Raw genomic sequence first — 87,681 nt, forward strand, 5'->3', positions numbered from 1 at the left:
CAGTGTCCTGCCCTAATACAGGCGACAGGTGTGGTTTGACATGAATAGGCGAACCTTCAACTCTATACACGTGCTCGAATAATTCCTTCGCATAAGCTTTGGACAGCAGCTTCTCCATCGGGATATCCGCTGTGAATCTCGGATCGGTTACATACCGATCTCTCTCCATGAAAGCAAGCTTGATCGATTCCACCGCCAAATGGTAGAAGTCCGCTGAATGTCGAGGGATCTGATTTAGATTCACATTTTCCAGCATGTTCAACATCATGAGCGTGGAAAAACCTTGCGAGTTAGGCGGCATCTCATAGATATCGTAGCCTCGATAATTAATCGACAAGGGTTTCACCCATTCCCCATGATGACTGCGAAAATCCGCTTCTCGAAGCAATCCGCCATCCCGCTCCATTGACTCGGTGATCGCCTTCATTATTGAACCTTCATAGAAGGCAGCTCTGCCTTCCAACTGAAGTACTTTTAAACTTACCGCTAATGCTGGCTGAACAAGACGATCTCCAAGTCCCAGCAGCTTCCCATCTTTCAGGAACACCGCTGACATAGGCTCACTTGCTCGAATGAGCTGCTCGTCTGTTACCATCCAGTGATGCAAATCTCTTGATATCGGGAAACCATCCTCCGCGTACTTAATCGCAGGCTCGAGTAATTCCGCCCATTGCAGCCGTCCATAACGCGACCATACTTCCCACCATGTATCGACCATACCCGGAACCGTAATTGCGCTCTCGACTCCCCGACTGGGAATCGAATTCAAGCCCTTATTCAAATAATAATCTCTGCTGGCCAGTCCACCTGATCTGCCGCTGCCGTTAAATCCCATAATAGTCTCATTATGATGAATCATGAAGAAGGCATCGCCGCCAATTCCGGTCATATGGGGATAAACAACGCCAAGAGCGGCGCTGACCGCAACCGATGCATCCATGGCATTGCCGCCGAGACATAAAATTTGATTTCCCACCTGTGAGGCCAAGTAATACGGTGCTGCAACCATATTCTTGTAGGACATCGGCATGATGTTTTTCACCGCGTTACCTCCTTTGTTTGGCATAAAGGGACCCCCATGGGGATCCCCGAACTACACCATCCTTCTATTTCTCCGGAAGAAAATCATTCGTATAAAGCTCGCTCGTTGAGATATCTTTCTTGATCATGCCGGCTTCCTTCATCTCGTCCACAAGCGTCTTCCAACGCTCCTCCGACATATAGCCTAATCCGTGCGAAGCCGCGTCTCCGCCGAATACAAAGTCTTTCGTAATTTCTTGTGAGCTCTTCAGATGATCGAGGGAATAGTCCTTGTTCGTTTCATTAATCAGTTTATTCACTTCATCGCCATGCGCGTAATAATAATCCCAACCTTCTATGGTTGCTTTTAAGTATTTTTTGACAGTATCGGGATGATTCTTAATCATGTCTTCCGTTGTGATGACGACATTTCCGTATGGGTTGTAGCCCAGATCCGCATTCAAGAACCAATCCACATCAATGCCTTCTCCTTTGAGCACGTAGGGTTCGTTGGTTGCAAAACCTTGCGTGACCGAATCCTTATCCGCGGAGAAGCCCGCCAGTGAACCCGTGTAATTCTGCACTTGCACGTTATCCAATTTATATTTGTAGCTAAGGTACTGCCAGAAAGGGAATCCGGTCGCCGTGTATACCTTACGTCCGTTCAAATCTTCAATCTTCGTAATGCCGGAGTCTTTGTGAAAAATGAGGTTTTGCGGATTGGTTTGGAGATTGGCAAAGATCGTCACGATCGGGATGCCTTCATTGCGGGCAAGCACGACCTCATCCGCATTAGCCATGGCGAATTGCACTTTGCCGGAAGCAAGCAGCTGCACGTTGGACACTTGAGGTCCGCCTTGTTGTAACGTAACGTCTAGTCCGGCATCCTCGTAAATCTTGCCGGCTACCGCGCCATAGTGTCCACCCATTTCGGGTTGAGCGAACCAGCTCATCGTTTGCGTAATTTTGACTGGCTCGTCAGAAGATCCCGAATTGGATCCGCAACCTGCCAATACCGCAGCCAGAATCGTTGTACATGCAGCCAATTTCGTTTTCTCCATCATCTTCATCCTCAATCTCCCCATCCATCATCTATAATTGGTGAAGCGTTGAAACCATCTGTATCGGTCAGTTCTCCGTTTGAGAAGCTGATTCATGCCAATGTCTGAGGACGTAGTGGGATAAAATGGAGATGCCAGCGAAGAAGATCATGCCAAGCAAGGAGGCGGTTATCGCGCAAGCAAACAAGTAAGGGGTCTGCATTTGCACCGCTGCCGAAGTAATGGCAATCCCAAGCCCTCCTTTTGCTCCACCAATACCGGCTACAAATTCACCAATAATGGCGCCGATGACGGCGAGACCGCATGAGATCTTCATCCCGCCTAATATGTAGGGCATCGCATAAGGAATACGCAGCTTCCACATCATTTTCCAGCCGGTTCCGTTATACATGCGCATGAGGTTCACTAGGTTGTGGTCCGTCGCATTTAAGCCCAGATTGCTGTTCGAGATAATCGGAAATACCGCTACGATAAAGGAAATGATGATAATCGAATTCATCCCGGTACCAAACCAGATGACGATTAGCGGCGCAACAGCTACAACGGGTATCGTCTGGAGGACGATGGCGTAGGGAGACAAGCTTCGCTGTACCCATTTGGATGCCGTCATTAGCAGCGCGGTTAGATTCCCGATCACGATGCTGAGCAGGAAACCGAAGAATGCCGATAATGAAGTATTGAAAGCGGAGCGAAGCAGGTCACCGCCCCTCTCCGATGCTGCTTTCGCAATTGCCGCCGGCGAAGGAAGAATGTATCTTGGAAGATCAAATATGACGGTAATGACCTGCCATATCACCAGAACGGCCAGCATGAGAATGATCGGCGGTGCAGCGATTGGAATGATACGCTTCGCATTACTTGGCTTGTGAGCGGCAGATTGATCCTTCACAGGTTTGGCCGGTGCTGCGCTTACTTCGATGTTCAAAATATCATTCATCTCTAGCCCCCCTTTAAAGCTTTCGATACTTGATCCACCAACTGTCCGAAGGTTGCAGAAGCTTGAAACTCGTCGTCCCTCGGGTAAGGAGCAGAGATATCAATCGTGCTGCTAATTTGACCCGGATAAGACTTCATAATGACGACCTTGCTGGAAAGGTAGACTGCCTCAAATACGTTATGGGTTACGAATACAACTGTAAGCTTCGATTGGCGCCAAATCTCAAGCAGTTCCTGGTGCAGATGATGCCGAGTCATCTCGTCCAGTGCGCCGAAGGGTTCATCCATGAATAGGATTTTGGGATTCGAGACGAGTGAGCGAGCAATGGACACTCGCATCTTCATGCCGCCTGACAGTGCTTTGGGATATGAATTTCGGAAGCTCTCTAATCTCACGAGTCGCAATACGCGGTCTACCTCTTCGCGCCGCTCCTTCTTCCCTACTCCACGAAGCTCTAACGGTAATTCAACATTTTCGACTACTGTGCGCCACGGCATTAGGTTAGCTTCTTGAAACACGAAGCCGAGTTGACCGCTCGTTTTCATCAATTGCTGTGAAGGCTGACCAAGGACGGACACATCGCCTTCGGTTGCTTCGCCCAGTCCGGCCATAATCCGCAGCAGTGTTGATTTGCCGCAACCCGACGGACCTACCAGAGAAACAAACTCACCTTCTCCGATATCCAAGTCGACTTCCCGCAGCGCCAGCGTACCTGTTCCATATCGCTTCGAGACATTGCTAATTTGTATAGCCTTCTCTGCAATCATCGCCATTCCCCTCTCGTTTCTCGTCATCTCAGCTTCTTATTGCCATGCTCGGTCGATTTGCTTACCGGCGACAGCCTTACCCTGGACAGCAACGATTTCCCTTTGAGGCGCTGCAGCGATCGCATGCTCCGCATTCAGCGCCTGAACTAACATGAAATTGGCTTGATCTCCGATATGAACTTTCAGCGGAACCGAAGTCAGATAAGGATATACAGCTCGAAGCCGTTCATCGTCATTCCACATGTATTTCTCAGCAAGCCTTCTGCCTCGTGCTAACAAATCCGGGCTTCCGAAAGGGGTCCATGCATCCAGTCCCGTATGGTCTGTGCCCAGCTTGACGTTAACGCCGAGCGCTGTAAGCTGATCCACTCTTGGCATCGTGGAATCGATAGGCACACTCGTGATGATCATGACATTCTGCTCCGCGAGGCGATACGCGATTTCTTCTGAAGCTCGCTCATCGATTTCTCCTAAGCAATAGGCGTGGCTGACGGCTACTTTTCCTTGCTTACTTGTTTGTTGTGTGTAGTCAATAATGCGTTCAATGGTATAAAGGCCGAGATGACCTGGATCATGCAAATGAATGTCAACACCTGCTCCATATTCCACACTCATCTCAAACACGGCATCCAAGCAAGCTTCAATCTGACGGTCAACGCCTGCTGGATCGACACAACCGACTATGGTCGCTCCTTCACGGAGGGCTTGCTTCAGAAGCGGAACTGACGAGGAGCGGAGCAGACCTTGCTGCGGGAAAGCAGCGATTTCAATATCTACCAAACCTCTGTACAGCTCTTGTACTTGAACAATCGTTTCCAACTGACGTAAACCGATTTCGGGATCGATATCGACATGAACTCTGGCGCGAGTCGTACCGCATGCCAGCATGTGATCCAGCGTTTGTTTAGCACGAACTAATAAGTCTGCTCTGTGAGGTGTTAGCAGCTCCTTCTCCAGTTGAAACTGATCGAGTATGGTGGCAGTTCTTCTTCGCGATAACCATCGGTCTACAGGAAACTGCTTATCCAAATGTACGTGATAATCCTCCAGCGTCGGAAGCAAGAGCAAGTTCTCGGCATTCCAACTCTTATCGAAATGTGGAATCAAGTCTTGCTTCGGTATGATGTCAGTTATTCTTCCTTGATCGATGTAAATGTGGTGTATCCCCTCATTCACCATTACATTACGCAGCCATTGCCCCACTGTTATCCCCTCCTGCCAGTATGGATCTCTTGGTATAAGACAACATAAAAAGCCCGAAAAATATCTGCTAAGATATCTCCCGGGCTTTTATCCCTCCGTGTGCACGGCAACTTTGCCATGTGACAACTCTCGGACCGAACCAATGAAGTAATTATCGACATTGTGGAACCCTAGATGTCATTCATATTCAATTGTTTGGAGGTGATTTCTCGTTTATGTTATGTTTATTAACATGCATATAACATATCAAACAAATTTCGCTTGTGCAACAACAATATTTTCATTACGACATGAAAATATCAATTGAAAATTCCATTGGTTAGTATATGATGAATTTATACTTACGTTTCGTTAAATAAATTGGGTTATTATCGCTATTTGTATATCGAATTCAGGAGGACGAGCATGGAAAATTACGAAAAGAATGAATGGGCAGAATACCCTTTAGATGAGATTGATCGCAAAATCATTCAGTTTCTTCATGACAATGCGAGGATATCTTACACCGATATCGGCAAGGAGATTGGTTTATCGCGGGTAGCCGTGCAATCGAGGATAAGTGCTTTGCTGGAGAACGGAGTCATCGAACGTTTCACTGCCGTTATCAATCCCGCTAAGATCGGTATTCACGTGTCTGCCTTCTTTAATGTGGATGTTGAACCTTCCCACCTGCAGGAGATATCAGAAAAGCTCGCAACCGTTGACGAGGTCACGAGCTTATATCACATGACAGGACCGAGCAAGCTGCATATGCATGCGATCTTCCCGAACATTCAATTCATGGAATCATTTCTGGTGGAGAAGCTGTACGCCATGAAAGGTGTCGTAAGCGTAGATTGTCAATTGCTCATGAAGCGCTATAAAAGCCGATTTGGGATGAAATTATAAAGAACCCTTCGGCCCATAGTTGGCGTCAAAATGGTTGATCCGTAGATCGGCCATTTTCGCTCAATTTGGGGCTGTTGGGTTCGTAAGACTTCATTTTATGCTTTTAAGAAATCGTCGCAAGATCAGCAGCGACCCATCCCTTGCTTTCCGCATCCGTAATCCGTTCCATATAATCAGCAGCCTTCGCCAACGCTTCATCCTTATCGGTCGCATTGCCGAGCACCGAGTAAGCCCGCGCAGCTGCTTCATAACCATAGGCCATATAGAAAGCGTCCAGCTCCGCATCAGCGCTGACTTTCAAGCATTTGTCAGCGTAATCCAGCGCCTGACTCCCCTGTCCGATAACCGCGTAAACGCGAGCCAACTGCCAGTAACCGACAGAGAGATTCGCTGGCGTATGCTCCTCAACCTGAGTCCAATGCCAGAACGAGCTATGGCACAGATGCACCATCTCTTCGTTCTCCCGCTCCGTTCGCTCTTCTTTACTAAGCAGATCCCAAACTTTGTTGAAGCATGATGATGCCAATTGTTTATGTGTAGTCAGAACGTCCCTCTCCCTGCAGATGTAAGATAATAGTAACAATTCCAATCATAAATAAAGCTGCAGGAAGGAGCAACCTTATCCTGCAGCCTATCGATGCTTGTAAGAGCAGCTTAGCGATATTCCGGCGGCGTCCGTCTTGCGACATTCGTCAGAATGGCCGCTTCGATGACCGCTTTGCGAACCTGGATCACGACCTGCTCGTTGAAAATACTCGGAATTATGTAGTGCTCATTGAGCTCGCTGCTTGAGACGACCGATGCGATCGCCCTTGCTGCCGCCAGCTTCATCGGTTCATTGATTCTTCTTGCCCGGCAATCGAGTGCTCCGCGGAACAAGCCCGGGAATACGAGTACATTATTGATTTGGTTCGGATAATCACTTCGTCCCGTTGCAAATACCGCCACATGCGGAAGCGCCTCTTCCGGCGTGATCTCCGGCTCCGGATTAGCCATCGCGAACACAATGCTTCCCGGAGCCATTCGTTTCACGTCTTCCTCACCAAGCACGCGCGCACGCGATACCCCGATGAATACATCGGCACCTGCGATGACTTCCTTTAACGTGCCGCTAGTGGTTTCAACCTGCGGCTGCTCCGAGAGCCATTGCCACATCGGGTGATGTTCATATGATCCGCCCCGAATAATGGCACCGTCACGGTCAACCGGGACGAGCCGCTTCACGCCGGCTTGCAGCAGCATTTTGCAGATCGAAACGCCTGCCGCGCCAATGCCGTTCACGACAACCCGAATATTCTCGATTCGTTTGCCTACGACCTTAAGCGCATTCAGCAATCCTGCAATGACGACAACGGCTGTACCGTGCTGATCATCGTGGAAGACCGGAATATCCAGCTCATCGGCTAGCCTGCTTTCGATTTCGAAGCAGCGCGGAGAACTGATGTCCTCTAGATTAATGCCCCCGAAGATGGGGCTCATCACTTTAATGGTCCGAATGAGCTCCTCCGTATCCTTCGTATCCAGACAGATCGGGAACGCATCCACGCCTGCGAGCTGCTTGAACAGCATCGCCTTCCCTTCCATTACCGGTGCCGCGGCATGTGGCCCGATATCTCCAAGACCTAGAACCGCAGTACCGTCCGTGACGACCGCAACCGTATTACGTTTGATTGTAAGCGAATAGGCTTTATGCGGATTCTCGGCGATTGCCGTACAGACGCGCGCCACTCCTGGTGTATATACCTTCGATAGATCATCGCGATTCTTGATGGGCAGCGTCGGTTGAATGGTGATTTTCCCGCCCAAGTGAACTAAGAACGTACGGTCCGACACGTTGATTACGGAGATGCCGTCCAGTCCGCGCAGCGCATCCACCATAACCGATTCATTCTTATCCGAGAGATCGACCGTTATATCGCGTGTTGACGTGTCATGACCGGGGCGGATAACGTCAATCGACGTAATATCTCCGCCCGCCTTGCTGATTGTTGCGGCTACATCGCCGAAGGTCACTTTCTTGTGATCCAGCTCCAACCTGAAAATAATGCTAGTTTGTGCCATCTTAGACCCAACCTCTCCATCTTACGGCTTCAGCTACTCGTTTCAATCCTACCATATAGGCGGACAGCCTCATATCTGTCTTCTTCTCTTGGGAAGTACGGTACACGTTGTTGAACGCATCCACAAGAATTTTCTTCAGACGATCATTAACTTCTTCCTCTGTCCAATAGTATCCCTGATTATTTTGTACCCATTCGAAATACGATACAACCACGCCGCCCGCGCTTGCCAACACGTCAGGAACAATCATAATGCCGCGTTCAGTCAAAATCTGTGTAGCCATATGTGTCGTTGGCCCGTTGGCCGCCTCTACAAGCAGTTTGGCTTTAATAAGATGCGCATTGTCCTCCGTAATTTGATTCTCGATTGCCGCCGGAATTAGGATATCGCAATCTTGAATCAATAATTCCTGATTCGTAATGCGATTCGGGAACAGATTGGTCACGCAGCCGAAGGAATCGCGGCGGTCCATCAGATGGTCGATATCAAGTCCCTCCGGATTGTAGAGAGCACCGGCCGCGTCGGAAATACCGACGATCGTTGCCCCGGCATCGTGAAGAAATTTCGCCAAATAGCTGCCGGCATTACCGAAACCTTGGATGATGACGCGGGCCTTCTTGATCTCGATTCCAAGCACTTTAGCTGCTTCATACATGACGATGCTCACGCCAAGCGCCGTCGAAGACTCGCGGCCGATCGAACCGCCAAGCACAAGCGGTTTCCCGGTAATAAATCCCGGAGAATCAAATTCACGGATGCGGCTGTACTCGTCCATCATCCATGCCATAATTTGCGAATTCGTAAATACATCCGGTGCCGGAATATCCTTCGTGGGCCCTACAATCTGACTGATTGCTCTTACATAACCCCGACTAAGCCGTTCCAACTCGCCAAAAGACATCGTACGCGGATCACACTGAATGCCGCCCTTGCCGCCGCCATACGGCAAATTCGTAATGCCGCACTTGATGCTCATCCACATCGACAGCGCTTTCACTTCCTCCTGCGTAACATCCGGGTGGAAACGAACACCGCCCTTAGTCGGACCAACCGCATCATTATGCTGCGCCCGGTAGCCCGTAAACACCTTCACCTTGCCATCATCCATCTTCACCGGGATACGAACGGTTAGCTGACGCAGCGGCTCCTTCAGCAGTTCGTAGAAAGCGCTCTCATATCCAAGCTTAGTTAAAGCCGTTTCAATGACTTGCTGCGTTCTTGCAAGTACGTCGACGTTTTCTTTTTCTTTGACCTCATTCATTTGTATAGGGCCCCCTCAGGTGGATGTGAAGATCGATGAAATGATGGCTTGGCTTTAGCGCGAAAAGAGAACGGCCCTCCAAGCCATTCGCATGCATAGAGGGCCGCAACATTCATTAGATTTTGCGGGAAGTCAGTTTAGCTTGTGTGAAGAGCAGCAGATAATCGTAGCCGCCTGCTTTGGAATCCGTACCGGACATATTGAAACCGCCGAATGGATGTACGCCTACAAGTGCGCCTGTGCACTTGCGGTTGATATAGAGGTTACCGGCGTGAACGGTTTCCAGCGCTTCTGCAATGCGATCTTCGTCCGTGGAGAAATACGAACCCGTCAAACCAAACTCGGTATCGTTGTACATCGCGATCGCTTCCTGCCAGTCTTTCGCTTTCGCAAGCGCAAGCACCGGTCCGAAGATCTCTTCTTGCATGATCCGCGCTTTGCCGCCTACATCGCCGAACACAGTCGGTTGGATGTAGTAGCCGTTGCCTTCAGCTTTAGCCCCGCCAACAAGCAGCGTGCCTTCTTGTTTACCCACTTCGATATAGTCAAGAATGCGGTCATAAGATGTTTGATCGATAACCGGACCTGCTGCAAAATCATGCTCCTGCAGACCCCACTTCAGCTTCTTCGTCAATTCAACAACTCGTTCAGCCACTTGATCATAAACCGATTCCACGATAACCGCACGCGAGCCGGCCGAGCATTTCTGTCCTTGGAAACCAAATGCAGACGCAACGATTGCTGCTGCCGCTGCTTCCAGATCTGCCGTTTCGTCGACGACGATACCGTCTTTTCCGCCCATTTCGGCAATGACGCGTTTGATCCAGATTTGACCCGGAACGGTATCAGCTGCCAGCTTGTTGATCCGAAGACCGACTTCTTTGGAACCTGTGAAGCTGATAAAACGAGTCTTCGGATGCGTCGTCAAGTAGTCGCCCACTTCAGCGCCGCTGCCCGGAATGAAGTTGATAACGCCCGCCGGCAATCCTACTTCTTCCATGAGAGCAAAGAATTTATGCGCGATAACCGGTGTTGTGGATGCCGGTTTCAACAGCACGGTGTTACCCGAAACAACAGCGGCTGTCGTCATCCCTACGCAGATCGCAAGAGGGAAGTTCCATGGGGGAATAACAACGCCAACGCCTAGCGGAATATACGTAATCTTGTTATCTTCACCCGGAATCTTCGTAAGCGGCTGTGTTTCGTTCGTGTTGCTCAAGCGAATCATTTCGCGACCGTAGAACTCCAGGAAATCAATGGCTTCCGCAGTATCCACGTCAGCTTCTACATAGTTTTTGCCGGACTCCAGAATCATCGTCGCGGAGAACTCATGTTTACGCTCACGCATCAGATGCGCTGCTTTGAATAAGTACTCGGCGCGTTCGCGGGCAGGTACTTTCTTCCATGTTTCGAATGTAGTCAATGCGGCTTGCATCGCTTGCTCAGCAAGCTTCTGATCCGCTTTGCTCACATAACCGATTACTTCGTCTATATTACCGGGGTTAATTGACGTGATTTTCGCTTCCGTCTCGATCTTCTCGCCGCCGATCGTAAGCGGATAATGACGACCTAATTCAGATTTCACCTTGGCAATTGCCGCTTGCATGGCTTGCTTATTCTCTTCAAGTGCAAAGTTCGTAAACGGCTCGTTCGCATATGGTTTCACTTCAGTAAATGTCTTCATCATGTCAGGCTCCTCTCCCGGTTACGGGTCTAATGTAGTCGTAAGGCTATTATTTACTTAAACATGTTCTTGAGCACGAACCAAACATTGGCCGGACGTTCAGCCAGGCGGCGCATGAAATAACCGAACCAATCGACGCCATAAGGCACATACACACGAACACGGTAGCCTTCTTGCACGAGCTGCTTCTGCAGATCCTCGCAGATCCCATACAGCATTTGGAACTCGAAGCGCTCCTTCGAGATGCCTTCCACTTGAACGAATGCTTTCGTAAAATCAATAATGGCCGGATCATGGCTGGCAACTGCGGTGTAGTTGCCGTTCTTCATATGCTGCTGGATAATCCGTTTCAGATTATCATCCACATCTTTCTTCTCCGGGAACGCCACATCCGGCGATTCCTTGTATGCACCCTTCACGAGACGCAAATTCGCGCTAAGCGCATTCAGGTTCTGAATATCTTGCTCCGTCCGGTACAAATACGCTTGAATGACAATGCCGACATTGTCGAATTCCTTGCGAAGCTCCTCATAAATATCGAGCGATACTTGGCAATGCGCGTAATCTTCCATGTCAATACGGACAAAATTATTATGCATCCGAGCACGAGTCAAAATCCGTCTCATGTTGCTCATGCAAAGCTCGCGGCTGATATCCAGACCTAGCGAGGTCATCTTCAGCGACAGATTGGAAGTAACGCCGGAGCTTGCTATCGCATCAAGTGTCTGAATACACATATCAGCGGACTCACGTGCCTCTTCTTCGCTAAACACAAATTCACCCAAATGATCCAGCGTCGCAATACGACCATCATCATTGAGTTTACGTACGGCATCGATCGACTGCTTAATCGTCTCACCTGCAACGAAACGGGCCGCGCCAAAGCGAAGACCATATTTCTTAGCTAAACGGTTGGCAGATCGGCTCTTGCCCAATGCTTGAAACATATTTCGAAGCATCATTTCCATGCGATCAAGTCCCCCCAGTCGAGTTGTACAAAGTTGTTCATTTCACTACAGAGAATTATACACTCGAATTGATGTTTTGAACAGTATTCGTTCAATAAAAGTGTTCATCCAATGTTTTGAACAATTGTACAACCTTCTCTACGGGCAATTCGGTTGAATATATTCGACAAAGTATGGTAAATTTGAGTCATCTTACGCCATAGCGAGGGCTGTTATGTTCAAAATTGAACAACTACCATTGAACAATCAAATGATGTTTCTGCCTGGCGCAGCGACAGTGGAACAACTGCTGCAACCTTTAAGAGAAAACAAAGCCGTCATCCTTGCTATTAAGGAAGACTTGAAACAAGCTGTCCTGGTCATTCCTGAAGACCTGGCTCTCTTGGAGAGCGGACTTCTGAGCCATCATGCTTCAGCACCGGAGCTGTTCGGCGAGAACCCGTGGTTCCGTTCTGCCCTCTGCGATGTAACGAATGACAACTTTAACTTATTCCCCTTAACGACGAATCGTCCGGTTCTTCTTCGCGAAACAAGCGGTACCATTCTGGGCTACATCCATCTGCCCGATCTAATCCGTCATCTCCACTCCGAGCAGCAGCGCTGGGAAGCTTATTTCACTACGCTCTCGGAGACGGTTACGGAAGCCGTTACGGTCGTCGATCGCAGCGGGGAGGTCATCTGCTGGAACCCGGTCGCCGAAGAAATCTATAACTTACCCAAAGCCGACATTCTCGGAAGGCGCATCGGCGAACATTTCGAAACCGAGACCCTGATGGTATTGAAAATACTCGACGAAGGCAGAATGATCCGCAACACCTATCATCGGCCGCGCGAAGATACGCATGTTCTCATTAATGCCGCACCTATTCGCGACTCTCAAGGCGTAATTATTGGCGGCATTGCAGCCGAGCAGGAAATTACGCAGCTCGTTAGACTTAATGAACAATTGAGCTCCGCGCATACCTTCTCGCATCTGCAGAAATCAGCGGATACGGAACTGTATTCCCTCATGAAAGGCAAAGGACCGGCCATCGGAAAAGTCATGCAGTGGGCGAATAAGGTCGCAGCTACTGACACCCCGGTCCTGCTGATCGGCGAAAGCGGCGTAGGCAAGGAACAGCTTGCTCAAATTATTCATAATTCCGGGCCGCGTGCCGATCACGCGTTTCTGTCTGTGAATTGCGGTATCGTCCCGATGGGCCTGCTCGAAACCGAGCTCTTCGGTTTCCAAGGCGGTGCTTTCAGCGGTGCGGAAGCCGGGGAAGCCGGCAAACTGGAGCAAGCTAAGGACGGAACCTTGTTCATTAATGAAATCGACCGTCTATCCCTGGAGCTGCAAGCAAAGCTGTACCATTACATTTCGCAGCAAACGATTACCCGCACCGGAGGCAGCAAACCGATTGCCCTGCGAACGCGAATTATTGCGGCAACGACGACTGACCTGGCGGCCAAAGTAGCGGAGCAGCTATTCCGGTCCGATTTGTATTATGCGCTGAATGTCGTCTCCCTCTCCATCCCGCCGCTGCGGGAGCGGCCGGAAGATATTCCGGCGATGCTGCAGATGTACCTGAAGCAGTTCTCGCTGCATTATCAGAAGCCGCTGCCTGTGCTGTCGCCGGAAGTAATGCTCGCATTTGCCAATTATGACTGGCCGGGCAACATCCTTGAGCTGCGCAATGTCATTGAACGCTGCATCATTCTAAGCGATGAAGACACCCTTACATTAGAGCATTTGCCACCAGCGCTTCAGGCAAGACAGCCAAGCTTGGCTCTTACCCGCAAGGAAGCCGACTCCGTTACTGCCGATGGCGAGAAACGATTAAAGGCAAGCAGCACCAACGAAGAGGAGCAGCTGCTCATTCACGATGCGCTGGCCAAGACCGCCGGCAATAAGAGCGCCGCGGCTAAGCTGCTCGGTGTATCCCGCGGGACGCTGTACAACAAGATGAAGGAATTCGGGCTGGAATAAGGAGAAAAGCCGTTGCGAGCGATCCCGGGGATCGTTGTCGTAACGGCTTTTCTTCGCTTAAATGATTCGTTTACCAAGTAAAGAAGCAATAAGTCCAATAGCAAGACGAGCTGTGCGGCGGCTTTCATCCATCATACCGTTTACTTCAACGACGTCAATGGAGATGATGCGATTCGATTCTGCAAGCAGCTCACAGGCAAAATGAGCTTCACGATACGTCAGTCCACCCGGAACTTGCATGCCGACTCCAGGTGCTTCCATCGGATCGAGGCAGTCTGCGGAGAAGCTTACATGGATGCCGTCTGTGCCTTGTCCCGCAATTTCTACTGCCTTGGCTATCACTTTCTCAATGCCCATCCGGTCAATCTCATGCATCGTGAACACTGTGATCCCTTCGGACAGAATGAGCGCTCGCTCTTCCGGTTCAACATCGCGCACTCCGATGAGGACTACATTTTGTTTCTTAATCGCATTCGCGGATACCCCGCTCGTAATGTCGGCAAGCGTAAGCTTGGCTTTGCCAAGCGCGACGGCAAGCGACATCCCGCCCATCTTGCCTGTCGGCGTGTTCTCTTCCGTGTTGAGTCCTGCATGCGCATCGAAGTAGATGACACCAACGCTAGCGATTTCCTTCGCAAGACCTGCCAATACGCCAATCGTTACGCTGTGATCTCCGCCAAGCACGAGTGGAATGCTGCCTTTGCTCACTTCCTGAGCGACGATGTCAGCCACTTGCCTGCTCATTTCCTTCACTTCAGGCAAATGCTTGAGGCTAGAGTCCTTGGCTGACGCCGCTGTCGGCTTCTGCGGACACTTCACTTTATGTTCGCCTGCGATCTCGTAGGCTGTCTTGCGGAGCTGACGCAATAATCCGACCTGCATCATGGTTTCCGGTCCTTCTTCTGTGCCCGGTCTTCCCGCTCCGAGTCCGAAAGGCACCGCGATCAGACTCAACTTCTTCTTGTTCTCTGCTTGGTTCCGTTCTGCCATCGTGGCCACCATCCTACTCGTCGTTTACGTGCTTATTGCCGGCTTCGGCCGGATTAGAAAAGCTGCTTGATGCGCGTGATCGCCCAATCCAGCTGATCTTTCGTAATCGTAAGCGGAGGCGCGAAGCGAATGGTCGTCTCATGCGTTTCTTTGCACAAGAGACCCAGCTCCTTCAGCTTCTCGCAATAAGGCCGAGCTTCGCCGTGCAGCTCCAGACCGATAAACAGACCGCGTCCGCGTACTTCTTTAATAACCGGATTTGCAATCTGACGAAGCTGCTCCAGGAAATAAGCACCAAGCTCATTCGAGCGTTTCACCAGTTCTTCATCCTGAAGCACGTCCAGCGCAGCAATTGCTACCGCGCAGCCTAGCGGGTTGCCTCCGAAGGTCGAGCCGTGAGAACCTGGGCTGAATACGCCGAGAATCTCTTCGTTTGCCGCAACCGCCGAGATAGGGAATACGCCGCCGCCAAGCGCTTTACCCATAATGTACATATCAGGGACCACCGATTCCCAGTCGCATGCGAACAACTCGCCGGTACGGCCGAATCCCGTCTGGATTTCGTCCGCCACGAAGAGCACGTTATTCTCCTTGCATAGCTCAGCAGCTGCCTTTAGGAAACCTTCTGAAGGGATGATGATACCGGCCTCACCTTGAATCGGCTCAACGAGAAACGCTGCCGTGTTCGGCGTAATGGCTGCTCGCAGCGCATCTAGATCGCCGTAAGGAATGATTTTGAAGCCCGGTGTAAACGGTCCGAACCCTTCCTTATACTCCTCCGAGGAAGAGAACGACGTGACCGTAATCGTCCGTCCGTGAAAATTGCCTTCGCACACGATAATTTCCGCTTGATCTGCCGGCACTTGTTTCACGCTGTATGCCCAGCGACGAACCGCTTTGAGCGCTGTCTCAACGGCTTCTGCGCCAGTGTTCATCGGCAGAATCATGCTTTTGCCGGTTAGCGCAGTCAGTTTCTCGTAGAACTCGCCAAGCTGGTCATTATGGAACGCGCGCGAAGTAAGCGTCACTTTGTCCGCTTGCTCCTTGAGTGCCGCAATGATGCGGGGATGGCGGTGTCCATGATTCAGTGCCGAATACGCGCTTAGCATATCCATAAACTTATTGCCTTCCGGATCTTCCACCCATACGCCCTCTGCCTTCGAAATGACGATCGGCAGCGGATGATAGTTCGGGGCGCCGAAGCGCTCCGTTTGTTCGATAATGCGTTTAGTCACGGTACCCATACTGGCACTCTCCCTTACGATGTCTCTTACAGCATATGCGGTTACAGGATACGTTCGCCAAACACCGATCCGATCAATTCCACTGCAGCCATTGCCGTCTTATTATGCTGATCCAGCATCGGATTCACTTCAACGAATTCCGCGGAAACCAGAATATTGCGTTCGAAGAGCAGCTCCATCGCAAAATGGCTCTCCCTATACGACATCCCGCCTGACACCGGCGTTCCTACGCCCGGCGCTTCGAACGGGTCCATGCCGTCAAGGTCCAAACTTAGGTGGACGCCGTCTGTGCCGTTCGTCACGATCTCCATGGCCTCTTCCATGACCTGCTTCATCCCATTGCGGTCAATGTCGTGCATCGTGAAGACGCGAATACCTTTCTCTTTCAGAAAAGCGCGCTCCCCCGGATCGATCGACCGAGCACCAATGATGACAACGTTCTCCGGACGAAGCTTAGTCTCGCTGCCGCCAATGCCTACAAGATCAGAATGCCCGTAACCGAGTACGGCTGCCAGCGACATGCCATGGATATTACCGGAATGCGTAGTCTCATGTGTATTGACGTCTGTATGTGCATCAAACCAGATCACGCCAAGCCGTTTCACATGCTGCAGAACACCTTTAATGGTTCCAATTGCAATGCTATGATCACCGCCAAGAACGAGCGGGAATTGGCCTTTACCCATTTCAGCGGAAACTTGCTCGCACAGCTCCGTGTTGACGCGTACGATTTCGCTTAAGTGCTTCAATTTCTCACCTTGTTTAGGTGCTTCAAGCTTACGTTGTACGCTAAGATCGCCGAGATCCTCTATGTTAAAACCGAGCGCTTTCAACCGTTCATGAAGATTCGCGCCTCGAATCGCATCCGGGCCCAAGTCAACGCCTTTGCGATCTGCACCATACTGCAGCGGCACACCGATTATGGAAATGTTGTTGTTTTTCACCGCGTTCATCTGCTGCACTCCTTCCATATCTTCAAGTATGTCCATTGTAGCATAGCGATTTTTATTGAAAAAATTGAAATCCTTAATGATTACAATTGAGAAAACCTATGTATTTTTATGCACGTCGCAGAGTGTGAGCGAAATGTGAGGAGTCGAGTGACGGGCGAAATGAGAGTGACAGGAGTGACGAGAGTGACGGGCGAAATGTGAGTGACAAGCGTGACGAGAGTGACGGGCGAGATACTGCGGCGCACCGGAGGGGATCGGGTGTGGGGGCTCCGACCGTTTCTTGTACTCGAATTAATTTGAACAATACCCTGCGGATATTATTCGAGTACAAATACGGACGCTGGCGCTTCTCCACTCCCCACACCCATCCCCTCCTGAAGTAACTTTAATGCTCCGTGCAACTTTAGAGCGAAAAACCTTCAATCCGTTATAACTTCGGATTGAAGGTTTTTGGGAATCAAAAAAAACAAGAGTGTCTCGTAAGGAAATTATTGGTTTTTTATTTGATTTATAAGAACAAATGTTCTATTATTGAAGTGATTGGGCAAATACTATAACACATAAGGAGATCTAATTATGGCAAATAGCAAATTACTTAGAATGGACAATGTCAGCATTGTCGTCGAATCCCTTGATAACGCCATCGCTTTCTTCGAGGAAATTGGCTTGAAGCTTGAAGGACGAGCTACTGTCGAAGGTGAATGGGCTGGTCGCGTAACCGGGCTAGGTTCACAGTGTGTAGAGATTGCTATGATGGTTACCCCTGATGGCCACAGCCGAATTGAACTTTCGCGATTTATCACGCCACCGACCATTTCGGATCACCGAACTGCTCCTGTAAATGCCCTCGGTTATCTGCGCGTCATGTTCACCGTTGAGAACATTGACGAATTGATATCCAGACTCATGAAGCATGGTGCTCAGCTCGTTGGCGAAGTGGTTCAGTACGAGAACTCGTATCGACTCTGCTACATTCGTGGAAATGAAGGACTTCTGATCGGGTTGGCGGAACAACTCGGTAATAAATAAGGGACGATCATTAAAAAAACCTTCAATCCTGTATGACTTCGGATTAAAGGTTTTGGCGACAAAGATTAGTCCCACTCTTTCCAGATTCGCTGGACGATTTCGGAGAAGGATTGGATATTTTGTTCGGTAATCCGTTTCTTGAGGATGACCATGGAGGTTTCGATTTTGCCGGGGAAGCGGTGGATTTCGGCTAACGTGCCTTTGCGCAGCTCGTCTTCGACTAGTGCAGAGCCGAGTAATGCGGTTCCTGTATGATAAAGCACGGTGCGTTTGATCGTTTCGTCGGTGACGCATTCGATATATTTGTCAGGGGTGAAGCCGTACTCTTGCAAGCATTCGTTCACGAGCCTCTGAATATTAGAACCGGATTTGTATGTAATAAAAGGATACGTTTCGAGCAATGTGCGCGTATCGTGTTTCTCGAACAACTCTTTGGTCGTGACGAGTACGAGATCTTCTTTGCCGAGCGGCATAAGTTCCATCTGCTGGGAATCACAAGGGCCGGCGATGATGGCAAGATCCGCTTCGTTCGTGGCAACCTTCTTCATGGCATCATTACTGTCGCACGAGAACAGCTGCAGCTTCACCTTCGGATTTTGAGAAATATAGGAATGGATGATCAGCGATAGATACTGCGTACAATAAAATTCAGGCGCCGCTACGGTTAGCAAGCCGTGCGGGTTATCCAATTTGCGGAGCTCCGCTTCCATCTCGTCCATCAGCGCGAACGTCTGATCGACGTAATGCTTTACAAGCTTACCTGAAGGGGTAAGATACGTCTTCTTCCCGACACGGTTCAGCAACGTTACGCCAAGCTCGCTCTCGAGCGATTGCAGCTGCAACGTAATGGTCGGCTGCGTGTAGCCGAGCAGCTGGGCTGCTTTTGTAAGATTAAGGGTATCGGCAACTACTTGGAAGGTCTTATATTTCTTAAAATCCATGCGATAATCCGCCTTTGTCAAGCCATAATGACTCATTATAGAGGGGAACGCAAAGAAGGGCAAGCACGGAGGCAAGCCCTTCTACTCTACGGTATTGTTCAACTGTTACACGAGGTCCATCCAGATGTCATCCTCTTGCTCGTTAAACCGAATCTGCAACTCACGATCCTCCAGATACCACAAATTATCCGATTCCATAAAGAACGTAATGCCTTCTACAACCTGATGAAGCCCCGGTTCTCTTGGTTCATCCTTCATAATGCCGAGTGAATAGCCTGGTTGAACACTGCCGCTGCCACCTAAACGAACGAAAATACGCAATTGATCGCCATCCGACAATTCCATTTCTCTGATATACCAGCGTGCGGCCGATTGTTCTACCATTATCCTCATCGCTTCCATCTCCTCATTTTGGATACGGTTACATGTTATATATACGCCGTCCAGCCCGCTTTTACCTCTTTGTTCAATAAGAATCAATTCATGCCTATTTCTACCTACAGCCCTCTCGATCGCTCCTGCTTCTGACGTTTAAGCCTCAGATACGCGAGCACTGCCAAGTATACAAGCAATGACAACCATATGACAAGAATCGTCAGCTTCGTGCTCCCCGAAGGTTCGTCGCTTTGTACGTCTGCCGCTATCTTCACATCTTCTTCCGGACTTGGCGTAACAGAAGCAACGGACACGGGAAGTTCCGGCTTGACTGGTTCCATTGTACCAGCATCCACCGTCCCAATCGAGCTTTGCACCCAAACTTTTCCTTGGGAGGTTACGGTAATAGCAGGTGTTTCTCCTTTGGGAAGTACTGCCCACAACGGTTCTTTAGCGACGAATTCCGCGGGTGAATGGCTTGTGAACGGATAGGATTCATTGGCCGTAATCAGCTGCCTCAGTTCAAAATGAGCAAAGCCATAATCGAGCAAATCGGTCATATCTTTATAAACGGCTGTTTTGGAAGGGGATTTCAGCAAAACGCCGATCAGCTCCATACCGTCACGTTTCGCCGAAGTGACAAGCGTGAAGCCGGATGCTTCGGTATACCCGTTCTTGATACCCGTGGTGCCTTCATAGTCTTTAAGCATTTGGTTGTGGTTAATGAGCGATGAGGTCCACTCTTTACCTACCCAAGGCATTCGTTTGGTCGCGACGATGGTGCGGAACATTTCGTTCTGCATCGCATATCTGCTGATTCGAGCCATATCAAGGGCTGTTGTAACCTGCGCTTCGTCCGGCAGACCGCTCGGATTGACGAAATTGGTCTGTTCCGCGCCGGCTTTTTCTTTCACAAATGCATTCATGCGTTCAGCGAATTTGGCCTTGGACCCATCTATATATTCTGCAATCGCCGTTGCCGCATCATTGCCGGAATTCATGAGCATGCCATAGAGCAGCCTCTCCAGCGATACCTGCTCGCCTTCAGCCAGATAAATGCGCGTTCCCTCTTCGCCCCGGGCTTCCTTCGACACGGTCACCAAGTTTGATAAAACGCTTTCATACTCTAAAGCGACAATGCCTGTAACGATCTTCGTAATACTTGCCGGAAACTGCTGTTTCTCGGCGTTCTTGCTAAACAACACGGTTCCGGTTTGAGCATCCATAAGAATAGCTGATTCCGAAGCTAAGTTGGGCTCAGCCTGTACAGCCTCTTCTGCATAGACTGGAACAGCAAAACAGAAAACTTGTATGAGAAGAAGCAATGCGCTAATGCGCTTAATGGTGTTGTGTGCCATGTCAGCAAATGACCTCCCGTTACGCTCGAAGCCTATATCTGCTACTAACGTACCATCTGGAAAGGCTCTACTTCAATTATTATTTTGTGGGATCTGACAAAAGCTATTGTAGTTCAGTTTGACAGCCCGTCAGGTTCAACCTATTCTAAAGGCAAGATCCCATAATCCGACGGTGCAGAGAGGGTTGACTCCATGAATGAATATCGTGTAAAAGGACTCTCGTGTGTAAGTTGTACATTAGAGCTCGAACGACAGATTCGTAAGCTCGACCATGGTCATGAAGCCTCTCTGAGCTATACATCCGGCAAACTCAAACTCCCTCCACTCGTTTCACTCCAAGCCGTGGAGAAGCTGCTTAAGGAAGAGCGTGCTTATATCGTACAAGAGGCTGGCGAGAAGCATGCGAAGCTTGAGCACAGACATGAGCATGATCATGAGCATTGTCACGGGCATGGTCACGAGCATGGGCATGGGCATGAGCATGAGCATTGTCACGAACACGAGCATGAGCATGATCACGAACATGGGCATGCCCATAATCATGAACATAGGCATGAAGCTGTAACTGGCCGCGAGCACCATCCTGATTATGATCGCGGCGAATCACATAAGCACCAAGGTCATCCTCACGGCCATAGTCACGGCAATGATAGTCATCACGACCACGACCACTCTCACGCTCATGGCGGCAGTTTACTTGCGAACAAAGGCCTGCTTGCAGCGGCTGTGCTGTATGGTGTTGCTTTTTTTGCACAGGAGTATTGGATATCCGGACTAATCGTTGCGATTTATCTCCTATCCATTTTTTTGAGCGGCTACACCACGTTCATGCGCGGTCTTCGAAACTTAATCAAACTAAGGTTCAATATCGATACATTAATGACCATAGCGCTGATTGGCGCGATTGGCATCCAAGAATGGAAAGAAGCTGCCTTCGTTTCGCTGCTTTTTGGGGTCAATGAATGGCTCGAAGGTATCGGCATGGAGAAGGCGCGCCGGTCGATGTCCGCCTTGCTTGATTCGGCTCCTAAGGAAGCTTGGATGCTGGTCAATGGCACCGAGAAACTTGTACCTATCGCTTCCCTTCGTCCGGGCGATCTCGTCATTGTGAAACCGGGTTCTCAAATCCCATCCGACGGTAACGTTGTCAGCGGTCGAAGCTCTGTTAGCGAGTCTGCCATTACCGGTGAATCCCTTCCGATAGACAAAACAATCGGGGATCACGTTTTCGGCGGCAGCCTAAATAACGAAGGTGTGCTTCATATCGAAATCGAGAAAGCGTACAATGACTCGTCGCTAGCGAAGATCCTGCATTTGGTCGCCGAAGCGCAAGAAACCAAGACACCGACCGAACTTTTCATCAACCGCTTCTCTCGCATCTACACACCGATCATTATGATCATCGCTGCTATTGTCATATTGCTGCCGCCTCTCTTCTTGGATGGCTCCTGGAGCAAATGGCTATATCAAGGCCTGGCCGTGCTAATCGTCGGTTGTCCGTGCGCGCTCATCCTCTCCTCGCCCATTGCGATCATCTCGGGTATAACCAGAAATGCTCGTAACGGGATACTCGTCAAAGGAGGCGTATACCTAGAGCAGCTGGGCAAAATCACCATCCTGGCGTTCGATAAAACCGGTACACTCACCAAAGGATTTCCTGTCGTTGAGGAAAAGATCGTCTATGACGAGGAACGTTTCTTAAGGATTGCCGGTACGATTGAACGCAGCTCCTCACATCCGTTAGCCAAAGCCATTATGAAAGCTGTCACCGATCGTGGAGCTGAGCTGTTAAGCGCTGAAGAGATCGAGACATTACCTGGTCGTGGGGTAAAGGCTGTTATCGCAGGCCAAACCTACTGGCTCGGCAATGAACATACGCTTGCACATCTGGTCATCCAACAGGAAGTACGAGAACAATTAACTGTGCTCAAAGATCGCGGACTGACAGTCGTGCTCGTTGCTGATGCTTCGAGCGTGCTCGGTATATTCGGGATTGCCGATGAGATTCGCGAAGAGAGCGCCTCCGTCATTAATGCCCTGCATCACCTTGGGATTAAGCGAACCGTGATGCTGACCGGCGATCACGCCATCTCCGCTAAGAAAGTCGCCCAGCACATTGGAGTAACGGAGTACCGAGCGGAAATGCTTCCAGAAGATAAAGTAACCCAAATCAAAGAGCTCGCTAGAGATGGCCGAGTCGCGATGATCGGAGATGGCATTAATGATGCGCCTGCACTAGCCTTCGCTAATCTAGGCATCGCGATGGGCAAAGGGACGGATAGCGCCATAGAGACCGCAGATATCGTACTGATGCAGGATCACCTTGGAAAACTGCCCGATGCGATCAGAGTTGCCAAACGAATGAACCGCGTCATTTACTTCAACATTTCATTCGCGCTTGGCCTGAAGCTAATCGCTTTGCTGTTAACCATTCCGGGCTGGCTGACATTATGGATCGCCATCTTATCCGACATGGGGGCTACAATTTTCGTTACGCTGGTCAGCTTAACGATCCTGATTGGCGCTGATCAGCCAATAGAACCATCAAAAAAGCTGAGACACGGTTAGCCGTTTCTCAGCTTTTCGTTGTGGGATTATGAACTTATAGCATAGCATGTTGCGGATCGTCGACTTCGGAAGATATCGGTACTGCTTCGTATGCGGTTAATTGATTATTGTCGATGACGCATCGATGCTCGTAGCAGGTTGCTTCAGACAAGACTGCCGGTAAGTATTTAGGTATGATGACGCCTACGCCGGGATTCCCTTTGCTCAGCACCCACGACTTTTCCTTCCACTCCAGCAAGCCCTCATCAACTCGAAGCGGCGTGCTAAGTTTGATATGCTCCGGTACCGATACACGGAAAACATACATGCCACCGATATCTACGTGATCCACTCGCCATGTCACGATTCCGCAATATCGGAAGTTCGTGAGATGCAATCCCGTCTCTTCAATAACTTCCCGTTCCACGCCTGCAAGCGGCGTCTCCCCCGCTTCAAGCTTCCCGCCTACACCGTTCCACAGCCCCATCGCCGGAGGTCGATCCCGATTCAACAGAAGCAGCTTGTCTCCTTGTTCGATAAAACAAATCGTATACTTGTACATTCCAAGCCTCCATATGATTGAGCTAATCGTTATGACTAGTTTAGCATGGGAAAGCAACACTGTGGCAAAGTTTTCAGCACTCTAACCATCCTGATTCCGCAGTAGCACCTTAACACCATCAGCTGGCTATACCGGCTATTCCGCTTATAGCTCCCAACAAGCCACTTCTTGACGCTACCCGCTTAAGCTGATATGCCGCTTAAATCACACCACATTCGCGCTTTCCGCTGACTTTAAGCGACTATACCGCTTAAAGTCCCTAAACCAACCACTTCCGGACGCTGTTAGCGGATATGCCGCTTACAGCACTCATATTCTTCCAATCCGCGCCACACTTGCGCTTTCCGCAGACTTTAATCGACTATGCCGCTTAAAGTCCTTAAACCAACCACTTTCGGACGGTGTTAGCGGATATGCCGCTTACAGCCCTCATATTCTTCCAATTCGCGCCAAATCAGTGCTTTCCGCTGACTTTAAGCGACTATACCGCTTAAAGTCCCTAAACCAACCACTTTCGGACGCTATTAGCGGATATGTCGCTTACAGCACTCATATTCCTCCAATTCGCGCCAAACCAGCACTTTCCGCTGACTTTAAGCGACTATACCGCTTAAAGTCCTTAAACCAACCACATTCGGACGCCGTTAGCGGATATGTCTCTTACAGCACTCATACTCCTCCAATTCGCGCCAAACCAGCACTTTCCGCCGACTTTAAGCGACTATTCCGCTTAAAGTCCCTAAACCAACCACTTTAGGACGCCTTTAGCGGATATGCCGCTTACAGCCCTCATATTCTTCCAATCCGCGCCAATCTGGCACTTTCCGCTGACTTTAAGCGACTATGCCGCTTATGACACTTAAGCGAACCATTTCATTCCGCCGACAGCGCAATTTAGGTGGTTGACTATGGTGGTGGTTGGTGAGTTTGGCCGCTGAGAGATGGATTATCCGACTCTCAGCAGCATTATTCAGTGATTTTACGTCCGAGAGTCGGGTTTTCCGACTCTCGGTGCTTCGAATTGGTGGTGGTTGGCTTCTTTGGTCGCTGAGAGGCGGATTTTCCGACTCTCAGCACCATTTTTCAGTGTTTTCACGACTGAGAGTCGGGTTTTCCGACTCTCGGTGCTTCGAATTGGTGGTGGTTGGCGTCTTTGGCCGCTGAGAAGCGGATTTTCCGACTCTCAGCAGCATTTTTCAGTGATTTTACGTCCGAGAGTCGGGTTTTCCGACTCTCGACACTTGGCAATAGTGGTGGTTGGCGTCTTTGGCCGCTGAGGCGGATTTTCTGACTCTCAGCATCATTTTTCAGTGTTTTCACGACTGAGAGTCGGGTCTTCCGACTCTCAGTGCTTCGAATTGGTGGTGGTTGGTGACTTTGGTCGCTGAGAGGCGGATTTTCCGACTCTCAGCATCATTTTTCAGTGTTTTCACGACTGAGAGTCGGGTTTTCCGACTCTCGGTGCTTCGAATTGGTTGTGGTTGGCGTCTTTGGCCGCTGAGAGGCGGATTTTCCGACTCTCAGCAGCATTTTTCAGTGATTTTACGTCCGAGAGTCGGGTTTTCCAACTCTCGAAGTTTCGTAATGGTGGTAGTTGCGATCACAGATCGCGCCGAGCCTCCACTGAGAGTTTACTATCGGCACTCTCAGCACAACTGTTTTTCCAGTTGAGAGTCCGATCCCCCAACTCTCGCCCACCACTTGCGCGCTCAGATCACACTGCCGGCTTTCCCGCCACACGCAAAAAAAAGGTTGAACAGGAATTCCCCTGTTCAACCTCCACATCTACTTCTGTACATCCTGCGGATGGCCGGACTCCAGCAGCGCGACGACGCTTGCGTTGGAATCGACCTGCGCCGGGCTCTTGCAGCCTGGAATGACGGCAGTTACTGCCGGATTCTTCAGGCACCATGCCAGCGCCCATGCCGCCATATCGACGCCTGCCGGCACTTCTTCTGTCGCAATGCGCTGCACTTCCTGCAGCTTCTGCACCGTGCTCTCGCGGTCGTGGCGATGACGCACATCCGTGACATCGAAGACGGCATCCGGCTTATACTTGCCGCTGAGATATCCGCTCGCAAGCGGTACGCGTGCCAGCACGCCGAGGTCCTGTCTCAAGCAGGATGGGAATACTTCCTCTTCCGGCGCTTGGTCTAGGCGATTATACACCACTTGGATCACCTTAGAGCCGACCTGAGTGGACGCATCCACCTGATGCACGTTACGATTGCTGCCGATCGACGTGCCGAGATGTCTGATTTTGCCGGCTTGCACCTGCTTGTCCAGAACGGTCCACAGCTCGTCATTATCGAAGACGACATCCGGCCCGGAATGGAATTGGTACAAATCTACGTAATCGGTCTGCAACGCGGACAATGAAGCATCAAGCTGCCTAATGACGTCTGCCGCCGAGAAATCATCCGTGCGCGTGAAACGTTCATGGAAATGATGACCGAATTTCGTTGCAACAATCCAATCTTCCCGTTTGCGGCGGGATAGATAATCGCCGATAAGTGCTTCGGATAAATGGTCGCCATAACATTCCGCCGTATCGATCAGGTTAATGCCCAGCTCTGCACCACGGTCCAGAATCGCATCCGCTTCCGCCTGGGTAAACGACTGTCCCCATTCCCCGCCGAACTGCCAAGTGCCAAGCCCAATGACCGATACGTTCAAATCGGTTTTACCAAGTCTGCGATATTGCATGCTCATGTTACGTTTCGCCTCCAGTTTCCTTTTCTACTCCAACATTACTGTTCTAACATACGGAGCGGCATGAATCAAATCGCGCCACCTCCATCTAAGTTACACCGTTTGTTTATTGGATTGTGCAATAAGCTCCGCGACTAGCCCAGCAGCCGCTTCAGCGGAATAGGGTTTGCTCGCTTTCTTCGCCTGTTTCCTCATCATTTCTAAGCGACCCGGTGATCTCAGCAGCATACGCATGGTTGCCAATAGATCTGCCTCATCCTCGATGTGTATCGCCGCGCCGCAGCTGCGCAAGAAGTTCGCATTATCGATCTCTTGTCCGGGAAGCGGCTTAAAGATCAGCATGGGCAAGCCGACTGCGAGTGCCTCAGAAGACGTAAGTCCCCCGGATTTGGTAAGAAGCAAATCAGATGCTGCCATCAGCTCCGGGACCCGGTCCGTAAAGCCCGTCACGACGATCGGCAGCTTATGTGCAAATTTCAGCTTTGTAAGCTGAAGTCTGAGTTTGTCATTATTCCCGCACACAAAGATCAATTGAGCGTTGAGTTCCTTGCGAGCCAGAGACAAACATAACGTTTCCCCGATCTCCTGCCCCATCAAGCCATTGCCGCCACCCATAACAAGGACCGTCGGACGCGCTGGTTCAAGCCCGATTTCCGCCAAAATAGTTGTTCTATCATAAGCCCCGTTGTACTCAGGACGAATCGGAATGCCCGTCACGGAAATTCGCTCCGGTTCAACGCCGACTTTGGACAAGCTATGCGCAACCTCAATGGAGCCCACGACATAATAGTCCGTCTCCGGATATAACCAATAGCTGTGATCCGTGAAATCCGTAATAACGGTAACCGTCGGAACTTCATACAGTCCGTTATCTTTCATAAAAGACATCGCCCCGGCAGCAAGCGGAAAGGTGGATACCACGACGGAAGGTTTGACCGTTTGCAGCATCGTAAGAAATTTCCCAAGCCCCAGCGCCTGCATGAACTTCAAGCTGCTCGTCAACCGATTATGATGACGTGTTTTGCCGTAGAAGTACCCGTAAGTCTTGGGAAACGTCTGCACGCCATTCAAATAAACATATTTGCTGATAGGATGAACCCTAGGATGAGCCTCCGCCATGTAATCCATGATCTCTACTTTAATTTCAGGATGAAGTGCAGCCAGTGCTCTGCGGAGCGCATGTGCTGCCTGAATATGCCCGGAACCATAATCGCCGGTCAGAATCAGAATCGGTCCTTTCTCCATCAACGTCTCCCCCTCAAGTCGTTTCGAAGGCAAATGGATGCTTTGCACCGAATGAACAAACTACCCCAAATTAAATTGGCTAGTACCACCAATATACGTTATAACTAGCAGACTGATGCTCTTTTTGACCCAATCTTTACTTTGGTATTTTTGTAAACCGATCCTGTCCTCTTCATTCGGTATTCGGCTTCCGATTTCCTTCACGACTTGCAAACGGATTCACCCCGAATTGAATCGGTTAGAAGAATCGCGTTTCCCCTGGCTGAAACAGCTGAAACTTCTGTCCGCGATACTTGCCAAGCAGCGCATCCACAAAACCCGCAATGCCTTCGCTGTTATTGGGATAAAGGTCGTAGTGGAGCGGGATAACGACATTCATGCGCAATTCTGCTGCGAAAGCTGCTGCCTCAAACGCATTCATGTTGCCGACAACGCCTAATCGATTACGGAACAGATCCCGACCGTTAATTGGCAGCATGCCAATGTCGATCCGATAAGCGTGCAGCATCTCGATCAACTCTTCTTGCACCAAGGTGTCTCCGGCGTGATAGATGGTCAAACCATCCCATTGCAGGATGTATCCTAAATAACGATCCCAGCCTTCTGCATCCACTTCTCGCTCTTCATGCCATGCGGCAATGGGATGAATGCGAAGCTCTGAATTAGCTTGCATAGGTGTACCGTATTTCAATGCAATAAGTCGATCCGGAGCAATTCCGATATCGGCTAATAGGGTCTGGCAAGCAAGCGGTCCTGCAAACTTACAGTTAGGCGAAGCATCTGCAAGGATCGCCAACGTTTCCGGATCAAGATGATCCTGATGCTCATGAGTGAGGAGGACAAGATCGAGATCGTTCAGCTCAGAAGGATGCACAGGCGGTGCATAGCTGCGCGTCCAATAGCCTGCCGGAAAGTCGGTCAGACGATCGACAGAGTCCGTTAAATAGGGATCAATAGCCACATGAAACCCGTTGCGGCGAATGATGACACCGACTTGTCCAATGTACTGTATGGAAGCAGATGCGCATGCTTTGACTTGTGCGTTTGCGGTCGATGGATGATGGATCAATTTGGATAGACACCCCTTTCCAATTTAGCGTATCAGAAAAAGCGCTTTCTCGGAAGCGGTTACGACGACATGGATGCAACAAAAAAGTGACTGCACCGGTTTAGGCCGGTTCAGCCACTCTTGATGTACATATTCAATCAGACTCAACAAAGCGCTGAAGGGCTGACATTTTATTATCCCAGAAGCGTTCATAATAATTGAGCCAATTCTTGAGTTCCTGCAGCGGCTGCGTTTCCAGTCGGTAACGGGTTTCGCGCCCGACCTTACGTTCCTTAACAAGACCGGCCTCAGCAAGGATACGGAGATGCTTCGATACTGCCGTACGCGTCATTGGAAAATGTCCCGTAATCGCCGTAACCGGCATTTCCCGATCGACCAGCAGCTTCAATACCTCTCGCCTTGTAGGATCGGCAATGGCTTGAAACACATCATGCTTCGCTGATGGAAGTGCCATATTAAGCCTCTACATACTTGCCGAGAGCTTGATGAATTCCCACCCAGCCACCTTGCATCTGAGTGCGCACGACCGCGTGAGGCATTCCCAATTCGTTGACGTAATCGGCTTTCCAACCGGAGTGAATAAGCGTACACTCGGTTTGATTGTCACCCATCGTTTGAAGCGTGATCGTAACAACCCAATCCTTACCCCATGCAAAAGCAATACGGTTCGGCTCGTCCACTTCCTTCACAACGCAAGGCTGCATCCCGAACGGACCGGCATCGATCGTAAATTCTTGACCGACAACCGCTTGCAAATTGTTCGGCATGAACCAGACCGAAAGACCTTCAGCTGTTGAAATTGCCGCCCACACTTTCTCGATTGGCGCTTTGAAAATCCCTGTTTGAACAATATCCGGCAATGCTTCGTGTGTATCCATATCATCATTCTCCTCATGAAATAATCAAAAAAGCGAAACCAAATGGTTTCGCTTTAATTATAGAATGGTCCATATTCTCATGTCAAATCTAGTTGTTTTTCTTCCCTTGCTCATTCTCTACATTGTGATCTTCCCAGCGTCTGGAGTAAGCTTTATTGGTCACCCATATTGTCATCCACGTCACGATGATCGCGATAATTGCAGCTGCAATCCATACCCCTGTCGGAACACCCATATCCAGTCTCCCCTTTATGTTCGATCCTATACTGACGATACTTATCCAAATCATAACATCTATGCATGCCTTGCGACGCTCGGATAAATGAACACATTTTGACGAATTCCGAATACGCTGTTGTTCCTTACGATGTCCAGCCAGCACCCGATATACAGATGCCAAATAGTCTCTTTCCCTTGCGAGGACAAGCCTTTGTGTGCATAATGAGAATGGTCGCTTCGCGCATGATTGCGGAGCCGGAAAGAAGGAAACCGCACTGTGAAAATTTCGTTATCATCCAAAATGTCTATTTCTCCCGTGTTCCCTCTGATTGTCGGCATGCTCGCCATCTCATTTGCACCTATTTTCGTGAGGTATTCCAATGCGCCTGTTTCCGTTCAAGGCATGTACCGGATGCTCTTCACGTTTATCCTTATGCTGCCGTTCGGGATAAAGCAGCTTCCAGGCATGAAGGCCATTTCGCGAAAAGATTGGCTATTGCTCTTGGGGGCAGGCTTCTTCCTCGCCCTCCACTTCCTGCTCTGGATGGCATCGCTGACGTATACCTCTATTGCAAGCTCCACGATTATATTGGCACTCGAGCCTGTGTTCGTCATGGTCGGCGCCTTTCTATTGTTCAAGGACAAACCGCGTAAGTTCGCGGTAATCGGCATGATGGTCGCATTAATCGGGGCTATTAGCATCGGCTCCGGTGATATCACACTGTCTCAGCGCGCGTTCTTCGGTGACAGCTTGTCTTTCTTCGGGGCACTGGCCGTTGCCGTGAACATGCTGATCGCCAAACAAATTCTGAAGCGTGTCTCTTCATTCCTTTATAGCTTTATCGTTTTTGGCGTCACAACGGCGTGTTTCGCCATCTATAATGTGGCAACCAGTACGTCGATGTCCGGTTACGCAGACCGAGAATGGATTGTATTCCTATTGCTTGCGATCGTCCCGACCGTCTTTGGTCACATGATCTTCAACTGGCTGTTGAAATACGTGAAGCCGACTACGATTTCCATGTCCGTGCTCGCTGAGCCGGTCGGTGCCAGCTTGCTCGGCATGCTGCTCTTCCGTGAGATGATCACAGGCTTCCAGCTCATCGGAGGCGCCTTTGTCATCGCCGGACTTATCCTCTATATGCGAGCCGAGAAACAAACCCACCCGATCGACGAAGTCAAGAACGAAGCGCTCAGCGCTTAGATAGGGCTTCTCCCCCCGTTATCCACATTGACGGGAAGGAGAAGCTTTTTTAATACAAAAAGCTGCCTCAACAGCGCATAAATGCACAATTGAGACAGCTTAATGATTTACGATTAAGAACTACTCCAAGCCGTGTTCTTCACGAATACGGTACAAGCCTTGGATAATCGGCTCAGCCGGATCGCGATTCAGCAAGTGATGCGCAATCAGCATATGCAACGGCAATGCACAGACGTTGTTGCCATCGGAGATGGACGTAAAGCCTGCTTCAAGCACCGCGCCATGCTGTTCGTTCAAGTCCAGATCCACGTGAACCTGCTCGTCCGGGAATTCTTCGCGAATGGCCTTCGCGCAGTAAGGCACGATAATGTTGTCGATCAGCGCTTTCGCCTCATCCTCGGATTGTGGAGGCATTGGGAGCAATCGCTCGCCGCCTGCATCCATCAGGTCCAGGAAGAACGACGACATCCAGAGCGCCGGATCTTCATTGTTCTGGAACGTGTGCAGCAGCTCGCGCATGAAGAAGCCGCATGCATACTTGTGTCCGCCGTCTTTCACTTCGATTTTGTATGTGAAGATCGGCCCATACACTTCATGGTTCAATACTTGTCCGTCAACCTGATCTTCTTCGAACTTAAACCGAAGTGCCCGAAGCGCGTTCTCGTGAAGCGCTTGAATCAAACGTTGAATCTCTTCTTCAGGAATACCTGCCGCTTGCTCTTGCGTATCGTTTTGATTAGATACATCATTCGTTGTCATTGTCCAATCACCCATCATTCATCATATAATGTTCGTTTCCGAATTGTCTACTCGTAATTTTTCCTATTGTATCCTCTAATTATGAGCGAGGCTCCAATAAATACGCTAACAGCAGTGCCGCCGTGTTCAGAACAGCATCGCTATGCGTTCGTTCCATACTATGTGAGGCATGTACGCCCGGCCCGATTAATGCTGCTTTAATATTGCTTCCGCCGCGCAGTGCTGCCGAAGCATCGGAGCCATAGTGCGGGTAAATATCGATCGCATATGGAATGTTCTCGCGACCGGCAAGGGCGATGAGCTTCGAAGTCATCAGATAATCATACGGTCCGGAAGAATCCTTCGCGCAGATGGATACATCGCGCTCTGTCGTCGAGAGATCATCGCCGATCGCTCCCATATCAACGGCGATCATTTCCGTAACGTCCGCCGGAATATTGGAGCTGCCGTGACCTACTTCTTCATAAGTCGAAATGATGATCTTGACCGTGCGAAGCGGTGATTGGCCTTCGCGCTTCAGCCATTCCAACAGACCGAATACGGCGGCCACGCTAGCTTTGTCATCCAAGTGTCGGGACTTAATCAGACCGTTCGGGAAGAATCGCGTGCGCGCATCCCAGCTAATGATATCACCGGGAGCGATGCCCAGCTTCTGTACATCTTCTTTATTCTTCACGAGTTCGTCGATTCGAATTTCCATATTGGCTTCATCGCGTTTCAAATCACGAACGTCGGAATACACGTGAACAGATGGTTTCGTAGTCAGCACCGTGCCATCGTACGTGCGGCCATCGCGCGTGTGAATGAGGCAGTATTCGCTCTCTACCGTATGCATGGAATACCCGCCGATTGGTGTAAAGCGGATTGTACCGGACGGTTTAATGGACCTTACCATTGCACCTAATGTATCGACATGGGCTGTAATGGCGATAACCTCGTTATCTTGCGGGTCGGAACCTGGAATCGTAATAATGCCGTTGCCCTTAGGAGTCAGCTCTAGCGCGTAACCCAATTTGGCTGCTTCTTCTTGAATAATGCGCATGATCGTCATGCAAAATCCGCTAGGGCTCGGTGTTGTCAGCAGTAGCTCCAGCAGGCGGTGAATGTAAGCTCGATCGAGCTGAGGATGAAGCGGTTCAGTCATAGCTTGCCAGACACTCCTTTCAAAAGTTAACACTTGTTCTATCATAGCCGATTCGGAGCCAAATGCCTATTGCCACATCCAGAAAATGACCAGAATGGCGGCACCTGCCGCTGCCAGCACCGTGTCACGACTCTTCCAGCGCTCGGTTATAAGCAGCGTTGGCTGCCTCTCTTTGCCAACGCCTCGGCTCTCGAGTGCATCGGAAACCTGTTCGCCCAGCCGGAACAAAGCCAGCATGAACGGGATAGACGTTTCTTTCAGCCGCTTGAGTGATCCCCTCGCAGCGCGTTCCGTCTCTTTCCCTCTTGCAATGGCGATACGCGCGAAACGCTCCCATTCTGATAATAGGACCGGTATGAATCGAAGGAGCAGCGTAATCGTTAAGATCAGCTTCGTGCCCCAGAGCGGTACTTTCCCGATTGCTCCGAATAGTTGTTCCAATGATCTGCGAAGCCGCAGCGGCGTAACCGCTAGCGGCAACCCGAAGCCAAGCAGCATGGCAAGCAGCGGCCGCAGAAGGGATTGCAGCGACACAAGTGCGGCGTCCGTGCTCCAGAAGCCTCCTCCTTCCTGCGGTCCGAGTCCGGCGATGAGCGCGACTGAGAACGTGAAGACGGTTAGTGCAATAATCGCGCTTCGCCAGCGTCGCAGAGGAATTTTACCGAGATGGATAGCGGCAGCAACGACAAGTGCCATAGCCCCTAGACCAGACCAAGTAGATTGGAATAGGATCGCGGCAGAAATTAGAATATAAGTAAGCCAAACCGATCTGGGATCGAATAAGGATAATGGCGATGGAGGACTGTCCGAATCTCGCAGCAAGAACGGCGCTCTGTTGTCCCGCTCAGTCAACGGCTTGCTAGGCCGAAGTATCTTCACGTTCGACTTCACGATTAGAGCTGCTTCTTGCGCTAATGCGGCCGGCTGCCAAACTTGCATATGCGGCACGCCTAGACAAGCTAGTTGATGCGCTACACGCAGCCACGCCGGAATTTCCATCCCGGCATGCTCCAGCCAATGGGGATTGACGAGCAGCTCATCCCTACTGCAATGCTGCACACTCCCATCGGTGTGCATGATAATTACAGCAGTAGCGAGCTGCAGCGCCCAGTCACTTTCATGGGAGATGAGGAGCACGCCTTTGCCCGCTGCCGCTTGCTGTTTGAGCTGCTCACCGAGCTGCTCATGACCGGCGGCATCCAGCCCAGCGGTCGGTTCATCAAGCAGCAGCCACGAAGACGGAGGCGCGAATAAACAGGCTAATGCCGTCCGCCGCCGCTCGCCGCCGCTCATAAAGTACGGATCACGCTCCAGCCACGTCTCATCCCATCCTACTGCCGCAAGCGCCGCACTCGCTCTGCGATCGCGCTCTGCGTCATCGAGGTGATAAGGACGCATCACATAGTGCAGTTCTTCGCGGACGGTTCTCGCAAACAATTGTTCTTCCGGTGATTGGCAAGAATAACTATAACTGAGCATCGCTTGACGATTGCGTACAGCGCTCTTCCGTCCTAAGCGTGAGCGCCGCTCCGTCCAGAGCGAATTCACGCCATAAGAAACCGTGACGTCCTCCGACTTCGTAAGTCCGGCGATCGTTTCCATTAATCTGGTTTTGCCGACGCCATTGGCGCCGATGAGGATCGTGATCGATCCTTGTTCCAGTCGCAATTCCTTCTCTTGAACGGCGGCCATCTGATTATGTACCCCTGAAGGCACCTGCTTCAAACCGACAATATGTAAGGTCATCGCGGCACCACCTCGATCTGTGCAAGCGCCTGATCCCATTCTTCCATCGTTTCGGGATAAGGAGGCTGCAGCTTTCCGAGCCTTCCCAGCTCAAGCGCTAAAGCAGATAAGTAGGGCAAACGAAGTCCGCAGGTTTGGCATGGTGTCGGACCATAATTGACTTGGCCCGCTGCCCCATACAAGAACTCCCCGCCTTTGCCGTCAAATACAATGCTGCCATCCATCATGGCCACGGTTCGCGCAGCGGATTCAATTTCCTGCAAACGCTGAGTAACCCAGACGATAGCAGTGCCGCGCCGATGAAGCTTCTTCGCTAATTCATGGACCAGTACCATGGATTGCTCATCCAGCATAGATGTAGCTTCATCGAATATGAGCAGCGGCGTCTCGCCGGCCGAAGCGGCGGCAACGGCAGTCAGCTGTCTCTGACCGCCGGACAGATGACTCCAGGGGGCATCCCCAATTGCTGAAAGTCCGGTAAAGGTTAGAATCTCTTCCGTCTGCTGCCTAATTTCATGGGGAGGCATGCCCCGCCATTCCAGCGCAAATCGAATTTCCTCACGCGGAGTTTCGGCGAATAGCTGTGCATCCGGCTGCTGCATCACATAAGGCGAAGGCTTATTACCGGCAAAACCACGACTCCATGACCCTTGCACGCCTTCAATTGTTAACCCTGCCAGCAACCGGGCCAGCGAAGATTTCCCGCTCCCATTCACTCCGGCTACATTCAACCATTCTCCGGGAGCGAGTACCAAATTAATTTGGTGTAAACGCGGACTGCTATCCCCGTTATCGAGCAGCCGATCTATAGAAACATCCTTCAAGATCAAACATTCATCGTTAATAGAATGACTCATGAAAATCCCTCTTCCCAAACGGATTAACCCATGTTATGATTTCAATTGTTAACCATTACACGATAACAAGGTTAACATTAGAGAGGAGCATTTTCAATGGAAACGACTTCAAGTTCCAATTCAAACGCAAACAACTCATCTTCTGCAGTTCTCGCTCCTATTTCGGACAGCGGTCAATCCGGAGCGACCTATTGGATTCGCGGTATCGTATTTACAGCCTTATTCGCCGCGCTCTTCATCGCTTTTGGTTACGTTAGCATTCCGCTCGGTTTTACAACGGTGCCGATCACGCTGCAAACCTTCGCCATCATGTTAGCCGGCGGCCTGCTAGGAGCAAGGTTCGGCTTTTGGAGTATCGCCATCGTCATCATTCTTACCGCATGCGGTCTGCCGCTTCTTCACGGGAACGGCGGCATAGGCGTAATATTCGGCGCAACCGGCGGATACATATGGATGTTTCCTATATCGGCCTTATTAATTGGTCTGGCAAGCGACCGTATCTTCGCACGAACGAAGAAACTTAATCGCAGCCAATATGTGATGCTGTTCATCAGCCTAGTGCTGTTTAGCGTAGTCCTTGCTTATGTCGGCGGCGTGCCATGGCTTGCTTATAAGGCCAATTACTCGTTCGCCAAAGCGATGGTTAACGGCTGCTATCCGTTCTTGTTCGGCGACATGGTCAAAGCCATTGCCGCAACTTTCTTGATTGCTGTCCTACGACCGCTTCTTCCGAAACTCCGCTAATCCTGCAATCATAAGCTCTTCCATCAGCCGGCCTGCCGCTTCACCTTCTGCTCAATCAGAACGCGAAGCTCGCGCAGCGTCGGCTTTCTTATGCTCACAACCACATTTCCCTTGTCGATCACAATGCCTTTGATGTGCAGAAGCTCCGGCAGCTCTGACCCTAGCGGAATGACGATATCGTCAAAATACCCCTTAGACAACGTTATCCCCCGCAGCTTCGCTTCATCTACCTTCGCAACCAGATTCGGATTGTTCCACTCCAGCTTATAGTAGATCACGATCCCAACCGGCAAACGATCCTTCAGCTTGAGGTTTAGATGCGCAACCAAACGCTCCCCTTCCAAATTAAATCTAGCCCCGGTTATAAGGACGCCCGGCTGGTACTCCGGTTTCAGCCGGATCGCCGCTTTACCGATATTGTCAATGTCCGCCTCCGAAAGCACAAACGATGTTCTTAGATTCTTAATCATCGTCAACGCCCGTTCCATGAGCGGCACTTCATTGAATTTCAAATCCAATTTCTCCGTTGGTTTCACATACATAACCGCACCCACTCCGGCTGCAATAACGAGTACAAGCAGTACGATTAGCGTAATTCCTATTTTCTTAAACACATGTCTTCACTCCGATCTCATTCCTCCTATTATACTCCCCCTTCTGTTTACCCTTCTACTGCCGCTTTGAGCAGCATGACAAAAAAATACAAGCCGGTCCCACTAACGGGAAACTCGGCTTGCATAATGAGCGGTTTATACGGCTATCAGGGCAGGCAGCTATTGCAGTACGGCGTTGCGCCATGAGCCATATGCAGTAATATCTTCTGCGCCATGCTCGGCGTAGGCTTCGCAAATAAACCCGGGCACTTCGGTTCCATCACTCAGCTCAACCTTGCCTATGCCAAGCGGTGCTGGAATAGACGCTGTGAAGCCTCCGAAGGAAGCGACCGGCATCTCCCAGATTTCGAGCGTAACGGATGAACCGCCTTGCTTCTGCTTAATCATCCCCGGCTTCGCAGGAGTAGTCGGCAGCTTCACAAGCCGATATTTCGACGCACTCTCGGCCTCCCGTACAAATGTGGCGCCGCAAGCAATCATCTGCTTCTCTAGCGGGAATCCTCGCATATGCAGACCGCAGACCGCGACCAGCGTCGTTGCCGGAGTTACAACCGTTGTTTGCGGAGCAGACGGTTTCGCATCACCTGCTGGCTGCTCACCGCCAAACGCGGAGACGAACCGTTTCGCTGCTCGGCATAGCAGCGATTCATTCTCCGCAGTGGCGAACAAGGTCACGCCAAACGGCAAATCCGTATCCGCTTCTCCAGCCTGAACCGCAACGGCGCACAGATCAAGTAAATTGCAATGATTCGTATAACGTCCCATATCGCTGTTCGTGCTGATCGGATTCGCTCGCACCTCATCGCGCGTCCATGTCCCGCCGCAAGTCGGCAAGAACAGAACCGCGTCCTTGAGCAGCTGCTTCGCTTCCAGCTTGAAGGCTTGCAGCTTATGCGCAGCTTGGAAGACCGCTGCCGCGGTATAATCCGGCGATGCGCCGGTTCGAAGCACCTGCTCCGTTACAGGAAATGCCGTTCCGGGATGGCTTTCGATGAATGGACCCAGATCCGCCCATCGTTCCGCTACCCAAGGTCCGCCGTATAGAATTGCCGCAGCTTCCGCGAACAGGTTGAGCTCTACGTAAACAACAGGCAAGCCCATCGCTTCAATGACAGCTACCGACTTCATCCATGCACGCTCATATTGACCCGCGAACGGTCCGTAGAAGGTCGGCGTCTCAGTTGGTAAACATACCGTAGCAGGAAGCATATCGCCCGCCGAAGGATGCGCAATCGAGCGCGACCACGGGTCTGTTTCTTCCAAGCCGCGGGCATGCCGGTCGACAGCCAGCGCATCGTCAAGACTATGCGCGAAGACAGTTACGCAGTCCAGGCTCGCACAGGCCGGAACAACGCCTTTCGTCGGCCAAGCGCCAAGGCTCGGTTTATAGCCGACCAAACCGTTCAGCGCAGCCGGAACGCGCCCTGAGCCGGCTGTATCCGTGCCAAGCGCGAAGACGACTTGCCCGCGCGCTACGGACACGGCCGAGCCGGAGCTGGAACCGCCGCTGATCAGCTCGCTTCGCAGCGCATTATGCGTTTCCCCATAGGGGCTTCGCGTCCCGACAAGACCGGTGGCGAACTGATCCAGATTGGTTTTGCCAATGGGAATGGCTCCTGCATGGATAAGTCGATGTACCACAACTGCGCTGGCTGTAGGTGTATAGCTGAATTCGGCACAAGCGGCCGTTGTCGGCACACCAGCTAAATCGATATTGTCTTTGACAGCAAAGGGGATCCCCCAGAGAGGCGAGCTCTCCGGAGTCAGCGTCGTCAACCGGTCCAGATAAGGCTGAATGACCGCAATGGACGGCGGTGTAATCCATATATTCATCTCCGCATCCGCTTCCGCTCGGCGGATGATCTCCGCAATCACATCAGCAGGCTCCAGAAGCTTGGCGGTATATTGTTCTCTGAGCCATTGCAAGGTCAGTTCATTTGGCCATTCTATCGTGGTCGTGGTCATATGCTCAGCGCCTCTCTTTCCCTCTCCTTCACGAGCCCGACAATCAGTTGACCCGTATGCACTTCATCGCCCGGTTTCACGAAGATCGAAGAGACAAACCCGTCGCAAGGTGCAGTCTGGGTAAACTCCATCTTCATGCTCTCCTCGATAATCAGCGTTTCGCCTTTCTTCACCTCTTGACCAGGGGTCACAAGCACCTTCCATACACTTCCCGGCATCGTGCAGCGAACCGCGATCGTACCCTCAGGCAGCTCATCCTCAGGTGCTTCTTTACTTGCATCCTGCTCGGATATAAATTCAGCGAGTCCAAGTGCTTTCCAGTTCTCACGCTCTGCTTGGAAGGCCTTTTGCTGCATCGTTTGGAAGGCATCCGTGCCCTCCTTGATTCCATCCAAGAACGCAAGATAGTCACTTAGCTTGAACGTCGTTTCCGTAATATCCGCCTCGAACCGTCCGCGCGTGAAGTCTTCACGGAGACGCAGAAGTTCATCCGCTGTTACAGGGTAGAACTGAATTTGGTCAAAGAAGCGAAGCAGCCACGGTTTACCTGCCTGGAAGCTCTCGGTTTGGCGGTTCAAGTTCCACATTTGAATCGTACGGCCTACGAACTGATAGCCGCCCGGACCTTCCATGCCGTAGACGCACATGTACGCGCCGCCGATACCGACCGCATTCTCCGGCGTCCATGTACGAGCCGGATTGTATTTGGTAGTGACGAGTCGATGACGCGGATCGATCGGCGTCGCAACAGGTGCTCCAAGATAAACATCGCCAAGGCCTAGCACCAGATAATTAGCCTCATGTACGATCTTGAACACTTCATCTAGATCGCCAAGGCCATTGATGCGACGAATGAATTCTAGGTTACTCGGACACCATGGAGCATCCGGACGTACATTTTGTTGGTAACGCTCAATGGCCAGCTGAGTAGCCGGATCATCCCACGAGAGCGGCAATCGAACAATTCGCGAAGGAACCTCGATCGTTTCAAGCGGCGGCAGGCCGGAGTCCAATTCAAGAATGCGTTCAGCCGCTTCTCTCACATTCGTCCGCTTCGGATCAATATGAACTTGAAGCGAGCGAATGCCCGGCGTCAGATCCTGTACCGGAATCACGCCTGTTTCCCGAATAGCCTGCATTAGCGCGTGGACTTGGAAACGAAGCAGCAAGTCCAGCTCCATCTCACCGTACTCCACCAGAATGTTCTCATCCCCGCTGCAGCGGATCGTAATCGGGAATCTGCGATTGACCGATTCCTGCTTCAATAGCGGGTATTCAGGCCTCTCAGTCAACTCGTAATCGGCTGGAGGCAAGCCAAGCGGTACGAGCTGCTCCCAGTCCCCTTGCCCGATCGCTTCCAGATTGCTTTCTTGTTCCTTGCGCAGCCGGTCCGCCTCATCCAGCGACAGCAATTGGAAACGAACGCGGTCACCCGGATGCAGCTGGCCCAGCTTCCAGAATTCCGCGGACGCTGTCGTCACCGGGCAGACGAATCCGCCCAAGCTGGGACCGTCCGGCCCAAGCAGAATCGGCATATCTCCGGTCAAATCCAGCGTCCCAACCGCATAAGCGTTGTCGTGGATATTGGATGGATGCAGACCGGCTTGACCGCCATCTTCTCTTGCCCAATGAGGTGCAGGGCCGATGAGCCTTACACCTGTCCGCGAGCTGTTAAAATGCACCTCGAAGCTTGTTTCCGCAAGCTCCTTCAGGTAAGTAGGCAGCAAATATTCAGCTGTACAGTGCGGTCCCGGAATAACGCCGATCGTCCACGTCCGCGTCATCGTCGGTAAGTCCCACTCTTGCAGCTGCACGACTGCTCCAGACGGCGGAACCTGCTGCCCTACGCTCCGATTGACGCCAAGCACATCCCCTGCGCGAAGTGCCCGTCCGCCATGTCCGCCGAAATTACCAAGCGTAAATGTAGCGGAACTGCCAAGGATACGCGGCATATCAAACCCGCCGGCAACCAGCAAATAACCTCTCATGCCTGTTTTGGCTTCGCCGTAGCTGAGCACCTGACCTTTTCGAGCATGGATCGGCTGGTACAATGGGACAGCTGCCTCATCCAGCACCGCTTCCATATCGGCACCGGTCAAACAAATCCACATATCATCACGGAACTTATAAGCACCGCCGCGCAGTGTCAGCTCAAGTCCTGCGGCGTCATCCTCATTGCCAAGCAGCTTGTTCCCCATGCGGAACGACAGCGGATCCATCGGACCGCAAGGCGGAACGCCGACATCCCAATATCCCGTTCGCCCCGGCCAATCCTGCACGGTCGTTTGAACGCCTCCATCGATGACTTCTATAGCCAGCTCAGCAGGCTCAAACGTATTCAACAGCTGTGTGTACACGTTGCCGCTCAAGCAATCTTCATGACTAAGCAGCGCTTTGACATACTGTAAATTCGTCGTGACCCCATAGAGACGCGTCTCATCGATGGCTTGAATCAGCTTCGCAATGGCATCCATCCGATTGTCGCCGTGAACGATGATCTTCGCCAGCATCGGATCGTATAGCGTGGTTACCGTTATGCCATCACGTACCCAGGACTCAATGCGTGCATGTTCTGTAAATTTCACTTGATCCAGCTTACCGGCGCTCGGACGGAATTGCTGCAGACAATCCTCTGCGTAGATACGCGCCTGAATGCTGTGGCCGACAGCCGGTTTAATCAACGATTCCAAGTCAGTCAGCTCATTCGCGGCTTCCCGAACCATCCATTCCACCAGATCAAGGCCAAGCACTTCTTCGGTTACGCCATGCTCCACTTGCAGCCGGGTATTCACTTCCAGGAAATAAAAAGCGCATGATTCCGGATCGTACAAATATTCAATCGTTCCCGCACTGCGGTAGCCAACCTCTGCAGCAAGCCGCTTCGAGGAGGCGAACATTTCTTGACGTACATGCTCTGGCAAATTCGGCGCCGGACTTTCTTCGATGACCTTCTGATTCCGACGCTGAATCGAGCAGTCGCGTTCGCCCAAGGTCACGACTTCACCAAAGCCGTTGCCGAAGATTTGAACTTCAACGTGGCGGGCTCTTGCAATATATTTCTCTAGAAAGATGCCGCCGTTCTTAAAATTCGTCTCCGCCAAATAACGGACGCCATCGAAAGCCGCAGCAAGCGCACTCTCGTCTGCGCACACCCGCATGCCGATTCCGCCGCCGCCTGCCGTGCTCTTCAGAATAACGGGATACCCGATCTCTTCCGCCTGCGCCAGCGCTTCGTCCAGCTCCGAGATCAACGCCGTTCCGGGCAGCATCGGTACACCTGCACGCTCCGCAATTTCACGAGCCGAATGCTTCAGACCGAACATCTCCATCTGCTCCGGAGTAGGTCCGATGAATACGATGCCTCGTTCGCGGCAGGCACGTGCGAATGCTGCATTTTCGCTCAAGAAACCATAGCCCGGATGGATCGCCTGCGCGCCTGTATCGATTGCGGTTTGGAGAATTCGATCCACATCCAGGTAGCTTTCTTTGGCAGGACCCGTTCCGATCAATACCGCTTCATCTGCGCCATCGACATGAAGGCTGTCTTGATCAGCTTGCGTATAGACGGCAACGGATTGAACGCCTAGCTTGCGAAGCGTACGTTCGATTCGAACGGCGATTGCACCGCGATTCGCGATGAGAACTTTAGTGAACATGGACATGGTGTTTCCCTCCCTGAATGACTCTATTTCTCTCTATGGATTCCAGATCAACACTCGAATCGGAGTTGGGTTATACGCATTACATGGATTGTTCAATTGCGGGCAATTGCTGATTAACACCATCGTGCGGCAGATCGATTCGAGCTCTACATAACAACCTGGCGCAGATACCCCATCCGCAAATCGCAGCCCGCCATCCTCAGACACGGGTACATTCATGAAGAAGTTCACATTAGGGGCCAAATCTCGTTTCGTATAGCCGCCTTCATGTTGGGCCAGCTGCAGCATGAAGGTATCGCGGCAATTGTGCATCTGAAGCTTCTCATGCGCATAACGCACGGTATTACTCTGAGCGGAACAGGAGCCGCCGACCGTATCATGTCTGCCGCAAGTATCGGCGACGATCTTGAGCAGTTCCTTGCCGGATTCGGCACGAAGCACCGAGCCTGTAGTTAAGTAAATGTTTCCTTGCCCCGTAATTGTCGCAACCGCACTATAATGATCTTCCGGATTATCCGCGTCGTAGAACAACGTATCCGCCGCTTGGTTTCCTTCCAAATCAACGATCCGCAGCACTTGACCCGGCTGAAGCTCTTTCATCCAGCCATCCCCTGCCATTACAATTTCATCTATAATCGCCGATTCCGGTTGCAGCGTGCTTTCGTATCGGTTAAACGCAGTAGTAGTCATCTTAGTTCCCCCTCAAATGTAGTCATTGCGTTGCGTGTATCCTTCAAGCCCCTCGTATAATTAACGACCAGCGAGCAAGTAGTACTCCGCCGTATTCTCGAATGCTCGCCGATTCTCGGATCTAAAGTTGCAGCAATAGTCGGTTTCCAGATTGACAGCCGGAGCCGCGAATACCTCAAGCTGTACAGCAGCTGTCGGATAATGGGTACTGGGATTCATCGGGTTCGGCGTATTCGAGACGACAAGGAGAATATCCATTTCTGTGCGAAGCGTTACGGCTGCGCCTTCTTTGCAATGTGCAGCATCGTAAGTCAATTGGCCTACGCTGTCGCAGCTCACTTTCGAGAACAAATTAACGACCGGTCCCATATCGCGTACACCTAACCCGTTACGAACGAGCTCGACCGCAAAATTCTCATAGCCGCTGCGCAGCCACTCATTCCGAAGCAGCTGGTATTGCGTCAATCCGAACTTGCTGTCCGTGGATGTGCGAGTCGTAAAGCCGGTAATCGTATCATGCCAGCCAAGCTCATCATCGACGAAGCTTGCCATCGCGCGGCCATTATCGCTCATCAGAATATTTCCATGAGTCAGGTGGGCCGTATATTGGGCTTTCAGCGTATCCGGCATATTGTAGCGCTCAGTCAAATCATCAGCGTGGAACATCATTACCGATAAATTAGCGTTATCCTGCAAGGCCGTAAAACGAAGCAGCCTCCCTTTGCTAATTCTCCCTGACCATTTATCGCCTGCCCCAAAGGTTGTGGTCCATAATCCTGTCGTCATTGAATAGTCCCCCTCGAAAAATGATTGAAATATAAAAAGCCTGAGAGATTGGTTTCTCCCAGGCTTTTATCCTTCCGTGTTATGCAGCGCTGCTGCACACCATCTCTCGGACCAGACCTGCATGAACGAATCAATCATGCAACGGAACCCTAGATGGTTAGTTGTTCTCAATAGCTAACATGAGAACCGATATTCAATTGTTAAAACCTGCTATTGATTCGTATTATAGGGGTGATTTCTGCAAAGTGTCAATCCTTATGTAAGGTATTATTACATTAACGTTCGTTAGGCAATGCAAACAACAACAAAAAAACCTCCCCTACATGCGTTAAACGCACATAGGAGAGGCTGTTTGAGGGCCGTATTAATGACGCTGCGGAAGAGATTTGACATAACGGTCGGATACATCCATAAGCTGCATCACATAGTCATAGTCGCTTCGATAAGGAGCAAGATTCGTCACCGGCTCAAGCGTTCGAATGTTTACCGCCTTGCCATCCTCGAAGCCTTTGCCCGGTACGAACAAGATGTCATTGTTGTAGAACGAGCCTGTCGGGAGGTAGTACCGCGTCCCAAACACATTTCGGTCCACATTAAGCAGATCATGGCCGAAAGCCGTAAATTGTTCATCCTTCAGCGACACGCCGAGCAAGTTCGCGACAGTCGGCATAATATCCAGCTGACCGCCTACATGATCGATAACTTTACCTTGCTGGCCCGGCGCGTGGATGATAAGCGGAATATTAAACCGACTGACTTGCGGGTCGTATTTGATGCCAAGCGCTTGTTTCACAAACGCAGGATCGTTCTCGTCCGGCTGAAGCCCAAAGTGGTCTCCGTACAACACGAGAACGGTATTATCCCATTGCCCTGCGGCTTTGAGCTTATCGATTAATGTTCCGATTGCATAATCCGTGTAGTTCACACCCAGCAAATAATTGCCCAGCTGCGTGCCTTTGAGCTTCTCCGGAAGCTGCATTTTCATGCGATCCAGCGGAACTTCGAACGGGAAGTGATTCGACACCGTAATAAACTGTCCATAATACGGCTTACTGCCGCCACTCACTTCTTGCAGCTTCTCTACGCCAACGCGGTATAGCTCCTCATCCGAGGCTCCGAAGCTGTTGTAATGATCGTTCTTGTAATAAGGCTTGTCAAAATAATGATCAAACCCTAGCGCCGCGTACAGTTTATTGCGATCCCAGAACGTCACGTCATTGACATGAAACGTACTTGAGACATAGCCGTTCTTGTCCAGTAATTTCGGCAGGCTGGGAATATCCCGATCCCCATACCCGGTAGACATCGCAATCTTCGCAGTCGGATAGATGGACGTGTTGGACATGAATTCGGCATCGGAGGTGTTCCCCTGTCCAATCTGTTGGAACACGTGCGGGAAATAGAAGCTTTCATCTGCCAGCTTGTTCAGCACGGGCGTCAGCTCTTGACCGCCTACGGAGAGATGAATCGGGAAATTCTGAAAGGCCTCCATCTGGATGATGATTAGATTCTTGCCTTTCTCGGAGCCGAAATAGGCCGCAGGAACGCCGCTAGCCACATCTTTGTAAGGATAGCTAGCTTGAAGTTCGCTTGCTTCCTGCGTAATTTCGTCGATATTCCCTTCGGCAGCCACGCTGTTGTCTTGAGCCGCTTTAATCGCTGCCGATATTTGATAATTCAAGAAACCTTCCTGCTCAGCCTCGACCAGCTCGTTATCGATTGGCATGCCCACTTGAATAACGCGCGCCGAAAGCGCGAAACTAACGATAAGAATAGCCGTCATCACGACACGGTAAATTGGCGTTACCGCCCGCTTCCTATAACCGCCGCTGTAACTGCTCCAAGAACGGTTTCGGCGTGACCTTCTCACTGCCGCGATAATCCAAAGCGCTAATCCAACCGCCAAATCGGCAAAAAACCAGAAATGGTTCAATTGGATCGTCGACTCAACGCTTGATCCGATCTTCGTCACCTGATGCAGCTCATATAGCGCCGTGTAGGTGGGTACGTTCCCGAAATGCTCGAAATAAACAGCAGATGAGAACAGAGCGAAGGAATAAACGAGATTCACCGCGCCATACACGGCAGTCCGAAGCTTGCTTGGCGTAACCAGTTCAACGAGGCTGAGCAAGACCATGATAGCGCCGATGTCTGCGATAATATGCGTTATATCAATTTTGTCAAATAAGAAATAGCGCAGCAGCAGCATTTTGGCATGGAATAGTGCAATAGCCATATAGAATAGCGGAATTCCCGCATTCTTCTCCTGATTCAGAGAAAGCAGCGACCTCCGCTGACGAATTGGAAAATGATTCATATCGACTTTCTGTACCTTCTTTCTTATTAGCTGAACCGCTGCCTAAAGCCGCATTTCCGGCAAAGCTCTTCAACGGCTTCCCTGCGCGAAAATCCGTCATAGAGCCGGTTCGCACGATCACCTTCAATAATTTCCGAGAATGCGGTCTGATGAATGTTGCCCAGATTGATTACGCCCTCGCCGTCTAAGCAGCAAGGTACGACTGTACCGTCAACCAGAATGCCTGCTTGATTGCGAAGCGCATGACAGAAGCCTTTGCCATCGTCTTCCGGCTCCTTCAGATCCGGCCACTTGAACTCCACCTCGTGGTTCAAATAAACACGGTCCGCAATCTTAATCCCATTCCCGCGCGTAAATTTCTCTTGAATGCGGAAATCCAATTCGAATGCCTCTTCAATCTGCTCTAAAATCTCATGATTACGGTTTACCTCGACATTGACCTCATTGTCTTCAGCCAAATTCCACAAGCGAAGCGAAACCAGCATGTCCGAAGTCGCAACAGCCTCTTTCACGAACGACAGCACGCTGCCGATATAACCTTCTTTATCAACCGAACCTTCATGTCCGTCAAAGCTGTGCAGCGAGAAGTTCATTTGACGAAGTGCAGGTTTGCCCATGATCTTGTGTTTGGCTTTGTGCAATAGCGTTCCGTTAGACGTAATATTCACCTTGAAGCCGCGCTCGTGACTGATGTCGAGCAGCTGATCGATTTTCGGATGCAGCAGCGGTTCGCCCTTTAGATGGAAATAAATATAATCCGTATGCGGTTTAATTTCATCCAATATTTTCGTGAAGTCTTCGACCTTAATGAAATTTGCCTGACGTTTCGTTTGCGGACAGAACGAGCAAGCCAGATTGCAGACACTCGTAATTTCGATATAAAATTTCTTGAATTTTTTCATCCCGATTAGGCCCCGTTCATACGATCAATATAGGTTGCGGTGCAAGAACATACCCTCCATTATAAATCGCCGATGCAAAAGCTGTCCACTTAAGGCCACTGGAAACAGCGGTTTTGTCATTGACACATCGGGCAAGGGCAACTTATAATTGCGCTAATCATGCCATTGAGAATGAGAAATATTATCAAAGGAGCGCGAGCCAATGATGATGAACAAACCCGTCATCGATTTCTCCCCATTCGATAAGTACTACATACGCGTCTCGCCAACAGGCGCTGCTACCCCGTCCTTCGAGATGCCTGCGACCGATTTTCTACGGGGAGCCGATGTGATACAACGTGCGTTTGAGATCGTAAGTTTGACTGCACGCGCTACCGGCTCCGAACTGGCAACTTCTTATATCGGCGGCTCTTTATTCCAACTATGCGCAGTAAGACTGCTCTTGTTGTCCAAGTATAATGTGCAGTTCGACATGGCGATTGACAAACTTACGTTTCAAATGGAGGATTTCGGCACTTATCATTCATTCGGCTATAAGCTGCATGACTTCAGCTACACGGAGGTACCGGAACATGTAGACCGCGGAATGTTCGTCCGAGATACGCTTGAGGCGGATTTTCGAACCGTAGTGGAACCGCTGCTGAATACCATCGCTTCTGCCGGGAACCTGAAGGCTGCGGTCATATGGACGCAATTCGGCAGCAAGCTGGCTAACATGATAACCACTTTCGAAGCAAATGAAACCTCTGAAGAAGTTCGAAAGCGATTCGCACATGATTGCAAGGTACTCACGGAACAGCTCGATCCCAGTCTGTTCGGCAGCAAACGCAATCCCTTCGTACATACGCCTAGGTATGTCGACAGCCCCTTCCAGCTCGGCAGCAAAATCATGATTCGCTCCGGCTGCTGCATGTACTACTGCAACGAAGACGGCGTCATGTGCTACAGCTGCCCGAAACTCACAGCCCCCCAGCGCGAAGAGCGCTATGCAAGCATCGTTAATAAGAGCTGAACGGAGCAAGATTCCGTTCAGCTTTTTTGTTACCAACTAGCCATTTCACCCCCGCGGCGTAGGCTGAGAGTAGGAAAATCCCTACTCTCAACACCGAATCCACGTTTTATCGTCGCTGAGAGTCGGGAAAACCGACTCTCAGCACTCAAACTAACCCTTTCACCCCCGCGGTGAAGGCTGAGAGTAGGAAAATCCTACTCTCAACACGAAATCCAGGCCGAAATGACGCTGAGAGTCGGGAAATCCTACTCTCAGCACTCTCACTAACCATTTCACCCCCGCGGCGAAGGCCGAGAGTCGGAAAATCCGACTCTCAACACCAAATCCACGCTGAATCGACGCTGAGAGTCGGGAAAACCGACTCTCAACACTCCAACTAGCCATTTCACCCCCGCGGTGAAGACTGTGAGTCGGAAAATCCTACTCTCAACATCAAATCCACGTTGAATCGACGCTGAGAGTCGGGAAAACCGACTCTCAGCACTCCAACTAAGCACTCTACCCCGCGACGGTCGCTGTGAGCCTGGATATGCGACTTTCAGTACTCTAACCACCTTGCCAACCGTTTGATGATGAGCGTCCGATAAATGAACGCTCAGCTCGGAATACACACTGAATTAACTCGGAGTGTTCCAAAATCGAACGCTCAGCTCAAAAACTAACTACTCACTGCTGCGCTTAAGAGGAATAGCCGTTTAAACACGTTACTCACTCCCGTTTCGGCCACCATAAGCGGTATATCCTCTTAATGCCACCGAATAGAGCCGTTTCCCAGCACTTTCTGCTCTATCCGCATACGATAAGCGGTATATCCTCTTAAACAGGCTACTTACCCCCGTTTCGACCTCCATAAGCGGTATTCCCTCTTAACGCCACTGATTTGAGCCGTTTCCCAGCACTTTCAGCTCTATCCGCATACGATAAGCGGTATATTCTCTTAAACAGGCTACTTACCCCCGTTTCAACCTCCATAAGCGGTATATCCTCTTAACGCCACCGATTTGAGCCGCGGTACCTCCGCCGCCCCTCCCCAATCCAGGGAACGTCGCAGCAAAAACAAAAAAGGCAGCCAAGGGACTGCCTTCATTCATCCATGATCTCTAGTTCGCCATCATGCTTTCTCACTCGTCACCATGATCACTCACTCGCCATCATGATCACTCGCTCGTCAGCATGGCGTGCATTTCGTCCTTCGTCCGCTCCTGCCGGAGCACATGCTCCGCGGAGATGTCGGATTTGTTCTCGTTGCGGAAGCACTTGCCTTCCAGATAGTAGCCGTTGACTCGCGCCATGGAGTAGAACGCGCACAGCTGATTGGCAATACGAATGGCATGTTCTTTGGTTTGGGCTGAATATAACGTATTGCCGAAACTGAGTGGATTGTTGATACTCTGAATGTTGACATTAAATAGCTCTTCATCACCTTCTACTTGCTTCACCATAATTTGATTGTTGTAGCAATTGAGCAGATAATGAACTGTCATGTCATACACCGCCTTAATCACTTGTTTCGGCCCGCTATTTGCTTGCCGTACAAACTATTACACACGCCTGCCGTTTTCTAAGCAGTTCACCTTATTCTATTCTTCGGCTTCCGAGAAATGTGCTTTACAAAAACTATCAATAAGCTGCTCTTCCTCGTCTTCCAGCTCCGCATCGACATATCGGTCGTTCATACGCTCGTACAGCTCATACTTCACGATGCCCGAAGATTCGCCATCCACTTTATAAATGACGCGGATATAAACGCCATTCTCCACGAACAGCTCATCATCCTCAGGCAAGTCCACATCCAATCTAAACTCGTACCGATCGCCAGCAAGTATGCCGAACGGGTCTTTAATCTTGTCCACCGAAAATTCTGTAATCGAAATCATTGCCTCATCCCTTCAATTCCCTCAAGTTATGCCTCACTTGTTAGTATATCGTCTATTCTCATTCCTTTAAACACATGCGATTACCGACTTGCCAGCACACCTTCAAGGCGGAGCAGCTTTTCCTTCGCATCCATCCCGCCACGGAAACCGGTTAACGCACCATTCTTGCCGATAACGCGGTGACAGGGCACAACAATCAGCACCGGATTCGCGCCGATTGCAGTACCAACCGCTCGAACCGCACTCGCTTTGCCTATCCGCTCTGCGATATCGGAATAGGAGCAGGTCTGCCCATGCGGGATTTGCTCCAACGCTTGCCAGACCATCTGTTGAAAAGCTGTCCCTTTCACATGCAAAGGTAGTTGAAACCTTGTCAGCTCCCCGTTCAGATAAGCACGAAGCTGCCCGCTATATTCCCCTAATCGCTCATCATCTCTCGTTAACGTATAGCCGGGGTAATGTTTCGCGCACCATTCAGCAACCTCATCTAGCGTAGCAGCAGGCGAGCTGACATAACTTAATCCTTCATCAGTCGCAACCACTATAAGCCGCCACGATGCATCGTCAATCTCCGTCCAATACAAAGCTTTCATATTCCCAATCCTCCCTTAATCCATCCCACTCTGATCCGCAGCAGCAGCAGCACCCATCATCCGATAGGCCGACGGCGAGCTGCCTGATTCCTTCTGAAACACGGTTGCAAAATGTGCCGCATTCGGAAAGCCCACTCGCACTCCGATTTCACTAATCGTCAACTCGGATGCGGACAACAGCAGCTCCTTCGCCGCCTCCACTCGAACCTGCTGCAAATACGCAGCAGGAGACATCCCCTTAATTCGCTTAAATGTTCGCTGTATATGATAAGGACTGACATGCGCCAGCTCCGCTAATTTGGACAAAGGAAGCGGCTCCTCGTAACGCTCATGGATCACCATCGCTACCGACTCCACCCATTCTTCCTCTGGAAGCCGCCTTCCTTCCGGCTTGCACCGCTTACACGGCCGATAATCGCTCGCAAGCGCAGCTTCAGCATGCAAGAAGATGTGAACATGCTTCGGATTCGGCGTTCTCGATTTGCAGGAGGGCCTGCAGAATATTCCGGTCGAACTCACACCGTAGTAAAACTGACCATCGTACGAAGCATCGCAGCTTGCAATCGCGAGCCACATTTCACTCGTCATCATGGGCATGCACCATCACCTCCATGAGAAGAAGTATAACCTCTTTATGGGGCTGATGTAAGCTTTGCCGCATGAGAACGCAAGATTACGAAAGCGAACAACCACCCAAATATGATACAACTAATAATGCAGCAGATTTGAAAGGAGGCCTCCGACGAGATATGCATACCATTACGATTCATCCGCCTGCCCCGTTCAGCAGTGCCCATATCATTGATTATTTGAAACGATCCAGTAACGAATGCTTATTCAATGTGGAGGATAATACTGTTCTGCGGCTTATTCCAACGGCGAGCAACCCCGTACTTATAAGGATCACACCAGAGAAGAACGATTCACTGAGCATCGAGTTTCCCGCATTGGACGAAGAGCCTTCCCAGGAGCTTCGAGAAACTGCTGCCCGCTATGTATGGGAATGGTTCGATTGCGAACGCGATTTGCTGCCTTTCTATGAACTGGCTGAGCAGGACGAACTGCTTCGTGGCACTGTTAAACAGTTCCACGGACTGCGGGTAGTCGGCATCGACGACTTGTTCGAAGCGCTCTGCTGGGGAATCATGGGCCAGCAAATTAATTTAACCTTTGCTTATACGCTCAAGAGACGATTCGTGGAGCGTTTCGGTTCATCGCTGGAATGGAATGGCCGATGTTACTTTACCTTCCCTACGCCGGAGACGATCGCCGCCCTTCAGGTTTCCGACCTGACGGACATGCAGTTCACAGGCCGCAAATCCGAGTACCTGATCGGAACCGCCAATGAAATTGTCGAAGGCCGTTTGTCCAAAGAACAACTCTTGGCACTTGAAGACTGGTCCGCCATCGAGAAAGCACTAACCCGCATCCGCGGCATCGGACCGTGGACGGCAAACTATGTACTCATGCGCTGTTTACGCATGCCCGGAGCATTCCCCATCGAAGACGCAGGTCTTCACAATGCGCTGAAGCACCTTATGAAGCGGCCGGACAAACCTTCCATCGCGGAGATTAAACAGCTCTCCTCAGCCTGGGGCGACTGGAAAGCCTATGCCACCTTCTACCTCTGGCGGACCCTTTACTAACGCCGCCATTCCCCTTCAAAACATAAAAAAGCCGCCAATTGGCGGCTAAAAGTCAAATTCACCTTTCTTCTTTCGCGGTTGAGATTTGATCTTGTTCTGTACTTTGGGCAGATGCCTCATACTGCGATGCATCGGTCCTTTACAGATCGGACATGCCTGTTCACCGGCCTCGGCAAATTCCTCACGAACCCACGCTTTACACTCTGCGTTCTTACACTTCCAAATCTTCGTTGCGATCAACTGCGGCTTTTCCTCTTCATTCATCGACAATCTAAAAGCATCCTTTCTCTTGCTGCCTGAACGAAGCTAGTTCGTACGCCATTAAATTTTCAATTGACGATCAGGTAGGTTATGTTATATTATCTAACAAAGCAACGTAACTAAATATGCCATACGTTCTCTAGGGTTCCGCAGCAACCATTCCGGCATGCTGGACTGGACCGAGAGAGAACGCACAGCCGTTGCTGTGTTCACGGAGGGATAAAAGCCCGGGAGGATCTCATTTAGGGATACCTTCCGCGCTTTTTTTTATTTTTCAGCCATCCATCCTGAGAGATGTGATGGTTACACGAGAGATGACGGAAGGGTGCTGCACATGAACGTACAAGTCAAACTAACGCCAACATTATCGTTATTTCAAATCGTGTTCCTCGGCCTCGCTTGGATGACACCGATGATCTATTTCTCGATTTATGGCATTGCTTACGAATCCTCCGCCGGGATGTTAACCCAAGCGTATTTGACCGCTTTTGTCGCCATCATGTTTACTGCTTATAGCTATGGCCATATGTCCAAGGCACATTCGAGCTCCGGTTCTGCCTACTCCTATGTGAAGAAATCGATCCATCCCTATCTCGGTTTCCTTGTCGGGTGGGCATTGCTGCTGGATTACCTCTTCTCACCTATTATCGCATGCTTAACGTTCGGAATCTATATGCATGCGCAATTCCCGGCTATTCCGTCCTACTTGTGGATGATCAGTATCAATTTGTTAATTACGCTAGTGAACCTGCGCGGTGCTTCATTCTCAGCCAATCTGAGTAAATGGTTCGTCCTCATTCAAATGGGCTTCATCGCCTTGTTTTGCATCTTACTCTACCGTAACTTATCTTCCATAAGCGATCCGCTTGCGCCGCTCCTCCAACACGAGATTCCTTTCACCACAATACTGACAGGCGCTTCCATGATCTGCTTTTCCTTTCTCGGATTCGATTCCATTACGACAATGTCGGAAGAAACGAAGAACGCAAGCAAAACCATCCCGAGAGCCATCGCCATTATTATTGGGATCGCGATCGTTTTATATGTTGTCCCGTCTTATTTGACTCAGCTGACGTTCCCAAATCCAATCCCTTTCGCTGACATCGATTCGGCCGGGCTAGAAATTGTGAAGATGGTCGGCGGAGCCATGCTTGGATCGGTATTCATCATTGTGCTCTTATTTGCAATCTTTACGCAAGGAATCTCTTCCGTTTCAAGCGTGTCGCGGCTGCTGCTCGCAATGGGACGTGAATCGATCCTTCCGGACCGTATATTCGCCTATGTACACCCCAAGCTCAAGACGCCTGCGGTCAATATTCTAATTGTGGGCATGGTCTCTATGTTAGCTTTAGTCATTCGACTGGATACGGCGATCAAATTCGTGAATTTCGGCGCACTGACCGCCTTCTTCTTTGTCAACATATCTGTCATCTGCCACTACTACGTAAAGGAACGTAAGCGTTCCGTCTCAGGAACGTTAGCTTACTTGGTTCTGCCTGCTACAGGCGCATGTGTCATCGGCTACCTATTCCTCCTGCTGAGCAAGGATGCACTGATCATGGGACTGATCTGGCTTATTATCGGGGTCCTGTATCAAGCCTACCGGAAACAACACGCCTTGAAGCTTATCCTGCAGAGAAACAAATCCTTCTCCATCGAGAAATCAAAAAGCACCCCATAAGGGGTGCTTCCATTGTTTGAACTTAAGATACAGTTAATCGTTAACCGTATTTGGCGCCGCTCCCAGGCTGCCATTATTGATCAAACTGCGAAGATCCGGCTCAATAGCTGCTGGATCCGTCGATGCCGGATATTGCTTCACAACGTTGCCCTCTTGATCAATCAGGAATTTTACGAAATTCCACTCGATTGTACCGGTATGGTAGGGGGCAGGCGCTGCATCCACTAAGTATTTATATAACGGATGGGCATTTTCGCCGTTCACTTCAATTTTCGCAAACATCGGGAAAGTTACGCCGTAATTGAGCTCGCAGAAGCTAGCGATCTCCTCGTTCGATCCTGGCTCTTGAGCTGCAAATTGATTACATGGGAAACCAAGCACGACCAAATTCTCGTCCTTATGTGCTTCGTAAATCTGCTGCAGCCCTTTATAATGAGGGGTAAGTCCACAGGCGCTCGCCGTATTGACGATGAGAAGCGTCTTCCCTTTATATGCGGACAGCGACTGCTGTTCGCCTGTAATCGTCTGGACGGTGAAATCATAAATGCTCATTGGTAGGTCCCTCCTGAATTGAGTTCACAGTATATTGCATTTAATTAAATTGTATAAAATGATTATAGCCTATGAACACCGCTCCGAGCAACCCCTAAATCAGCCACTATTCCTTCGTCAGCACCTTCTGCAGCACTCTGACCAGTTCCTCCGCATCCTGCCATACAAGCGGTCTGACTCCTTGCGGCAGCTGCTGATCAGCCACTTGGCTTGTCCAAATAATCTGGATCTCATTGCCAATCGCAAACCCCGCACGAAGCCACAACTCCGCAGTCGGTTCCGTCACATCCACCACCAGCAGCTTGCAGTTGCTAATCTCCTGCAGCACCGTTTCAATCGGTTTAGGATCAAGTCGCAGCGAGAGATCCTCTTCCAGAAACTTTGGTGCATACCCAAGCTGAATCAATCTCGGGAATACCGTTTCCAGCCAATCTCTGCTTATGCTCTCATTATGGTTGCTAAGCTGAACATAACAAGGCTTTAAAGCTTTGCCGCTTGCGGTATTAGCCGCTTCCACCCAGCCTTTCTCCGTCAGCTTGAACGTTGAGCCGATACGCTCAATATATCCGTCTTCTTTCAGCTTCTCCGTAATAAACACAAGCTCTTGCAAAGTTAAGGAATAAGTCAAATTATAGCTTTGCGAGAACTGATTAATAACGACCGCTTCACCGGGTCCCGTGGTATGTCGATGCAAGTATCGGAGAAGTCGATTCCCCTTCTCTTCGGTTGTAATCGGAATTTGCGGAGATTGTAAGATGGTCACAAGGTCCTCATAAGTAAGAATGACCTTCTCGTCACAATCTGTCTGTTCCCGAATATAAGCCGATAGGATCGGGAACGAATTCCGTTTCTCCGAATAGCTCAACAGTCGTAATGGCTCATAGCTGTCTTCCCGAAGCCCGTAAGACCCGCCAGGTGCGCACATACAGTCAATATACCATTCATTGCCGCCTTTACGTTTCACTTTCACAAGCTCGTCACAGAACAAACAGCGTTTCGATTCTAAAACTTCCATTAATCTAATCACCCCTTATTTAACGATTCGCAGCAGCCGCCTCCAATAAGGGTGCAAAGGGGATTAAGCTTCTCTCATTATTGTCCCGCTGCCTCGTCACTGTGCTGCGCTCGCACCCATTTCAATCCGTCCCAGCGCAGCACATCGCCTGCCACGATTCCCGCCTCAGCCTTCTCGCGAGGCAGTGTCAGCGCCTTCCCGTTCACCTCGATGGCAAGGAACTTCCCATCTGCGGCAACCACTTTCCCGAGCCGCTGAGTGGCGCACTTGACGTTAGTATTCGCTTCGTTTCCCATCCCTATAGCCTCCCCAGGTCAAATGTTATCCACCTATATAATCACCGTTTGTTCGTTTCCTCTCATTATACGCTTCCAATGCATGAGGGCAACATTCTTCAAACGCATATCCGATCCTGAATGCTCGAGAACGCCGCAACTATGCATAAAATTTGCCAAATTGGTAATTTTAACTACACGGCTATCGATAGGAGGAGCATGGAAATGAAAGATAAAATTACCCCTTTCCAATTGTCCACCTTGCTGGTTACGTTTATCGGAATCTCGAACCACGTCATTCTGATTCCCATTTTGCTGGATACTGCGAGTCGCGACGCATGGATCTCTGTCTTGGCGGCCATCATCCCTTCCTTGCTTCTTGGCTTGCTATATGTCTATCTTTACAAATCGATCCCTGCTTCGTTATCGACCTGGATGTTAGAGAAAGCGCCTACGTTTGTATGGCTTATGTTCACCCTGCTATTCACCGCATATTTCCTGACACAAGCAAGCATCAGTATACGGGATACGATCATGTGGTCCAACTCGTCTTACTTAACCTATACGCCGCAATGGGTAGTCGGCCTTTGTCTCATTGGTATCAGTTACTTCACGGCAAGAAAAGGGCTTGCGGCCATCGCCATTACGAACGGAATCCTGCTGCCATGGATCATTGCCGCCGGGTTCTACGTCATGACGGTCAACTTTCAATATAAGGACTACCATTACCTATTTCCCATCTTCAAAAATTCGGCACAAGCCATCACGAAAGGCGCTTGGTATACGACTTCCGGCATAACGGAGATCTTCCTCGTGCTTTTCTTGAAAGACGAAGTGAAAGGAAAGCTGTCGCGCCTGAATATCTGTCTGGTCGTTCTCATGTTGATTGAACTGACATTCGGGCCACTGACTGGCGTAATTGCCATGTTCGGACCCTTCGAAGCTACGCTGCTGCGATACCCAGCCTACGAGCAGTGGCGGATGGCCGCCATCGGAAGCATGCTTAGCCAAACGGATTTCTTGTCCATTTATCAATGGCTGGCAGGAGCATTTATCCGTATTTCATTAGGTATTTACATCATTCACACGCTGTGGGTGAAGAAATGGAAGCATCCCGAGATTCTGCTAATCCTGATCTCGTCGGTCCTCCTTGTAGTCAATCTGCTCCGACTATCGGATGTGAATTTCCACAATCAAGTGAGAAACTACTATTCAAGCTCCATTTTATTTTGCAGTGTCGTGTGCATCGTGATCTTAATTTGCATCTGGGTCGGAAAGAACAAGAAGGCGGTGCAGCGAAATGGCTAAATTAAGAGAAAGCGATATCCGGCTCTTATTTGAAGGTTGCGGCGATATTACTTTCGAAATGAACGACTCCTTTCTATTCATCTTCTGCCAAGGGCTGTCGAACCGTGAGCAAATCAATGAAATTAGTACCTATAGCGAAGAACTTTGGCGGCAGCATCCCGTTACACTTACATCACAATGGAAGAATGAGCTCTCCTCTTATGTATTTAACGGGGAATTATTCCTTTTCGACTTGAAAACCGCTCGTTGTTATGTTCAATACGTCGCTGATCCCCCTCAAAGAACGACGGAAGAGTCCGTCACGGAGACGTCTACGAAAGGCGCACGCGACGGATTTACCGAAAGTATCCAGACGAACCTGGCGTTAATCCGCAAACGTTTGGCTACGCCGACACTCAAAGTCGAAGCCTTCGCAATCGGTGTTCGAAGCCAGACCGCAATAAATCTTCTCTACATCCAGGATATCGCGAATAAAGTGGCTGTTAATGAAGCAAGACGCAGATTGCAGAAAATCCAAATCGACGCGCTTGTCACAAGCTCACAGCTCGAGGAAGCGATTTCGGACCGTTCGTACTCGGTTATCCCCTTAATCGATAACACCGGACGCCCCGATTTTGCCGCGGAATGCCTCATGAGCGGACGTTTCGTGATCCTGCTGGACAATTCGCCGCTGGCCATTATCGCCCCCATTACGCTTACATCGCTCATCAACTCCCCGGAAGATGGCTATTTCCGGGCGGTAATCAGTTCTTTTCAGCGGTTAATCCGGTTTTGCGGCTGGTACTTGGCACTGTTTCTGCCCGCTTTCTACATTGCGCTGATCGGCTTTAATTTCGAGCAGGTGCCATTGCCCTTATTAGCGACAATCGCATCGAATCGGATCGGCCTTCCGCTTACCGTTCCATTCGAGGCGATCGTCGTGCTCGTATTGTTTGAATTGTTCAAAGAAGCCGGACAACGGCTGCCCAAATCGGTAGGGCCAACCGTCACCGTCGTAGGCGGCATCATCGTAGGTGATGCCGCTATTCGCGCCGGAATCACGTCTCCGACGGTAACCGTCGTGGCAGCAACTACCGTGATTGCCGGCTACACGCTCGTAAACCCGACGCTTAGCGGCATCGTATCCATTGTTCGCATCGTCATCATGATTATTTCCTCTATTCTTGGCATGTTCGGGTTCTTCATGTCGATTTTCTTCGTCGTCGCCTATCTGTCCGATCTTAAATCGTTCGGGATTCCGTACCTTTCTCCGATTTCACCGCCATCATGGCCGGATCTTGTAGGAGCCATACTGAAGAAACCGGCCAAACTCATGAATAAACGGCCGCAGAACCTCCATTTGCAGGACGATACAAGGATGAAGGACGATAGCCCATGAAACGAACCGTAAAGGCCATCGTGATCAGCTGCATCTTGTTATCGCTGTGCGGCTGCTGGGATGTGAAGAACATTCAATATTTCAACTTCGTTACCGTAATAGGGGTCGATTACGTCGACGGCAAATATAAGATTTATGCGCAAATCAATGACCTTACCACTATGGCCAAGACAGAAGGCGCCGGCCAAAGCGCGAAACCCATCGTGATCGGCAAAGGCGAAGGCGAGAGCATCGGGATGGCGATATTCGATCTGCAGAAAGAAAGTCAAATGCGAATGGATTGGACGCAGAATAAAGCGTTCATCTTCAGTGATCGTATTCTTGCCAGGGGGATTTTCGATATTCATGATGAATTGATGCGAACTCGCGATCAACGTTACACACCTTGGGTGTTCGCGACGAATGAAGATCTTGCTGCGATTCTGAGCACGATGCCCATCACCGGCAGTTCCTATGTTGCCACGTTGTACTATCAGCCGAATCTGCTATTTAAACAGCTCCAGTCATCTTTTGAACCCATCCAATACCAGAGATTCATTCGCTCCACAAGGGAACCGTTCCAGACGACCTTGATTGACCATGTGAAGCTTTCTACCAACTGGAAGAAAGGGAACAAGCCGTTCACACTGCCCATCGTAGACGGACTGGTTGCGCTCAAACAAGGGAAAAGCGAGGCTAGATTCTCCCGGGAAGAGGCTACCGGTGTGAAATGGTTACGGAAGAATACCAAACGCGGTATGCTTCCCATCAAGGACGATCAAGGTACTTTCGTTGGAACGGCTACGCTCAAGAGCCTTAAAGTGAAGCAACGACCGGCTTATAAGAATGGTAAACGAATCGTCAAACTCACCATAAATATGGACGCAGGTCTTCGGGAGCAGCAGAAAGGTTTCACGCTGAATGAGATGAATAAAATGCTCGAGTCGAGCTTATACGACGAGATCATGAAAACCTATGAAGTAGGCAAGAAACGATCGACGGATATCTACTCCTTTAACGAAGTCTGGTACCGCAAGGGCCTTGCCGTAAACGAGGAAATACCGGGGATTGAGCTCGATGTCAAAGTAAAACTAATGGCTACCGGCATGCTGGAGCTGCGTAAGAAATGATGCTCCAAGTCAAGACGCATTAGATTAGAATTTTCTAATCTAAATCTCATATTTGGGATCATTCCAGAAGCCTCATAGATCTTCCGGCTCATTGGAAAGTAGTGGTACAAAATGCTGTGTTATAGTGTTCTTAGGCAATCACAGCGGCCTGTACCCTACTACACTTCAGTGCAGGAGGAATTCAACATGACAAACACACTAACTTGTAAACGTTTTAATAAACAACTTCTGAACCTCACATTAGGCTTATCCATCGCAATTGGCGGCGGAAGCATGCTTCTCACACCAACTACTACACATGCAGCGACAAACACGACAACGAACGCAAGCGCAAGCAGCAATGCCTCTATCGTGGATGATATCATCGCAACAGGCAAACAATATTTAGGCGTCGAGTACAAATTCGGTGCCAAGACGACAACGACTTCCGTATTCGACTGTTCTTCTTTTGTCCAATACATCTTTAAGAAGCATGGCATTGATTTGCCGCGCACTTCCAGACAACAATCGAAAGTCGGCACGAAAGTGGCGAAGGATCAGCTGCAGGCAGGGGATCTTGTGTTCTCCGATACCAATCATGATGGCGTTATCAATCACGTAAGTCTCTATATTGGCGATGACAAACTGCTCCAGACGTACAGCGTAGGTGTCGGGGTAACGGTATCTAAATTCTCAGGCAGTTCTTGGGACAAGACATTTGTAACCGCTCGACATGTCGTTGCGGATGACAGTAGCGGCAATACGGATAATAGTGGCAATACAGACAATGGCAACAATGAAGATGGCAATTCAGGCGATAATAACGAAGGAAACGGTACAATCGATAACAATCAATAAGCTAGTAATGGAAAAGAGGCTGCAACCATGCAGCCTCTTTTCCATTTAATCCCTATCGTACAGTAAACCGCCTTTGGTCGTTGACGCGCTTCCGTAAAACTCGGTATACACCTTCTCCGCATAAGCATCCGTCATTCCCGCGATATAATCGGACACCATCCGCTCCCATGACCATACGTCCTTGAGGCGCTCGTAGCTCTCCAGCCAATCCGGCGGGATGATGAGCCGCCCCGAGTCCTGCACCTTGAAGCTGTCCCATAAACGTTTAATGATGATCTCGCTGCGTTTATGAAGCCGCTGCACGCGGAAATCCTTGATCAGCATGACCCACGCCAGTTTCTTCAAGATCTCCATCGTACGCAGCAGCTCCAAGTCCTGCACGCCGTCACGAACGAAGGTAACTCGTTTCCAGCCTGTTGCCGGATCGTCAATGATTCCTACTCCGCTGACAAACTTCCTCACCCACCGCGCTTTCATCTCTCTTCGTGTACGCGATGGCTCCCTGCCGCACTCCACATAGATGCTTTCCCACTGCTCCAAATAATGATGCAGCGCCTGTTTCACCATGAGCTTCATATCGACTTGCTCCCAGTGCATCACTGCATTGCCGGGATCGTTGATGATTTCCTGCATGACGTTCGCAACGAGGCGATCATCTTCAAACAAGCTGGGATTCATCTGGATCTTCCCTGCCCGAATTCCATCCTCTATATCATGCGTCGAGTAAGCAATATCGTCACACAGATCCATCAGCTGCGCCTCAAGCGTCGCACAGCCTTCAGGCATTCCCCAAGCGGTCCGCAGCGCGCTGATTCCTTCCCATTCCATGCTGTAGACACCTTTTAATCGACCGGGATCGTCGAGACAGAACGGGTATTTATTAATCGCGAGCAGTACTGCAGCTGTCAGATCGAGCCCGCTGTCACTTCCTGCACGCTTCTCCAGAAACATTAAGATCCGGTAATTCTGCGCATTGCCTTCATATTTAAGTCCGCACTCTTCCATGAGCAGTTCGTTGAGCACTTCTTCCCCTTTATGACCAAAAGGAGGATGCCCCAAGTCATGCGCAAGCGATGCGCATTCCACCACTTCCGGATCGAGCATCAGTCCCGGATGTTCTTTGCTTGCCAGGAAGGAATAACTCTTCCCAAGCTTACGAGCCACTTCTCGCGCGATCTGAGACACTTCAAGCGAATGCGTTAGACGAGTTCGATAGTAGTCACCGGAGCCTGCTCCGAATACCTGTGATTTGCCCTGCAGGCGACGAAATGCCGGGGATTGAATCAATCTGGCATAGTCCTTCTCATACTCATCCCGATCCTCGCTGGAGTGGATGTTCTCGAAATCAAATAACCGCATTTTGCGTACGTTCATCTGCATTCGCCTCCGTTTCTCGCTGTCTTACCCTCATTCTATGTAGAATGCGTGCCAATAGCAAATAAAAAACCTCACAAGCTGACGTTCAGGGATAGAAGCCCTGACGTCAGAAGGTGAGGTTGATGTTTGTCCATAGTAAGGATTAGCCTTCGAGCAATAATGATTCCGGATCTTCCAGCAATTGCTTCACGGTAACGAGGAAGCGAACCGCTTCGGAACCATCGACGATACGGTGATCGTACGAAAGCGCGATGTACATCATCGGACGGTTCTCCATGCGCACATCGTCAATCGCCATAGGACGAATTTGGATTTTGTGCATACCGAGAATACCGACTTGCGGTGCATTAAGAATTGGCGTGGAAAGCAGCGATCCGAATACGCCGCCGTTCGTAATCGTGAATGTGCCGCCTTGCAGATCATTCAGTGCCAATGTGTTGGCACGAGCTTTACCGGCCAGGTCAGCAATTTGCTTCTCGATTTGAGCGAAGCTCAGACGATCCGCTTCACGCACAACCGGAACGACAAGACCTTCTTTGGCAGATACTGCAATACCGATATCGTAGTACTGCTTCACAAGGATTTCATCGCCTTGAATTTCTGCATTGAGCAGCGGGAAAGCTTTCAGCGCGCCGATTACGGCCTTCGTGAAGAAGGACATGAAGCCAAGACCGATGTCATGCTTCTCTTTGAAAGCGTCCTTCCGACGTTTCCTAACTTCAAGAATCGCCGTCATGTCGACTTCGTTGAACGTTGTCAGCATTGCAGCCGTTTGCTGCGCTTCTACGAGGCGTTTCGCGATCGTAATCCGGCGACGGGACATCTTGCGGCGTTCAGCCGGTTTGCCCGGCTCTGCTGCCGGAGCAGACGCTGCTGGAGCTGTTTGTACGCTTGGCGCTGCTGCAGGAGCTTTCGCCGCTGTGTTATGCGCTTGAATATCTTCCTGACGGATACGGCCCATCGGATCTTGCGCTTGTACTTGCGTAAGGTCGATGCCGCGCTCTCTTGCCAGCTTACGCGCTGCAGGCGTAGCAGCGAACACGGATGCATTCGCGTCCGAAGAAGCAACCGGAGCAGGTGCTGCTGCAGGTGTAGGAGCAGCGACTGGCGCCGCGGCTTCCACTGGTGCTGCCGGAGTCGTTGCAGGCGCTACTGGAGCAGGTGCTGCTGCAGGATCGCTGCTAGGCGACATCGGCTGAGCAGCCGCACCGGAGCCGCTGCCGATCATGCCGATCGTTTCGCCTACCGCTACTGTTTCCCCTTCGCCGCGAAGAAGCTGCTCGATTACGCCGGCTTGCTCCGCACTGATTTCGATGTTTACTTTATCGGTTTCCAGTTCAGCGAGCACATCGCCGACATTCACGCTGTCGCCTGCTTTGACATGCCATTTAGAGATCGTGCCTTCTACGATCGATTCGCCCATTTCGGGTACTTTAATTTCACTCATGGCTGTTCTCCCCTTTAGTCGTCGTTGTTAGTGTACTGCGATTCAGCGCAACGGAAATGATACGTTGCTGTTCCATGTTGTGTACGTATTGGAAACCGCTTGCCGGGCTCGACCGTTTAGGGCGACCGATATAACGGATGGTTGTCTTCGGTGTTACGCGTGCGCGGATCCGCGGCTCAACATAGTTCCATGCGCCCATGTTTTGCGGCTCCTCTTGCACCCACAGCACTTCTTTTACATTCGGATAACGGTTGATGATTTGTTCAATATCGGTTTTCGGGAACGGATACAGCTGCTCCACGCGAACGATATGCACCCAATTCCAAGTATCCGCAGCTTGTCCATCCTTAAGCTCTAATGCAGCTTCCAAATCGATGGCAACTTTACCCGTACAGAAGATCAGACGCTCTACTTGTGCCGGCTGCTTGCCAAGGCCCGGCTGCTCGAGCACAAGCTTGAACGATCCATGGCTGAATTCAGCCGGGTCGGAAGCTACGCTTGGGTTCCGGATCAAGCTCTTCGGCGACATCACGATAAGCGGACGCGCTTCGTCCGTGTTGATGATCGCGGCTTGACGACGAAGCAGATGGAAGTATTGCGACGCTGACGTCAGGTTGACAATAGTCAAGTTGTCCTCAGCTGCCAGAAGCAAGAAACGCTCCAGCTTCGCGCTGGAATGCTCCGGTCCTTGACCTTCGTAGCCGTGAGGCAGCAGCATGATCAGACCGGACTTCTGCGACCACTTGACACGGCCAGCCGTGATAAACTGGTCAATGATAACCTGCGCACAGTTAGCGAAGTCTCCGTATTGCGCTTCCCAAATAACAAGTGTTTCCGGGGAGAACACGTTATATCCATAATCAAACCCAAGCACGGATGCTTCTGCAAGCGGGCTGTTATGAACCGCGAAGGATGCATTCGCTTGAGGCAGTTTGTGAAGCGGCGAGAACGTCGCATTCGATTCATAGTCATGCAATACGATGTTACGGAATGCGAATGTTGCGCGCTCCGAATCTTGACCGCTAAGTCGGATCGGCGTGCCATCGGATAGGATGGTCGCGAACGCAAGCGTTTCTGCCAAGCCCCAATCCACTTTGCTGCCCTTCTCCAGCGCAGTAGCACGGCGCATCAGAATACGTTCGAGCTTCTCGTGCACTTTGAAGCCATCCGGCCATTTAAGCAGTTCCTCGTTGATCGCGCTAAGCTTCTTAAGCGGTACGGAAGTAATGACTTCTTTCTTCCGGCGTTTGCTCGTGTCATCGATCTTCGGTTGCTTGAACGATTTATCGCTCGACTTCACTTCATCGAGCGCAGCTTGCAGCTTCGCCAGACTCGCTTGTCTAATGGCAGTGACTTGATCCTCAGACAGAAGACCTTTCTCCTTCAACTTCTCGCTGTAAATACGACCCACAACCGGGTGGTTGCGAAGCTTCTGATAGACAAGCGGTTGCGTTGTTTCCGGGTCGTCCGTCTCATTGTGACCGTGTCGGCGGTAGCCGACCATGTCGATCAAGAAGTCTTTGTGGAACTTCTGGCGATACTCACATGCCATCCTAACCGCAGCAATACACGCCTCCGGATCGTCGGCGCTAACATGTACGATTGGGATTTCATATCCCTTTGCAAGGTCACTCGCATAATGCGTGGAACGGGAATCCTTGCTCTCGGTCGTGAAGCCGAGTTTATTGTTTACGATGATATGAATCGTTCCGCCATTCTCATACCCCGCAAGCTTCTTGAAGTTCAGCGTCTCCGCAACGATACCTTCACCTGCGAACGCTGCGTCACCATGCATCAGAATCGCGGCTGCGCTGCCGAAATCGGATACCGGATAGCCGGCTTTGCTGCGATCATCTTGCGCTGCGCGTGTGTAGCCTTCAACAATCGGATTCACGTATTCCAAGTGACTCGGGTTGTTTGACAGCGAGATGCGCGTTTCAACCGTTTCATTCTCTTTAAGCGAACGGTGCGCGCCTAAGTGATATTTCACGTCGCCTGTCCAGCCGATATTGATGCCCATCGCGCCTTCGGATGGCAGCAGGTCTTTCTCTTTGTTTGGCGAATGATGGAATTCACCGAAAATAGCTGTGTATGGTTTGCCGAGAACATGGGTCAGTACGTTCAAACGTCCACGGTGCGCCATCCCCATTAGAATGTGACGAGCGCCGTCATGTGCGAGCTCACGGACGATCTCGTCCAGCATCGGTACAAGCGTATCCGTTCCTTCGATGGAGAACCGCTTCTGCCCGACGAACGAGCGATGCAGGAAAGTCTCGAACTGCTCCACGTCAACCAATCGTGCCAGCAAAGCGATTCGTTCTTTAGCACTCATCGGTTTGCTTGCCATGCCAATTTCAGCTTGGCGGTGAAGCCAAATGCGCTCATCCTCAGCATGAATATGACCGAACTCGAAACCAAACGACTTCGTGTAGACTTCCTTCAGATGCGCAATAGCTTGGGCTCCTGTCCGAATCGTCTCAGGTGCTTCTTCCCAGATGAGAGAAGCCGGAATCGAATCCAGATCTTCGGGTGACAGTTTGAATGTCACAGGTTCAAGCAGCTGCGTATCTGGTGCGGCAGATAAACCAAGCGGATCGTTGTCGGCTGCCAGATGGCCGTATGTACGGATATTCCGCACAAGTTTGCCGGCGTCGACGATTTTCTTCAAGAAAGCAGGATCAATCGATTTGATGCTATCAGAGCCTGAAACGCCTGATGCGAGCGGCGGATTGATACTCACAATTCCCTTCGCCGATGTGACTGGCGGCGGTCCCCACTTCGCAAAGGAATCTCTGAATGCCGGTTCAACCGATTCAGGGTTTACCAGGAACTTTTCATACATTTCCTCGATGTACCCTAAATTCGGGCCGTAATAGAGTTCCCATGGCGACTTCTGACTATTATTCTCTGCTGTCATTACAGGCTACCTCCAACTATTTAGATGCGCTTATTTAATTAATTAACCCTTTGTACGTCCATCCATACATGATAGCAGAAACAACACAGCAGGGACAAATGAACAGGCAAAAGTCCATGGAATGTTCATATTTAAAAGTCTGAAACCCCGTTGACTGAAAAAATGCATACTAATCGACCGCAGAATGCAAGTAAATTAGCCCCTAATTTCACAAAAAAAAGAAGTCCCGAAGGACTTCTACTCTTATTATAAGGTGGAACGTTCACCCAGCTCCTCGTCCGCCTCGTCTTGCCCGAAATCCTCATTCGCTTCTTCAACCGTGCCGCGCGCATTCAGCATCAGCATCGTAATCAGGGCGAAAGCGATCAAAGCCAGGAATGGAATGGTGACATAACCGCCAAACCAATCGAGGTAATCTTCGCTGCACGGAACACCGACTGTGCAAGGAAGCATTTTGGCCAGTGCCGGAATTTGTTGTTCCGCATAATGATACAAGGCGATCAGCCCGCCAATTAACGAAAGCGGCCATATATATGGGATCAGCCTGCGGTCATTGCGGTAACTCGCAATTCCGAGGAGTACGACAAGCGGGTACATGAATATTCGTTGATACCAGCATAAATTGCATGGGATAAAGTGCATGATTTCGCTTAAATACAGACTGCTGCCCGTTGCGACGATCGACACGATCCACGCCAAATAGAGCGCGTATTTGCTAAAGAACCCAAGGCTCTTCGTCGTTTGGATCATTTGTCCCCGCCGGCCAGCGCGTCATCAATGGCTTTCTTAATACCGGGATAGTCACCGAATTGACCTGTAAATTCTTCTCCGTTAATAAACAGCGTCGGAGTGGAGTTTACGTTAGCGGCAATGGCCTTCGACTTGTGCTTGCTGACCTCGGATGCATACGTACCTTCTTCGATATCTTTCTTCAGCAAATCCAGATCAACATCGATATTGTTGTCCTTCGCTAGCTGAACCAAATGTTCAGGCGTAGCCCAGAGGGTATGCTCGTCTTGTTGGTTCTTATAAAGGACATCGAAATATTTCCAAAAAGCGTCATTATTCTGATGATATACGGATTGAGCGGCCAGAGCAGCTGTGTCCGAATCCTCAGCGATGAACGGGAAGTTCATAAAGTAAAAGGCAACTTTGCCGGTCTCGACGTAGTCCTTCTCGATCTGCGGTTTAATTTGCTGACTGAACACTTGGCAGGATGGGCATTTGTAATCGCCGAACTCGACGATCTTCACCGGCGCATCCGCTTTCCCCAGAATAGGCAGCTGTTCATAATCGAACGCGGTCGGATCAGCCTTCGGCGTGAATATCAGGGCTGCAATAATACCCAGAATAACAACGATACCTGTCCCCCACATCAGCTTCTTCATAAACTTGCGCTGCTTCTCCAGTTTCTCTTGCTCGGCTTTGCGTTGACTCTTATACGTGGATTTCTTCATTGGCTGCGACATTTGCTCCCCATCCTTTTCTATGAGCCTATTCTAGTTAAATTGTAGAGAACGACTTACTAGATGTCAATTCATTCAGACGCTAAGCGACTGCGGTGTAACGCCTGCCGGAAGAATGCGCTCTACTTGCTCCATTACGCGTGCATCCGCCAGTTCTGCGCCCATGATCGTGATCATCCCGGTATCCTCGCGACCGCGAATCAAGCGGCCCAAACCTTGCTTCAACCGAAGCAGCATATGAGGCATGTCCACCGTTTCGAAAGGAAGTTCGGCATCTCTGCGTTTGGCTGTGAAGACTGGATCGTGCGGTGGAAACGGAAGCGACCACATCAGCACATGCGACAGCGACGGACCGGGAATATCAAGCCCTTCCCATAACGTAACCGCACATAGAATACTGGCTTCATCACGTTGGAACGTCTCGATGAGATGGCTGATTTCAGCGGTCCCTTCGTAAAGGAACCGGAACGCTGCGAAATCGGGAATCGTCGCGATATCTGCTTTAAACTGCTGCAGCTCCTCCTTGGACGGGAATAAAATAAGCGCTCGTCCCTCCGATTGCTGCAGTCTTCGCAGCGCAAGCTTCAACTTATCAGCTTGGCTGCTTATCGGCGCAACCGCCGCGCTCATCTGCGTCTCATAATCATAAGGCGACGCTACCGAGAAGGATAACGCCTTCTGGATGCCAAGATTGTCTGCGATATAATCAAACGAATCATTGACGGACATCGTCGCAGAGGAGAACACGATGGGCATGTGCTTCGAGAAAACGCGCTCCTCGAGAATCTCTTTCACCAGCTTCGGCATAATAACGAGCGTAATGCCGTCCTGCTCTTCTTCGATCCAAGTAATCAAGCCGCTTGGTTTCTTGAATAAGTTCAGCGCCAGCTGCAGCATCTCGATATGCTCCTCCACGATGGTGAGCTGATAGGCATCAATCGTAAACATGCCGCTCTCGAAGACAAGCTCTTCTTCAATCGCTGCCAGCACTGCCCCGAAACGGGTCACTTCCTTCAACAACCGATCTGACATGATCACTTCGCGTCGATCCGACGCCGCAACGGAACGACTGCTGGCATCCAGCAGTCGGAAGAGATGCTCGCTTTGTTCGATGGCTTCATCAATCGTGACAGCAAGCGTCTCGCGAATCTCTCCTTGAAGCAGCCTCGTGATGATGGACTCGAATACATTGTGCTTCAACTTATAGGTGAGCGCCTTCTGAGCTGCAGTCTCCAGCAGATGGCCTTCGTCAAATACGACAGAGCTATGTTCAGGCAGAAGCGGCAGCTGTCCTTCGCGTTTGCGGGCTTCATACGTCCAAACATGCTCCATATAGAAGTCATGCGAGCAGATGATGATGTCGGCTGCTTTGCGGTAATGCTCGCGCGAGAGCGTCTGGCCGCAGCGATGTCTCCGCGAACAGACCAGGCAGTCCTGAAATACGTCCCAGCCAACCGCCTTCCACTGATCGTCGGTCAGATTCGGGTAATCTTTGCGATTGCCATAAGGGTAGAAGGCTTGCATCGTGCCCGGGTTATGGACGAACTCAGGCAATGCGGCGTGCATGTCCCGATATATCTCCGTATCCGTGAAGCCGCCTCTTGCATCCTCAAGCTTATTCAAGCAAATATATTGATCCATCGATTTGCCCAGACGCGCATCAATCGTCAAGTCCAGATAACGCGCCAGCTTCGCGATATCGCCTTCAGGCTTCACCAGCTGCTCGATAAGCGATTCATCCGCACAGGCAATAATGGCCGGTTTTCGCGTATATCGCGCATAATTAATGGCATAAAGCAAATAAACGAACGTTTTCCCCGTGCCTACGCCAGCCTCTGCAAAAATCGTTTGTTTCTCGCTATAAGCCCGTTCCAACTGAAAAGCCATATAAATTTGCTCATCTCGGAGCTCAAATCCGGCTTCAGGCAGCCGTTCATAGAACACGTCCGCAATCCAATCGCTGGCTTGCTGGACGAAGGATTCTTTCGGGTCAAAGTCAAAAGGGTATTTGTTCACCAATTTCAAAGCCTCCAGCACTACTCAATTTCAAACAACATTCAAACCGATATCATACCATGTTTCCGCTCAAAAAGGCTAATCCAACTCGTGGATTAGCCTTGATGAAAGAATTGCCGCCAACGTCGTTACACGACGTCGAATCCTTGATCTTCAATCAGCGTTTTGATGCGGTCCAGCGAGATCGATTTCACTTCGTAATCGACAGTAACGCGGTTGCCGGGCAAATCAACCTTCGCTGCTACGCCGTTCTTCTTCAGCGCTCCCTCGATGCTGTTCACGCAATGCTGGCAGGACATGCCCTTTACTTGAATGGTAGTTGTCATATGCAATCGCTCCTCTAATCAAAGTTATTTGCGGAATCGTTGAAGTCTTAAAGCGCTGAGCACGACGGAAACAGAGCTCAGCGCCATCGCAGCCCCTGCCACCCATGGGGCGAGCCAGCCGGCTGCGGCAATCGGGATTCCGACTGCATTATAGGCAAGCGCCCAGAATAAATTCTGCTTGATGTTGCTCATGGTTTGGCGGCTAAGTGCGATTGCTTCGGGAATGCTGCTTAAGTCGCCGCGCATCAGCGTAATATCCGCAGCCTCTATGGCAACGTCTGTACCTGTTCCCATGGCCATGCCGATATCAGCGGTCGCGAGTGCTGGCGCATCATTGATGCCATCGCCAATCATGGCTACTCGAAGTCCGCGCGCTTGAAGCTTCTTCACTTCCTCTGCCTTGCCTTCAGGTAAAACTTCGGCAAGGACGGTACCGATCCCTGCTTGTTCCGCGATTGCCCGCGCTGTTGATGCGTTGTCCCCTGTGATCATGACAACTTCCAATCCAAGCGCTTGCAGCGCCTCGACGGCCGCACGGGATGTCGGCTTGATCCGATCCGCAACCGCAAGATAACCTGCGTACACGCCATCAACAGCTGCGAGAACAACCGTATTACCTGCCTTCTCCAGCTCCTCAACCTGCGACTGATCCGCAAACTCGACGCGATGCTGTGCTAGCAAGCGCCGAGTGCCGACAAGCAGCTCCTTCCCTTCGATGCGCGCTTCGATCCCGAAGCCGGGTATCGCCGCGAATGATTCGACGGCCGCCGCCTTCTCGATCCCCCGCTCAAGAAGACCAGCGACAATGGCTTCGCCAAGCGGATGCTCGGAGCTGCTCTCTGCTGTAAGAACCAGTCGCAGCAGCTCTTCTTCTCGGAAACCAGCCTCAACCTGATAACGCGTCAGCTTCGGTTTCCCTTCTGTAACGGTTCCCGTCTTATCGAGCAGCACAGCATCGATGAGATGCGCTCGCTCAAGGTGCTCTCCGCCTTTGAACAAGATGCCCAGCTCAGCAGCCCTTCCAGAGCCGGCCATAATCGAGGTCGGCGTCGCAAGACCGAGTGCACAAGGACATGCAATGACGAGCACAGCAATCGCTTTGCGAAGCGCTTCCGGGAATGCTCCCGGCTCCAGCGCAAAGTACCAGACCAGAAACGTGACCGCAGCGATTCCAATCACGATAGGGACGAAGATGCCGGAGATAACATCCGCAATCCGCTGGATTGGCGCTTTCGAGCCCTGCGCTTCCTCCACGATACGGATAATGGAAGCCAGTACGGTTTCTTTGCCCACCTTCGTGGCTCTCATGACAAGAGCGCCGTTTCCGTTTATCGTTGCCCCGATAAGCGGATCATCCGCTTGCTTCTGAACAGGGAAACTCTCTCCGGTTAGCATCGACTCGTCTACGGATGAGCTTCCTTCCAGCACAACGCCGTCGACAGGGATCTTCTCCCCCGGCTTTACAGCGACTAAATCACCGGTCTGTACCTCCTCAATCGGCAGGCGAACCTCAATTCCTTCTCTTATGACGACGGCTTGCTTAGGTGCGAGACCAATTAAAGCACTAATCGCTTGTGAGGAACGACCTTTCGCCAGCGCTTCGAGCAACTTCCCGAGCAGCAGGAAGGTGATGAGCAGCGCACTCGTTTCATAGTACAGTTCAACACTATGCATGTGATCCCCTAGGGATGCCAGCGTCTCGACCAAACTATAGAAATAAGCCGCAGATGTTCCGATTGCCACTAACACATCCATGTTGGCGCTTCTGCCGCGCAATGCCTTATAGGCGCCTATATAGAACGGAGCGCCGATTACAAATTGAACCGGTGTAGCCAAAACAAGCTGCAGCCAAGGATTCATGAACCAGCCCGGAATGTGAAGAAATGATGCAAACGCGAAGTGATCGGCCATCGCTAACAGCAGAGGCAATGAGAGCAGCGCCGAGACAAGTAACCGAAGCTTCAACTGCTTCAATCCCGCTTCACGCTGTTCACCGAGCTGCGACATCTCTTTATGTAGTTCAGCATGAAACCCAAGCTGATCTACTTTGGTCATCACGTCGCCTATGGCGATGACAGCTTCATTATATTCCACACGAGCGGTTTCCATCGTCAAATTCACGCTGGCACTCGTGACACCTTCAAGTCTCGATAGACCCTTCTCGATACGAGATGCGCAAGAGGCGCATGTCATGCCGCTGATCTGCAGAGTAGTCTTCTGTGTCGCCACGATAGGTTCCTCTCTCCCTTCCGTATACCTCTGGAGGGTATGTTCTCACCATCATCTTAACATACCCCATGGGGGTATTGCAAGTGGTGTAAAAAAGACCGCACAGCCTGCTCTTCCGGTCTGTCGGTCTGTTATTTCATTAGCTTGTTCATGGTCACCAGCAGTTCCTTAACGACATCATGATCTCCCTGCTGGATGCGTTCGATAACGCAGCTATTCATGTGATGCTCCAGCAGCAGCTTCCCGACCCCGTTTAAGGCCGACTGAGCAGCGGCTATCTGATTGAGCACATCATCGCAATACGTATCCTTCTCAATGAGCCCTTTCAAACCGCGAATTTGACCCTCAATTCGGTTCAAACGCGTAATTAAGCTGTTCTTGATTTCATCGGTATGCGAACTGCGCCGGACAGAACCGGCTTGATCGTTGCAATGCCCATGCTCGGTATGATTCATACCACATCCCCCTTTTCCTATCCTTCACTATATCATACCTCCAGGGGGTATACAACATAACCTCATTCTCATGCGCCTTCCCTGCACGCCGATCGCTTAACCTTGATACAGAAACACGGCTGCAAGCACGAATATGCCAAGCCCGAATACCAGCGGATGCAGCAGCGGCGTCTGTTTACTGCTTTCCTGCGCTTCTATATTCACTTCCTGTGATTCTTCGCGAATCAGCTGCAAAACAACCAGATGAACGAACAGGTACAACACATCGACGAACAGCACCATCATCACGGCATGAGTGCCCATCATGACGCCAAGCATGGCCCCCATCATGCCTCCCATAATCCCTGCGAGCATGCCGTCAAGCGCAGCCATCGTACTGATCGGTTTCCCTGCGAGGTAACCGCAGACAAGCCCCAGCAGCACCGAGGCTGCTGTAGGGAAGGTTAAATCCTTAGGATACATGACCCCTGCAATTGTGCCTACAGTGACGCTGGTCATCATCCCAATCGTCATTGCAATCATCATGCCGGCCATACAGCTAATGAACTGACTTCTTAAATAAGTACGGATAATCGACCAGGCGGACATGCCTGCAACCCCAACCATACTGCCGATATAGAAGTAATTCATCAATCAAACGCCCCTTTGTCACCCCGTCATTCCATGATAGTATTCGGCGGCGCCTGTCAATATTCATTCGATGAAGATTTTCTAATGCAATTCTCATACTTCGGCTGAAACCCTTGTCATTCCTTGTGAATCCGCTTTCCAAGTAAATGATGGGAATTTTTTATATGCTATAGTGTTCCTAGGTCATTTGTCCCAAGCAAAGGCATCAACGCTACTTGGGAACAACATCACAGGGGGAACTTACACATGAAAACTACAATCAGCAAATTGGTAATGAGCATTACATTAAGTTTCTCTTTACTTGCAGGCGGTACATTGGCATTACAGGCTACTCCCGTTCATGCGACTTCAGCTTCCAAAGCAAGCAACGTTATCAGTACAGCCAAAAAATATCTCGGCACACCTTATAAATATGGCGTTTCCACTTCGACGACTCGATACTTTGATTGCTCTTCTTTTACTAAATACGTATTTAAGAAATATGGCACAACGCTTCCGCGTTCGTCGAAGAGCCAATCCAAAGTCGGTTCTTATGTAAGCAAAAGCAACTTGAAGCCAGGCGATTTGGTTTTCTTCTATAAACCGATTCATCATGTCGGCATCTACATCGGCAACGGCAAAATGATTCACACCTACGGTAAGCCAGGCGTCATGATTTCCAGCATCAACTCCGGTTGGTGGAAGGATCACTACGCTACAGCACGCCGTGTATCTTAGCAGTAACTGAACTTAAAAGGGAAGAGACGCTCACCGCTGAGCGTTTCTTCCCTTTTCTCGTTTCGATTGCAGCATGCTTAAACCAGGCACTTTGAGATAATAGCGAGGTTTCGCGACGCCGATTAATTGCGAGCTGTAAATCCCGTTATGTCCGGAGAACATATAACTGACGAAACACGCCAGCAGCATATAACCGGCTCCGGAAGTACCGAACAACTCTAAACCGAGAACAGCGCAGGCAAGCGGTGCATTGGCAGCTCCGCTGAATACTGCAATTAACCCAAGTCCGGCCAGAAAGGCGACACTTAAATGAAGCAGCGGAGCGAGCGCATTGCCAAGTGCGGCTCCAATGACAAACAACGGCGTAACTTCTCCGCCAAGGTATCCTGTCCCTAACGTGATCACGGTAAACAACGTTTTCCATAGGAATGCTGCACCCGGCACCTGCTCCTGAAACGATTGCACAAGAAGCGGCAAGCTTAGCCCCAGATACTCTCGCGTACCGGCTGCTAAGACTAATCCAATGATGAGCAATCCTCCGAGGAACGCTCTAATCCAGACGAGTGGAATTAGCTTCGAAGAGATTCGTTTAACGAATTGAATCGCGGCCGTGAAGATTAAGCTCATCCATCCGAACAAGATCGATGCAATCAACACCTTCAGCAATACAACCCAGCTAATTGAAGGAATATCGCTCCCCATGCTGTACTTGATATGGTCAATCCCCCAAGCCAGTGTCGTATAATTCGCAACAAATGCTGCTACGAAGCATGGCAAAATCGCGTTATAGGCGAGCCTCCTGCCCATAATTACGACCTCAAGAGCAAAGACCGCCCCTGCCCATGGCGTCCCGAAGACAGCACCGAACCCCGCGCTTATGCCACAGAGCAGCAGGATTCTTCTGCCTGCCGCATCAGCTTGAACTGTCCTTCCGAACCAATCGGCAAGGCTGCCCCCGATCTGGACGGCAGTTCCTTCTCGGCCGGCTGAACCGCCGAATAAATGCGTAATCCATGTACCCAGAAGGATGAGCGGAGCCATCCGAATCGGGACTCGTTCATATAGATCGAGATGATTATCGCGCCTGCGTATTTGTTCGATAATGAGATTATTGCCCTTTGCGGTATTCGCCCCATATTTCACAAACAAGCCGCTCATTCCCGCTCCGGCAACCGGCAGAAGCAGCAGCAGCCAAGAAAAGGAATTCTGAAGATAAGTTGCATATTCGAGTCCGGCTAGAAATAAAGCAGCGGCCGAGCCCACCGCAATCCCGATTACCGCGCTATACATTATCCAATTGACACTCTTTCGGATCATCGTCATTGTCATCGTCGCCCTTGCATGCCTATTTGCTCCCTATCATAGCCGCTTCGCAGCCATACAGGCAATAAACTTCTGCGCCAGGGTATAAAAGGCATGCCAAAACGACCATCCTAAATGAGAACGGAGGTGAGTTCAGATGGCGAAAGATGTACTTTGCGAAGTAAATTCCTGCAAGCATTGGGCTGCAGGCAACCATTGCAACGCTTCTTCCATTTATGTGGTGAGCAACCGCGGGAAACAAGCAAACAATTCCGAAGAGACAGATTGCAAAACCTTTGAAGCGAAAATCTAAGCTGCTTGTTCCGATTGTGTAACGAAACCCGATGAAACAACAACGAGCCGCCTCGACCAGAAGGCGGCTCGTCCTTTCCTTCTATACCGTAGTATAGCCAACAGTGATAATAATTATCATTGAGAATGGAATTTGTTATTATTTTTTACAACTACCAGTTTTTCACGTTTTCGCGGAAACGTTTGTAGATCCAATCGTTCACTTCCCACAGATCTGCAACCGGTTGGTTCGTGTGTGGCAGTGTGTGCATGTAACCCGGAGGTCCGAATTCAGGCACCACCGTAGAAACAGCATGTCCTTGTGCCGCACGGCTTTGGATCATTTCTTTCCACCAGCCTTCGAACAATGACACTTCGTACGCGTATTCCGGTGCAGATGGATCCGGTACTTGCGGTCCTTCCGCATAACCTACGCGTGCATGAATATGAAGCGTACGGGAAATCGCAAGCTCGATATCCGCTCTGTTATCTTCCAGATGGGACTCGCAAACGCAAGTCCAGTGGCTGAAGTCTGCTGTGATTTTGAGCTCAGGGAGCGCTTCTAGCAAACGAGCTGTTGTCCATGGCGTGAACATGGCACGTTGACGGTGCGTTTCATGACCAACCGCAAGTCCGGTTGCGCGTTCTACTGCAAGCGCTTGTTCGAAGAAGCTGACTTGCTGCTCGAAGGTCATATGATCACGTGCGCTATGGGAGTTGACGAAGAGCGGTTTAAACGAAACCGCGCGCTCCACTTGCTCAGCAAAGCTGGCTGCATGATCAGCGCCGCCTGTGAAGATTTGCGGGATAAAGTCAAATTTGAACTCTTCCAGCAATTCCTTGAATTCATTTTCTTGATCGGCTTCGGGCATCGGTGTCTCAACACCGTCAAAACCTGCTGCTTGAATCCGGTTAAACATATCCCGATATGTGCCTTCCATTCCCCACAATGCTTTCAGAAACTTCGTTTGCATCACATGTTCCTCCTCAGACCTATACCTAATTGAAATTACCACACTTTACTATACACGTGGTCGTCCACGCTGACTACTCTAATTCTACGGTTTCACGTTCATTCAAACGAAGCTGCTGCGTGGCAAACTCCAAGTATAACGGATGGGTTTCGAGCAGCTCATCATGCGTCCCGCTTCCGGTCAACTTCCCTTTCTCAATGAACAGAATTTGGTCGGCATCTACAACTGTCGATAACCGGTGTGCAATGACCAGCGTCGTACGCCCCGCCATTAAATTCTTCAGCGCTTCCTGAACAACAACCTCGGATTTACTGTCAAGACTGGATGTCGCTTCGTCCAGCATGAGGATCTTCGGATCACGCAGAAGCGCTCTGGCAATGGCAATACGCTGACGTTGTCCGCCGGAGAGCTTGATACCGCGTTCGCCGACTTCCGTATCATAACCATTCGGCAGCTCACTGATGAATGTATGGGCGTAGGCCATTTCTGCTGCATGAACGATAGAAGCTTCGCTGACTTCGCGATCCATGCCATAACACAAATTATCTCGTATTGTGCCGGCAATCAATGGACTTTCCTGCGAGACGTAACCGAACTGGCTTCTCCAAGACCTCAAGTTGTAGTTGTCGATGGATTCCTTGCCAAGCTTGATTGATCCGCCTGTCGGCTCATAATACCGTTCCAGCAGGGAGAATAGGGTTGTTTTCCCGCCGCCGCTAGGCCCTACGATTGCCGTAACCGTACCAGGCTCCACACGGAAATTCAGCTCAGCCAGCACCGGCTCGCCGTTCGAATAATTGAAGCTGAGATCTTGAACGGAAATCGCTTGATCGGTACGATCAACCGGCTTGCCCCCATCGTGATCTTCTTCCGGTGCTTCCAATATCGTAATGATTCGTTCCGTCGCACCGACTGTTTTCTTAAATTGCGTGAAGAAGGAAGTGATTTGCGTCATCGGCATCACAATTTGAATGAGGTACAGGATAAAGGCAACGAGCTCGCCGGCCGTCAAGGCACCTGAGGACACCCGCACGCCGCCGTAACCGATAATGACCACAAGCAGCATCATCATCACGAAAAACATGAGCGGCGCAATCATCGCTTGTATTCGCGCTTCTTTCAAGCCGAAGCTGAACAGGCTGCTGATTCTCGTGCTGCCTGCCGAGTATTCGCGTTTCTCCGCATTCATCGACTTCACAAGTCTGACTTCAGAGAGAACCTGCGTTAATGTAGTCGTGAACGATGCGGTTTCTTCTTGCAACCCTTTTGAAACGATATACATCTGACGTCCAAGCGGGACCAGGAATATAGCAGCAATCGGAATAACGCCGAGCATAACTGCGGTCATTTGCCAATCCATATAGAACAATACGGCAACCGATCCGATTACCGAGATAATCCCCGTCAAGAAATTCGTTAAATTCTCAGAGATCAGCTGCTTCACAACGCCTGTATCGTTGGTCATTCGGCTAATCGTCTCTCCTGTACGATGATTGTCATAGAACGGAATCGGCAGCTTCAGCAGCTTCTTCCACAGCCTGTCGCGCAAGTTGGCCACGATGCGCTGCCCTATCGCATTCAGCATATACATCGAGAACCCGCTGGCTAGAGCCTGCAGGACAAAGATACCGCCGAACAGCGTTATTTGCTGCCAGCTGAGATTGCTGATCGAGAAGCCGTCTACGAGATTCTTCGTAAAGAGCGGTATGATAAGCGAAATTAATGTCCCGATTAAACTCATCGATATAGCCGTAATTAGTAGTCCTTTAGACGGTCTTGTTTGCCCGATCAATCGCAGCAGTGGTTTCCAGCCGCCGCTTGGTTGTGCCTGGTCTTTCATTGCAATCAGTTCCTTCCTCTGCGTATCTATTCTGTAGTACGCGTTAAGCATATCAGCGGTTTTTGAACAGATTATGAACAGAACGGAAGGATATGCTGGAATAGCAGCTCTTTGGCTGCCATCGCACTGCTCTTGCCCTCAGGCTCCTTGCGAATCGCAGCAACGAGATCATAAGACGGCACGATGAAAATATATTGTCCCCCATAGCCTTTGGCGAAGCAGTAGTCTACCACACCATTATGCGCCTCTGTCGATATCCACCAATGGTACCCGTATTCACCGAATATCGGAGGCTCATAATGAGCCAGTCCTTTATGATGAACCGAGGTTGAAGTTTCGACCCAGCTCCGTGGAATAACCTGCTCCCCCTCCCATAGCCCGCCCTGCAAGTATAACTGACCGAAATTCGCCATGTCTCTGGACGTCATATGCAGTCCCGCTCCGCCTTCGTAAATGCCGTCATGACTGTTCCATCTCGGTTTACGAAAACCCAGCTTGTGAAATAAATGCTCCTCCGCGTAAGCATAGGCTGATGTTCCTGTTGCTTGCGTCAGAATGGCAGATAATAAATGAGAACCGCCGGAATTATAGGCAAAAGCTTCGCCTGGTTCGTGCGCCATCGGCTGCGAGAGAATGAAGGAGATCCAATCGTCCGCACGCTTCATAGTCCAATACGGCTTATCGAAATCCGGCCATTCCAGTCCGGATGTCATGGATAGCAGATGCTTGATTCGAATGGAACGTTTGCGTTGATCATTAGTTGCTGCAAGCGAGGAAAAGTAGTCTGCAATCGGGTCGTCAATGCTGTTAATATGACCATGCCCGATGGCGATGCCGATTAAGGCAGAGAGAATACTCTTCGTACAAGAGTAGATCGCGCTGACTCGGTCCGCATTCTTGTCATGCCACTCCCACAGCAGGCTGCCGCCCCGCAGGATGACGACATCGTTTATTTTCCAAGTTTCCAGATGATTTCTTAGTTCATCCGTATCGAATTTTTCCTTATTGTTTGATGCATGCGTAAGTAAGTCCATATGTATATTAGTTCCTTTCTGACTGGCTGAATGGAAGGCCGGCATGTAAAATAAGAATAGCTTGTCCAATCCTTACAAATGCGAATAAACCGGAGGTATTGAACGGAATGGCTCTTATTCAATGTGATTTCTATTCGGAAGTGCTTGGCTTGTCCATGTCGATGAACGTTATTTTACCACAGGCTGCTCCTTCACAGATCGGGATGGCTTCACATGCCGGTCAGACGAAGCATAAGACTTTATTCCTGCTTCACGGCTTGTCGGATGACCACACGATTTGGCTTAGACGAACGTCAATTGAGCGTTATGTAGCCGCACTTGGCATCGCTGTTGTTATGCCTGCCGTACATCGCAGCTTCTATACGGATATGAAATCAGGCGGCAAGTATTGGACATTTATTAGTGAAGAGCTCCCGGCAATCGCTCGCTCCTTCTTCCCGCTGTCGGACCGAAGAGAAGATAATTACGTTGCGGGATTATCTATGGGCGGATATGGCGCATTCAAGCTGGCGCTTAATAAACCGGAGTCCTTCGCGGCTGCAGCAAGCCTGTCAGGCGCGCTTGACCTGAGAGACTTAAACGATCGTGTCTCCCTTGATTATAACTTGATTTTTGGATCGCAGGAAAAGGTCGACGAGCTGCCCAACAATTTGTTCCTAGCCGCAGAGGAGCTGGCTGCATCCGGCAAACCGATTCCGAAGCTGTTTCAATGCTGCGGTACCGAGGATTTCTTATACAGCCACAATTTGCGGTTCCGCGAACATGCCGAGATGCTTGGGCTGCCCCTTACCTATGAAGAAGGGCCGGGCGAACATGAATGGGGCTATTGGGACTCGCACATTCAGCGTGTACTGGCATGGCTGCCGCTTGAGTAAGGACAATAAAGCCGCGGTGGATAGGAGCATGGATGCTCCTACCTTCCGCGGCTTTGTTTTGTCCGTTTCAATTAATCCAGCAGAATCGGTGATATCGCAACGCCTGAAGGGAAACTACCCGTTGGCAGAATCGCAATCGGCAGTTGACTGGCAACCTCGATGACCGCAACATAGCCAAAGGTCAGGATCGTTACATATACCTTCAACCCATCTGCAGTAATCGCGATATCGCTCGTATTGCTCCCTGCCGGGAGCTCGATACGAGTAAGAATTTCATTACGCGACAGATTGATGACCACGATCTCGTCGCCGCCACGGCTCGCCACATAAGCTAAAGCGCCATCGGGCGTAATAACAAGCTTCTGGGGATCATTGCCCGTATCCAGCTTGATTGTAGCCGTGATGGCTTGGGAAGAAGTCCGGATGGCATAAACACGTTCAAATTGCACATCCGTAACATACGCGATCTCACCATCAGGTGTAAAAGCAATCGCGGACGGTTTAGCTCCATGAGGGAGCTTGATTGTGGACACAATGGTATGAGTGATTGTATCTATGACCGCGATACAGCTTTTGTTAATTAAACAGCAATACGCCTTCTGTCCATCAGGCGCGATAGCTACCGCAACCGGATCACTGCCCGACGGCAGCGAAATCAGCTTCATAAGCGAACGGGTTTCCGTATCAATGACGACGATGTAATCCTCTACCATCGTCGTCACGTAAGCTTTGCCGCTATTGCGCGAGACAGCAACCGCAAGAGGCACCGCACCTACCGGGAACGTGATTTCTCCGGCGATGCTATGCGTGAGCGTATTGATGATTTTGACCGTTTTATCCCCTTGGCAGGTTACTAACACCTCTCGCCCATTCGGGGTAAAGTCCAGCTGACGCGGGCTGCTGCCGATTGGGAACGGAATCGTCGCCACTCTCGTATTGGTTGCCGTCTGAATAACGGTCACGGTGTGACCGGTATGATTAGCTACGTAAGCGTGCATCATCTCATCCATGAGGGAGGACATGACCTGCAAATTATGCTGGGCGATCACCTCGCCTTGGTCATCCACCTCCGCCATCGTAGCAAACACTTCACCGGCAGCAAGACCGTTTGCCGTAATGCTAACGCCAAATTGATCCAGTTCTCTGACCTCATGCTGGACCGTGAACGTGCCGCTTGAATAACCGACAGGCTGAAGCTCTACAATAGCCAGCCTGCGCATGACAAGCTTCCCGTACCCCCCTCCTACTTGATCACTGTTTACCAGTTTCGAATCCATTGATGCTGCCGCTTCGGTTGCAATCGTATACACTTGAATGCCCGCCGATGCTTGCTGTCTTCCGCGATTCATGACCGTAATTCTAAGGCTCGCCGTTCGTCTTCGTTCTCGATTAATCAGCAGCCCGGTGTCCAAGATCGGCAAAGGGGACGCCTCCTCTACTCTTCCATTCCTCTATCCTATGAGATGCTAGAGTAAATGGCGCGAGACATATCACTATCTCGTGCTGGTAGATTATGCAGGCTCGGTTGCATCGCAGAAAAGCACCGTTCACATGCGAACGGTGCTCCATCGTCAACCCTGTTAATAATTATTTTAAACCTTTAAAACCCATGCCATATACACCGGGGATCGACGTTTCTTTGCCAAGAACGGCAGCTGCCTCAAGCGTCCAGTATGGGTTTCGCAGCATCCCTCTTCCGACAGCTACGAGATCCGCGTCTTCATTGCCGATAACAGAGTTAGCCAGCGATGGCTCATCCAATCTGCCGACGGCGATAACAGGCACATCCAAGGCATTCTTGATCGCTCTTGCCATCGGTACTTGGTAAGCAACATGCGTTCCCGGTCTGCCATGCGCAAGAATAGGTCCTTCGCCTCCGGAGCTTACATGGAACATATCCACGCCTGCGTCGCGGTAAGCCTTAGAGAATGCAATGCTTTCATCAAGACCATAGCCGCCATCTACGTATTCTCTGGCCGAAACGCGCATGATAAGCGGCATATTCTCCGGCATCACGCTCTTGACTGCATGAATGACTTCACAACCGAACAGCGTCAAATCCTTGCCGTATTCATCGGTTCGTTTATTCGTGAAGGCGGATTGGAACTGGTGAATGAGATAACCGTGAGCGCCATGAATCTCGATGGTGTCTACGCCGGCCTTGATCGCACGTTCGGCGGTCAAACGGAATTTCTCTACCATTGCCTTTGTTTCATCCGTCGTCAATGCCCTCGGCGTTTTGGATTTATCGTCGAATGGAATTGCTGAAGGCGCGACGGGAACTTCGGCATGCTCTGCTTTACGTCCGGCGTGAGCGATTTGGATGCCCACTTTCGCACCGTATTCATGACAGGCGTCAACAATGCGTTTAAGCGGACCGATTTGCTCATCGGACCACAAGCCTAAATCGAAATCCGTGATGCGGCCGTCCGGCTCGATATCGGTCATTTCGATAATGACAAGACCCGCTCCGCCGATCGCGCGGCTTACGTAATGTACGTAATGCCATTCTGTAGCGATGCCATCATTATTTCTGACAGCATATTGGCACATCGGAGGCATGACGACTCGATTTTTTAGTGCCAACCCTTTTATATGAAAGTCATTAAACAAATTGTACATGATTCCGCATGCTCCTCTATACCCTCAACTGCTTCTCTGCAGAAGTGGCGCTGGTTTATTGAAAAGTGAGAAAGACGACGATAGGGCTATACAACTGTACCATTATAAATGAGTCCATTGTACTTCGTATAAGTTTGCTCCATGCTAACCAAACGTTATGACGAAAGCGACTAGATGAAACCTAACAGCTGCCTGCAAACGGATTCTTCGCGTGTAATGACTGAGATTTGACGTATCGTCCCGAAGTCAGCAATCGGAATCGCTTTTATCGTATCCTTCTTCTGTATGATGAAGATTTCAGGTAAAATGGCAATCCCCAGGTTGGCGTGCACGAAACCAAGGACACTTTGTCCCAGTTCGATTTCGATCGCGATGTTCAGCTCTTTCCCTCTTTGCGTAAATTCCTGCTCGACTAACATCCTGACATCGCAGCCTTCCGGCAGCATCACAAACGATTCATTCTGAATCTCATCAAACAATACTTCATCTTTGTTGCCATATTTCGGGTGGTCTACATGAACAAACAAGAAGAACCGCTCCGTAAACGCAGGTGTCGTGTAGAAGGAGTGCTTCACGCCTCGATCGTCAAAAAAAGCGGCGTCGAGCGTACCGTTCTCAACATTCGATAACAAGTCAAAAAAACTATAAAACACGCGTACTTTAATCTCCAATTTGGATTCAGCTTGTTGATTGCCGGCAATTCGACCGGGCAAATAGATCGTTGCGATACTTGGCCACGAACCGATCGTGAGGACGGACTTCCCTTCTTCATGACTAAGCGCAATCTCACGGCGCAAGGCGTTCACTTCATCAAGGATACGTTTGCTTCGTTCAAGCAAGATCTGGCCGGCTGTCGTTAACGTTACGCCGACGGTTGAACGCAGCAATAATTGTGCCCCTAATTCATCCTCCAAATTACGAATTTGCTTGCTTAAAGCCGGCTGACTGATATGTAACCATTCGCTGGCTTTCGTCAAGCTCTTCGTTTCCGCCGTCTGCTGGAAAGCCTCCAACCATTCGATCCTCATCTTCATCCCTCATAACTATTGGTTGCGTTACTCCTGATCGACCTTAGCGGAAGTACATACTGTGTTATAGTGTGCTCTGCTCCATCAAATTATTTCGAACCGAGTGTCTCCCCCATTTATAAGTCCACCTATGCAAAAGACCGGCTAATTGCCGGTCTTTGTGAGTAAAAGGTCAGCTAGTGCCCCATCATCATAGCCGCATCTGCCCCTGATTCATCGCCGGTACTTAATTTATCCTCTTCCTTCAGTCTTGGCTTACGAAGAATGAGCGATAGCAGGACGCCTGCAGTTGCGATACATGCGGACAGGAAGAACGTATCACCATAGCCCTCCACGACCGCAGTAAGCGGATTTGCTCCTTGCCCAGCGCTTGCTGAGTGGGAAGTAATTTGCGATGTCAGATAACCGGTAAGACCGGCAACCGCAAACGAGACTACAACTTGCTGAGCAGCAGTTGTAAGGGGTGTAACACGGCTAACCAACCGCCGAGGGGCTGAATTCAGAACATGTGTATTCAATGGCATCATGGAGAAGCCCATACCAAGGCCCATCATGCAAATGGATACGATAATTAGCCACAGACTGGTGTCAACCGAAACCGTAGATAGAATAAACAACGCAGCTGAGACGACAGCCAAACCACCGAATGCAAGCGGCCTAGCCCCGATTTTATCAAATAAACGTCCACTGATCGGCATCCCGATTCCGGCGCAAATCGCTTGTGGCATCAGAATCCAGCCCGTTTCTAATGCTGTGTAATGTTTAACGCTTTGCAGGTACAGCGGAACGATCAGCATAGCGCCAAACAACGCGAGCTGCACAATCCAAGTCAAGATTATGCCACGGGTAAAGTCCGAGGATTTGAATACTTTCAGTTCCAGAAGTGGCTGCTCCTGTCTTAGTTCCACGAATATAAAGACGATCAAGGCAACGCCGCCGACTGTCAGTCCCGTTATTGTAGCCGTCGAAGACCAGCTTGTTCCTCCCTCGCTCACACCAAAGGCAAGCATCGTAAACGCGATCGGAGCAAGGAACATCCCGATAACGTCCAGATGCGGCGCTTTATGACGATCGGACTTAGGCAAGTATTTAACTCCGAGGATGAATGCAATGATGCCTATTGGCAAATTGATAATAAAGATCCAATGCCAGCTGACTGAATCCACCAACCACCCAGACAATACGGGGCCAAAAGCCGGCGCCATCAGCATCGGGATGCCTAATACACCCATTATCGATCCGCGGCGTTCAGGAGGCGCAAGCTTAAACACCATCGCCATCCCGATCGGGGATACCATTCCCCCGCCTAGGCCTTGGATAACGCGATAAATAATGAGTTGTTCCGGCGTCTGAGCAATACCGCATAAGAGCGAACCGATGGTGAACAAGGTGATCGTCAGCAGAAAGATCTGCTTGGAGCCGAATTTATCCGTCAGCCAGCCCGCAAGCGGAATAACAGCAGACAACGCAAGCGTATAACCGGTAACCGTCCATTGGATGGTCTTCAGATCCGTATCGAAATAATCCACCAGATGCGGAATGGCGTTATTAACGACCGTACTGTCGAGAATAACCATAATCATCCCCACAATAATGGCCATAAGCGGCGGAAGAATGGCTTTTAGTGAAAAGTTGTCGTCATTATTCGGTAATGGTGGCGATTGTGTTCGTGTAGACATGATCGATCCTCCTTCTTTACTACTGCTGGTTAGGTTCTCCCGCGACCCGCAGTAATAATTGATGAAGACCACAGTTGTATCTGCCAATGCTGCACGATTATTGATGGATTACCAGGTTCACCTATTCTTTTTTCCCAGGCACCACTCGATACACGTTATTCTTCCCTGCAGGCTGAATAATTCGGGTTGCCACACGTGACATTTTCACCACATCCGTCTTCCCTTTTGCATTTTTCGTTATGGTTAATAGTAAAATCGAACCTCGCAGCCTAGCGGTATGCTGGGGGAGTTCGGTGGATACGAAGTTACCGAGTGAAGATGCAGCTACCCGATTTCTGATCTGTCCGTCGATGTCCTTTATCTTGGACATTTTGATGGGATGCAGCACATGGGGATGCGCTCCTAGCACTACATTCACACCGTTTCTAAATAGCAGTTCCATGAGACGAATTTGGCCACGGTCGGGATAAGATCGAAATTCTTTACCGAAATGGAGGCAAGCGATGATCAAATCCGTTTTGCGTTTTAAGCTCCGTACGTCCGCTATCATCTTCTTCCGTTGAAGTCGGTTGACCATCCATGTTTGTGGCACCGCGATCCCATTTGTTCCTTTCGTATAGGCCAATATGCCGATTCGGATTCCTTTAACGTTCACAATCAGCCGTCTGCGTGCTTCTTGAGCAGAACGACTTGTGCCTGTGTGTCGAATACCATGACGATCGAGGATGTTTAATGTCCGCTTCATACCGGAGACTTTCCCATCCATACAGTGGTTGTTGGCTGTGCCTAAGACATTGAAACCCAAGTTTCGAAGCGTAGCCGCGAATTTATCCGGGGAGCTAAACAACAATTTGCCGCGCGCCGGGCGGAAAGTGGAACCGGAGAAGGTCGTCTCCAGATTCCCTATCGTTAAATGTGCATTACGAAGATACGGCTTTACTTTGGCAAAAATCGGCGCGAATCCGCCTACTCGCTGGGCTGAGGCGATCATCTTCTTCTTCATCAACAGATCCCCGACAGCCGCGATAGTAATTCTCATTCCATCACCTACTCCTCTCACGTTACACCACCTTATTCGACGGACAAGCGATCCGCCTGCAAGTTGGGCCATCCTAGATACGGAATTGGGCAGAAAAAATCCGCAGTTCGTGAAACCGCGGATGGTCTGCTATTTATCTGGTTTCTCTATGCAGCGTTACCTTCTTATGCGTCGGGCAATACTTGCGAAGCTCGAGTCGCTGCGGATTGTTCTTCTTGCTCTTGGTCGTCATGTAGTTGCGTGTCCCGCATTCCGTACATGCCATCGTAATAATTACGCGCATGCTCTCATCACCTTCCTTTATCCATAAGTTATGAATGAAGGTGTCTAGGTGACAATCACAAGTTGACGAATTACTGCTCGTCATTCCTTACGCTGCTCTAACGAACCGTAGAGGTCTTATTCGGGAGTAATAAGACCTTCAATTATTCTAACGAACCACAGAGGGGTAGCGTCAAGAAGTTTGTGTAAGTAGGAATAAGCTCGAGGTGTGAGAAGTTTCGGTGGGGGAGGCTACTCCCCCACCGAAACTTCCAAGCTCG

The 87,681-nt window shown here is 50.4% G+C and carries 78 protein-coding genes and 3 riboswitches (1 of these 81 running past the window's edge); of the genes, 16 read left to right on the forward strand and 62 right to left on the reverse strand.

Features of this window, described 5'->3' with window-relative positions; all coding sequences use genetic code 11:
- The 5 genes from ggt to BLW29_RS22250 form a co-directional block, all read right to left on the reverse strand.
- Nucleotides 1-1,030, reverse strand: the 5' portion of a protein-coding gene (ggt, locus tag BLW29_RS22230) for a gamma-glutamyltransferase (protein WP_256208810.1). It extends 566 nt beyond the left edge of the window; the window shows 1,030 of its 1,596 coding nt (coding positions 1-1,030); the start codon lies at nt 1,028-1,030; the stop codon falls past the left edge of the window.
- Nucleotides 1,031-1,106: 76 nt separating this feature from the next.
- On the reverse strand, nt 1,107-2,090 hold the full coding sequence (locus tag BLW29_RS22235) for an ABC transporter substrate-binding protein (RefSeq protein WP_177186768.1): 984 nt from the start codon (nt 2,088-2,090) through the stop codon (nt 1,107-1,109).
- 58 nt (nt 2,091-2,148) lie between these two features.
- Nucleotides 2,149-3,018 (reverse strand): ABC transporter permease, encoded by an 870-nt coding sequence (locus tag BLW29_RS22240; protein ID WP_090983688.1) that lies wholly within the window; start codon nt 3,016-3,018, stop codon nt 2,149-2,151.
- Between the two features lie 2 nt (nt 3,019-3,020).
- Nucleotides 3,021-3,785: an ABC transporter ATP-binding protein gene (locus BLW29_RS22245; protein WP_371264771.1), complete on the reverse strand. Its 765-nt coding sequence runs from the start codon at nt 3,783-3,785 to the stop codon at nt 3,021-3,023.
- A gap of 36 nt (nt 3,786-3,821) precedes the next feature.
- Complete coding sequence (locus tag BLW29_RS22250; protein ID WP_090983692.1) at nt 3,822-4,988, reverse strand: amidohydrolase family protein; 1,167 nt, start codon at nt 4,986-4,988, stop codon at nt 3,822-3,824.
- Between the two features lie 74 nt (nt 4,989-5,062).
- Nucleotides 5,063-5,173, reverse strand: a riboswitch (guanidine-I (ykkC/yxkD leader).
- Between the two features lie 220 nt (nt 5,174-5,393).
- On the opposite strand from BLW29_RS22250, the gene BLW29_RS22255 reads away from it, so the two are divergent.
- Nucleotides 5,394-5,876, forward strand: a complete 483-nt coding sequence (locus BLW29_RS22255; protein WP_090983694.1) for a chromate efflux transcriptional regulator ChrS — start codon at nt 5,394-5,396, stop codon at nt 5,874-5,876.
- Between the two features lie 103 nt (nt 5,877-5,979).
- Here BLW29_RS22255 and BLW29_RS22260 read toward each other — a convergent pair whose 3' ends face one another.
- The 5 genes from BLW29_RS22260 to BLW29_RS22280 form a co-directional block, all read right to left on the reverse strand.
- Nucleotides 5,980-6,327 carry a hypothetical protein gene (locus BLW29_RS22260; RefSeq protein ID WP_256208793.1) on the reverse strand — a complete coding sequence of 116 codons (348 nt, stop codon included), beginning with the start codon at nt 6,325-6,327 and terminating at the stop codon, nt 5,980-5,982.
- A gap of 203 nt (nt 6,328-6,530) precedes the next feature.
- Nucleotides 6,531-7,937 (reverse strand): NAD-dependent malic enzyme, encoded by a 1,407-nt coding sequence (locus BLW29_RS22265; protein WP_090983696.1) that lies wholly within the window; start codon nt 7,935-7,937, stop codon nt 6,531-6,533.
- Between the two features lies 1 nt (nt 7,938).
- Nucleotides 7,939-9,198 (reverse strand): Glu/Leu/Phe/Val family dehydrogenase, encoded by a 1,260-nt coding sequence (locus BLW29_RS22270; RefSeq protein ID WP_090983698.1) that lies wholly within the window; start codon nt 9,196-9,198, stop codon nt 7,939-7,941.
- A gap of 115 nt (nt 9,199-9,313) precedes the next feature.
- Nucleotides 9,314-10,882, reverse strand: a complete 1,569-nt coding sequence (pruA, locus tag BLW29_RS22275) for an L-glutamate gamma-semialdehyde dehydrogenase (protein ID WP_090983839.1) — start codon at nt 10,880-10,882, stop codon at nt 9,314-9,316.
- A 53-nt stretch (nt 10,883-10,935) separates the two neighbouring features.
- The gene (locus tag BLW29_RS22280; RefSeq protein WP_090983700.1) at nt 10,936-11,850 is read right to left on the reverse strand and encodes a proline dehydrogenase family protein; all 915 of its coding nucleotides are present in this window, start codon (nt 11,848-11,850) and stop codon (nt 10,936-10,938) included.
- A 214-nt stretch (nt 11,851-12,064) separates the two neighbouring features.
- On the opposite strand from BLW29_RS22280, the gene BLW29_RS22285 reads away from it, so the two are divergent.
- The gene (locus tag BLW29_RS22285) at nt 12,065-13,819 is read left to right on the forward strand and encodes a sigma-54 interaction domain-containing protein (protein ID WP_090983702.1); all 1,755 of its coding nucleotides are present in this window, start codon (nt 12,065-12,067) and stop codon (nt 13,817-13,819) included.
- 57 nt (nt 13,820-13,876) lie between these two features.
- Here BLW29_RS22285 and rocF (BLW29_RS22290) read toward each other — a convergent pair whose 3' ends face one another.
- The 3 genes from rocF (BLW29_RS22290) to rocF (BLW29_RS22300) are packed head-to-tail and all read right to left on the reverse strand — an operon-like array spanning nt 13,877 to nt 17,006.
- Entirely contained in the window at nt 13,877-14,809 is a 933-nt protein-coding gene (rocF, locus tag BLW29_RS22290; protein WP_256208796.1) for an arginase, read from the reverse strand.
- Nucleotides 14,810-14,862: 53 nt separating this feature from the next.
- A complete protein-coding gene (locus tag BLW29_RS22295; RefSeq protein ID WP_090983706.1) occupies nt 14,863-16,053 on the reverse strand; it encodes an ornithine--oxo-acid transaminase in 1,191 nt (396 codons plus the stop codon).
- Nucleotides 16,054-16,094: 41 nt separating this feature from the next.
- Nucleotides 16,095-17,006, reverse strand: coding sequence for an arginase (gene rocF, locus BLW29_RS22300; protein WP_090983708.1), 912 nt, complete (start codon nt 17,004-17,006; stop codon nt 16,095-16,097).
- Between the two features lie 576 nt (nt 17,007-17,582).
- Here rocF (BLW29_RS22300) and BLW29_RS22305 point away from each other — a divergent pair.
- Entirely contained in the window at nt 17,583-18,035 is a 453-nt protein-coding gene (locus BLW29_RS22305; RefSeq protein ID WP_090983710.1) for a VOC family protein, read from the forward strand.
- A gap of 65 nt (nt 18,036-18,100) precedes the next feature.
- On the opposite strand, the gene BLW29_RS22310 is transcribed toward BLW29_RS22305, so the two are convergent.
- The 3 genes from BLW29_RS22310 to BLW29_RS22320 all read right to left on the reverse strand — a co-directional run bounded on the left by BLW29_RS22310 (nt 18,101) and on the right by BLW29_RS22320 (nt 20,709).
- Nucleotides 18,101-18,976, reverse strand: a complete 876-nt coding sequence (locus tag BLW29_RS22310; RefSeq protein ID WP_090983712.1) for a LysR family transcriptional regulator — start codon at nt 18,974-18,976, stop codon at nt 18,101-18,103.
- Nucleotides 18,977-19,081: 105 nt separating this feature from the next.
- Entirely contained in the window at nt 19,082-19,369 is a 288-nt protein-coding gene (locus BLW29_RS22315) for a HesB/YadR/YfhF family protein (protein WP_090983714.1), read from the reverse strand.
- A gap of 104 nt (nt 19,370-19,473) precedes the next feature.
- Entirely contained in the window at nt 19,474-20,709 is a 1,236-nt protein-coding gene (locus BLW29_RS22320; protein WP_090983716.1) for a D-alanyl-D-alanine carboxypeptidase family protein, read from the reverse strand.
- Between the two features lie 192 nt (nt 20,710-20,901).
- On the opposite strand from BLW29_RS22320, the gene BLW29_RS22325 reads away from it, so the two are divergent.
- The gene (locus BLW29_RS22325) at nt 20,902-23,277 is read left to right on the forward strand and encodes a heavy metal translocating P-type ATPase (protein ID WP_090983718.1); all 2,376 of its coding nucleotides are present in this window, start codon (nt 20,902-20,904) and stop codon (nt 23,275-23,277) included.
- 34 nt (nt 23,278-23,311) lie between these two features.
- On the opposite strand, the gene BLW29_RS22330 is transcribed toward BLW29_RS22325, so the two are convergent.
- The 7 genes from BLW29_RS22330 to BLW29_RS31515 form a co-directional block, all read right to left on the reverse strand.
- On the reverse strand, nt 23,312-23,818 hold the full coding sequence (locus BLW29_RS22330; RefSeq protein ID WP_090983720.1) for an NUDIX hydrolase: 507 nt from the start codon (nt 23,816-23,818) through the stop codon (nt 23,312-23,314).
- A 1,785-nt stretch (nt 23,819-25,603) separates the two neighbouring features.
- Nucleotides 25,604-26,524, reverse strand: coding sequence for an aldo/keto reductase (locus tag BLW29_RS22335; protein WP_090983841.1), 921 nt, complete (start codon nt 26,522-26,524; stop codon nt 25,604-25,606).
- A gap of 99 nt (nt 26,525-26,623) precedes the next feature.
- The gene (locus BLW29_RS22340) at nt 26,624-27,775 is read right to left on the reverse strand and encodes an MGDG synthase family glycosyltransferase (protein WP_090983722.1); all 1,152 of its coding nucleotides are present in this window, start codon (nt 27,773-27,775) and stop codon (nt 26,624-26,626) included.
- A gap of 238 nt (nt 27,776-28,013) precedes the next feature.
- Nucleotides 28,014-28,844: an MBL fold metallo-hydrolase gene (locus BLW29_RS22345; protein ID WP_177186769.1), complete on the reverse strand. Its 831-nt coding sequence runs from the start codon at nt 28,842-28,844 to the stop codon at nt 28,014-28,016.
- A gap of 133 nt (nt 28,845-28,977) precedes the next feature.
- The gene (locus BLW29_RS22350) at nt 28,978-29,298 is read right to left on the reverse strand and encodes an ArsR/SmtB family transcription factor (protein ID WP_090983726.1); all 321 of its coding nucleotides are present in this window, start codon (nt 29,296-29,298) and stop codon (nt 28,978-28,980) included.
- Nucleotide 29,299: 1 nt separating this feature from the next.
- The gene (locus tag BLW29_RS22355) at nt 29,300-29,722 is read right to left on the reverse strand and encodes an SRPBCC family protein (protein ID WP_090983728.1); all 423 of its coding nucleotides are present in this window, start codon (nt 29,720-29,722) and stop codon (nt 29,300-29,302) included.
- An 88-nt stretch (nt 29,723-29,810) separates the two neighbouring features.
- Entirely contained in the window at nt 29,811-29,957 is a 147-nt protein-coding gene (locus tag BLW29_RS31515; protein ID WP_177186770.1) for a hypothetical protein, read from the reverse strand.
- Between the two features lie 261 nt (nt 29,958-30,218).
- On the opposite strand from BLW29_RS31515, the gene BLW29_RS22365 reads away from it, so the two are divergent.
- Nucleotides 30,219-31,145 carry a DMT family transporter gene (locus tag BLW29_RS22365; protein WP_256208800.1) on the forward strand — a complete coding sequence of 309 codons (927 nt, stop codon included), beginning with the start codon at nt 30,219-30,221 and terminating at the stop codon, nt 31,143-31,145.
- Nucleotides 31,146-31,265: 120 nt separating this feature from the next.
- Here the strand turns inward: BLW29_RS22365 and BLW29_RS22370 are convergent, their stop codons facing one another.
- From BLW29_RS22370 to BLW29_RS22385, 4 genes are all read right to left on the reverse strand, one after another.
- Nucleotides 31,266-31,904, reverse strand: a complete 639-nt coding sequence (locus tag BLW29_RS22370; protein ID WP_090983734.1) for a hypothetical protein — start codon at nt 31,902-31,904, stop codon at nt 31,266-31,268.
- Nucleotides 31,905-31,983: 79 nt separating this feature from the next.
- Nucleotides 31,984-33,048 carry a M42 family metallopeptidase gene (locus BLW29_RS22375; protein ID WP_090983736.1) on the reverse strand — a complete coding sequence of 355 codons (1,065 nt, stop codon included), beginning with the start codon at nt 33,046-33,048 and terminating at the stop codon, nt 31,984-31,986.
- A 66-nt stretch (nt 33,049-33,114) separates the two neighbouring features.
- Nucleotides 33,115-34,794, reverse strand: coding sequence for an ATP-binding cassette domain-containing protein (locus BLW29_RS22380; RefSeq protein WP_177186771.1), 1,680 nt, complete (start codon nt 34,792-34,794; stop codon nt 33,115-33,117).
- A complete protein-coding gene (locus tag BLW29_RS22385) occupies nt 34,791-35,651 on the reverse strand; it encodes an energy-coupling factor ABC transporter ATP-binding protein (protein ID WP_090983740.1) in 861 nt (286 codons plus the stop codon). Before BLW29_RS22385 ends, BLW29_RS22380 begins: the two co-directional genes overlap by 4 nt.
- 96 nt (nt 35,652-35,747) lie before the next feature.
- Here BLW29_RS22385 and BLW29_RS22390 point away from each other — a divergent pair, with 96 nt between their 5' ends.
- Nucleotides 35,748-36,395 (forward strand): biotin transporter BioY, encoded by a 648-nt coding sequence (locus BLW29_RS22390; protein WP_090983741.1) that lies wholly within the window; start codon nt 35,748-35,750, stop codon nt 36,393-36,395.
- A 23-nt stretch (nt 36,396-36,418) separates the two neighbouring features.
- Here BLW29_RS22390 and BLW29_RS22395 read toward each other — a convergent pair whose 3' ends face one another.
- The 7 genes from BLW29_RS22395 to BLW29_RS22425 all read right to left on the reverse strand — a co-directional run bounded on the left by BLW29_RS22395 (nt 36,419) and on the right by BLW29_RS22425 (nt 47,331).
- Nucleotides 36,419-37,009, reverse strand: a complete 591-nt coding sequence (locus BLW29_RS22395; protein ID WP_090983743.1) for a hypothetical protein — start codon at nt 37,007-37,009, stop codon at nt 36,419-36,421.
- A 159-nt stretch (nt 37,010-37,168) separates the two neighbouring features.
- The gene (atzF, locus tag BLW29_RS22400; RefSeq protein WP_090983745.1) at nt 37,169-38,974 is read right to left on the reverse strand and encodes an allophanate hydrolase; all 1,806 of its coding nucleotides are present in this window, start codon (nt 38,972-38,974) and stop codon (nt 37,169-37,171) included.
- Entirely contained in the window at nt 38,971-42,630 is a 3,660-nt protein-coding gene (gene uca / locus BLW29_RS22405; protein WP_090983843.1) for an urea carboxylase, read from the reverse strand. Before uca ends, atzF begins: the two co-directional genes overlap by 4 nt.
- Before the next feature lie 39 nt (nt 42,631-42,669).
- Nucleotides 42,670-43,326 carry an urea amidolyase associated protein UAAP2 gene (locus tag BLW29_RS22410; protein ID WP_090983747.1) on the reverse strand — a complete coding sequence of 219 codons (657 nt, stop codon included), beginning with the start codon at nt 43,324-43,326 and terminating at the stop codon, nt 42,670-42,672.
- Nucleotides 43,327-43,386: 60 nt separating this feature from the next.
- On the reverse strand, nt 43,387-44,112 hold the full coding sequence (locus BLW29_RS22415) for an urea amidolyase associated protein UAAP1 (protein ID WP_090983749.1): 726 nt from the start codon (nt 44,110-44,112) through the stop codon (nt 43,387-43,389).
- 53 nt (nt 44,113-44,165) lie between these two features.
- A riboswitch (guanidine-I (ykkC/yxkD leader) is annotated at nt 44,166-44,276 on the reverse strand.
- A 200-nt stretch (nt 44,277-44,476) separates the two neighbouring features.
- Entirely contained in the window at nt 44,477-46,429 is a 1,953-nt protein-coding gene (locus BLW29_RS22420) for an LTA synthase family protein (RefSeq protein WP_177186772.1), read from the reverse strand.
- Nucleotides 46,430-46,455: 26 nt separating this feature from the next.
- A complete protein-coding gene (locus BLW29_RS22425) occupies nt 46,456-47,331 on the reverse strand; it encodes a radical SAM/SPASM domain-containing protein (protein ID WP_090983750.1) in 876 nt (291 codons plus the stop codon).
- A gap of 202 nt (nt 47,332-47,533) precedes the next feature.
- On the opposite strand from BLW29_RS22425, the gene BLW29_RS22430 reads away from it, so the two are divergent.
- Complete coding sequence (locus BLW29_RS22430; protein WP_090983752.1) at nt 47,534-48,343, forward strand: (2Fe-2S)-binding protein; 810 nt, start codon at nt 47,534-47,536, stop codon at nt 48,341-48,343.
- A gap of 1,157 nt (nt 48,344-49,500) precedes the next feature.
- Here BLW29_RS22430 and BLW29_RS22435 read toward each other — a convergent pair.
- The 4 genes from BLW29_RS22435 to BLW29_RS22450 form a co-directional block, all read right to left on the reverse strand.
- A complete protein-coding gene (locus BLW29_RS22435) occupies nt 49,501-49,827 on the reverse strand; it encodes a hypothetical protein (protein ID WP_090983753.1) in 327 nt (108 codons plus the stop codon).
- Nucleotides 49,828-49,923: 96 nt separating this feature from the next.
- The gene (locus BLW29_RS22440) at nt 49,924-50,220 is read right to left on the reverse strand and encodes a DUF6509 family protein (protein ID WP_090983756.1); all 297 of its coding nucleotides are present in this window, start codon (nt 50,218-50,220) and stop codon (nt 49,924-49,926) included.
- An 80-nt stretch (nt 50,221-50,300) separates the two neighbouring features.
- Nucleotides 50,301-50,813 carry a methylated-DNA--[protein]-cysteine S-methyltransferase gene (locus BLW29_RS22445; RefSeq protein ID WP_090983758.1) on the reverse strand — a complete coding sequence of 171 codons (513 nt, stop codon included), beginning with the start codon at nt 50,811-50,813 and terminating at the stop codon, nt 50,301-50,303.
- Between the two features lie 15 nt (nt 50,814-50,828).
- Nucleotides 50,829-51,410: a bifunctional transcriptional activator/DNA repair enzyme AdaA gene (locus BLW29_RS22450; RefSeq protein ID WP_256208801.1), complete on the reverse strand. Its 582-nt coding sequence runs from the start codon at nt 51,408-51,410 to the stop codon at nt 50,829-50,831.
- A gap of 152 nt (nt 51,411-51,562) precedes the next feature.
- On the opposite strand from BLW29_RS22450, the gene BLW29_RS22455 reads away from it, so the two are divergent.
- Nucleotides 51,563-52,459, forward strand: coding sequence for a DNA-3-methyladenine glycosylase family protein (locus tag BLW29_RS22455; protein WP_177186773.1), 897 nt, complete (start codon nt 51,563-51,565; stop codon nt 52,457-52,459).
- Nucleotides 52,460-52,504: 45 nt separating this feature from the next.
- On the opposite strand, the gene BLW29_RS22460 is transcribed toward BLW29_RS22455, so the two are convergent.
- Nucleotides 52,505-52,723: a cold-inducible protein YdjO-related protein gene (locus tag BLW29_RS22460; protein WP_256208811.1), complete on the reverse strand. Its 219-nt coding sequence runs from the start codon at nt 52,721-52,723 to the stop codon at nt 52,505-52,507.
- A 125-nt stretch (nt 52,724-52,848) separates the two neighbouring features.
- Nucleotides 52,849-52,956, forward strand: a riboswitch (guanidine-I (ykkC/yxkD leader).
- A gap of 98 nt (nt 52,957-53,054) precedes the next feature.
- Here BLW29_RS22460 and BLW29_RS22465 point away from each other — a divergent pair.
- Entirely contained in the window at nt 53,055-54,401 is a 1,347-nt protein-coding gene (locus BLW29_RS22465) for an APC family permease (RefSeq protein ID WP_090983764.1), read from the forward strand.
- Nucleotides 54,402-54,434: 33 nt separating this feature from the next.
- Here BLW29_RS22465 and BLW29_RS22470 read toward each other — a convergent pair whose 3' ends face one another.
- From BLW29_RS22470 to BLW29_RS22480, 3 genes are all read right to left on the reverse strand, one after another.
- Complete coding sequence (locus BLW29_RS22470; RefSeq protein WP_090983766.1) at nt 54,435-54,953, reverse strand: glutathione peroxidase; 519 nt, start codon at nt 54,951-54,953, stop codon at nt 54,435-54,437.
- 106 nt (nt 54,954-55,059) lie between these two features.
- Nucleotides 55,060-55,968: a hypothetical protein gene (locus BLW29_RS22475; protein WP_090983768.1), complete on the reverse strand. Its 909-nt coding sequence runs from the start codon at nt 55,966-55,968 to the stop codon at nt 55,060-55,062.
- 77 nt (nt 55,969-56,045) lie between these two features.
- A complete protein-coding gene (locus BLW29_RS22480; protein WP_090983770.1) occupies nt 56,046-56,264 on the reverse strand; it encodes a hypothetical protein in 219 nt (72 codons plus the stop codon).
- A 204-nt stretch (nt 56,265-56,468) separates the two neighbouring features.
- Here BLW29_RS22480 and BLW29_RS22485 point away from each other — a divergent pair, with 204 nt between their 5' ends.
- The 4 genes from BLW29_RS22485 to BLW29_RS22500 all read left to right on the forward strand — a co-directional run bounded on the left by BLW29_RS22485 (nt 56,469) and on the right by BLW29_RS22500 (nt 60,875).
- On the forward strand, nt 56,469-57,551 hold the full coding sequence (locus tag BLW29_RS22485; protein WP_177186774.1) for an endospore germination permease: 1,083 nt from the start codon (nt 56,469-56,471) through the stop codon (nt 57,549-57,551).
- The gene (locus BLW29_RS22490; RefSeq protein WP_090983774.1) at nt 57,544-58,929 is read left to right on the forward strand and encodes a spore germination protein; all 1,386 of its coding nucleotides are present in this window, start codon (nt 57,544-57,546) and stop codon (nt 58,927-58,929) included. Before BLW29_RS22485 ends, BLW29_RS22490 begins: the two co-directional genes overlap by 8 nt.
- Nucleotides 58,926-60,038 carry a Ger(x)C family spore germination protein gene (locus BLW29_RS22495; protein ID WP_090983776.1) on the forward strand — a complete coding sequence of 371 codons (1,113 nt, stop codon included), beginning with the start codon at nt 58,926-58,928 and terminating at the stop codon, nt 60,036-60,038. Before BLW29_RS22490 ends, BLW29_RS22495 begins: the two co-directional genes overlap by 4 nt.
- 186 nt (nt 60,039-60,224) lie before the next feature.
- The gene (locus BLW29_RS22500; RefSeq protein WP_090983778.1) at nt 60,225-60,875 is read left to right on the forward strand and encodes a C40 family peptidase; all 651 of its coding nucleotides are present in this window, start codon (nt 60,225-60,227) and stop codon (nt 60,873-60,875) included.
- Between the two features lie 45 nt (nt 60,876-60,920).
- Here BLW29_RS22500 and BLW29_RS22505 read toward each other — a convergent pair whose 3' ends face one another.
- The 10 genes from BLW29_RS22505 to BLW29_RS22550 all read right to left on the reverse strand — a co-directional run bounded on the left by BLW29_RS22505 (nt 60,921) and on the right by BLW29_RS22550 (nt 73,738).
- A complete protein-coding gene (locus BLW29_RS22505) occupies nt 60,921-62,249 on the reverse strand; it encodes a deoxyguanosinetriphosphate triphosphohydrolase family protein (RefSeq protein WP_090983780.1) in 1,329 nt (442 codons plus the stop codon).
- A 145-nt stretch (nt 62,250-62,394) separates the two neighbouring features.
- Nucleotides 62,395-63,699: a 2-oxoglutarate dehydrogenase complex dihydrolipoyllysine-residue succinyltransferase gene (gene odhB, locus BLW29_RS22510; protein WP_090983783.1), complete on the reverse strand. Its 1,305-nt coding sequence runs from the start codon at nt 63,697-63,699 to the stop codon at nt 62,395-62,397.
- Nucleotides 63,692-66,616, reverse strand: a complete 2,925-nt coding sequence (locus BLW29_RS22515) for a 2-oxoglutarate dehydrogenase E1 component (RefSeq protein WP_090983785.1) — start codon at nt 66,614-66,616, stop codon at nt 63,692-63,694. The genes odhB and BLW29_RS22515 overlap by 8 nt, the downstream gene beginning before the upstream one ends.
- A 246-nt stretch (nt 66,617-66,862) precedes the next feature.
- Nucleotides 66,863-67,366: a disulfide oxidoreductase gene (locus BLW29_RS22520; RefSeq protein ID WP_090983787.1), complete on the reverse strand. Its 504-nt coding sequence runs from the start codon at nt 67,364-67,366 to the stop codon at nt 66,863-66,865.
- Nucleotides 67,363-68,085, reverse strand: coding sequence for a DsbA family protein (locus BLW29_RS22525; protein ID WP_090983789.1), 723 nt, complete (start codon nt 68,083-68,085; stop codon nt 67,363-67,365). The genes BLW29_RS22520 and BLW29_RS22525 overlap by 4 nt, the downstream gene beginning before the upstream one ends.
- A 72-nt stretch (nt 68,086-68,157) precedes the next feature.
- Nucleotides 68,158-70,098, reverse strand: a complete 1,941-nt coding sequence (locus BLW29_RS22530; RefSeq protein ID WP_090983851.1) for an ATP-dependent DNA helicase — start codon at nt 70,096-70,098, stop codon at nt 68,158-68,160.
- 128 nt (nt 70,099-70,226) lie between these two features.
- Nucleotides 70,227-70,424: a cation transporter gene (locus BLW29_RS22535; RefSeq protein ID WP_090983791.1), complete on the reverse strand. Its 198-nt coding sequence runs from the start codon at nt 70,422-70,424 to the stop codon at nt 70,227-70,229.
- Nucleotides 70,425-70,448: 24 nt separating this feature from the next.
- Complete coding sequence (locus tag BLW29_RS22540; protein WP_371264775.1) at nt 70,449-72,656, reverse strand: heavy metal translocating P-type ATPase; 2,208 nt, start codon at nt 72,654-72,656, stop codon at nt 70,449-70,451.
- Between the two features lie 128 nt (nt 72,657-72,784).
- Nucleotides 72,785-73,108: a metal-sensitive transcriptional regulator gene (locus BLW29_RS22545; RefSeq protein ID WP_090983793.1), complete on the reverse strand. Its 324-nt coding sequence runs from the start codon at nt 73,106-73,108 to the stop codon at nt 72,785-72,787.
- A 96-nt stretch (nt 73,109-73,204) separates the two neighbouring features.
- Nucleotides 73,205-73,738 (reverse strand): hypothetical protein, encoded by a 534-nt coding sequence (locus BLW29_RS22550; protein ID WP_090983795.1) that lies wholly within the window; start codon nt 73,736-73,738, stop codon nt 73,205-73,207.
- 246 nt (nt 73,739-73,984) lie between these two features.
- Between BLW29_RS22550 and BLW29_RS22555 the strand changes: the two genes are divergently transcribed.
- Nucleotides 73,985-74,455, forward strand: a complete 471-nt coding sequence (locus BLW29_RS22555; protein ID WP_090983797.1) for a C40 family peptidase — start codon at nt 73,985-73,987, stop codon at nt 74,453-74,455.
- Between the two features lie 30 nt (nt 74,456-74,485).
- On the opposite strand, the gene BLW29_RS22560 is transcribed toward BLW29_RS22555, so the two are convergent.
- Nucleotides 74,486-75,778, reverse strand: coding sequence for a chloride channel protein (locus BLW29_RS22560; protein ID WP_256208807.1), 1,293 nt, complete (start codon nt 75,776-75,778; stop codon nt 74,486-74,488).
- Between the two features lie 136 nt (nt 75,779-75,914).
- Between BLW29_RS22560 and BLW29_RS22565 the strand changes: the two genes are divergently transcribed.
- Nucleotides 75,915-76,070, forward strand: coding sequence for a DUF1540 domain-containing protein (locus tag BLW29_RS22565; RefSeq protein ID WP_090983801.1), 156 nt, complete (start codon nt 75,915-75,917; stop codon nt 76,068-76,070).
- 151 nt (nt 76,071-76,221) lie between these two features.
- On the opposite strand, the gene BLW29_RS22570 is transcribed toward BLW29_RS22565, so the two are convergent.
- The 3 genes from BLW29_RS22570 to BLW29_RS22580 all read right to left on the reverse strand — a co-directional run bounded on the left by BLW29_RS22570 (nt 76,222) and on the right by BLW29_RS22580 (nt 79,896).
- Entirely contained in the window at nt 76,222-77,022 is an 801-nt protein-coding gene (locus tag BLW29_RS22570; protein ID WP_090983803.1) for a sugar phosphate isomerase/epimerase family protein, read from the reverse strand.
- Between the two features lie 73 nt (nt 77,023-77,095).
- Nucleotides 77,096-78,868, reverse strand: coding sequence for an ABC transporter ATP-binding protein (locus BLW29_RS22575; protein ID WP_305728488.1), 1,773 nt, complete (start codon nt 78,866-78,868; stop codon nt 77,096-77,098).
- A gap of 65 nt (nt 78,869-78,933) precedes the next feature.
- A complete protein-coding gene (locus tag BLW29_RS22580; protein ID WP_177186775.1) occupies nt 78,934-79,896 on the reverse strand; it encodes a serine hydrolase domain-containing protein in 963 nt (320 codons plus the stop codon).
- Nucleotides 79,897-80,003: 107 nt separating this feature from the next.
- On the opposite strand from BLW29_RS22580, the gene BLW29_RS22585 reads away from it, so the two are divergent.
- A complete protein-coding gene (locus tag BLW29_RS22585; RefSeq protein ID WP_090983809.1) occupies nt 80,004-80,771 on the forward strand; it encodes an alpha/beta hydrolase in 768 nt (255 codons plus the stop codon).
- 71 nt (nt 80,772-80,842) lie between these two features.
- On the opposite strand, the gene BLW29_RS22590 is transcribed toward BLW29_RS22585, so the two are convergent.
- The 6 genes from BLW29_RS22590 to rpmG form a co-directional block, all read right to left on the reverse strand.
- Nucleotides 80,843-82,192 (reverse strand): beta-propeller fold lactonase family protein, encoded by a 1,350-nt coding sequence (locus BLW29_RS22590; RefSeq protein ID WP_090983811.1) that lies wholly within the window; start codon nt 82,190-82,192, stop codon nt 80,843-80,845.
- A 166-nt stretch (nt 82,193-82,358) separates the two neighbouring features.
- Entirely contained in the window at nt 82,359-83,393 is a 1,035-nt protein-coding gene (locus BLW29_RS22595) for an NADH:flavin oxidoreductase/NADH oxidase (RefSeq protein ID WP_090983813.1), read from the reverse strand.
- Nucleotides 83,394-83,563: 170 nt separating this feature from the next.
- Nucleotides 83,564-84,421: a LysR family transcriptional regulator gene (locus BLW29_RS22600; protein WP_090983815.1), complete on the reverse strand. Its 858-nt coding sequence runs from the start codon at nt 84,419-84,421 to the stop codon at nt 83,564-83,566.
- A 176-nt stretch (nt 84,422-84,597) separates the two neighbouring features.
- Nucleotides 84,598-86,100 carry an MDR family MFS transporter gene (locus BLW29_RS22605; protein WP_090983816.1) on the reverse strand — a complete coding sequence of 501 codons (1,503 nt, stop codon included), beginning with the start codon at nt 86,098-86,100 and terminating at the stop codon, nt 84,598-84,600.
- 121 nt (nt 86,101-86,221) lie between these two features.
- Complete coding sequence (locus BLW29_RS22610) at nt 86,222-87,139, reverse strand: CapA family protein (RefSeq protein WP_090983818.1); 918 nt, start codon at nt 87,137-87,139, stop codon at nt 86,222-86,224.
- A 133-nt stretch (nt 87,140-87,272) separates the two neighbouring features.
- Nucleotides 87,273-87,422 (reverse strand): 50S ribosomal protein L33, encoded by a 150-nt coding sequence (gene rpmG, locus BLW29_RS22615; protein ID WP_090983819.1) that lies wholly within the window; start codon nt 87,420-87,422, stop codon nt 87,273-87,275.
- Nucleotides 87,423-87,681: the final 259 nt, after the last annotated feature.

Origin of the sequence: Paenibacillus sp. CF384 (assembly GCF_900106745.1) — a bacterium.
Taxonomy (GTDB): domain Bacteria; phylum Bacillota; class Bacilli; order Paenibacillales; family Paenibacillaceae; genus Paenibacillus_Z.

Excerpts from the sequence above, each read along its gene's own strand:
- BLW29_RS22270 (WP_090983698.1), bottom strand. The coding sequence starts at position 9,198 with ATGAATGAGGTCAAAGAAAAAGAAAACGTCGACGTACTTGCAAGAACG.
- BLW29_RS22255 (WP_090983694.1), top strand. The coding sequence starts at position 5,394 with ATGGAAAATTACGAAAAGAATGAATGGGCAGAATACCCTTTAGATGAG.
- BLW29_RS22295 (WP_090983706.1), bottom strand. The coding sequence starts at position 16,053 with ATGGGTACCGTGACTAAACGCATTATCGAACAAACGGAGCGCTTCGGC.
- BLW29_RS22235 (WP_177186768.1), bottom strand. The coding sequence starts at position 2,090 with ATGAAGATGATGGAGAAAACGAAATTGGCTGCATGTACAACGATTCTG.
- BLW29_RS22285 (WP_090983702.1), top strand. The coding sequence starts at position 12,065 with ATGTTCAAAATTGAACAACTACCATTGAACAATCAAATGATGTTTCTG.
- BLW29_RS22585 (WP_090983809.1), top strand. The coding sequence starts at position 80,004 with ATGGCTCTTATTCAATGTGATTTCTATTCGGAAGTGCTTGGCTTGTCC.
- rocF (WP_256208796.1), bottom strand. The coding sequence starts at position 14,809 with ATGGCAGAACGGAACCAAGCAGAGAACAAGAAGAAGTTGAGTCTGATC.
- BLW29_RS22505 (WP_090983780.1), bottom strand. The coding sequence starts at position 62,249 with ATGAACGTACGCAAAATGCGGTTATTTGATTTCGAGAACATCCACTCC.
- BLW29_RS22485 (WP_177186774.1), top strand. The coding sequence starts at position 56,469 with ATGAAAGATAAAATTACCCCTTTCCAATTGTCCACCTTGCTGGTTACG.
- BLW29_RS22440 (WP_090983756.1), bottom strand. The coding sequence starts at position 50,220 with ATGATTTCGATTACAGAATTTTCGGTGGACAAGATTAAAGACCCGTTC.
- BLW29_RS22315 (WP_090983714.1), bottom strand. The coding sequence starts at position 19,369 with ATGAGGATAATGGTAGAACAATCGGCCGCACGCTGGTATATCAGAGAA.
- BLW29_RS22465 (WP_090983764.1), top strand. The coding sequence starts at position 53,055 with ATGAACGTACAAGTCAAACTAACGCCAACATTATCGTTATTTCAAATC.
- BLW29_RS22535 (WP_090983791.1), bottom strand. The coding sequence starts at position 70,424 with ATGACAACTACCATTCAAGTAAAGGGCATGTCCTGCCAGCATTGCGTG.
- BLW29_RS22240 (WP_090983688.1), bottom strand. The coding sequence starts at position 3,018 with ATGAATGATATTTTGAACATCGAAGTAAGCGCAGCACCGGCCAAACCT.
- BLW29_RS22455 (WP_177186773.1), top strand. The coding sequence starts at position 51,563 with ATGCATACCATTACGATTCATCCGCCTGCCCCGTTCAGCAGTGCCCAT.
- BLW29_RS22330 (WP_090983720.1), bottom strand. The coding sequence starts at position 23,818 with ATGTACAAGTATACGATTTGTTTTATCGAACAAGGAGACAAGCTGCTT.
- BLW29_RS22325 (WP_090983718.1), top strand. The coding sequence starts at position 20,902 with ATGAATGAATATCGTGTAAAAGGACTCTCGTGTGTAAGTTGTACATTA.
- BLW29_RS22340 (WP_090983722.1), bottom strand. The coding sequence starts at position 27,775 with ATGGAGAAAGGACCGATTCTGATTCTGACCGGCGATTATGGTTCCGGG.
- uca (WP_090983843.1), bottom strand. The coding sequence starts at position 42,630 with ATGTTCACTAAAGTTCTCATCGCGAATCGCGGTGCAATCGCCGTTCGA.
- BLW29_RS22515 (WP_090983785.1), bottom strand. The coding sequence starts at position 66,616 with ATGACAGCAGAGAATAATAGTCAGAAGTCGCCATGGGAACTCTATTAC.
- BLW29_RS22595 (WP_090983813.1), bottom strand. The coding sequence starts at position 83,393 with ATGTACAATTTGTTTAATGACTTTCATATAAAAGGGTTGGCACTAAAA.
- BLW29_RS22335 (WP_090983841.1), bottom strand. The coding sequence starts at position 26,524 with ATGCAATATCGCAGACTTGGTAAAACCGATTTGAACGTATCGGTCATT.
- BLW29_RS22385 (WP_090983740.1), bottom strand. The coding sequence starts at position 35,651 with ATGAGTCATTCTATTAACGATGAATGTTTGATCTTGAAGGATGTTTCT.
- BLW29_RS22450 (WP_256208801.1), bottom strand. The coding sequence starts at position 51,410 with ATGCCCATGATGACGAGTGAAATGTGGCTCGCGATTGCAAGCTGCGAT.
- BLW29_RS22320 (WP_090983716.1), bottom strand. The coding sequence starts at position 20,709 with ATGGCACACAACACCATTAAGCGCATTAGCGCATTGCTTCTTCTCATA.
- BLW29_RS22390 (WP_090983741.1), top strand. The coding sequence starts at position 35,748 with ATGGAAACGACTTCAAGTTCCAATTCAAACGCAAACAACTCATCTTCT.
- BLW29_RS22545 (WP_090983793.1), bottom strand. The coding sequence starts at position 73,108 with ATGAATCATACCGAGCATGGGCATTGCAACGATCAAGCCGGTTCTGTC.
- BLW29_RS22565 (WP_090983801.1), top strand. The coding sequence starts at position 75,915 with ATGGCGAAAGATGTACTTTGCGAAGTAAATTCCTGCAAGCATTGGGCT.
- BLW29_RS22280 (WP_090983700.1), bottom strand. The coding sequence starts at position 11,850 with ATGGAAATGATGCTTCGAAATATGTTTCAAGCATTGGGCAAGAGCCGA.
- BLW29_RS22480 (WP_090983770.1), bottom strand. The coding sequence starts at position 56,264 with ATGGGAAACGAAGCGAATACTAACGTCAAGTGCGCCACTCAGCGGCTC.
- BLW29_RS22520 (WP_090983787.1), bottom strand. The coding sequence starts at position 67,366 with ATGATCCAAACGACGAAGAGCCTTGGGTTCTTTAGCAAATACGCGCTC.
- BLW29_RS22555 (WP_090983797.1), top strand. The coding sequence starts at position 73,985 with ATGAAAACTACAATCAGCAAATTGGTAATGAGCATTACATTAAGTTTC.
- BLW29_RS22380 (WP_177186771.1), bottom strand. The coding sequence starts at position 34,794 with ATGACCTTACATATTGTCGGTTTGAAGCAGGTGCCTTCAGGGGTACAT.
- BLW29_RS22375 (WP_090983736.1), bottom strand. The coding sequence starts at position 33,048 with ATGACTGAACCGCTTCATCCTCAGCTCGATCGAGCTTACATTCACCGC.
- BLW29_RS22550 (WP_090983795.1), bottom strand. The coding sequence starts at position 73,738 with ATGAATTACTTCTATATCGGCAGTATGGTTGGGGTTGCAGGCATGTCC.
- BLW29_RS22495 (WP_090983776.1), top strand. The coding sequence starts at position 58,926 with ATGAAACGAACCGTAAAGGCCATCGTGATCAGCTGCATCTTGTTATCG.
- BLW29_RS22600 (WP_090983815.1), bottom strand. The coding sequence starts at position 84,421 with ATGAGGATCGAATGGTTGGAGGCTTTCCAGCAGACGGCGGAAACGAAG.
- BLW29_RS22305 (WP_090983710.1), top strand. The coding sequence starts at position 17,583 with ATGGCAAATAGCAAATTACTTAGAATGGACAATGTCAGCATTGTCGTC.
- rpmG (WP_090983819.1), bottom strand. The coding sequence starts at position 87,422 with ATGCGCGTAATTATTACGATGGCATGTACGGAATGCGGGACACGCAAC.
- BLW29_RS22310 (WP_090983712.1), bottom strand. The coding sequence starts at position 18,976 with ATGGATTTTAAGAAATATAAGACCTTCCAAGTAGTTGCCGATACCCTT.
- BLW29_RS22580 (WP_177186775.1), bottom strand. The coding sequence starts at position 79,896 with ATGGACTTACTTACGCATGCATCAAACAATAAGGAAAAATTCGATACG.
- atzF (WP_090983745.1), bottom strand. The coding sequence starts at position 38,974 with ATGACCACGACCACGATAGAATGGCCAAATGAACTGACCTTGCAATGG.
- odhB (WP_090983783.1), bottom strand. The coding sequence starts at position 63,699 with ATGAGTGAAATTAAAGTACCCGAAATGGGCGAATCGATCGTAGAAGGC.
- pruA (WP_090983839.1), bottom strand. The coding sequence starts at position 10,882 with ATGAAGACATTTACTGAAGTGAAACCATATGCGAACGAGCCGTTTACG.
- BLW29_RS22265 (WP_090983696.1), bottom strand. The coding sequence starts at position 7,937 with ATGGCACAAACTAGCATTATTTTCAGGTTGGAGCTGGATCACAAGAAA.
- BLW29_RS22430 (WP_090983752.1), top strand. The coding sequence starts at position 47,534 with ATGATGATGAACAAACCCGTCATCGATTTCTCCCCATTCGATAAGTAC.
- BLW29_RS22260 (WP_256208793.1), bottom strand. The coding sequence starts at position 6,327 with ATGGTGCATCTGTGCCATAGCTCGTTCTGGCATTGGACTCAGGTTGAG.
- BLW29_RS22570 (WP_090983803.1), bottom strand. The coding sequence starts at position 77,022 with ATGCAAACGAAGTTTCTGAAAGCATTGTGGGGAATGGAAGGCACATAT.
- BLW29_RS22435 (WP_090983753.1), bottom strand. The coding sequence starts at position 49,827 with ATGACAGTTCATTATCTGCTCAATTGCTACAACAATCAAATTATGGTG.
- BLW29_RS22560 (WP_256208807.1), bottom strand. The coding sequence starts at position 75,778 with ATGACGATGATCCGAAAGAGTGTCAATTGGATAATGTATAGCGCGGTA.
- BLW29_RS22460 (WP_256208811.1), bottom strand. The coding sequence starts at position 52,723 with ATGAATGAAGAGGAAAAGCCGCAGTTGATCGCAACGAAGATTTGGAAG.
- BLW29_RS22525 (WP_090983789.1), bottom strand. The coding sequence starts at position 68,085 with ATGTCGCAGCCAATGAAGAAATCCACGTATAAGAGTCAACGCAAAGCC.
- BLW29_RS22605 (WP_090983816.1), bottom strand. The coding sequence starts at position 86,100 with ATGTCTACACGAACACAATCGCCACCATTACCGAATAATGACGACAAC.
- BLW29_RS22245 (WP_371264771.1), bottom strand. The coding sequence starts at position 3,785 with ATGATTGCAGAGAAGGCTATACAAATTAGCAATGTCTCGAAGCGATAT.
- BLW29_RS22410 (WP_090983747.1), bottom strand. The coding sequence starts at position 43,326 with ATGACTACTACTGCGTTTAACCGATACGAAAGCACGCTGCAACCGGAA.
- BLW29_RS31515 (WP_177186770.1), bottom strand. The coding sequence starts at position 29,957 with ATGGGTGTTCCGACAGGGGTATGGATTGCAGCTGCAATTATCGCGATC.
- BLW29_RS22425 (WP_090983750.1), bottom strand. The coding sequence starts at position 47,331 with ATGAAAAAATTCAAGAAATTTTATATCGAAATTACGAGTGTCTGCAAT.
- BLW29_RS22490 (WP_090983774.1), top strand. The coding sequence starts at position 57,544 with ATGGCTAAATTAAGAGAAAGCGATATCCGGCTCTTATTTGAAGGTTGC.
- BLW29_RS22350 (WP_090983726.1), bottom strand. The coding sequence starts at position 29,298 with ATGGCACTTCCATCAGCGAAGCATGATGTGTTTCAAGCCATTGCCGAT.
- BLW29_RS22610 (WP_090983818.1), bottom strand. The coding sequence starts at position 87,139 with ATGAGAATTACTATCGCGGCTGTCGGGGATCTGTTGATGAAGAAGAAG.
- BLW29_RS22445 (WP_090983758.1), bottom strand. The coding sequence starts at position 50,813 with ATGAAAGCTTTGTATTGGACGGAGATTGACGATGCATCGTGGCGGCTT.
- BLW29_RS22355 (WP_090983728.1), bottom strand. The coding sequence starts at position 29,722 with ATGGATACACACGAAGCATTGCCGGATATTGTTCAAACAGGGATTTTC.
- BLW29_RS22415 (WP_090983749.1), bottom strand. The coding sequence starts at position 44,112 with ATGACGACAGGATTATGGACCACAACCTTTGGGGCAGGCGATAAATGG.
- BLW29_RS22420 (WP_177186772.1), bottom strand. The coding sequence starts at position 46,429 with ATGAATCATTTTCCAATTCGTCAGCGGAGGTCGCTGCTTTCTCTGAAT.
- rocF (WP_090983708.1), bottom strand. The coding sequence starts at position 17,006 with ATGAACGCGGTGAAAAACAACAACATTTCCATAATCGGTGTGCCGCTG.
- BLW29_RS22475 (WP_090983768.1), bottom strand. The coding sequence starts at position 55,968 with ATGGAAGTTTTAGAATCGAAACGCTGTTTGTTCTGTGACGAGCTTGTG.
- BLW29_RS22370 (WP_090983734.1), bottom strand. The coding sequence starts at position 31,904 with ATGACAACGAATGATGTATCTAATCAAAACGATACGCAAGAGCAAGCG.
- BLW29_RS22500 (WP_090983778.1), top strand. The coding sequence starts at position 60,225 with ATGACAAACACACTAACTTGTAAACGTTTTAATAAACAACTTCTGAAC.
- BLW29_RS22470 (WP_090983766.1), bottom strand. The coding sequence starts at position 54,953 with ATGAGCATTTATGATTTCACCGTCCAGACGATTACAGGCGAACAGCAG.